We start from the raw sequence: 115,033 nt of genomic DNA, 5'->3' as shown, positions 1-115,033 counted from the left end.
CGGCCCGGCCGTGGACGGTGGCCGCGCTCGCCGCCGAGGTGGGCGTCTCCCGGGCGGCGCTGGCCCGGCGTTTCACCGACCTGGTCGGCGAGCCGCCGATGACCTTCCTCACCGGGTGGCGGCTGGCCCTCGCCGCCGACCTGCTGCGGGAGCCGGACGCCACGGTCGGCGCGGTGGCCCGGCGGGTCGGCTACGGCAGCCCGTTCGCGCTCAGCGCGGCCTTCCGGCGGGTGCACGGGGTGAGCCCGAGCGCACACCGGGTCGGCGCCGCGACCGGCGACTGAACCGGCCGGCCGGGACCGGGCCTCGCCGGTGCGGCCGGCGTCAGGCCGGGTCGGTGGCGGCGCGCAGCAGGGTGCGTACGGCCGCCGCGAGGTCGGCCCGGCTGGCCGGGCTGCCCGGCGGCGGGGCGCTCAGCGCTCCGGCGCCGACCAGCCGGTCGAAGAGCAGCCCGTCGACGAACGCGACGAACTGGTCGCCTCGCCGGCGCGGGTCGGGCGCGCCGGCCCGGGCGAGCAGGTCGCGTGCCTGCACCCGCAGGCCGGTGCCGTGTTCGAGGATCTGCCGCAGCTCCGGCCGGTGCACCGCCTCCAGCAGGCAGGCGTACCGGGCCAGGGTGCGACTGCGGCCGGCGGTGAGCCAGCGGTCCAGCACCGCTGCCACGCCGGCGGCGAGCCGGTCGAGGTCGTCCGGGGTGAGCGGCGGCCCCGGCGGCCCGGCCGGCCGCTGCCCGGCCGGTAGCTGCTCGGCCGGCGGCCGCCCGGCCGGTAGCTGCTCGGTCGGTAGCTGCTCGGTCGGTAGCTGCTCGGCGACCAGGTCCGCGCGGTCGAGGTCGGCCAGCCGCTGCACCACCGCCTCGATCAGCGCCCGGCGGGTCCGCAGGTAGGCGGAGGTGGTGCCGAGCGGCACGCCGGCCCGGGCGTCGACCGCCCGGTGGGTCAGCGCCCGCATGCCCCCCTCGGCGAGCAGCTCGATCGCCGCGTCGGCCAGCGACGCCACCCGTTCCGCCCGTGCCATGCCCCTCCTCGGCCCGCTTCTACGGATGTAGTATGCCCTTCTACAGACGTAGAAGGGGCGGGTGCGATGGACGCGACGCGGACGGCGGTCGTGGTCGGCGGCGGGATCGGCGGTCTGGCCGCCGCACTGGCCCTGCACCGCGCCGGCTGGCGGGTCACCGTGCTGGAGCGCGCCCCCGAGCTGCGCGAGGTCGGCGCCGGGCTCACCCTGATGGCGAACGCGCTGCGCGGGCTGGACGCCCTCGGGCTCGGGCCGGTGGTCCGCGCCCGGGGGCGGCAGGCCCCCGGCGGCATCCGCACCGCGGGCGGGCGCTGGCTGTCCCGGTTGGACGCCGACGAGATGGCCCGGGTGCTGGGCACCACCGCGCTCGGCATCCACCGCGCCGACCTGCACCGGATCCTGGCCGACGCGCTGCCGGCCCCGGCGCTGCGCACCGGCGCCGAGGTGGACGACGTGGACCCGGACACCGGCGAGGTGCGCTACCGCCGCCACGGCGAGCCGGCCACGCTCCGGGCCGACCTGGTGGTCGGCGCCGACGGCCTGCACAGCGTGCTGCGCGCCCGGCTCTGGCCCGAGGCCCCGGCCCCGGTGTACGCGGGCTCGACCGCCTGGCGCGCGGCGATCCCGTTCCCGGCGCCGGTGCCGGCGGCGATCAGCTGGGGCCCGGCCGCCGAGTTCGGCATGGTGCCGCTCGGCGAGGGGCGGGTCTACTGGTACGGCGCGGTGACCGCCCCGCCCGGCGGGCGCGCCCCGGACGAACTGGCCGCCGTGCGCGAGCGCTTCGGCGCCTGGCACGACCCGATCCCGGCCCTGCTCGCGGCCACCCCGCCGGAGGCGGTGCTGCGCAACGACATCCTCCACCTCGGCACGCCGCTGCCGTCGTACGTGCGGGGGCGGGTCGCGCTGCTCGGCGACGCGGCGCACGCGATGACCCCCAACCTCGGGCAGGGCGCCTGCCAGGCGATCGAGGACGCGGTGACGCTCGGTGCGGTCTGCGCCGGCGGGGCGGCCGACGTGCCCGCCGCGCTGGCCGCGTACGACCGGCAGCGGCGGCCGCGCAGCCAGGCCGTCGCCCGGGCGGCGGCCCGCACCGGCCGGTTCGGGCAGCAACTGCGCCACCCGGTGGCGGTCGCGCTGCGCAACACGCTGATCCGGCTGACCCCGGCCCGCTCCGCGCTGCGCGGCATGGCCCGGTACGCCGACTGGCAGCCGCCGACCGCCAGCGCCCCGCCCCACCCCGCACCAGGCCGCTGACCCGCCCGGTCAGCCGGCGGCGGGGGGCCGGCCGGCCCGGCCGGTGGCAGCGAGCGCGGCCAGGCGGGCGTGCTCGAGCGAGCCGAGGAACCGGGCCAGCACCTCGACGGTGCCCGGGGTGTACGGCCGGCCGTCGAGGACCTCCTCGGCGGGCACGAACAGGATCGCCGCCCCCTCGCCGAGCACCACGTCGTCCTGCCCGGCACCGGTCGCGCCGCAGAAGTAGTGCTTCACCCGGCCCAGCTCGGGCAACTCCTGCCGGGCGAAGAGGCGCAACCCGTGCTCGGCGCGCAGCCCGGTCTCCTCCCACAGCTCGCGGACGGCCGCCTGCTCGGCGGTCTCGCCCGGTTCGCCGTGTCCGCCGGGCAGACCCCAGACGTTCGGATGCTTCGGGGCGTGCTCGTCGCGCAACTGCAGCAGCAGGCGCCCGTCCCCGTCCACCAGCAGCACGGCCGAGATCGAGATCATGTCGCAGCGTAGCCCGAGGCCGGCGTGATACCGGAGCGTCATCGTGATGGCTCTCCGGTGCCACCCTCGCCGGGACATTTGCCGATCCGCGACACGCCGGGCGGGCGACGGCGGGCAACCGGCGGCGCGGGCGCCGGGAAATTGGCACCCGGCGGCCAACCTTTCAGATTAGCTATTCGACCGGTGATCGGCCTCAACCGAACGTGACAACGGGCCGGTAAGATCGGCGACTTCGTTGTGACTGATCGCTGACTGCTGACCGTGATCCGGATCACACAGACTGTGCCCATGATGACGGGACTCGTCCGCGGCAGAGCGCTCCGCGTCGCGGGGTGTCTCGCTCTCGTGGCCGTATTGAGCGGCTGCATGGAACTGAACATGGGGCTGGCCGTCAACGCCGACGACACGGTGACCGGCCAGCTCCTGCTGACCGCCCGGAAGACCGTGTTGACCAGCGGGAACCGGACTGTCGAGGCGGGCTTCGCCGAGCTGCGGCAGAACATCCCGGCACTGCCGCCCGGCGAGGAGACCCGCTACGAGGACGCCCGGGTCTTCGGTTTCCAGATCACCTATCGGAACACCCCGCTGAGCGATTTCAACAGCGAGAGCGTGAAACTCGTCCGGGACGGCGATCTCTACCGGTTCACCCTGCCGCTCGACCCGCAGAAATACGGCGGCAAAATCGCCGAACAACACCCGCAGAGTCAGCAGGATTTCCTGCGGCTGATGTCGTTCGAGATTTCGGTGACCTTCCCCGGCCCGGTACGCGAGACCAACGGCACTGTCAACGGACGGTCGGTCAGTTGGCAGGTCGGCAGCAACCAGAACAAGCCGGCCGAATTGCGGGCGGTCGCCGAGGCGCCACCGCGGCCGTCGGCCGCCGCCGCCGAGGACGACGCCGGGGGCTTCCCCTGGCTGCTGGTCGTCGCCGGGGCGGTCGGCCTGCTCGTCGTCGCCGTCGTCGTCGTACTGCTGCTGCGGCGGCGCCCGGCGGCGCCCGCGACCGCCGGTGGGGCCGCGCCCGGGCCGGCGCCCGCCGGCCCTGCGCTGCCGGGCCAGCCGGGCGGCCCCACCCCGCCGGGCCGGGTGCCCGGCGGCCAGCCGGCGGCGGGGTCGACGCCCGCCGGCCCGCCGGAGTCCGCCTGAGACACCCCACCCGCTCCCGTCCGCCGCCGCGGACGGGCCGTCGGAGACTCCCCGGAGCCACCGGCCCGCACCACCACCCCGGTCGCACCACCGCACATCGAAGGGGGGATCGGCCATGAACGATCTTTTCACCTGGGCCGCCCTGGGCAGCCTGACCGGCGCGAGCGCCGCCACGCTGCTGGCCACCAACGTCATCGGCGGGCTGATCGGCCCGAGCGGCGACAAGGCCCGCAAGTGGATAGCGCTGGGCATCGCGCTCGCGCTGTCCTACCTCACCGCGGCGTTCGCCACGGACGCCGGCGCCGAGAAGTGGATCATCGCGTTCTTCAACGGCCTGGTCATCTTCTCCGCCGCGCTGGGCATCAACCAGCTGCCGCCCGGCAACCGGCAGGCGACCCAGGCGTCGCCCACCCAGCTCGCGCAGGGTCGCGAGCCCCGCATCATCCGCTCCTGGGTCTGAGAGGTGCCGCCATGATCTACGGAATCGTCAGCACCGCCGTGCACGTGGCCACCGGCGCCATCCTCGGCCAGCTCGCCGGCGGCACCGTCGGGCTGCTGGTCGGCGCGGTGCTCGGCCTGCTGGTCGGCGGGGTGTTCGGCTGGGCGGTCGCCTCGGCCCGGGTCTACGGCGCCGACCCGAAGGGGGTCCTCCTCTTCGTCGTCGACCACACCTGGAGCCTGCTCAACACCGTGGTCGGCGCGATCTACCTGGCCGTCCACCTGGTCTTCGGGCACTCCCTGGACCGGGCCACCTCGCAGCACAGCTGCCGGGTCAACGTGGTCGAGGGCGTCTCGCCCCGCTACGCCACCACGATCGGCACGGTCTGCGCCGGGTCCGGCCCGGGCATCCAGCGCCACGAGGACGTGCACATCCTCCAGGCCCGCATCCTCGGCCCGCTCTACATCCCGCTGGTGCTCGCCAACTACGTGCTGTTCACCATCGCCCCGGTCTGGTTGCTCTACCACGACCACAGCAACGCGCCGATCAACCGGTTCACCCGCTACTTCGAGATCGGCGTCTACCCGCACGTGTGGAACGAGGCCATCGCCTACCGGGTGCAGGGGACCCCGCCGCGATGACCACCGGTGCGCGCGGTCCGATCGAGACGGCCACCGCCGAGCTGGCGGCGTGGCTGGCCGGGGCGGCGGGGGAACCCGTCCCGGTCGGCCCGCCGCGGCCCGACGACGACGGCGCCCGGCTGACCCTCTGGCCGCTGGAGCTGCGTGCGGCCCGGCAGACCCGGGGCAGCGGCGGCGTCCGCGAGCCGTACCGGTTCACCGTGCGCTACCTGCTCTGCGCCGGCGGGCCGGCCGCGCTGCCCGGGCTGGACCGGGTGCTCACCGCCGCGACCGCCGGCGGCGAGCACACGGTGGTGCTGGAGGCCGGCGACCCGCGACTCTGGCAGGCGTTCGGCACCGGGCCCCGACCGGCCCTGCTGATCGACGTGGCCGCCCAGGTCGCCCACGCCGGCACGGCCGCGCCGCCGGTGCTGGCCCCGCTGCGGCTGCGGCAACTGGAACTGCTGACCTTCGACGGGCGGGTGGTCGGCCCAGCCGAGCAGCCGCTCGCGGCCGTCCGGGTCGAGGTGATCGGCCAGCCGTACGCGACCAGCACCGATCCCGCCGGCCGGTTCCGGATGGTCGGCGTGCCGCACGACCCCGACCACCCCGGCCCGGTGCGGCTGCGGCTGACCAGCCGCGGCCAGGTGCTCACCGCCGAGGTCGACCCGGCCGAACCGGACATCGTCATCGTCTGCCCACCACCGTCCCGCTGACCCGATCCGGGAGGACCGATGCCCACCTACTTCTCGCCCGGCATCTACGTCGAGGAGGTGCCCAGCGGCGCCCGCCCGATCGGACCGGTCGGCACCAGCACTGCCGCGTTCGTCGGCGTCGCGCCGGACCGCGGCGCCCACCTCGGCCGGGCCCAGGCGGTCAACAACTGGTCGGACTTCCTGCGGCTCTACGCCGACGGGGAGCGGCTGGAGAGCACGCCGCTGGCCCGGGCCGTGTTCGGTTTCCTGGACAACGGCGGCACCCGGTGCTGGGTGGTCAACGTCGGCGAGGACGGCGCGATCACCGGCACCGGCCAGCGCCGCGCCGGCCTACAACTGCTGGAGGCCGTCGACGAGATCTCCATCCTGGCCGCGCCCGGCTTCCACGACCCGGTGTCGCACGAGGCGCTGCTCAGCATGGCCGAGCGGACCCGCACAATGGTGGCGATCTGCGACCCGCCGCCGGACGTCGACGACATCTCCACGCTGACCCGGGTGGCCACCCCGAGCGGCGGCAAGCCCCCGAAGCCGGCCGACGGCTCCGGTGGCGGTTCCGGCGGTTCGGGTGGTTCCGGGGGTTCCGGCGGGGAGGCGGCGCACCGGCCCCGGCAGTCGGACTTCGGCACCTTCTACTACCCGTGGCTGCGGGTCCGCGACCCGCTCAGCGGAGAGCTGGTGCTCACCCCGCCGAGCGGGCACATCGCCGGCATCTGGGCCCGCACCGACGCGCTGCGCGGGGTGCACAAGGCGCCGGCCAACGAGCCGGTACGCGGCGCGGTCGACCTGGCGTACCTGGTCACCCGGCCCGAGCACGACGTGCTCAACCCGAAGGGCGTCAACGTGATCCGCTACTTCGCCGGCGAGGGCATCCGGGTCTGGGGCGCCCGTACGCTCGCCGCCGAGGCCAGCGAGTGGCGCTACCTGAACGTGCGGCGGCTCTCCATCGCCATCGAGCAGGCGATCGCCAACGGCACCCGGTGGATGGTCTTCGAGCCGAACGACTTCTCGCTGTGGCGCTCCATCCGCCGCGACATCGGCGCCTTCCTGACCCGGGTCTGGCGGGACGGCGCCCTGCTGGGCCGCACCCCCGAGGAGGCGTTCTTCGTCAAGTGCGACGAGGAGACCAACCCGCCGGACGTCCGGGACGCCGGCATGGTGGTCGCGCACATCGGCATCGCGGTGGTGAAGCCGGCCGAGTTCGTGGTGTTCAAGCTGAGCCAGTGGGCCGGCGGCGCCGAGACCGAGACGATTGGAGGCTGACATGCCGACCACGGCCACCCCGCAGCCGGGCGCCCCGGTCGACCCGTACCGGGCCTACAACTTCAAGCTGCTCGTCAACGGCGTCACCAACGGGCACTTCACCGAGGTCAGCGGGCTGGAGATGAACATCCCCGCGCTGCCGTACCGGGAGCAGGGCAACGACCGGATCCGGATGATCCCCGGCCAGGCCGAGTACGAGCCGGTGACGCTGCACTTCGGGCTCACCGCCTCCCGGGAGCTGTGGGACTGGGTGCACGCCGTCGCCCGGGGCATGGTGAGCCGGCGCAACGTGTCGATCGTGCTGCTGGACGCCGCCGGCACCACCGAGGTGCTCCGCTGGAACATGATCAACGCGTGGCCGACCCGCTGGCGCGGCGCGCACCTGAACACCCTCGGCCAGGAGATCGCCATCGCCGCGCTGACGCTGCGCTACGAGGGTCTGGAACTGGAGACCGGCGTTGCCGCCCCGACGCCCGCGTAGCTGGCTGGCCGACCGGCTCCGCGCCCTCGCCGGCGGCGCGACGCGCCTGGCCGGGATCGTCGAGCCGGACACGTCGACCGGGTCCGGCCGGGACGCCCGGCGCGTCACCCCGGCCGGCCCGGAATCCGGGGACCGCCCCGGACGGCTGGCGTCCGGCGCGGGCGGCCCGACGCTCCGCGCAGCCGCCGACCGGTCCAACATGGACGGCGCGGCCACCCGCACGGCCGGCGGCCGGCCCAGCCGGGACGACGCGACCACCCGCACAGCTGATGGCCGCCTCGGCCAAGGCGACGTGACCGCCCGCCCGGCCAGTGGCCGAGCCAGCCTGGGCGACGCGACCACCCGCACGGCCGGCGGCCGGATGGAGCCCACCGGTTGGCCCTTGCGCCGCCCCGGTGAGCCGCCGGAGCACTGGCTCCGCCTGGTCGCCGTACACGCCCCCGGCCTCCTCCTCGACCTCCCCCACGCTGTCCCCACTCCCCCGCCCCCGTCGCCCCACAGTGTTGATCAAGGCGGTCCCGTCAGCGACGGCTACACCCCTGACGGACAGCCCGTGCTCAACGGGCCCGGGGAGCTGGCGGTCGGGCGGGCCGCCGGGGATTGGGGGGTCGTGCTGCGGCCGGCCGTGCCGCCGGTAGCGGGTGATGCTGGCGCCGCCGCGGCGGGCAGCGACGGGGTCGGCGCCGGCCGGGCCGGCCCGGCCGAGGCGGGCGCCGGCCGGGCCGGCCCTGCCGAGGCGGGCGCCCGCGGGGCAGGCGCTGCCGGGGCAGGCGTCGGCGGCGGTGGGGCGGGCGTGGGCAGGGTGGGCGGCGGTGGGGCGGGCGTTGCGGGTGATGCGGCGGTCGCACCCGGAAGGCGGGTGCGCGGCCCCGGGTTGAGCGGCCTCGGGGGGCCGGAGGCAGGCCCGGCTGGCATGGCTGCCTCCGCCAGTGCCCGTCCGGGTGCACACCCGACCGACCCGGGACCACCCCCCGGCCCCCAGCGGGGTGCGCACCGGACCGGGCCGGGATCAACCGGCGCCGACCGAACGGGTCCGTACCGGACGGACCTGGGAGCACCCGGCGCCACCCGGCCGGGCGCAGACCGGACGGTCGGTGGGACAGCGGCGCTCACCCCGGACTCGGGTGGCACCAGCGGGTGGAACGTCGGCGACATCCGGACCCGAGGCACCGGTACGGGCCCGCCCGGCGCCGCCGCCGCCGGCCGAAGCCGAGGTGCGGACGGCAGCTCCGGCCCGCCCGGCACCGGCCGCGCCGGCGAGGGCAGCACCGGCGCCCCGGGCCACGGCGCGATCGATGCCGGCCACCCGGCTCCCGGCCCTGCCCCGGGTACGCCATCCGCGCCCCCCGCCCCCGGCCAGGGTGGCGGCGCATCGGGTGGCCCGGTGCGGTTCGAACCGAACTCCGGTCGGGCCGGCACGGGCGGCGGGAATCGCGACGACGCCGTTCTCCGCCGGCCCGACCCGACTCACCCGACCACCCACCCCACTCCCCCGCCGCCCACCCGGAGCACGCGGCAGATCTTGGACGATTCCGGCCTCTACCGGGGCCGTTCCGTACCAAGATCTGCGGCACGGGTACGCGGCGCGGAGGTGGGGTCGCGGTGGCCGGGGCTGCCTGAGGGCGGCGCGGGTGGGGGGGTGCCCCCGGCCGTCGGCGACCGGTGGCCGGAGCTGCCCGACGACCGGGCGCTGTGGACGCCGGCCGGGGACACCCTGGACCAGGCGCACCTGCACCGGCTGGACCGGGAACAGGCGGGTGCCTGATGGAACGGGTCGCCTTCCTCGTCGACGCCACCGGCGACCGGGTGGACTGCCTGCTCAACCCGGAGACCGTGCAGGTGACCCGGCTGGCCGGGATCCGGCCCCGGGGCGCGGCGGGCGGCCAGCTCACCGGGGCCGGGCTCGCCGACGACCCGCTGGTGTTCACCGGCGGCGGGCGCACCGAACTCGTCCTCGACCTGCTCTTCGACGTGGACTTCGCCGAGGGCCAGGTCCGCCCCACCGACGTGCGGGAACTCACCCGACCGCTGTGGCTGCTCGCGGAGAACTCGGCCACCGAGCACGGCTGGCTGCGGCCGCCGTTGGTGCGGCTGGTCTGGGGCAAGACGTGGAACGTTCCGGGCGTGATCGTCGCCGTGGCGGAACGCTTCGACGCGTTCACCGTCACCGGCTCGCCCCGCCGGTCCTGGCTGCGGCTCAAGCTGGTCCGGGTGGCCGAGTCGGCCGACCGGGCACGGGAGGGCTTCGCCGAGGAACTCGCCGCCGCCGGCACCCCGGCCGCCGCGCCCGGCAGCGCCGTGGTGGCCGCCGGCGACGGCGCGGCCGAGCCCGACTACTCGGGCGTACGGTTCGACCTGCTCGCCCACGACGCGCTCGGCTCCCCGCTGCGCTGGCGGCTGCTGGCCGAGCACAACCGGATCACCGACCCGCTGACCGTGCCGGCCGGCACCGCCCTGGCCGTCCCACCGCCGGCCGCCGGCCCGGCCGCCCCCGCGTCGCCGGGAGGTGCCCCGTGACCGTCGCCGCACCCCGCGCGCTGACCGTGCTGCTCGACGGCGCCGCGCTGCCCGACGGCACGAGCCGGCGGGTGGTGTCGGTACGGGTGGCCGCCCGGCTCGACCAGCCCACCCAGTGCGAGGTGGCGCTCACCACCGCCCCCGGCGCCGCCGCGCTGACCCCGCCGGTACGCACCGGCGGCACGCTCGACGTCCGGCTGACCGACCGGCCCGAGGCGCTCTTCGCCGGAGAGGTCACCTGCGTGGAGGTCGAGTACGCCGCCGACGGTTCCGCCCTGCTGCGGGTGCGGGCGTACGACGCGCTGCACCGGCTGCGCAAGCGGCAGCGGTTGCGGGTGTTCGAGTCGGTGACCGCCGCCGACCTGGCCGGTGAACTCTGCGCCGACGTCGGGCTGACAGTGCTGGCCGAGACCGACGGGCCCCGGCTGGAGCGGCTGGCACAGCACCGGCACACCGACCTCGACCTGCTGCTGGAGACGGCCGGCCGGGCCGGGCTGCACCTGGCCGTCGACGGTGACCGGCTGCGCCTGGTGACCCTGGCGGGGTACGGCGAGCCGGTCCCGCTGGAGCTGGGCCGCTCGGTGCACACGCTGCGGCTCTCCACCAACCTCGACGCCGCGGCCGGGGACAGCGCGGCGCTGGGCTGGCACCCGCAGCGGGCCGAGCCGATCAGCCAGCGGGCCGGCGCGCCGCGCTGCGGGCGGCGCACCGCCGCCGACCCGGACCCGGCGGACGTGGGCGCGGACGGGGTGCGTACCGCGGTGGACCAGCCGGGGCGCAGCGACGACGAACTCGCCGCGCTGGCCCAGGCCGGCCTGGACGCCCGGGTCGCCGCCCTGGTCACCGTCGAGGGGGTGGCCGAGGGCGATCCGGCGCTGCGCCCGGGCCGGCGGATCACGCTGACCGGGGTGGCCGCGCCGGCCGAGGGCAGCTACGTGCTCACCGAGGTGGTGCACACCGTCGACGGCAACGGTCACCTGACCCGGTTCGGCACCGCCCCGCCACCGCCGCCACCGGCCGGCCCACCCGCCCCGGCGGTGCTCACCCTGGGGGCGGTCACCGACGTCACGGACCCGGACGGGCTGGGCCGGGTCCGGGTGACGCTGCCCGCGTACGGGGAGTTGGACGCCGGGTGGCTCGGGGTGCTCTGCCCGGGCGCCGGCCGGGGCAAGGGGATCGTGGCACTGCCCGACCCGGAGGACACCGTGCTGGTGGCGCTGCCCGGCGGCGAGCCGGCGGCCGGGATCGTGCTCGGCTCGCTGTTCGGCGCGGTCGAGCCGTACGACGCGGGGATCCACGAGGGACGGGCGGGCCGCTGGTCGCTGCGGACCGCGGGCGGGCAGTCGATCGTGGTGGACGACGCCGGCCGGCGGCTGCGGCTGGCCATCGACGGCGGCAGTTGGCTGGAGCTGACCCCGGAGCTGGCCACCCTGCACGCGGCGAGCGACCTGGTGCTCTCCGCGCCCGGCCGGGCGATGGTGGTCCGGGCCCGCAGCGTGGACTTCCTGCACGCCGAGGCGGCCGAGGACGCGGAGACCGCCGCCGAGCGGGCCCGGACCCTGGCCCGCGCCCAGCACGAGGGAGGTGGCTGATGCGCTGGATCCACCGCGAGTCGGTGATCAGGTGCGACCACGACGGCCGGGTGGAGAACCGGGCCTCGCAACGGTGGGTCACCGTCACCGGCGTACCGGTGCTGGTGGACGCCGACCCGGAAGGGCGCGAGATCACCGCCTGCCCGAACTACGGGCCGACGATCAAGCCGTGTGCGAGGACGCTGCGGGTGCGGGTCGGCTACAGCGACTGGCTGCGGATCGACGGGCACCGGGTGCTGCTGTCCCACCTGGACGGCTTCACCGACGGCACCCCGCCCGGCCTGGTCCACCACCGGGTGCGGGACCCGCGCCAGCGCTTCCTGGGGGCCGACCGGTGAGGGCGTTCCGGTTCCTCGGCGCCGGCTTCGACGCGGGTCGCACCGGTGGGCTCGCGCTGACCGCGGCCGGCGGGCTGGCCATGACCGAGGGCGACGAGACGGTACGCCAGGCGCTGTTCCTGCTGCTGTCGACCACCCCCGGCGAGCGGCTGATGCGCCCCGGCTACGGGTCCCGGCTGCACCGGCTGGTCTTCGCGCCGAACGACGACACCACCGCCGGGCTGGCCATCCACTACGTCCGGCAGGCCATCGCCCGCTGGGAGCCCCGGGTCGAGGTGGTCGACGTGGACGCCGGCCCGGACCCGGACGAGCGGTGGCGGCTGGTGATCCGGCTGGACTACCGGATCCGGGCCAGCCTGGCCCCCGGCCAGCTGGTCTTCTCGGTCGACCTGCTGCCCGCCGACGACCCGGCCGACACCGGCCCGGCCACGGGCGCCCGACCTGTCGACCCGCCCGACCCGGCGGACCGCGCGGGTGGAGCGCCGTCATGACCCTGCCCGTGCCGCACCTGGACGACCGGACCTTCCTCGACCTGGTCACCGAGGCCCGGGAGCGGATCCGCCAGTCCTGCCCGGGCTGGACCGACCTGTCCGCGCACGACCCGGGAATCGCCCTGGTGGAGGCGTTCGCGTACCTCACCGAGGTGATGATCTACCGGCTGAACCAGTTGCCGGAGAAGGCGTACGTGTCGTTCCTCAACCTGCTCGGGGTGACCCGGCACCCGCCGGCGGTGGCCTGGGCGGACGTCCGGTTCACCCGGACCGGCGGGGACCGGGGCGCGATCCGCATCCCGGCCGGCACCCGGGTCGCCGCGGCCCGCGGCGCCGATCCCCGGCCGGTCGTCTTCGTCACCACCGAGCCGGCGCTGCTGCCCGCCGGGCAGGCCGAGGTGACCGTCCGGATGCACCACTGCGAGCCGGTGGAGGCGGAACTGCTCGGCGTCGGCACCGGACAGCCCGGCCAGGTGCTGCGCGCCGCGCGGGCGCCGCTGGCGCGGACCGCCGAGCCGCTGGACCTGCTGCTCGGGGTGGAGGTGCCGGCCGGCTCGGTGGAGCTCGGCGCGGCGGCGCGGGAGCACGAGGGGCGCACCTTCGAGATCTGGCGGCCGGTGGACAGCTTCGCCGGCGTCGGCCCGCAGGCCCGGGTCTACCTGGTCGACCGCTGCTCCGGCACGGTCACCTTCGCCCCACCCCTGGACCTGCGCGACCCGCCGCCGGACGCGACGGACGCCGCCCCCACCGGTCCGGCCGGCCCGGACGGCGGTACCGGTCCGGCCGACGCCGTGGATCCGGGCGGCGCGGGTGGGCCGGTGACCGTGGCGGCGGTGCCGCCGGCCGGCCGGCAGATCCGGCTCTGGTACCGGGCCGGCGGCGGACCGGCCGGCAACGTGGCGGCCGGCACGCTGACCAGCCTGCGCGACCCGCTGCCCGGGGTGCGGGTGGAGAACCCGGCGCCGGCCGCCGGCGGGCGGGACCTGGAGTCGCTGGAGTCGGCCCTGCTCCGCGGCCCGTACGAGTTCTTCGCCCAGCAGCGGGCGGTGACCGCGCGGGACTACGAGGTGCTCGCCGCCGGCTCCGGCGCGGTGGCCCGGGCCCGCGCCTTCACCCGCGCCGCCGTCTACAGCTACGCCCGCCCGGGCGAGGTCGAGGTGCTGCTGGTGCCGTACGTGCCGGACGCGGCCCGGCCCGGCGGCCGGCTGCCGGTGGCGGTGCTGCGCGAGCACGAGGTCGAGGAGGCCCGGGCCCGGGTCGAGGCCGACCTGGACCGGCGCCGGGCGCTGGGCACCAGTTGCCGGGCCGGCTGGGCCCGCTACAAGGCGGTGTCGATCCGGGCCCGGGTGGTGGTACGCCGCGAGGAGGACGCCGACGCGGTCCGCCGCCGCATCCACGACCGGCTGCACTCCACGCTCAGCCCGCTGCCCACCCCGCTCAACCCGACCGGCTGGGCGTTCGGCGAGCCGCTGCGCGCCTCGAACGTGTACCGGCTGCTGGAGCACGCCGAACCGGGGGTGCGCTACGTCGAGTCGGTGCGCTTCGTGGTAGACGAGGCGCCCGACGGGCAGGTCGGCACCGTCGCGGTGGACCAGTACCAGCCGCGTACCTGGTACGCCGGGCGCGGGCCGGTGCTGTTCCGCTCCACCAACGCCGGCGCGGGCTGGGAGCCGGCCGGCCGGTTCGACGGCGAGACGGTGCTGCGGGTGGCCCCGGCCCCGGCCCCGACCCGCCCGGGCATCGTGCCCCGCCCCGGCGCGGTCGCCGCGGTCACCCTGCGCTCCGGCGGCGGGTCACGGGTGCACCTGAGCACCGACCTGGGCGAGACCTGGTCGCTGCTGACCGACCTGGCCTCCCGGATCACCGACCTGGCCTGGATCGACCGGGACGGCGCCGGCGCGCTGCTGGTCGCCACCGACGCCGGGCTCTACGAGGTGTCCCTGCTGCCCGGCGCGGTGCCGTTGCAGATCCTGGTCGACCCGGCCGACGCCGACCGCGGCTTCTACGCGGTCCGCGCGTTCGTCTCCGAACGCGGCGCGCCCGGGGTGGCGGTGGCCGCCCAGGCCGGTTTCGGCGTCTACCTGTCCACCGCGGCCGGCCGGCCCGGCACCTTCGGCCACGTCGGCCTGGCCAACGTGGACAACCGGGTGCTCGCCGTGCAGTACGACGGCCCGGCCACGCTGCTGTGGAGCGGCACCGGCGAGCCGGACCCGAAGAAGCCCGGCCAGGGTTGCTACCGCACCCGGCTGTTCGAGTCGGACGTGCAGTGGCAGGCGGTGCAGGCCGGCTGGATCGGCGGCACCTGCCGCGATCTGGCCTTCGCCGGCCCGCTGGCGGTCGCCGCCACGCAGAGCGGCGGGGTGCTCCGGCTGGACACCCTGGCCGCGCAGCCGCAGTGGGCGCCGGTGATGGTCAACTGCGGGCTGCCGCTGCGGGACCGGACCCGGTTCCTGCCGGTGGACGCGATCGCCGCCACCGCCGGCCCGGACCGGCTGATCCTGGCCGGCGGCGAACGCGGGGTGTACCGCAGCGGCGACGCCGTCGACTGGTCGGCCAGCGCCAACCAGGCCACCGCCGACGTGGTGACCGTTCCCGAGACCTGGCTGCTCTGCTCCGGCGAGCACGACATCGAGGTGGTGCGGCAGGATGCGACGCGCGGCGATTGAGCGGCTGCTGCCCGCGGCGTACCAGCGGGCCTGCGTGCCGGGCAGTGTGCTGTGGGCGCTGCTGGACGTGATGGAGGCGCTGCACGCCCCGGACGAGGCGGTGCTGGCCGACGTGGACGCGCTCTTCGCCCCGTACCGGGCGCCGGACGCCATGGTCGTCCAGCTGACCCGCTGGGTGGCGATGGACCACGTGGTGGTCTCGCCCCGGCCGGACGCCCCGCTGCCGCTGCCGCTGGGCCGGCTGCGGGACCTGGTGGCGCACGGCGCGCTGCTGGCCCGCTGGCGCGGTACCCCGTACGGGCTGCGCCTCGCGCTGGAGGTGGCCACCGGGCTGCGCGGGTTCGTGCTGGCCGAACCGGCCGACCGGCCGTTCCACGTGGTGGTGCGGGTGCCCGCGGCCGCCACCGCGCAACAGCTCGCCGTGGTCGCCCGCATCGTCGAGGCGGAGAAGCCCGCGTCGACCACCGTCGAGATCGTCGTCGCAGAGGAGCCCTCATGACCACCGAGTGGGCGGTCGTCGCGGCCGCCGAGCAGTTCACCCTGGACGCCCGCAACACCGGCGAGCTGACCTTCACCGTCTCCAATCCCGGCGTCGCGCCGGACACCGTCGTCTTCGACGTGGCGCCCGGCGAGGGCAGCCAGCGCTCCTGGTTCACCGTCACCGAGCCGCAGCGGGTGGTGCCCGGGCAGGGCTCGGTGTCGTTCCTGGTCCGGCTGGTCGTGCCGGCGGGCACCGCGCCGCGCCGCTACGACATGACCGGGTTCGCGTACTCGGCGAACACCGCGCCCGAGGAGAGTTCCCGCTCCAGCGGGCGGGTCACCTACGAGGTCCGCGCGGTCACCCCGACCCGGCGCAGCCCGTGGCCGTGGATCGCCGCCGCGGCGGCGCTGGTGCTGCTCGCCTCGGCGGTGGTGGTCTTCCTGGTCACCCGGGACGGCGACCCGGTGACGCCGGGCGAGCCGCGGGTGGTCACCGTGGAGGCGGAGGACCTGGTCGACGGGGCGACGGTGCTGTCGCCGCGGGGTGCCGCGGCCACCGTGGTCCGGCAGCCGAACTGCTGCGGGGTGGTCTGGTCGCAGGACACCCAGCTGTTCTTCCAGGGCCGGGCGATCGGCGACCAGGTCACCGTCACGGTGACCCTGCCCGCGGAGGCCACCTGGCGGTTAGCCACCGTGCGCACCACCTCGTTCGACTACGCCAACACGGTGTTCACCATCGACGGCACCCAGGTCGGCGACGTCTTCCTCGGCTTCAGCCCGGCGGTGGTCCGCACCGACTGGATCGACGTGGGCACGGTCCGGCTCGGGCCGGGCCCGCACCGGATCACGCTGGTGGTGGTCGGCAAGACGCAGGGCACCGACCGCTACTTCGCCGGGATCGACGCCATCCGCTTCACCGAGGTCGCCCCGGCGGACACCCGATGAGCGAGCGCAGCGAGCGAATGAGCCGGCTCAGTGCGAAGGTGCCTCATGACGGCACGCAGCGCAGCGGAGTGCCGTCATGAGCGAGCGCAGCGAGCGAATCATCACGCTCAGTGCGACGGTGCCGTCGTGAGTGGCCGGCAGAAGGCGCTGCTGGCCCTGCTCGGCGTCCTGCTGCTGGCGCTCTTCGCCGTCGCGGTGGCCGGTGGCCGGGACGACCGGGGCGACCCGGCGGACCGGTCTGGCCTAATCGACCGGCTCGGTCGGCTCGGCGGCGAACGGGCAGCGGTGGACCCGGCGGCGGTGGCCGCGGACTGCGCGGTCGAGCCGGGCCGGCTGGTCTTCACCGGCGGCTGCGCGCTGCGGGTCGCCGATCCGGGCGGGCTGCGCACGCTGGTCCTGCGCAGCCCGGCCCGGTTCACCGTCGAGGCGCCGGCCCCCGGGGACGTCGACGTCACGGTGCGCGACGGCGTCGAGCCGGCCGCCGACGGCGCGGTGGTCCGGGTGGCGGTGGACCGGCCGACCACCGTCCTGCTGGGCTGCCCGGGGCTGGGCACCTGCACGGTCACCGTCGCCCCGTCCTGACCGCCGCGAGGAGGAGGCCCGCCATGGGCGAGTTGCGCAAGCCGTTCCTGCTGCTGGCCATGCTGGCGATGGTGCTGGCGGTCGCGGTGGAGTTGGGCGCCGGGCTGCTCACCGGCGGCGGGGACGCCGGCGCGGCGCTGCGGGACAGCGCCGGGGCGCTGGACGTGGAGCTCGGCGAGGTCTCCGGGGTGACCGAGCCGTCCGGCCGCGGCACCGGCTACCTGGCGCTGGTCGACGCGGTGGCGGTCTGGACCACCGGGCTGTTCTGCCTGAGCCTGCTGCTGTCCGAGCGCGTGCAGGGCCGGGTGCAGGGGGTGGCGACGCTGGTCTTCGCGATCGTGCTGATCCTCGTGTCGCTGGTCGCGCTGCTGGTCGCCCTCGTGGAGCTGTCGGTGATGGTCTCGCTCTTCCTGGCCGCGCCGTTCGGCACCCTGGCGTACCTGGCGCTGTGGGGGTTCTTCCCGGTCGGTGAGGCGGCGCTGCTGCTCGGGCTGGTGCTGCTGCTCAAGCTGGCCTGGGCCGGGCTGCTGCTGGCCGCGCAGCCGCGCTTCGCGCAGAACAAGGGCCTGGTCGCGCTGGCGCTGACCACGCTGCTCTGCACGGTCGTGCTGGAGTTCCTGCACCGGCTGGTGCCGGTGATCCTGGTCAGCATCGTCGATGACATCGGCGCGCTGGTCTTCGCGGTGGTCGCCCTGGTCTGGGGTGTGGTGCTGCTGGTCGGTTCGGTCCCGGCCATCGTCAAGGCGGTCCGGGCGACCGGCGCCCTGGCTGATCGGCCGGCAACCCGCTCCTGACCAGCTCGGCCAGCCGGTCCAGCTGGTCGGGGTCGGCCAGCGCGGAGCCGACCGCGACCACCCGCGCCCCGGCGGCCAGGAAGTCGCCGGCGTTGCGCGCGTCCAGGCCCCCGGTGGCCACGAAGGTCAGCTCCGGCAGCGGCCCGGCCACCGCCCGGAACCAGTGCGGGCCGAGGCTCACCGCCGGAAACGCCTTCAGCCAGCGCAGCCCGTGGTCCCGGGCGCGCTGCGCCTCGGTCGGGGTGGCCACGCCGGGCAGGTGCGGCAGGCCGTAGCTCGCCGCGGCGTCCGCCACCGCCAGGTCCAGGCCCGGGGCGACGGTGAACGCCGCGCCGGCCGCCGCGGCCTGGCGTACCTGCGCCGGGGTGAACACCGTGCCCGCGCCGACCCGCCGGTCACGGTCCCGCCCCTCGGCCACCGTGGCGCGCAGCGCGGTCACCGCCTCCGGGGTGCGGACCGGCACCTCGACCACGCGGATCCCGAGGTCCCAGGCCCGGTGGGCCAGCCGGACGGTCTCCGTCACCGGCAGGTCGCGCAGGATCACCATCACCCGCGCGTCGCCGAAGACCCTTTCCAGGTCGTGCGCCGTCATCGTCCGCTCCCTCCGTCGTCGCCGGCCAGCACGTCGGCCGGGTCGAGCGCCGACCAGTCCGCCTCGGGCAGCGCGGCCAGCGTGTCGAGGTGGCCCCGGTCGGCCGGCGGGGCGGTGTCCCCGGCGACGGCCAGCACCCGTGCGGCGGTGAGGTGCCCGAGCCGCAGGCCGGCGTCGACGCCGGCACCGCGCAGCAGCGCGGAGAGGAAGCCGGCCGCGAACGCGTCGCCGGCGCCCACCGGCTCCCGTACCGGAACCCGCAGCGTCGGGACGAAGCTGGCCGCCCCGGCGCGCGGCAGCGCGGTGGCGCCGACCGCGGCGTCCTTGACCACCACCAGGTCCGGGCCGGGCAGCAGCCGGCGCACCGCCGCCGGGTCACCGCTCCCCCAGAGCCGCCGCGCCTCGTCGAGCCCGACGAAGACCACGTCGGCCCGGTCGGCGACGCGGTGCAGCACGGGGGCGGCCCGCCCGGCCGGCCAGAGCCGGGGGCGGTGGTTGACGTCGAAGCTGACCAGCGCCCCGGCCAGCGGCCGGGTGGTGACCGCCCGTTCCACCAGTGCCCGGCAGGAGGGGGACAGCGCCGGGGTGATGCCGGACAGGTGCAGCAGCCGCGCCCCGGCCAGCCGGGCGTCGGCCAGGACGGCCGGGGTCAGCCGGGACGCGGCCGAGCCGGCCCGGTAGTAGTGCACGTCGGTGCCGTCCGGGCCGGGGTCCTTGAGGTACAGGCCGGTGCTGGCGCGCTGGTCCACCGTCACCGGACGGACGTCCACCCCGGCGGCGGCCACCCGCCGCACGACCAGCCGGCCGAACGGGTCGGCGCCGACCCGGCTCACCCAGGCCGTGCGGTGACCGAGGCCGGCCAGCGCGACGGCCACGTTGGACTCGGCGCCACCGACCGCGACCGCGAGCCGGTCGGCCGCCTCCAGCGGCATCCCGGCGGCCGGGCTGAGCACCACCATCGACTCGCCCACGGTCACCACCTCGGGCGGATCGCGGTCCGGCCCGGTCACGGCCGCTCCGGGTCGAGGGCGGCGGCCAGCGCGGCGGCCGCGTCCCGGTCCAGCGCCCCGTCGGCGACGGCGACCCGGTGCCGGCCGGCACGCCCGGCGCCGGCGGGCACCACGCAGGGCCGGTCGAACGCGAACGCCACGCACACCCCCGGGTACATCTCGGCCCGGACGAACCACCGGTCGCCGGGGCCGAGCCCGGTGAAGACCAGGGTGTACGCGGCGCCACCCGCCTCGGCGCGCAGCGCCAGCCAGGGCTCGGCGGAGCCGTTGACCGCGGCCTCCCCCTGCCCGGTCGCGGTGAACACCGCCGGCGGCCGGTCCGCCACCGCCCGCCAGAAGAAGCCGCCGTAGCCGGCGCCGCCGGGGCGGCCGTTGGTGGCCGGGCTGCCCAGCGGCACGTCCCGCCCCGGCGGCGCGGTGAGGGTGTAGTCGAGGTCGAGCCGCCACGCGTCCGGGTGCCCGGGCAGCGCCGCGACGGCGATGGCGCGCCGCTCGGCCAGCAGCACCGCCCCGGCCGGGTCGCGCCACTCCAGCCGGTGTGCCAGCCGCCGTGGCGAGCGGTGCAGCCACTCGGTGTGCGCGATCCGGCCGTGGTCGGCGCGCCAGGTGTAGCCGACGTCGCGCACGTAGGTGCGCCCGCCCCAGAGGTTGGTGCCGTCGACGTCCTGCACCGCCAGCGAGGCGCCGAGGTGCCAGACGTGGTCGGCGGGGAGCGCGTCGGTCACCACCGTGCCGGCGCGGGTCCGCACCGGGTGCAGGTACGGCCGGGGACCGTGCCGGGCGTCCAGCCGGGGCGCCACCCGGTACCGGGCCACCTCGACGCCGTCGACCAGCAGCCGCGGGTCGTCGCCGTCCGGCCCGGCCGCGGCCCCGGTGCCCTCGGCGCCGGCCGTCCCGGCGGGCGGACGGACCGGTTCGGCGGCCCCGGCCGGCTGGTCCGGGCCGGCGGCGGTGGGCTGCGGGGCCGCGGTCACGACGGCTCCGGGCGGGTGACCGGGCGGCGGTCCACCGCGTACAGGGCGGCCAGGGTGTAGCCGGCGAGGATCGGCACCGCGACCGGGGTGACCAGCACGGCGAGCAGCAGGGCCACCCCGGCGGTGCCGGCCAGCGCGGCCCAGCGGGCCGGGTGGTCGAGGCAGGCGCGGGCGGCGGTCCGGGCGGCCGGCCGCCACCGCCCCCCGGTACGGCCCACCTCGACCACGACCGCACCGGCGTAGCCCGCGACGGCGACGGTGACCAGCACGGTGACCGCCAGCGCGGGCGTGCCGCCGGGCACCCGGCCGCCGGCCAGCGCGGCCAGGTCGGCGGCGAGCAGCCCGGCGCCGGCCAGGGCGAGCAGGGAGACCGGCACGCCGGCCGGCACGGCCCGGGCGAACCGGGCCAGGGTCTGCCGCGCCGAGGGCCACCCGCCGGTGCCGAACCGGTCGTGCACGGCGGCGCTGGCGGTGGCCGCCGCGGCGGCGGCGGTGACCAGTGGCAGCGCGGCCACGGTCAGCAGGATGCCGAGCAGGGCCAGGTCGGCGGCGTCGGCGAGCACGTCGCGCCAGTCGCGGGTCACCCGTTCCGGCGCGTCCGGCGGGGCGGCGGCCGACGCACGGCCGGGCCCGGCCGGTTCATCCCTTGAGGCCACTGGTGTTGATCCCCTCGACGAGCATCCGCTGGAAGGCCACGAAGAACCCGAAGACCGGCAGCAGCGACAGCACCGACATGGCGAACATCGGGCCGACCGCGCTCTGGCTGGTCGAGTCGATGAACAGGGTCAGCGCCACCGGCACCGTGTAGTCCTCCAGGTCGGAGAGGAAGACCAGCTGCCGGAAGAAGTCGTTCCAGGTCCAGATGAACGAGAAGATCGCGGTGGTGACCAGCGCCGGGCGGCTCAGCGGCAGGATGACGTGCCGGAAGATGCCGAACGCGGTGGCGCCGTCGATCTTGGCGGCCTCGTCCAGTTCGCGCGGGATGCCGCGCATGAACTGCACCATGAGGAAGACGAAGAACGCCTCGGTGGCCAGGAACTGCGGCACCAGCAGCGGCAGGTACGGCCACTCGCCGCCGACCAGGCCGAGGCTGCGGAACAGGATGTACTGCGGCACGATGAGCACGTGCCCGGGCAGCAGCAGGGTGCCGATCATGACGGCGAACCAGACGCCGCGCAGCCGGAACCGCAGCCGGGCGAAGGCGTACGCGGCGAGCAGGCAGGACACCGCGTTGCCGAGGACGGTGAGCAGGCTGACCATGGCGCTGTTGAGGAAGAACCGGCCGAAGCTGACGTCGAAGTTGCGCCACCCCTCGGTGTAGTTGCCCGGGGTGAACCGCTCCGGCAGCAGGCCGATGTTGCTGGCGATCTCCTGCTGGCTCTTCACCGAGGTGCCGAGCATCCAGACCAGCGGGTAGAGCACCACCGCGAGGATCACCAGCAGCACCAGCAGCCGCAGCGCCGAGCGGCTGCGCGGCCGGGCGCCGGCCGCCGGCGGGCGCGTGGTCGCCGCCACCATCACCGGTCCTCCCCGTCGGAGTAGTGCACCCAGAACCGCCCGGTGCTGAAGAAGATCACCGTGATCACCGCGACGGCGACCAGGAAGACCCAGGCCATCGCGGAGGCGTAGCCCATCTCCAGGTCGGTGAAGCCGGTGATGTAGAGGTTGAGCGTGTACATCAGGGTCGAGTCGACCGGCCCGCCGGTGCCGTTGCTGAGCACGAACGCGGCGGTGAAGCCCTGGAAGCCGTTGATGGTCTCCAGGACCAGGTTGAAGAAGATGACCGGGGAGAGCATCGGCAGGGTGACGTTGACGAACTGCCGCCACCGGCCGGCGCCGTCGACCGCCGCCGCCTCGTACAGTTCGGTGGGCACCTGCTTGAGCCCGGCCAGGAAGATCACCATGGGCGCGCCGAACTGCCAGATGGCGAGCACCATGAGCGTCTCCAGCGCCCAGTCCGGGTCGTTGACCCAGGGCTTGCCGGTGACGCCGAACAGGGCGAGGAACGAGTTGACGGCGCCGTCCCGGTTGAACATGTTCACCCAGACGATGGCCAGCGCGACGCTGCCGCCGAGCAGCGACGGCAGGTAGAACAGCCCGCGGAACACCCCGACGCCGCGCCAGGCCCGGTTGAGCAGCAGCGCCACCCCGAGCGCGGCGGCCAGCTTCAGCGGTACGGCGACCAGCGCGAAGGTCAGCGTCACCCGGACCGAGTGCCACCACGAGGGGTCGGCGGTGAACATCCGCTCGTAGTTGGCCAGCCCCACCCACTCCACCTCGGACCAGGGGGTGAGGATGTCGTAGTTGGTGAAGCTGAGGTAGAGCGACAGCAGCATCGGGATCGCCGTGACGGCCATCAGGCCGATGAGCCAGGGCGACAGGAAGACGTACCCCGCCAGACCGTCGCCGTGCCGGGACCGCCCGGGCCCGCGCCGGTTGGCGCGGGGCCGGACGGATCCGGGGCCACGACGGGTCGGGTCGGGCGCCGTGGTCAGGGCCACGAGCCGGCTCCTCTCCGTACGACGACGGTCAGGCGATGGCGGACTTGCAGGCGGCGACGAACTGGGCGGCCGCCTCGGCGGGGTTGGCCCGGCCGTACTGCGCGTTCTCGGCGGCCTTGACCAGTTCCGAGCGGACCTTGCTGTGGCCCTTGATCGGCACCTGCGGTGACTCGCCGAACTTCTGCGCCAGCTCGGCCTCCACCGCGATGGACTGCTTCATCGCCGGGTCGGTGGTGTCGTCGCTGACCACCCGGCGCAGGTCCTGGTTGGACGGCAGGCCGCGGTCGGTGCCGAGCAGCTTGACCGCCTCCGGGTCGTTCATCAGGAAGTTGATCACGTCGACCGCGACGTCCCGGTGCTTGCTGCCGCGGAACACCGACCAGTACATCGACGCCCGGGCCCACTGCGCGCTCGGGTCACCCGGGTACGCCACCACGCCCAGCTCGTCCTTGGTGTTCTTCTTCAGCTCCGGCATCTGGTTGACCCAGACCCAGGAGGTGGCCGCCTTGCCGGTGACCACCAGCTGCTTGCTGATGTCGGTGACGTTGCCCTCGTGGATGACGTCCGGGGTGGGCGTGGCGCCCCGGTCCCGGGCGCCCTTCCACAGCTCGAACCAGCGGGTCACGTCCTCGGCGGTGAAGCCGAGTTCGCTGCCGGAGTACATGTCCTTGCCCTGCTGGCGCAGCCACACCCAGAACGCCTTGTAGTCGGCGCTCGGGTCCTGGGTGCCGGGCACCTTGGCGGTCCTGGCCACCCGCTCCGCCCAGGCGATGTGCTCCTCCCAGCTCATCCCGGTGGTCGGCTCGGGCAGCCCGTGCTTGGCCAGCAGCGACTTGTTGTAGACCAGGCCCTGGGTGTTCTCCCCGGCGGCCAGCCCGGCGAGCTTGCCGTCGACCACCCCGTACTGCCAGAGGCTCTTGGGGAACTTCGAGGTGTCGAGCTTGCCGGAGCTCTGGTACGGGGTGAGGTCCAGCGTGGTGTTGCGGGCGGCGTACTCGGCCAGGAAGTTGTCGTCGATCTGGAACAGGTCCGGCGGGTTGCCGCCGGCGGTGAGGGTGGCCAGCTTGTCGAAGTAGCCCTGGTTGGCCTGCCAGGTCTTCTCGAACGTCACGTTCGGGTGCTTCTTCGTGTAGAGGGCGAGGGCCTCCTCGGTGAGCTTCGCCCGGGCCTCGCCGCCCCACCAGAAGACGGAGAGCTTCACCGGGGCGTTCGGGTCGGTCGCCGGGTCGTCGCCGCCGCAGGCGGCGGCCCCGGCGATCAGCGGCGCGGCGACCGCCACGGCGAGCAGGCCGCGCAGCAGCCGGCGGCGGGGCAGCGGGGTACGGTAGGTGCGCCCGGCGGGCGCGCTGGCGGTGGGGGGCGTTGCGGGGTGCATGTGCGCTCAACTCCTCGGCGTTAGGAGGCGACGCCGTCACCGGTGGCCACCACCGGGTCGCCCGGGCCCGCAAGGCGATGCGGGCCCGGGCCTGCCGGGGCGGCCGAGGGACGGTCCCGGCCGGCATGGGGGCCCGGCCCGGTCGAGTCGCGGATGACCAGTTCGGTCTGGAGCATTACCTGTGCGGTGGTACGACGGGCGCCGGCTGCCGTGCCGGCGCCGATCCCCCGCGCGGCACGCGGCGGCTCGGCGTCCTGTTGCAACAGCATGTCGACGGCCGTCCGGCCGGCGGCCGCGGTCGGCGTGGCCACCGTCGTCAGCTTGGGACGGGTGAGCCGGCTCAGCGCGATGTCGTCGACCCCGACGACGCTCACCTGCTCCGGCACCCGGATCCCGAGTGCGTCGAGCCCCTCGATGAGGCCGATCGCCATCAGGTCGTTGTAGGCGAGCACGGCGGTGACGCCGCTGCGCTGGACCTGCTCGGCCAGTGCCAGGCCACCGGTCTCGGTGGGTGGGTTCGGGCCGAGCACTGTCAGTTCGGCGCCGCCGGCCCGGGCGGCCGCGCCGGCGGCCCGGCGGATCTCCCGGTTGGTCCAGGAGCCGCGCGGTCCGCCGAGCAGCGCGATCTCCCGGTGGCCGAGGCCGAGCAGGTGCTCCACCGCCGCCCGGGCCCCCTGCCCCACGTCCATCAGCACGCACGGCAGGCCGGTCAACTGGCGGTTGACCACCACCAGCGGGACCTCCCGGCTGAGCTGCTCGATGAGGCTGTTGCTCATCCGGGGGCTGCACAGCAGCACGCCGTCGACCTGCTTGGCCAGGGCGTGGACCAGTTCCTCCTCGGTGGTCGGATCCTCGTTGGTGTCGGCCACGAAGACGTGGTAGTCGCGGTGCCGGGCCTGCCCCTCCGCCGCCTTGATCAGCGGCGGGAAGAACGGGTTGGCGATGTCGGCGATGATCAGGCCGATGTTGTGCGTCCGGCCGGTGATCAGTGCCCGGGCGGCCCGGTTGGGCCGGTAACCGAGGTCCTCCGCGCAGGCCAGGACCCGGACCCGGGTCTCCGGGTTGACCAGGTGCGGCGCGGAGAAGGTGCGGGAGACCGTGGAGATGTGCACGCCCGAGGCCCGCGCGACGTCCCTGATGGTGACTGGCACGGCGTCCCTCCGATGTGGCGGCGGTCACGGGTGCCGCCAATTAATGCAAACGGTTGCTCCAGTGTCAACGGGGGATGGTTACAGCTCGATTTCGGCTGCGCTCCCACCGAGCGTACGTATCAGTGCGAATCCCATCAAAAGCCGCCGATTCCCTTCGAGGCGTTGACTCGCCAGCATCGATCGTGATTACTTCACTGCAAACCTTTGCAGCTTCCCGGGAGGCCGACCAGATGTCACCCCAGGCCAGCGGGCGTCTCCGGTACGCCGTGGTGGGCACCGGCGCGCGCGCCGAGATGTTCGTCCGGGCGCTGGTGCGCGACCACCCCGACACCGCCGAGCTGGTCGCCTTCGCCGACGTCAACCAGGCCCGGATGGACGCGCACAACCGGTGGCTGGGCGAGGCGGGCCACCCCCCGGTGCCCACCTACCGGGCCGACGACTTCGCCGCGATGCTCAACAGGGAACGGGTCGACGTGGTGTTGGTGACCAGCGTGGACGTCACCCACGACGGCTACATCGTGGCCGCGCTGGAGGCCGGCTGCGACGTGGTCACCGAGAAGCCGATGACCGTGGACGCGTCGCGCTGCGCACGGATCCTGGACGCGGTGGCGCGTACCGGCCGGCGGGTGACGGTGGCCTTCAACTACCGCTACAACCCGCTGCACGAGCAGGTGCGCCGGCTGCTCGCCGAGGGCGCGGTCGGCGAGGTCGGTTCGGTGCACTTCGAGTGGCTGCTCGACGTCCGCCACGGCGCCGACTACTTCCGCCGCTGGCACCGGGACAAGGCCGCCTCCGGCGGGCTCATGGTGCACAAGGCCAGCCACCACTTCGACCTGGTGAACTGGTGGCTGGACGCCCGGCCGGTGGAGGTCTACGGCGCCGGGCGGCTCTTCTTCTACGGCGCGGCCGGCCGCCGGCACGGCTACGCCCGCGACTACGACCGGGCGCACGGCTCCCCCGCCGCCGGCGACGACCCGTTCGCGCTGCGCCTGGCCGCGCATCCCCGGCTGCGCGAGCTCTACCTCGACGCCGAGGCCGAGGACGGCTACCACCGCGACCGCAACGTCTTCGCCCCCGGCGTCACCATCGAGGACGACATGGCGGTGCTGGCCCGCTACTCCACCGGCGCCACGATGACCTACCACCTCACCGCGTACGCGCCCTGGGAGGGCTACCGGGTGATGGTCAACGGCAGCCGGGGCCGGCTGGAGCTGGAGGTCACCGAGAGCGCGTACGTCAGCCCGGAGGCGGCCGGGGCGCTCAAGGGTGCCGCCCTGCACGGCGCGGAGGCCGCCGCCGAGTCCGGCGGCGCGACGCTCACCCTGCGGCCGTTCTGGCAGCCGCCGCGGGCGATCACCGTCGAGGGCCACACCCGCCAGGGCCACGGCGGCGCGGACCTGCGGATGACCCGGGTGCTCTTCGGCGGCGCCCCGGACCCGCTGGACCGGGCCGCCACCGCCCACGACGGCGCACTCGCCCTGCTCACCGGGCTGGCCGCCAACCGGTCCTTCGACACCGGCCGGCCCGTCCGGGTCGCCGACCTGCTGACCCTGCCCTGACCTCGACCCCGGGAGCCGCATTCCGTGCCCACCATGCCCCGTACCGACCTGCTCCTGCCCGCCGAGCCGGGCCAGCGCGCGCTGGCCCGGGAGCTGTACGCGCTGGCGGCCGAGCTGCCGATCATCTCCCCGCACGGGCACGTCGACCCGGCGTTGCTGGCCGAGGACCGGCCGTTCCCCGACCCGGCCCGGCTGCTCATCGTCCCCGACCACTACCTGACCCGGATGCTGCTCAGCCAGGGCGTACCCCCGGCCGAGCTGGGCGTGCCGAGCCGGGACGGCAGTCCGGTGGAGACCGACGGCCGGCGGATCTGGCGCCGGTTCGCCGCGCACTGGCACCTGTTCCGCGGCACCCCGTCCCGGCTCTGGCTGGAGCAGACCTTCACCGAGGTGTTCGGGGTGGGCACCGCCCTCTCCCCGGCCACCGCCGACGCGGTCTACGACGAGCTGGCCGCCCGGCTGGCCGAGCCGGGCTTCCGGCCCCGGGCGCTGTTCGAGCGGTTCAACATCGAGGTGCTCGCCACCACCGAGTCACCCCTGGACGACCTGGGGCAGCACGCCAAGCTCGCCGCGGACGGCTGGGGCGGGCCGGGCGGGCGGGTGGTGACCACCTTCCGCCCGGACGACGTGGTGGACCCGGAGTTCGACAACTGGCCGGCCAACGTGGACCGGCTCGGCGAGCTGACCGGCGAGGACACCGGCCGGTACGCCGGCTACCTGGCCGCGCTGCGCGCCCGGCGGGCGGCGTTCGTCGCGGCCGGCGCCACCTCCTCCGACCACGGCCATCCCACCGCCCGGACGCTCGACCTGGCCCCGGCCGAGGCGGCGACGCTCTACGACCGGCTCCGGCGGGGGCGGGCCGAGGCCGGTGACGCGGAGGCGTTCCGGGCACACATGCTGCTGGAGTTCGCCCGGATGTCGCTGGAGGACGGGCTGGTCATGCAGCTGCACCCGGGCGCGGTGCGCAACCACAACCGGTGGCTGCACGCCCGGCACGGCCGCGACGTCGGCGGCGACGTGCCGCAGGCCACCGAGTACGTGCACGCGCTCGCCCCGCTGCTGGACGCGTACGGCAACGATCCCCGGCTGCGGGTGGTGCTCTACACCCTGGACGAGTACACCTTCACCCGGGAACTGGCCCCGCTGGCCGGTGGCTACGCCGCGCTCTACCTCGGCGCGCCCTGGTGGTTCCTGGACTCCCCCGAGGTGCTGCGCCGGTTCCGGGAGGCGGTCACCGAGACCGCCGGGTTCTACAACACCGCCGGCTTCGTCGACGACACCCGGGCGTTCTGCTCGATCCCGGTGCGCCACGACGTGGCCCGCCGGGTGGACGCCGGCTTCCTGGCCCGGCTGGTCGCCGAGCACCGGTTGCCGATGGCGGAGGCCGCCGAGACCATCGTGGACCTGGCCTACCGGCTGCCGAAACGGGTCTTCAACTTCGGGGAGTCGCAATGAGCGTGCGGAGTGCGGCGCGACGGAGCCCCGCGGTCGCGAACGAGAGGGGAACCGGCATGAGCGTCACCATCACCTCCGTGGACGTGCACGACGTCCGGTTCCCGACCGCGGCGCGGGGCGACGGCTCGGACGCGATCAACCGGGGCGACTACTCGGCCACCTACGTGGAGCTGGGCACCGACGCCGGGCCGACCGGCACCGGCTTCACCTTCACCAACGGCCGGGGCAACGAGCTGACCTGCGCCGCCGTCCGGGCGCTGGAACACCACGTGCGCGGTCGCACGGTCGCCGAGATCGCCGCCGAGCCGGTGGCGTTCTGGCGCTCGCTCGTCGCCGACGTGCAGCTGCGCTGGCTGGGGCCGGAGAAGGGGGTCATCCACATGGCCACCGGGGCGCTGGTCAACGCGGTCTGGGACCTGCGGGCCAAGCTGGCCGGGCAGCCGCTCTGGCGGTACCTGGCCGAGCTGCCCACCGACGACCTGGTCGGCTGCGTCGACTTCCAGCACATCGCCGACGCGCTCACCCCGGACGAGGCGGCCGCCCTGCTGGACAAGGGGCGCGACGGGCTGCCCGACCGGCTGGCCGCGCTGGAGCGCGACGGGTTCCCCGCGTACACCACCTCGGTGGGGTGGCTGGGCTACCCGGACGACAAGGTGCGGGCACTGACCCGGCGGGCGTACGCGGACGGCTGGCGGGCGATGAAGATGAAGGTCGGCGGGCCCCTCGCCGACGACCTGCGCCGGGCCCGGATCATCCGGGCCGAGATCGGCCCGGACGCGCTGCTGATGATGGACGCCAACCAGGTGTGGGGGGTCGACGAGGCGATCGCCGCGATGACCGTGCTGGCCGAGGTGGACCCGTACTGGATGGAGGAGCCCACGCACGCCGACGACATCCTCGGCCACGCCCGGATCGCCCGGGCCGTCGGCGAGCTGACCGGCGGGCGTTGCCGGGTGGCCACCGGCGAGGTCGCCGCCAACAAGGTGATCTTCAAGCAGTTGCTCCAGGCCGAGGCGATCGGGGTGATGCAGGTCGACGCCTGCCGGGTCGGCGGGGTCGACGAGGTCCTCGCCGAGCTGCTGATGGCGGCGAAGTTCGGGGTGCCGGTCTGCCCGCACGCCGGCGGCGTCGGGCTCTGCGAGTACGTCCAGCACCTGGCGATCTTCGACTACCTGCGGGTGGGCACCAGCCTGGACGGCCGGATGATCGAGTACGTCGACCACCTGCACGAGCACTTCGTCGATCCGGTGCGCACCCGCGACGGCCGGTACCTGCCGCCCACCGCGCCCGGCTACAGCAGCACCATGCGGCCGGAGTCGGTCGCCCGGTTCCGCTTCCCGGACGGTCCGGCATGGCGCTGACCGTCGGCGCGTCCCGGCTCGGGCTCGGCTCGCTGCGCCGGCTGCCGGCGGCGAGCCGGCCGCTGCTGCGCCCCGGCACCGTGCCGGCCGGCGTGCTGCACCTGGGCCTCGGCGCGTTCCACCGGGCCCACCAGGCGGTATACACCGAGGCGGCGGTCGGCGCGGCCGGCGGCGACTGGGGCATCGTCGGCGTCGCCCCGCGCAACGCCGCGCTGGTCGAGGACCTGACCGCGCAGGACAACCTGTTCAGCGTCACCACGCTGGCCGCGGACGGCGTGACGACCCGGGTGGTGGGCGCGCTGGCCGGGGTGCGGCACGCGGCCAGCGACCCGGCGGCGGTGGTGGCGTTGCTCGCCGACCCGGCGATCCGGGTGGTCACGCTGACCGTGACCGAGAAGGCGTACCAGCTCGACCCGGCCAGCGGTGCACTGCGGCCGGACCCGGCGCTCGCCGCCGACCTGGCCGGTGACCGGCCGCCGGCGACCGTGCCGGGGCTGCTGGTGCGCGGCCTGCTGGCCCGGGCCGCCGCCGACGCCGGGCCGGTCGCGCTGGTCAGCTGCGACAACCTGCCGGCCAACGGTCGCCGGCTGCGCGGCCTGGTCGAGCAGGCGCTGGCGTACGCGGGCGCGCCCGGGCACGCCGTGGGCTGGGTCGGCGAGCAGGTCTCCTTCCCGGGCACCATGGTGGACCGGATCGTGCCGGCCAGCACGGCGGAGACCCTCGACGTGGCCCGCCACGCGCTCGGGGTGACCGACCTGGCAGCGGTGGCCGCCGAGCCGTACGCGCAGTGGGTGATCGAGGACGACTTCCCCGGCGGCCGGCCGGCCTGGGAGCGGGCCGGTGCGGTGCTCTGCGCCGACGCCGGCCCGTGGGAGCGGCTGAAGCTGCGCGCCCTGAACGGGGTGCACTCGGCCACCGCCTACCTCGGCGCGCTGGCCGGCTGCGCGACGGTCGCCGACGCGCTCGCCCTGCCGCACCTGGCCGACGTGCTGCGCCGGCTGGTCGCCGAGGACGTCGCGCCCAGCTTCACCCCGCCCGACGGGATCCGGGTGGTCGACTACGGCGAGCAGGTGCTGGACCGGTTCGGCAACCCGGCGATCCGGCACCGCACCCTCCAGGTGGCGATGGACGGCTCGCAGAAGCTGCCGCAGCGGGTCCTGCACACCATCGCCGACCTGCGCGCCGCCGGCCGGCCCGCGCGCTGGGCCGCGCTGGTGGTCGCCGCCTGGCTGCGCTTCGCCCAGGGCGCCGCCGACGACGGGTCCCCGCTGCCGTTGCAGGATCCGCTCGCCGACCGGATCCGGACCGCGCTGGCCGCCGCCCGGCCCACCCCGGCCGGCGCGGTGGACGCGGCCTTCGCCCTGCGCGAGATCTTCCCCGCCGAGGTGGCCGAGGACGCCGAGGTCCGCGCCGACGTGGTGGGCTGGCTGACCGACCTGACCCGGCACGGGGTGCCGGCGACCCTGGCCGGTGCCCGGTGACCGGCCCGCCCCCGCCGGGCTCGCCCCGGCCCGGCCCGGCCGGCGAGCCGGTGGTGGCACCCACCGGCCGGTCCGGGTCACACCCGGTCGCCGGGGGCGGGGGCGAACCCGGCCGGCCGGGCGACCCGCCCCGGGTGGCCCTGGTCGGGGCGAACGGGCACGGACGCTGGCACCGCCGGGTGCTGGCGCCGCTGCACGCGGCCGGCCGGCTGCGGCTGGCGGCCCTGGTGGACCTGCGGCCGGTCGAGGACGACCCGGCCGCTCCGGTGCCGGCGGAGACCACCGTGCACACCGACCACCGGGAGATGTTGGCCGCCGTACGGCCGGACGTGGTGGTGGTCTGCACCCCGCCGCACACCCACCTGCCGGTCGCCCTGGACGCGCTCGCCGCCGGCGCGGACCTGCTGCTGGAGAAGCCGCCGGTGCTGTCGACGGCCGAGCACGACGAGCTGGCCGGCGCGCTGGCCGCCACCGGCCGGGCCTGCCAGGTGGGGTTCCAGGCGCTCGGCTCGGCGGCGCTGACCGAGCTGACCGCGGCGGTGACCGCCGGCCGGCTCGGCCCGGTCACCGACATCGCCACCGTCGCCGCGTGGCGGCGCACCGACGCGTACTACGCTCGGGCGCCCTGGGCCGGCCGGCGTACCCTGCACGGCCGGCCGGTGCTGGACGGCGCGCTGGCCAACCCGCTGGCGCACGCGGTGATGCAGTGCCTCGCGGTCGCCGAGGCGGTGGCCGGTACGCCGGTGCGGCCGGCCAGCATCGAGGTCGAGCGCTACCGGGTGCGCCCGATCGAGGTGGAGGACACCGCCGTGCTCCGCATCCGGCCGCGCACCGGGCCGCCGGTGCTGGCCGCGGTGACCCTGGCCGGCGAGGACTTCGTCGCCGGCGAGGTGCTGGTGACCGGGGACGCCGGGCGGGCCGTGCTGGAGTACCCGACCGACCGGCTGCTGCTGCCCGGCGACACCGGGCCGCGCGAGGTGCCCGGGCGGCGAGGGCTGCTGGAGAACCTGCTGGAGCACCGGGCCGACCCGGCGGTGCCGCTGATCGCCCCGCTGGCCCGGACCGCGGCGTTCACCGCCGTGCTGGACGCGCTCCGGTCGGCGCCCGAGCCGCGGCTGCTCGACGGCGACCTGGTGGAGCCGCTCGGCGCCGGCCCGGAGCGGGTGCTGTGCGTGCGCGGTGTCAACGAGGTGCTGCGCCGGGCGGCCGAGCGGGGGCGGCTGCCCTCGGAACTCGGCGTGCCGTGGGCGGTGCCGCCGTACCGGACCGCACCGTCGGAATAGCAGAGCGGACCGGACCACCGGAACAGGAGGCCGCAACACTCGGCAAATCGAGCCCGCCACCGTATCGGGCAACTACTGACAATCACCGGCCGATCCCGGCCGGACGATGCCGGATGAGCCGGACAACTGCAACATTCCTGCATATCTTTGATATTGACCTCGATAAGCCTCCATTCCTATCGTTCGTGATGAATGCGGTATCCCGACGAAGGAACGGACGATGTCGATGCGGAGCTTCGCAACCGGTGCGGCGCTGGCCGCACTGATCCTCGTGGCGGCCCCGCCACCGGCCGCGGCCACCGCCCCGCCGGCCGCGGCCACCGCCCACGCCGACGGGCAGCTCTCCTGGGCGGCGCGCCAGCTCGGTCGGCAGACCCTGCCGCCGGGCGACGGCTGGGCCGCCGCCGGGCCCGGCACCACCGGCGGCGCCGCGGCCACCCCCGACCAGGTCAGCGTGGTCACCACCCGGGCCGGACTGGTCGCCGCGCTCGGCGGCGACAACGCCACCAACGCGGGCAACGCCACCCCGAAGATCGTGTACGTGGCCGGCACCGTCGACGGCTTCGAGGGCCCGGACGGTCACCTGCTCGACTGCGCCGACCTGGCCGACCCGGAGTACTCGCTCGACGCCTACCTGGCCGCGTACGACCCGGCGGTGTGGGGCCGGGTGGCGCCCAGCGGCCCGTTGGAGGCGGCCCGGATGCGGTCGGTGGCCAACCAGACCCGGCAGACCCAGATCAACGTCGGCCCGAACACCACCATCGTCGGGCTGCCCGGCGCCCGGCTGACCGGGCTGACCCTGATGATCGACCGGGCCCCGAACGTCATCGTGCGCAACCTGACCCTCCACGACGCCCGGGACTGCTTCCCGGCCTGGTCCCCCACCGACGGCGAGACCGGCAACTGGAACTCCCAGTACGACCAGATCTCGGTGCGCCGCAGCGAGAACGTCTGGATCGACCACAACACCTTCACCGACGGCGACAACCCGGACAGCGTTCAGCCGAGCTACTTCGGCCGGCCGTACCAGGTGCACGACGGTTCGCTGGACGTCACGCACACCGCCAGCCTGGTGACCGCCTCGTACAACCGGTTCGTCGGGCGGGACAAGGTGCTGCTGATCGGCTCGTCCAACACCGTCGGCCCGGACGTCGACCGGCTGAAGGTGACGCTGCACCACAACCTCTTCGACTCGGTGCTGCAACGGCTGCCGCGGGTGCGCTTCGGCCAGGTGGACGTCTACAACAACCACTACCGGTTGGGCGGCGACGGGTTCGCGTACGCGATCGGGGTCGGCGTGCAGTCGGCGGTGCACGTGGAGAACAACCACTTCAGCCTCGCTCCGGGCATCACCGCCGCGGACCTGCTCCACGACTGGGGTGGCACCGCGGTCACCACCCGCGGCAACTGGGTCCGGGCCGGCGCCGACCGGGCCCGACCGGTCGACCTGGTGGCCGCGTACAACGCCGCGCACGACCCGGACCTGGGCGCCGACGCCGGCTGGACGCCGACGCTGCGACGCGGCCCGGTGCTGCCCGCCCCGCTGGTCCCGTTGGCGGTGGCCGCCCTCGCCGGTGCCGGCCGGCTGCCGCTCTGACCGCCCACCCGCGCACCGTTCACCCGCGCACAACGCCCACCCGCGCTCCGTTCACCCGCGCACCGCCCGGCCACCCCCTGCCGCGGCCCGCCGGGACCCCCACCTCACCCACCCTCGTGGGCCACCGAGGCCCGCGCGTCGCCACCCCCACCCCGAGGAGACCCCCGTGCGTTCCAGACACCTGCCCCGCGGGGCACTGACCGCCGCCGGCGCCGGCCTGACCGCCCTCCTGCTCGCCGTCGGCGTCACCACCGGCGCCCACGCCGCCACCCTGTTCGCCGACAGCTTCGACGACGGCACCGCCGACGGCTGGTCCAAGTCCGGCGGCGACTGGACGGTGGTCACCGACGGCACCCCCGCCTACCGCCAGGGCAACGCCGGCAGCGAGCTGGCCCGGGCCTTCGCCGGGCAGACCGGCTGGACCGACTACCAGGTGCAGGCCCGGGTCAAGCCGCTGTCGTTCAGCGGCACGAACCGGATCGTCGGGCTCGCCGCCCGGGTGGAGAGTTCCACCCGGATGTACCGGCTCGCGCTGACCAACGCCGGCCGGGCCGAACTCCAGGTGGTCAACGGCAGCTCGATCACCCCGCTCGGCTCGATCCCGCTCGCGGTCGGCACCGGCACCTGGTACACGCTGCGGATCGAGGCCGACGGCGGCACGGTCCGCGGCTTCGTCGACGGCACCCCGGTCGGCGCCGGCGCCGGCACCGCGTACGACGCCGGACGGATCGCGCTGGTCACCGCGTACGCCAGCGCGGTCTTCGACGACGTGCGGGTGGACGGCGCCGGCGGCACCCCGCCCACCACGACCCCGCCCACCACGACCCCGCCCACCAGCACCCCGCCGACCACCGCCCCGCCCACCACGCCACCGCCGACCACCCCGCCGGCCGGGCTGGTCGGCTGGGCCACCCGCAACGGCGGCACCACCGGCGGCGCGGGCGGCGCCACGGTGACGGTGACCGACGCGACAGCGCTGGCGAACGCGGTCAAGGGCGACACCCCCACCACGGTCCGGGTGAGCGGCAGGTTCGGCTGCTCGACCGAGATCCGCAGCGGCTCGAACAAGACGATCGTCGGGGTGGGCGCCGCCTCCGGCCTCACCGGCTGCGGGCTCAACCTGCGCGACGTGCGCAACGTGATCGTCCGGAACCTGACCATCGCGAAGGTGCCCGCCGGGGTGGGCAACGGCGACGCCATCCACCTGGACAACGCCAGCAACGTCTGGATCGACCACAACGACCTGTCCAGCGACACCACCAGCGGCACCGACCACTACGACGGCCTGCTGGACATCACCCACGGCTCGGACTACGTCACGGTCTCCTGGAACCGCCTGCACGACCACGTGAAGTGCTCCCTGGTCGGGCACAGCGACGGCAACTCCGGTGAGGACGCCGGCCGGCTGCGGGTGACCTACCACCACAACCTGTTCGGCAACTGCTTCCAGCGCAACCCCCGGGTCCGGTACGGCAACCCGGTGCACGTGTTCAACAACTACTACGTGAACACCGCCAACCCGTCCTACAGCTACGGCATCGCCAGCACGTCGGGCGCCGGGGTGCTGGTCGAGGGGAACTTCTTCGAGAACATGACCGATCCGACCCACGTCGGCGAGGGCTCCTCCCCCGGCGGCGCGCTGGTCGCCCGGGACAACCACTTCGTCAACTCCGGGGTGCCGCAGACAGCGGGCAGCGTCGCCGCCGTCCCGTACCCGTACGCCCTGGAGCCGGCCGCCGGTGTGAAGGCGACGGTGACCGCCGGCGCCGGCACCGGCCGGGTCACCGGCTGACCCGCCGCCGCGGGTGGGGTCGGCGGTCGCCGGCCCCGCCCGTCGGGTGGCCGACCGCCGGACCGGACCCGTGGTGAAGATCCGCTATAAGTGACGCATGGACTTCCCCGCGTACCTGGCCACCATGCCGATGCACGCGATCACCGAGATCCACGGCGAACCCGGCCTGCTGGAACGGTTCCGGCTGGAGATCCGGGCGTTCGACGAACCCGCCCGGCAGCGGCTCACCGCCGCCCTCGACCTCGCCGCCGACCTGCACCGCGACGACCGGCGGGTACGCGAGCCGTACCTCAACCACCTGCTGCGGGTGGCGATCCGGATGATGCACCACTACCAGGTGCGCGACGTGGACGTGATCGTCGCCGGGCTGCTGCACGACGCGGTCGAGGACCACCCCGACGAGTTGGCCGGCGACGAGGAGGTCGCCGACCCGACGACGGCGGCGCTGGCCACCCTCGCCGACCGGTTCGGCCCGCGGGTGGCCCGCCTGGTCGCGGCGGTCACCAACCCGGCGTACGACCCGGGGCGCGACCGGCACGAGCAGTACCGCGAGCATGTGGCGGCGAGCCTGGAGCGCGAGCCCTGGGCCCGGGTCATCAAGGTCTCCGACTTCACCGACAACGGGGTGGGCGTGATCCACACCGTCGGCCCGAAGGTGGCCTCGTCGGCGGCGAAGTACCGGCCGCTGGTGCCGGTCTTCCGCGACCTCGTCACCCGCCCGGACACCCCGCTGTCGGCCCCGGTCAAGCGGCACATCCTCGACCAGCTCGACCTGGCCGAGGAGCGCTTCAGCGCCATCCTCGACCAGCCCGCCTGACGGCCCGGCCGCCTCCCCCTGACCGCCCGGCCGCCGCTCCCCGACCTCGGCGCGGACCGGCGACCGCCCGCGCGATTTGCCGGCAAAGCCGGTCCACGGCGGGTGGTTCCCGCGATGATGGGTGACCGGGGGTGCGGACCACGAACCGGGGGGCAACGTGCTCGGAACCAGCCTCCTGGGCCGGCTCCGGCGGCGTGACCCGGGGTACGCGGTGCTGCGCCGGGCCGCCCGGCTGACCCTGGTCGCCGCCGGCGTCTTCTACGCCTGCCGGTACGGCCTCGGCGATGCCGTGCTGGCCACGTACGCGCTGTTCGGCACCATCGCCACCGGGATGTTCGTCGAGCTGCCCGGCGCGGCCCGGGAGCGGGCCGGGACCCTGCTGGCGGCGCTCCCGGTGGCCTGGGCGCTGATCACGGCGGGCACCCTGCTGGCCGGCGACACCTGGGCGGCCGCCGCGGGCATGCTGGTCGTCGGCTTCGCCGTGGTGTTCGCCGGGGTCGGCGGGCCGCGCCTGCTCGGGCTGGCCAGCGCGTTCCAGCTCTTCTACATCCTGGCCTCCTTCCCGCCGTACCAGCCGGCGACCCTGCCGGCCCGGCTCGGCGGCGTGACCCTCGGGGTGGCGCTGCTCGCCGCCGCCGAGGTGGTGCTCTGGCCGGATCCGGTCCCGGTCCCCTACCGGCGCCGGCTGGCCCGGGCGGCGGACGACCTCGCGGCGCTGCTGGACGCGACGGCCGCCGCCCACACCGGCCCGACCGGCGAGCGGCACGACCTGGACGCGCGACACGACCTGGAGGCGGGGCACGACCTGGCGGCGGGGCACGACCTGGAGGCGGGGCACGACCTGGAGGCGCCGCGCGACCGGGCGGCCGCGGCGGTGGCCGGCCTGCGGATCGCCGACCTGCCCGCGCCCCAGCGGCCGACCTCGGCCGGTGCGGGTGACCGGGCGCTACGGGCCGCCGCCGCCGCGGCGCAGGAGATCCTGGTGATCGCGGACCGGTTGGCCGCGATGGCACCGTCGCGCCCGGTCCCCGACCCCGCGGCGGTACGCCTGTCGCGCCGCTGCGCCGAGACGACCCGCGCCGCCGGCCACCGCCTCCGTGCCGGCGGGCCGCCGGTGCCGCTGGACGACCTGGCGGTGGCGGTCCGGCGGGCCGAGTCCGACTACCCGGCCGATCCGCACGAGCCGCCGGACCTGCCCCGGATGTGCCGGGACGCGACCGCGCTGGCCCTCGCCGACCAGGTCCGGCTGCTGGCCACCGCCGCCGGGTCGCACACGGGTCACCCGCAGACCGCGGCAGCCGCCCACCCGGGGTCGGTCGACGAGGCCCGGCACGGGCCGTGGGTGTGGTACTGGCGGCAGTTGCGGGCCCACCTGACGCTGCGCGCCGCCCCGGTCCAGACGGCGCTGCGCCTGGCGGTGGCGCTGGCCGCCGCCCGGGTGGTCGCCGGGACGCTGGACCTCCAGCACGGCTTCTGGGTGCTGCTGGCCACCCTCACCGTCCTGCGCACCTCGGCCGCGGACACCCGTACGGCGTTGCGGCCGGCGCTGCTCGGCACGATCGCCGGCGCCGCCGCCAGCGGCGCGCTGATGTTCGTCGCCGACCGGGCGGTGATCTACGCGGTCGCGCTGCCGGTCGCCATGGTGCTGGCGTTCTCGGTCGGCCGGCTGCTGGGTCCGGCCTGGGCGCAGGCCATGTTCACCGTGCTGCTCACCTTCGTCTTCGCGCAGCTCGCGCCGGAGGGCTGGCGGCTCGCCGAGGTCCGGCTGGTGGACGTCCTGCTCGGCGGGGCGGTCGGGGTGCTCGCCGGGGTGCTGCTCTGGCCCCGGGGGGCGAGTCACGACCTGCGCCGCAACGTGGCCGGCCAGTTGGCGGCCGGCGCGGAGGTGATCGGGCGGACGGTCGAGGCGGTGCTCGGCGACGGGTCGCCGGAGCCGGCCCTCGGGCGGGCGCGCCGGGCGTTGGTGCTGGCCGACGCCTCCTACCTCCAGTACCACGGCGAGCGACCCGACCCGCGGCTCAGCCAGGTGGACTGGCAGGGCGTGCTGGCCGCCGGGCAGCACGTGGTGCGGGGCGCGGAGTCGCTGTTGCGCCGCAACCCGCCCGGCTGCCTGGCCGGGTGGCCCGGCGCGGCGGCGCTGCTGCGGGACTCCGCGCAGCGGCTGCGGTCGGCGTACCGGGAGGCCGCGCAGCGGCTCGCCGAGGGCGGGCCCCCCGGCCCGGTGGCCACCCCGGCGCGCTGCCCCGAGGCCCTCGACCGGATCCGTCCGGCGCTCGACGGTCGCGGCGCCGGTCTGCCGGTCCGCCACCTCGTCGAGGTCGACCTGTGGCTCGCCGGTCTCGCCGAGACCCTCGGCCGGCTCGGAAGGCCAGCGGAGCGGTCGCGGCACGCTCCCGGCTGACCGGGGCCCGGGTGCGGTCAGTGCCCCCGGTACAGCGCCTCGATCTCGTCGGCGTAGCGCGTCGCCACCGCCTCGCGTTTGATCTTCAGCGTCGGGGTGAGTTCGCCTTCGGCCTCGGTGAGGTCGCGCGGCAGGATCCGGAAGGTCTTGACCTGTTCCGCCCGGGACACCGTCGCGTTCGCCCGGTCCACGGCGGACTGGATCTCGCCGCGCAACTCCGGGTTGTCGCGCTGCTCGGCGACCGGCAGGTCGGGCAGGCCGCGCGCGGCCCGCCACCGCGACCAGGCGTGCTCGTCGACGGTGACCAGCGCGGTCACGTACGGGCGGCGGTCGCCGACCAGCATCACCTGGCTCACCAGCGGATGCTCGCGGATCGCGTCCTCGATCGGCGCCGGCGCGAGGTTCTTCCCGGCCGCGGTCACCATGATCTCCTTCTTCCGGCCGGTGATCCGCAGATAGCCGTCCTGGTCGAGGCCGCCGAGGTCGCCGGTGCGCAACCAGCCGTCGCTGGTGAACGTCTCCCGGGTGGCGTCGGGGTTGTTCCAGTAGCCGGGGAAGACCACCGGGCCGTGCGCGAGGATCTCACCGTCGGCGGCGACGCGGATCCGCACGCCGGGTATCGGGCGTCCGGCGGTGCCGATGCGCATGGCCGACGGGGGGTTGACCGTCAGCGCCGGCGAGGTCTCGGTCAGCCCGTACCCCTCCAGCAGCGCCATCCCCGCGCCCCGGAAGAAGTGCCCGAGCCGGTCCGCCAGCGGCGCCCCGCCGACGATCGCCAACCGGCACCGCCCGCCGAGGGTCGCGCGCAGCTTCCGGTACGCCAGCAGCTCGAAGACCGCGTGCGCCAGGCGCAGCAGCGGCCCGGGCCCGCGCGGGGCGTCCAGCGCCCGGCTGTAGCGCACCGCCACCCGGTCGGCGAGCTCGAACAACCGCGCCCGGTTGGCCTCGTCGGCCTTCTGCCGGGCCCGGTTGTACATCTTCTCGAACATCCGGGGCACCGCCAGGATGAACGTGGGGCGGTACCTGCGCAGTTGGTCGAGCACGCCGCTCATGTCGGCGCTGTGCACCATGGTGGCCCGGCTCTGCACCATGCCGACCTGGATCAGCCGGGCGAACGCGTGCGCCAGCGGCAGGAACAGCACCGTCGAGGCGCCCGGGTGCAGCAGGTCCCGCAGCACCTCGACCGCGCCGGTGACGTCGCAGTGGATGTTGCGGTGGGTCAGCACGCAGCCCTTCGGCCGGCCGGTGGTGCCGCTGGTGTACACGATGGTCGCGACGTCCCCGCCGGTCACCGCGCGCCGCCGGGCGTCCACCCGCGCGTCGTCGACGGCGCGGCCCTCCCCGGCCAGGGCGATCAGGTCGCCGCCGTCGATCCGCCACACCCGGCGCAGCGCCGGCAGGTCGTCCCGGAAGCCGGCGAGCATCCCGGCGTGCCCACCGGTCTCCAGCACGCAGCCGACCGCGCCGGAGTCGGTGAGGATCCACCGCAGCTGGTCGGCGCTGGAGGTGTCGTAGATCGGCACGGTGACCGCGCCGATCGACCACAACGCATAGTCGACGAGCGTCCACTCGTAGCGGGTGCGGCTCATCAGCCCGACCCGGTCGCCGTGGCCGATGCCGGCGGCGACGAACCCGCGGGCCAGGGCGAGCACGTCGTCGCGGAACTGCCGGCAGGTCACCGGCTGCGGGCCGGTACGCAGCGGGCGCGGCGCCGGCCAGGACCGGGGCACCGGGTCCGGGCGCAGGAACTGCACCGTCTCGGGCGCCGTCTCGGCGTTCTCCCACACCACGTCGGCCAGGCCCACCGACCGGGCCTCGGCGACCACCGGTTCGACCGACACGTCCTGCACGTCAACTCCCCCGTTCATCCGTCACCGGCACGCGGGGGCCCGCCGGGGTGGCTCCGCGGCCATCATGGCCCGACCGGCGGTGCGGGCGGCGGCGAACGGCGAAAGTGCGCTCGCCGCGGTCGGCGTTCTCGGGCCCGGACGCGGCGGGTGGGACGATTGTCGGCTTCGCCGGCGCGCGACCGCCCCGGCATTTCGGCACTCGTAGGAATTCTGCACAGACCACAGAAAAATCGAAGGATTCCGTTGCATCCCGGCCACCTGCCGGAAAGGATCGACCCAACCCACCGGTGATTACTCCCGGGCGCTCCCCGATCCGGTCCGCGCCCGGCGCCGGCGTGGGTCCAGGAAAGGAGCACGCGTGCAGTTTCATTCGACGCCGACGATTCTCCGACCCCGGAAGGCGCTGGCCGCCGTCGCGCTGACGGCGCTGGCCGGCTCGATCCTCGCCGCCCCGCCCGTCTCGGCCGCCGCGCCCGAGGGGCCGGGCGAGGGCAGCTGCCGGACCGCCGACGACCCGTCCTGGTCCGGCTGGAGCAACCACGAGCAGGTGGGCCAGCGGTTGGCGCAGATCGAACAGACCAGCGGCGGACGGGTGGACGTCGAGGTGGTCGGGCACTCCCCGCAGGGCCGGGAGCTGTGGGCGGCCCGGGTCGGCACCGGCGACAAGGTGCTGCTGGTCACCAGCGCCATCCACGGCAACGAGCGCACCGGCACCGAGGCCCTGCTCGGGATCCTCAAGCACCTCGGCAGCAGCGGCGACGCGCAGACCCGGAGCATCCTGAACGAGATCACCTTCGTGGCGATGCCGATGGTCAACCCCGACGGCGGGGAACTCAACCGGCGGATGAACGTGCGGTCCTGGGACGAGACCGTGGCGCAGTTCCCGCAGCTGGCCGGCGCACCCCGGGCCTGGTACCACCGGCTCAGCGGGGACGGCATCGACCTGCCCGGCTACGACCTCAACCGGGACTTCAACCCGGACCTCGACTACGTGCCGCGGGCCGCCGACCTGCCCGGGCGGGACACCGACGCCGGGTTCTTCCTCTCCCCCGAGTCGCGCGCGATCCGGGACGTCTACGTCGGGCTGCGCGCCGAGAAGGGCGCCGTCGACGCGTACGTGGACCTGCACCACATGGGCCCGTGCGACCGGCTCACCGGTGGCGAGCAGGACGGCCGGCTGATCTCCGTGTCGCTGGACTACCCGCCGCTGGGCGTGCAGGACGGCGCCGCGTACCGGGCGGCCTGGCCGGCGCTCGACCAGGACAAGTCCCGCCGGTACGCCCTCACCGTTGCCAACGGCCTGCTGGCGAAGTACGGCAACCAGTCCAAGCTGGCCGCGGTGGGCCGGTACTTCCACCCGGACGCCCGCGAGTACGCGGGTCAGGGCCGGTCCGCGTTCGCCCTCAACGGCACCGGGACGGTGCTGTTCGAGGTGCGCGGCCAGCAGGACGACCTGGGCCAGAAGCAGCACGGCATGCTGGTGGAGAGCGTGCGTACCGGGGTGGAGTCGCTGCTCGCCGGCCTGGCCGACGGCACCGTTGACCGGGTCGACGGGGACGACTTCTTCGACCTGCCCGACTACGGCTGGGACACCGCCGCCGACTGACCAGGGCAGCGCGGCCGGGGCGGCGTCGACCGCCCCGGCCGCCGGCTGTCGGGATCAGGCGGGGATCGCGTCGACCAGCTTGCGCAGCAGCGCCTCGTTGGCGGCGGCGTCGTCGTTGAAGCTGCTGATCTGCACCGTGTAGGCACCCGCCTGGCTGATCACCACGGCCTCGGCTTCGGTCCCGCCGGCGGCGAGGTAGCCCTGGTCGCCCCGGTCGATGTCGGACACCCGCTCGAACCGCTTACCGGCCTGCTCCCTGCTGTAGTCGTAGGTCGCCTGACCGGCCACCTCGGAGGCGAGGGTGATGGTCAGGATCGCGACCCCGTTGTCGTCACGGAACAGGCAGTTGCCGTCGGCGTGCATCGTCCGCCCGACGAGGTCCGAGGCACGCTCCGGGGTGAACGGGCAGGACGGGCGCTCGACGGCCGCCGGGTCGCCGTCGACGAGGCCGTCGCCACCGTCGACCTGCTCCGCCGCCCCGGGCGAACCGTCCGGCCCGTCGGAGCCACCGCAGCCGGTCAGAGCCAGCGCGACCGCCAAGGCCGCCGGCGCGATCCACCGCCGCATGTCCACCCCTCGCTCTCGTACGCGTCGACGACACCGGGCGCCGACCGCCCCCGGTCCGCTCGGCCGGGCCGCCCACCGGTCGCCGCCGTCACCGTCGCCCCGGACGGTTCGGCACGCCTCGACGCTAGCTTTCCCACCACCGTCGCCGAATCGGGGAAATCCCTATCTACTGACCGGCCCGGTTCCGCCGGGATCGAGGGCTTCCGGCCGGCCACCGGTGGCGGCGCGGATCATCGACGCGGTCCGACGATCATTTCCGGATGCGCCGCGAAATGATCAGAAAATCGTCGCGCGCAGAACAGTTATTGCTTCCGGGTTAACGAAGTATGACGATTGATCAGGGGGCCCTTCCCATAAGGAGGTTCTTCATGACCGAAGTGACTGAGGCCCCGGACGTCCGCAGCTATCCACTGGGAAAGAGCCGCCCTCCGCTGGCCGTGGCGGACCTGCCCGAGCCGGAAGAGGTGTTCGGCGTACGCAAACTCGGGCTTCCGCAGCTGTTCAAGTACGCGCTCGGCCCGAGCCTGATCGCGCTCGGCATCTCCATCGGCAGCGGGGAGTGGCTGCTCGGCCCGCAGGCGGTGGGCCAGTTCGGCTTCGTCGGGGTCGGCTGGGTGATCCTCGTGTCGGCCGTGCTCCAGACGTTCTACAACGTCGAGTCGTCCCGGTACGTGATGGCCACCGGCGAGGCGCCGGTCGTCGGATGGGGGCGCGTGCCGCCCGGCTACCTGCTGTGGGTGCCGCTGGCGGTGTTCCTGGTCATCTTCGCGTTCATCGCCGGTGGCTGGGCCGCGTCCGCCGGGCAGGGCCTGTACGCGCTGGTCCACGGCGAGGTGCCGCCGGCCGGCGCCGAGGAGCCGCGGCTCTGGGCGATCGGCCTGCTGGTGCTGGTCTTCCTCATCACGGCGGCGGCCCGACGGATCAGCCGCACGCTGGAGCTGGCCAACTGGCTGATGGTCGGCACCATCCTGGTCGCCCTGCTCTTCATCACCCTGCTCGTGGTGCCCGGCAGCCTGTGGTGGGAGGGCATCCGCGGGTTCTTCACCCCGGCCGCGCCGCCGGCCGGCATCACCGCTACCCAGCTGGGCGGGCTGGCCGGCTTCACCGCGCTCGCCTCCGGCCTGAACTGGTACGTGATGGGCCACTACCGGGACAAGGGCTACGGCATGGGCTACCGCACCGGCTACATCTCCGGCCTGCGCGGCGACCGGCGTGAGCTGCTCGCCAGCGGCGTCACCTTCCCGGACGACGCCGCCAACGCCGCCCGCTGGAAGCGCTGGTACCGGCTGCTGCTCACCGACATGTGGGGCATCTTCTTCGTCGGCGCCATGCTGGGCATGCTGCTGCCCACCATCCTCATGGCGCAGGCGGTGGAGCTGTCCGGCGAGACGCCGACCACGGCCACCGTGCCCACCTTCGTGGCCACCGCGCTGGAACCCGAGTACGGGCAGGTGATGTTCTACGGCATGCTGCTGATCGGCGTGCTGATCCTGTTCAGCACCCAGCTCGGCATCTTCGAGGCGATGGTGCGGGTGACCACCGACGCCGCGCACGCCACCAGTCCCCGGCTCCGTCGCCTGCTGGAGGGCGACCCCCGCCGGTTCTACTACCCGTTCATGCTCCTGCTACTGGTGATCATCGCGGTCATCCTGCACCTCGCGCTGCCGGTCAGCCTGGTGCAGTGGTCGGCGAACATGTCCAATCTGGGCGCACTGATCTTCCCGTTCATGCTGATCTACCTGAACCGCCGACTGCCCCGCGCGGCGCGCCCCCGCTCGTGGCACCACGCACTGCTAATCGTCAATGTCATCTTCTTCGGCTTCTTCTTCGTCAACTTCATCGCCGACTTCGTGGGCGACCCGCTGGTCACCTTCTGACCGGTCGGATCCACCGACGGCGCCCCTCCCGCCGCCAGCGGGAGGGGCGTCACGGCACCAGGTCGGTGACCGGCCGGGCGCGGATGGAGGCGTCCAGCACCTGCGCGGTGTGGGCCAGGGCGACCGTGCCACCGAGCCGGGCGGCCGCCGCGGCCACCTGCATCAGGCAGCCCGGGTTGGCGGTGACGAGCAGCTCGGCGCCGGTGGCCAGGACGTCGCGGGCCTTGCGCTCCCCGAGCTGCGCCGCCGGCTCCGGGTTGAGCACGTTCCAGACGCCCGCCGATCCGCAGCAGATCTCCGGGTCGGCGATCTCCCGCAGTTCCAGCCCGGGTATGCCGCGCAGCAGCTCGCGGGGTTGTGCCCGTACCCCCTGGGCGTGCGCCAGGTGGCAGGCGTCGTGGTAGGCGACGGTCACCGGCAGCGGGTGCCGCCGGGCCACCGGGCCCAGCTCGACGAGCAGCTCGGCCAGGTCGCGTACCTTGCCGGCGAAGGCGGCCGCGCGCTCGGCGTACGCCGGGTCGTCGCGGAGCAGGCCGCCGTACTCCTTCAGCGACGACCCGCACCCGGCGGCGTTGACCACGAACCGGTCGATGCCGGCGGCGTCGAAGACGTCGATCAGCGCCCGGGCGAACCGCCGCGCCTCCGCCGAGCGCCCGTTGTGGACGCTGAGCGCGCCGCAGCAGCCCTGCCGGTCGGGCAGGACGACCACCTCGCAGCCCTCCGCGGCGAGCACCCGGGCGGTGGCCGCGTTGACGTCGGGGAAGAATGCCCGCTGCACGCAGCCGGTGAGCATACCGACCCGCGCCCGCCGCTCGCCGTGCGCCGGCAGCCGGGCCGGCAGCCGGGCCGGGCGCCCGAGCGTGGGGGCGAGCGATTCCAGGGTGGCCAGCGTCGGCGCCAGCCGCGCCGCCAGGCCGCTGCGGCGTACCAGGCGTCGCAGCCCGCTGGCCTGGTACGCCCGCAGCGGCCCGCGCAGCAGCCGCAGCCGGCGCGGGTACGGGAACACCTGGAAGATGGCGGCCCGCAGCAGCCGCTCCCGGCGCGGCCGGGGGTACCGGCGTTCCACCTGCTGCCGGGTGTCCTCGATCAGCCGGTCGTAGCGGACCCCGGACGGGCACGCGGTCACGCAGGCCATGCAGCCCAGGCAGCGGTCGAAGTGCCGCACCATGGACGGGGTCAGCGGCTCGCCGTCGAGCCCCTCCTCCATCAGGTAGATGCGCCCGCGCGGGGAGTCCATCTCCTCGCCCCAGAGCAGGTAGGTGGGGCAGGTGGGCAGGCAGAAGCCGCAGTGCACGCAGTCGTCGATCAGGTCCCGGCGGGGTGGGTGGTGGTCGTCGAAGGCCGGCGCGCCCGGTGGGCCGGCGACCGGCCCGAGCACGTCCGGTGGGGCGCTGGCGGGCCGGCTGCCCGTGGGCCGGGCGACGCCGCGCCGGGCCGGGAGTTCGCTCGCCATCTCAGATCCCTCCGACGAAGCGGCCGGGCGCGAACCGGGCGTCCGGGTCGAACTGCGCCTTGACCCGGTGCATCAGTTCCAGTCCACCGACCGGCCCCCACAGGTCGACCCGGTCGCGCACCGCCGCCGGCGCGGTCAGCACCACGGCGTGCCCGCCGGCGGCCGCCGTCGCGGCGCGCAGGTCCGCGACGATCCGGGCCACCGCGTCGGGCCGGGCGGCGCCGGGCAGGCCGGCGTAGAGGACGCCGGTGCCCGCCGAACCGCTGACCCGCACGGGAATTCCGTGCCGCCGCCCCGCCGCCCGGGCGGCCGTGAGCAGTCCCGGGACGCCGGAGAGCGCGGCGGTCAGCTTCAGCCCGACGTCGCCCATCCGCCACGGGTAGGCCGGCCACCACGGCGGCGGGGTGTCCGAGGCGGTCGCGGCGGCGCCGAGCAGGCGCCGGGTCGCGGCGACCCGCTCGCGGACGCCGGACGGTGTGCCCTCGATCAGCACCGCGACCTCGACGCCGCCGTCGGGCGGGGCGTGCACCTCCAGCGCGCTGGGCACGAGTTGCGCGCCGAGCACGGCGGCGACCAGCCGACCGGCCTCCGCCTCGCCGTCCACCGGCCGACGCACGTACCCGCCCGCGGCCGGCAGCGGGTGCAGCCGGAAGGCGCACTCGGTGATCAGGCCGAGCGTGCCGTACGAGCCGGTGAAGAGCTTGCCGAGGTCGTAGCCGGCGACGTTCTTCACCACCTTGCCGCCGGCGTGGGCCACCACCCCGTCCGGCCGCACCACGGTGATGCCGATCAGCAGGTCCCGGACGGTGCCGTAGCGCATCCGGCGCGGCCCGCTGGTGTTCACCGCCACCGCGCCGCCGACCGTCGCGCCCGCGCCGCCGGGCAACGCCGGCGCGTCCAGGGCCAGTTGCTGTCCCGCCGGGGCCAACCGGGCCGGCAGGTCCGCCAGTCGGGTGCCGGCCCGCACGACGACGATCAGGTCGCCGGCGGCGTGCTCGACCACCCCGGTGAGCCGCCCGGTGTCGACGACCAGGTCCAGCCGGCGGGGCGGGTTCGCCCAGTCCTGCTTGGTCAGGCCACCGGCGACGACGACGGCGAGGCCGTGCGCGGCCGCCACCCGCAGGACGGCGGCGGCGGCCTCGGTGGAGCCGGGCGCGGCCCGGTAGCGGGCCGGCACCCCGGCCACCGCGTCGCCGGCGCCGGCCGGGCGGACGGCGTCGGCGTCGCCGGCCGCGTCGCGGAGGGCGGCCAGCACGTCGCCGGACATCAGAACAGCTCCGCCAGGCCGGCCTCCTGCGCCGGGTGGGCGCCCCGGCGCCGGCCGGGCACCTCACCGCAGAGCCGGGGTGTCGGGAAGACCTTGCCCGGGTTGGCCAGCCCGCGCGGGTCGAAGGCGCACCGCAGCAGCTGCATGGTGTCGAGGTCGTCGTCGGTGAACATGCGCGGCATGAAGGTCACCTTGTCCATGCCGACGCCGTGCTCACCGGTGATCGAGCCGCCGTGCTCGACGCAGAGCTCGAGGATCGCCCCGGAGACCTCCTCGGCCTGTTCGGCCTGGCCGGCCACGCCGTCGTCGAAGAGGACCAGCGGGTGCAGGTTGCCGTCGCCGGCGTGGAAGACGTTGGCCACCCGGACGCCGCGCCGGGCGGCGAGCTCGGCGATGCGGCGCAGCACCTCGGGCAGCGCGGTGCGCGGGATGACGCCGTCCTGGACGATGTAGTCGGGGCTGATCCGGCCGACCGCGGCGAACGCCGACTTGCGCCCCTTCCAGATCAGCGCCCGCTCGGCGTCGTCCGCGGCGACCCGGATCTCCCCGGCGCCGTTGTCCCGGCAGAGCCGCTCGACCTCGGCGAACTGGGCGTCCACCTCGGCCGCCGGACCGTCCAGCTCGACGATCAGCACCGCGCCCGCGCCGGCCGGGTAGCCGCAGCGCACCGCCGCCTCGGCGGCGGAGATGGCGAGCGCGTCCATCATCTCGATCGCCGCCGGCACCACCCCGGCCGCGATGACGGCCGAGGTCGCCGCCCCCGCCTCGTCGGTGGACGGGAAGGCGGCCAGCAGCGTACGGACCGACTCGGGCAGCCGGACCAGCCGCACGGTGACCTCGGTGGCGATGCCGAGCGTCCCCTCGGAGCCGACGAACGCGCCGAGCAGGTCGTAGCCGGGCGGGTCCGGGGCGCGACCGCCGAGGCGTACCAGGTCCCCGTCCGGAGTGACCACCTCCAGTCCGGTGACGTGGTTGGTGGTGAACCCGTACTTCAGGCAGTGCGCGCCGCCGGAGTTCTCCGCCACGTTGCCGCCGATCGAGCAGATCTGCTGGCTGGACGGGTCGGGGGCGTAGTAGTAGCCGTACGGGGTGGCCGCCCGGGTGACCTGGAGGTTGATCACGCCGGGCTCGACCACGGCCCGCTCGTCGGCCGGGGCGACCTCCCGGATGGCGCGCAGCCGCGAGGTGACCACGAGCACCCCGTCGGCGTGCGGCAGTGCCCCGCCGGACAGGCCGGTGCCGGAGCCCCGGGCGACGAACGGCACCCCGGCGTCCACGCAGGCCCGGACGGTCGCCGCGCACTCGGCGGCGGTGCCCGGCAGGGCGACCAGAGCGGGGATCACCTTGTACTGGGCGAGCCCGTCGCACTCGTAGGTGCGCAGCTCCTGCCGGTCGGTGATCACGTGCTCGGCGCCGAGGACCGCCCGCAGGGTCGCGGCGAGGGTGCCGATGTCCGTCGTGGTCATCGCCGGCCTCCCGTCGCGGTCGCTGGTGGTCAGGGCAGCCGCTCGTACGCGGGCAGGGTCAGGAAGTCCACGAAGTCGTCGGCGACGGCGACCGCCATGAACAGCGACCGCGCCTCGGCGTAGTCGGCCGGGTCGCCCGGCAGCTTCGCCAGTTCCTCGTCGGCGAGCCGCTCGACCAGGTCCCGGTCGACCTTCTCACCGGTGTCGTCGAGGGTGACGCCGTTGTGCAGCCACTGCCACACCTGCGAGCGGGAGATCTCGGCGGTCGCGGCGTCCTCCATCAGGTTGAAGATGGCCACCGCCCCGGTGCCGCGCAGCCAGCTCGCCAGGTACTGGATGCCGACGCTGATGTCGTTGCGCAGCCCGGCCTCGGTCCGTTGGCCGGGCGTGCCGCGCACGTCGAGCAGCTGGGCGGCGGTGACCCGTACCTCGTCGCGGGTCCGGTCGAGCTGGTGGGGCCGGTCGCCGAGCACGCGGTCGAACACCTCGCGGCAGACCGGCACCAGATCGGGGTGGGCCACCCAGGAGCCGTCGAAGCCGTCGCCCGCCTCCCGGGTCTTGTCCTCGCGGACCTTCACCAGCGCGGTCTCGTTGACCTGCGGGTCGCGGCGGCTGGGGATGAAGGCGGCCATCCCGCCGATCGCGTGCGCGCCGCGCCGGTGGCAGGTCCGCACCAGCAGTTCGGTGTACGCGCGCATGAACGGCGCGGTCATGGTCACCGCGTTGCGGTCGGGCAGCAGGAAGTCCCGTCCCCGGGTGCGGAACTTCTTGATGACGCTGAACATGAAGTCCCACCGGCCCGCGTTGAGGCCGGCGGAGTGCTCGCGCAGCTCGTGGAGGATCTCCTCCATCTCGAACGCCGCCGGGTAGGTCTCGATGAGCACTGTCGCCCGGATGGTGCCGCGCGGGATGCCCAGCCGCTCCTGGGCGAGCAGGAACACGTCGTTCCAGAGCCGCGCCTCCAGGTGGCTCTCCAGTTTGGGCAGGTAGAAGTACGGCCCGGAGCCGCGGTCGAGCTGCCGGGCGGCGCAGTGGAAGAAGTACAGGCCGAAGTCGACAAGGCTGCCCGAGGTGCGTTCGCCGTCGACCAGGATGTGCTTCTCGGTCAGGTGCCAGCCGCGGGGCCGGACCACGATGGTCGCCAGCTCGCCGTCGCGCAGGGCGTAGCGGCGGCCGTCCGGGGCGGTGTAGGAGAGCGTCCGGTCGATCGCGTCGCGCAGGTTGAGCTGGCCGCCGATCACGTTCTCCCACAGTGGCGTGTTGGCGTCCTCCTGGTCGGCGAGCCAGACCTTCGCGCCCGAGTTGAGGGCGTTGATGGTCATCTTCGCGTCGGTCGGCCCGGTGATCTCCACCCGGCGGTCGACCAGGCCGGGCGCGGGCGGAGCCACCCGCCACTCGCCGTCACGGACGTGCCGGGTCTCGGGCAGGAAGTCCAGCAGCTCACCGGCGGCCAGCGCCGCCTCGCGTTCGGCGCGCCGGGCGAGCAGCTCCCGCCGTCGGGCGTCGAAGGCGCGGTGCAGCTCGGCGAGGAAGGCGAGGGCCTGCGGGGTGAGGATCTCCGGGAACCGGTCGTGCCGGGGGCCGGCCAGTTCGACGCCGTCGGGCATACCCATGACGCGCTCCTCACCGTCGAGGGCAGATGCAGTCGGATCGATCGACGGGATGCTGGCGTCGACTCTAGTGCCGAGGTGGACGGACCGCGAGGGTCGCCGGCCCGTCCCTGCCCGATCAGATCTTCCACAGCGCTACCCGGTCCCGCCCGATCCACCCGTCGCTACGCTGCGGGGTGGGCGGGCGACAGCCGCTGGCACCGGGCGCCGGGATCAGGGGGTGTGGTGCGGCGCGGAAGGCTCGGGGCTGAACGGCCACTCCTCGAAGGCCAGGCACCGGCCGTCCGCGGTGAACGTGAGGATCCACAGATCGCGGAACACCTGGGGGCGAGGGCCGCCGTATCGCACTTCCAGCCGTACGACCGCCTGCGGGTCGTCGACGGCGATGATCTGGAAGTCCATCTCGAACTCCTCGCCCGGCCCGGCGCGTTCGGCGTCCCACAGCCTGCGGATGGCGTCGAGACCCCGATGCGGCTCCTGGAACGGCGACATCTGGTAGGTGGCGTCGCTGGTGAAGAGCAGGTCGAGCTGGTCGGTTCCCGCCGTCCGCCAGGCGGATTCATAGGCCCGGATCCAGGCTGCTACGCCAGACCTGTCGGTCATCGCGGGCTTCCCTTCTGGCGGCGGCGCCGGGGTGGACCGCTGCCGGACCAGTGTCGCAGCGTCGGGACACGAGACGGAGGAAAAGGCGATCGCCGGTTTCGGGACGGTCGACGACCCCGCCTGGCGACCACGCGGTAAGCCTGACTAAAGTCAGGTATATGGACTCCCCGCTCATCGCCGCGGTGCGGCGGTTCAACCGGACGGTCACCCAGCGGGTCGGCGCGCTCGACGACGAGTACATGGCCCGCGGCCGCCCGCTGGCGCAGGCCCGGCTGCTCTGGGAGATCGGCCCCGGCGGCGCCGAGGTCGCCGCGCTGCGGGTCCGGCTCGGGCTGGACTCCGGGTACCTCAGCCGGCTGCTGCGCACCCTGGAGAGCGACGGGCTGGTCACCGTCGGGCCCGCCGAGCAGGCCGGCGACCAGCGGGTCCGCACGGCCGTGCTGACCGCCGCCGGCCGGGCCGAGTGGGCCGAACTCGACAAGCGCTCCGACGAGCTGGCCTGGTCGATCCTCGCGCCGCTGACCGAGGCGCGCCGGGAACGGCTGGTCGCCGCGATGGCCGAGGTCGAGCGGCTGCTGGTCGCCTCGATGGTGGTGATCGAGCCGTGCCCGCCGGGCGACCCGCGGGCCCGGGCCTGCGTGCGGGCGTACGCCCGGGACGTCGGGCGCCGGTTCGACGACGGGTTCGACCCGGCGCTGAGCAACCCGGTGCGCGACGAGGAACTGGTCCCGCCCGCCGGCGTGTTCCTGCTCGCCACCCTCAACGCCGAGCCGGTCGGCTGCGGCGCGGTGAAGCTGCACCCGGGCGCGCCCGCCGAGATCAAGCGGGTCTGGGTGTCGGACACCGTGCGCGGGCTCGGCATCGGCCGGCGGATGCTGGGCGAGCTGGAGCGCTACGCCGCCGAGCGGGGCTGGACCACCGTCCGGCTGGACACCAACCGCAACCTCACCGAGGCGATCGCGATGTACCGCGCCGCCGGCTACCGGGAGGTCGAGCCCTACAACACCGAGCCCTACGCGCACCACTGGTTCGCCAAGGACCTGGCCCCGGTGGGACCGTGACCCCGGTCAGCACCGCCACCAGCAGGGCGGGAAGCGCAGGATCCGGTCGTCGCCGGGAGCCGGGGTGCCCCGCCCGTCGCGGTTGCTGGTGGTGACCCAGAGCGAGCCGTCCGGCGCGACGACGACCGTACGCAGCCGGCCGTAGCTGCCGACGAGTTCCGCGGTGGGCGTGCCGGCGCCGCCCGCGGCGTCGAGCGGCACGACCCACAGCCGGGTGCCGCGCAGTGCCGCCACGTAGAGCCGCCCGCCCGCGATCGCCGCGCCGCTGGGCGACGCCTCGGCGGGCCGCCACGTCACGATCGGGTCGCGGAAGCGTGGGTCGCCGGCCACCCCCTCCACCACCGGCCAGCCGTAGTTGCCGCCGGGCACCACCCGGTTGACCTCGTCCCAGCTGCTGGCGCCGAACTCGGTCGCGTAGAGCCGGCCTCGCCAGTCCCAGGCCAGGCCCTGCACGTTGCGGTGGCCGAGGCTGTAGACCGGCGAACCCGGGACCGGGTTGTCCCACGGCACGCCACCGTCGGGCCGCAGCCGCAGGATCTTCCCGTTGCGGCTGCGCGGGTCCTGCGCGGTGGCCGGCTGGGCGGCGTCCCCGACGCCCGCGTAGAGCATCCCGTCCGGGCCGAAGGCGATGCGCCCGCCGTCGTGCGAGCTGGCCCGGGCCAGCCCGCTGAGGATCGGCTGCTGGACGTTCGGCGCGGCCAGCCGGAAGCGGACTATCCGGTTGTCCACGGCGGAGGTGAAGTACGCGTAGACGTAACCGTCGGCGCGGTAGCGCGGCGAGACGGCCAGCCCGAGCAGCCCGGACTCGCCGACCGCCGAGACGCCGGCGATCCGCGCCACCTGCCGGGGTGCCAGACCCCGCCCCACCCGCAGGACCCGCCCGCTGTTCCGCTCGCCGACCAGGGCGCTGCCGTCGGGCAGGAAGGCCAGCCCCCACGGCGCTTCCAGGCCGCCGGCGACCACCGACGGCCGGGTGAAGTCGTACCCCCACCAACCGGACGCCGGGCCGCTCGCGGGCCGGTGCGCGGTGACCGGCGCGGGCGCCCCGGCCACGCCGAGGCAACCGGCGAGGGCGATGGTGGCGACAACGCTGCGTCTTCTCATGCCGGCCCCCTCGGGCTCTCGCGACACACGCCGGGCGACACCGGCGCCGCCCGCCGGTCGAGCGTGGACGGGCGCTCCCCCAGCCTGCGGCGCCCGCCGTCTCGACGGCGTCACCGCGACCACACGGGCCGCCGCCGGGTGGAGACGCCGCCCGGTCGATCGCACCCGGCGGGTACGGTCGACCGCCCGGGTTGCCGTGTCGCCCGCGCCCCGGCCCGGTGGCGAGCGGTGTTCATGCTGGAATGGTGATTCGCTTCGTGCTCAACGTGCTGTGGCTCGTCTTCGGCGGCGGCCTGGTCCTCGCGATCGGCTACGGCATCGCCGCCCTGATCTGCTTCGTCCTCGTCGTCACCATCCCGTTCGGGGTGGCGTCGCTGCGCCTGGCCGGGTACTCGTTGTGGCCCTTCGGCCGCACCGTGGTGCCCAAGCCGGGTGCGGGTGTCGCGTCCGGCCTGGCCAACGTGCTCTGGGTGGTGCTGGCGGGCTGGTGGCTGGCGCTGTCCCACCTGGTCGCCGGCGTCGCGCTCTGCGTCACGATCATCGGCATCCCGTTCGGGGTGGCCAACTTCAAGCTCGTCCCGGCGGCGTTCTGGCCGCTCGGGCGGGACGTCGTCGACGCACCGTAGGCCCGCGGCCGCCCGGCACCGGGCGTGCGGGCAGCTCAGCCGTCGACCGGCTCCGCCCGGTACCGCTCGATCCAGTCCCGGTTGAGCCGGTCGGCCTGGCGCCGGTGCCGGGCCACGATGGCGCCGTCCCCGGCCGGCGGCTCCAGGCCGAGGAAGTCCAGCACACCGCGGGTGGCGGCCACCATGTCCTGGTCGAGGTCCTCGTACCGCACCCGGTACGGCCGGATCCCCCGGGCCGCGAACCACGCCTCCCAGGCCGCGTTGTGCTCCTCGATCACCTGGAGGTAATGCCGGATCCCGGCGGCGTCGAAGCGGGGTGCCCGGCCGGTGCCGGCGTTTCCGCTGATCTCCCCGTTGCCGCCGACGAACCAGGCGCCGGTCTGCTCGGCCCGCAGCCAGGAGACCGCCTGGGCCAGCACGTCGTCGCGGCGCAGGAAGACGAAGCGGGTACGACCGAACGCCCGGTCGAGCAGCGCGGTGTCGGCACCGGACAGGTCGGGGTGGACGGTCGCGAGGCGGGCGACCAGCTCCTCCACCGCTCCCCACATGAGCTTCGCACCGAACACCCCGTTTCCGGTCCGGCCCTCGGCCAGCGCGGCACGCAGGTAGTCCGCGTAGTCGACGCGGCCGTCGGCGGCGCGGGGCAGCCGCCACCGGTCGGCCCAGAGCGGCTCGTCCGGCGCCCGGAAGTACGCCTGCGGGTGGCCGGCGACCCCGGTGGACTCCAGCAGCCCGAGCAGCAGCGAGCTGCCGGTACGCGGGGTGGCGCAGACGAAGTACGAGTCGACCCGGTCCGCTGGCATGGGCACACCCAAGCGCACCGCCGGTGCGCGGCGCAACCGAGTTGGCTCAGCCCGGCCGGCCGGACCGGGACCGCCGCGACCAGGCCAGGACGAGCAGGCCCACCACCAGCAGACCCAGCCCGACCGCCCCGGCCGCCACCATCGGCCGGACCCCGCCGGCCTGATCGCCGGCGACCCGGTCGGCCCGCGCGGGTGCGGTCGGCACGGGGGTGGTCGGGGCACTGGTCGGCCCGGTGGTCGGGGCGGTGGGTGACCCGGTGGACGGGCCGGCCGCCGGGTAGCGCAGGATGCTCGGCCGCGTACCCGGCGGCTGGTCGGCGGTCTCGGAGACGGTGAGCAGAAAGCGCCCGTCCCGGCTGTAGGTGATCGACTCACCCTGCGGCTCGTCGGGCAACGGGGTGACCCGCGGCGTCCCGCCGGTCAGCGCGGCGATCACGTCGCCGCCGGTGACGTCGAACTCGAACGCGTCGGCGTAGGTGCGCAGCACGACGCGCTCCCCGCCCGGTGCGGTGGCGGCACCGGTGACCGCCGTCCGGCCGAGCACCGAGAACGGGTTGCTCGTCGTGGTGCCCGGCAGCCGGACCTGTCCCACCTCGGCCAGGGGCACCGTCGCGCCCGGCCGCAGGGCGGTGCTCGGCGCGTAGAGCACGCCGGAGTACTTGGACACGATCACCGGTCGGCCGTCGCCGGTCAGCAGCATCGCCTCGGCGTCGTGCGGACGGTCCGGATAGGCCATCCGGTACAGCACCGGCCGGGCCGCTCCCGGGGCGAGCTTCCAGACCGCGACCGTCTGCCGGGACCGGTCGTTGTCGCCGATGTCGGCGACCCACACCGTGCCGTCCGCGCCGACGGCGAGATCCTCGGTGTCCCGCGGCCGCGACGGGTAGGACACGGTCCGGGTCACCGCGCAGTCCGCGGCCAGGAAGAAGATCCGGCGGCGGGCCGCGTCGTCGGCGCCGTCGTTGACCACGACGTACCCGTCGTCCGTGGCGGCCATCCCGGAGATCTCGGTCAGCCGGTCGTCGCGGATCCGGCACACCGGGGCTCCCGGCGCGGGCGTCGGAGCGGCCACCGCGCCGCTCGGCGCCGGCAGGGCGAGGACCGCGGCCACGGCCGCGCCGGCCGACAGTCGCCGGGCCGTCGGGTCACGTCGTCGCATCACCGGCAATCCTTCCATCACCGGTCCAGCCGGTCGGGTCCGACCGGTCGCGCGTCGGGTTCGGGCCGACCGCGGGAGCCGGTCACCGCCGCCGGGCGGGTCGCGGCGACCGCCGCACCGATCGGCGGCCACATCCCGCCAACAGCCATGGGAGCGTTCCCACAGTGGGGGAAAGTATCGACACGACTAAATGCACCTCGGCATCCTGGGGCCCGATCGGTTCCCTCGAACGGAGGTGTCGGAATGCGTCCTGAGCAGATCGTCGGACCGGCGGTGTCCCTCTTCCGCGCGGTCATCGGGCTGCTGTTCCTCTGTCACGGTCTGGCCTCGCTCTTCGGTGTCCTCGGTGGCAACCGGGGCACCGGCGAGGCGATCCCGCTGGGCCAGTGGCCGGGCTGGTGGGCCGCGCTGATCCAGGGGGTCTGCGGCGGGCTGGTGCTCCTCGGCCTGTTCACCCGGCCGGCCGCGATCCTGGCGTCCGGCTCCATGGCGTACGCGTACTTCATGGTGCACCAGCCGGACGCCCTGCTGCCGCTGCGCAACGGCGGTGAGCTGGCCGTGCTGTTCTGCTGGTCGTTCCTGCTCATCGCGGTGCTCGGCCCCGGCGCGTGGGCGCTCGACCCGCTGCTGCGGGCCCGCCGCGCCAGCCGGACGCCGGTGCCCGCCCAGTGAGCGGGCGAGCGCCGGAGGTGACCCGGGGGCGCGGCGGGGGTCAGTGCCCGAGCACCCCGGCCAGCCAGCGCAGCTGGCGGCGCACCTGCACCGCCGCCCCGCCCTCGTGCTGGTTGAACGGGTAGACGTGCAGCTCCCGCTCCGGTGGCGCGGGCCGCCCGGTGCCGGCGCCGTACTGGTTGTAGGCGGCGAACCCGGTGCTCGGCGGGCAGACCTGGTCGCGGAGGCCGATCCCGAAGTGCGCGGGCGCGCAGGCCCGGCGGGCGAAGGCGACCCCGTCGACGTAGGAGAGGGTCCGGCGGACCGGCTCCTCCGCCTCCCGGTTGGCCGCCAGGTACTGGGCGATCTCGCCGTACGGCGAGGCGTCGGTGATCTCGATGGCCCGCTGGATGTGGCAGAGGAACGGCGCGGTGGTGACCAGCGCGGCGAGATCGGCCACGAGCCCGGCCACGGCGAGGGCGAGGCCGCCGCCCTGGCTGTTCCCGGCCGCGACGACCCGGCTGGCGTCGACGCCCGGCAGCGCGCGGGCCGCCTGCACGGCGCGCACCGCGTCGGTGATGAGTCGCCGGTAGTGGTAGCTCTGCGGCGTCAGGATGCCCCAGGTCACCGGCCAGGGGCCGCCGGGCGCGCCGGCGCCCGGGTCGGCGGTGTCGCCGCCGCCGTACCGGCCGGACTGGCCCCGGGAGTCCATCAGCAGGTGCGCGTAACCGGCCACCGGCCAGGTCAGGCGCTCGTGCGGCAGGCCACGGCCGCGCCCGTAGCCGACGTACTCCACCACCGTGGGCAGGGGCCCGTCGGTGCCGGCCGGACGGGTGTACCAGGCCCGGACCGGGTCGCCGCCGAAGCCGGCGAAGGTGACGTCCCAGGAGTCGACCAGCCGCAGGTCGGTCGGCTCGGGCCGGACGTCGAGCAGCACCGGCCGGGCGGCCTCCGCCGCCAGCGTGCCGCGCCAGAACTCGTCGAAGTCGTCCGGCTCGGCCACCACCGGCGCGTACCGCCGGAGTTGGTCGAGGGGAAGGTCGAACAGGGCCATGGCTCCTCGCGGGTCGGTTCGGCGGGGTGGGTTCAGCGCCGTCCGGCGCGGCGGGTCAGCGGGAGTGGGCGGGTGGCGCGGTGGTCTCCCGCACCACCAGCTCGGTGACCAGGTCGATCCGGCTCGTCGGCGGGTCCACGCCGCGCGCCAGGTCGAGCAGCATCTGGGTGGCGGTGCCGGCCATGTCGCCGAGCGGCTGGTTGACAGTGGTCAGGGCCGGTCCGATCCAGGCCGCCACCGGCAGGTTGTCGTACCCGATCACCGACAGGTCCCCGGGCACGTCCAGGCCGAGCTGGCGTCCGGCCCGGAGCACCCCCATCGCCTGCATGTCCGAGCCGGCGAAGATCGCCGTGGGGCGGTCCGGCCGGGACAGCAGTTCCAGCCCGTGCGTGTAGCCGGCGTCCACGTAGAAGCTGCCGAACCGGACCAGCTCGGGGTCGATCGGCAGGCCGGCCTCGTCGTGCGCGGACCGGAAGCCCGCGGCCCGGGCCCGGCTGCACAGCACGTCCTCGGGCCCGGAGATGATCCCGATCCGGCGGTGACCCAGCTCCAGCAGGTGGCGGGTGGCGAGCAGGCCGCCGTTCCAGTTGTTCGAGCCGACGGTGGGCACCGAGGCGGAGGTCGCGCTGTCGGTGTCCACGACGACGAACGGGACCGACCGCCTCCGCAGCTGCTGGTGCTGCGACTCGGACAGGTGGCAGAGCACGAACAGCATGCCCAGCGGCGGGTGCGCGAGCACCTCGTCCAGCCACTGCTGGGACGGGCGGTGGCGCCCGCCGAGCTGGGACAGGAGCACGCCGACCTCCGCGGCGGCGGCCACCGACTCGACCCCACGGATGATCTCCATCGCCCACTCGTTGGCGAACTCGTGGAACACCAGGTGGATCTGGCGGGAGCGGGCCGACTCCCGGCGCGACCGGCGGCGGTACCGGTGCCGGTCGAGGCTGGCTTCGACGCGCGCCCTGGTCTCGGCGGCGACGTCCGAGCGTCCGTTGAGGACCTTCGAGACGGTCGCCACGGAGACGCCGACCTCTTCCGCGATGGTCGCGATGGTGGCGGGGCCGGGTGCGCGCGCCGGGCGGGACGGTGTCATGGAACCTCATCCGCGACGTCCGAAATTTTCGGCGAACCCTAGCACAGCGGACCGCCGGCCACGAGGCCCGCGGATCGATCGCCAGCCATCTCCCTGGTCACGGGCGTCGATGGCTGGTCGGCGGCCCGGAGCGTGGGAGCGGCATCTTCACCACCCTTGACACACCCGGAGAGGGCCCCTAGGTTTCCGCAGCAAGTACCGGGAGGTTACCGAAACTTTCGAAGTTGGCCATCACACCGCACGTTCCGGAGCCGGATGCGGCGGCGTCTGGTCGACGTGAAGGGGTGTGCATGACGAAGCAGTCGCCCGCCGACCGACCACCACCCGGCCCGGGCGCCGTCCGTCCACCCCGGCCGGACCGGGCACGGCACCGTCCGGCCACGGTCCCCCCGCTCGCCGCCTAGGAGACCGCCGATGAGCACCCCCGGAACGCTGCATCCGCCACCGCCGGCACCCGATCTGCCCGCGACCGGGACGGCCCCGGCGCCCCGCCGCCGCAAGCGCCGCCGCACCTGGCGTCAGGCGGTACGCCGGGACTGGCAGCTCTACTCGCTGGCGGTACTGCCGTTGCTGTTCTTCCTGATCTTCCGCTACCTGCCGATGCTCGGGAACGTGATCGCCTTCCGCCGGTTCGAGCCGGGCGGGAGCATCTTCGGCGAGCGCTGGGTCGGGCTGCGGTACGTGCGGATGTTCCTCAACGACCCGTCGTTCTGGGAGGCGTTCACCAACACCCTGGTGCTGGGCGCGCTGACCCTGCTGTTCTGCTTCCCGCTGCCGATCGTGCTGGCGTTGCTGCTCAACGAGATCCGCACCCGCAAGCTGAAGCAGTTCGTGCAGTCCGTGTCGTACCTGCCGCACTTCCTGTCGATCGTGATCGTGGCGGCGATGGTGATGCAGCTGGTCTCCGTCGACGGGACGGTGAACCAGCTCGTCCAGGCCGCCGGCGGCGAGCCGGTGCCGTTCCTGCAACGGCCGGAGTGGTTCCGGACGATCTACGTCTCCTCGGAGGTCTGGCAGACCGTCGGCTGGGGCACCATCCTCTACCTCGCCGCGCTGACCACCGTGGACGACAACCTCTACGAGGCGGCCCGGATCGACGGCGCGAACCGGTGGCGCCAGACCTGGCACGTGACGCTGCCCGGCATCCGCCCGACGATGGTCACGCTGCTGATCCTCAACATCGGCACCTTCATGGCGGTCGGGTTCGAGAAGATCCTGCTGCTGTACAACCCGCTGACGTACCCGACCGCCGACGTCATCTCCACGTACCTGTTCCGGATGGGCTTCGGGTCCAGCAACTTCAGCTACGCGGCCGCGATCGGGCTGTTCGAGGCCGTGATCGGGCTGACCCTGGTGCTGTCGGCGAACCTGATCGCCCGCCGCACGGTGGGAACGAGCCTGTGGTGACCACCGGGACCAGACAAGCCCCGCCGCGGCCGCGCCCACGGCCCCGTGGCTCCCGGGTCAGCCGGGGCTACCGGGTGTTCCAGGCGGTCAACGCCGTGATCCTGACCGGCGTCGTGGTGGTGACGTTGTACCCGTTCGTCAACATCGTGGCCCGCTCGCTCAGCGACGAGGCGTACATCATCGCCGGCCAGGTCAGCCTGGTGCCGCGGGGGTTCAACCTGGAAACGTACCGGCTGGTCATGTCCGACTCGATGTTCTGGACGAACTACCGCAACACGGTGGTGTACACGGTGGTCGCCACGGTCATCGCGATCGTGCTGACCACCTGCTACGCGTACGTGCTGTCGAAGAAGCACCTGCGGGGCCGCTCGGCGCTGGTCGGCATCGCGGTGTTCACCATGTTCTTCTCCGGCGGGCTGATCCCCAACTACGTCCTGGTCACCAGCCTCGGGATGAAGAACACCATCTGGGCCATCGCCGTACCGAACGCCATCAACGTGTTCAACCTGCTGGTGATGAAGGCGTTCTTCGAGAGCCTGCCGGTGGAACTGGAGGAGGCGGCGGCCGTCGACGGCCTCAACACGTACGGCATCCTGCTGCGGATCGTGCTGCCGCTGTCCAAGGCGGTGGCCGCCACGATGGTGCTGTTCTACGCGGTCTCCTTCTGGAACTCGTGGTTCGCCGCGTTCCTCTACCTGGACCAGCAGGATCTCTGGCCGGTCACCGTCTACCTGCGCAACCTCATCGCCGGGGCGACCGGCGCGGAGAACGTCGGCGCCATCGCCGAGGCCGACGAGGTCCAGGCCGAGGCGACGCTCAAGGCCGTGACCATCGTGCTCACCACCCTGCCCATCCTGCTGGTCTACCCGTTCGTGCAGCGGTACTTCGTCTCCGGGGTCATGCTCGGCGCGGTCAAGGGCTAGCCACCGGTCTCCGCCATGTCCCACCCGTCCCCCACCCCACCGAAAGGATCCGCCGTGTTCCACAGATCGCGGCGCCGGCTCGCGGTAGCCGCCGCCGGCCTGCTCGCCCTCACCACCCTCGTCGCCTGCGGCGACGACTCGTCCGACGCGAACGACCTCGCGGAGAACCGGGTCGGCGCGATGGCCGACTACGGCGTCGGCGCCCAGTTCAAGGCCACCGAGCCGCTCGCCTTCTCGGTGCTCTACAACAACCACTCGAACTACCCGCTGAAGAACGAGTGGCTGTTCTGGTCGGAGCTGACCAAGCGGACCAACGTCAAGCTCGAACCGGTCGCCGTGCCGGCGAGCGACTACGAGCAGAAGCGCAGCCTGCTGATCGGCGCCGGCGACGCGCCCTTCATCATCCCGAAGACCTATCCGAACCAGGAGGACGCCTACGTCTCCTCCGGCGCCATCCTCCCGGTCAGCGACTACCTCGACCTGATGCCCAACCTCAAGGACAAGATCTCCAAGTGGAACCTCGGGCCCGAGATCGACACCCTGCGGCAGGCCGACGGCAAGTTCTACCTGCTGCCCGGGGTGCACGAGAAGCCGTGGCACGACTACTCGCTAGCGGTCCGCACCGACGTCCTCGATGAGCTCGGCCTGGCGGTGCCGAAGACCTGGGACGAGCTGTACACCGTGCTCAAGGCGATGAAGGCGAAGTACCCGGCCACCTACCCGTTCTCGGACCGGTGGAGCAAGCCGCACCCGGGCGGCAACCTGCTGAACCTGCTCGCGGTGACCCACGGGCTGGCCGGCGCCGGCTGGAACTACCAGCACGCCAGCTGGGACCCGAACGCCAGGAAGTTCCAGTACACCGCCGCCACCGAGCAGTACAAGCAACTGCTGCAGTACCTCAACAAGCTGGTGACGGAGGGGCTGCTCGACCCGGAGAGCTTCACCCAGACCGACGACCAGGCGCGGCAGAAGCTCGCCAACGGCAAGTCGTTCGTGATCAGCGCCAACGCGCAGACCCTGGTCAACGACCACCGGCCAGACCTGGCGAAGACCATCCCGAACGCGAAGCTCACCAAGATCCCGCTGCTGGTCGGCCCGGCGGGCGAGATCAACCCGGCCAGCCGGCTGGAGAACGGCGTGATGATCTCGAAGAAGGCGCGTGAGAGCAAGAACTTCGTGGCCATGATGCAGTTCGTCGACTGGCTGTGGTACTCCGACGTGGGGCAGGAGTTCGCCCGCTGGGGCGTGGAGGGGACGACCTTCGTCAAGGACTCCGCCGGCAAGCGCACCCTGGCCGCCGACGTCAACGTGGTCGGGCTCAACCCCAAGGCGAGCAAGCACCTGCAGAAGGACTTCGGCTTCTACAACGGCGTGTTCGCCTACGGCGGCAACCCGGACCTGGTGCAGGCGTTCTTCTCCGCCGAGGAACAGGAGTTCCAGCGGGTGATGAACGCCCGGGCCCCGATCCCGGTGGCCCCGCCGTACCCGTTCACCGACGAGGAGCGGGAGCAGGCGTCGCTGTGGGAGACCCCGCTGCGCGACCACGTCACCCAGGCGTCGCTCCAGTTCATCCTCGGCCAGCGCGACCTGAGCCAGTGGGACGCCTACCTGACCGAGCTCAAGGGCAAGAACATGGACCAGTACCTGGAGATGGTCAACAAGGCGTACGACCGCTACCAGAAGGAACACAGCTGAGCTGACGAGCCGTCGGGTGGCGCCGCCACCCGCGCCACCCGACGGCCCGCGCCGGCCTCACCCGACCGGCCGCAGCCGCCCCACGACAGCACCCCGCCGCACCGAGCACTGAGGACGACGATGCGCATCTCCGTACCGGAGCACCCCTCGGGCCGGTTGACCGACGCCTGGCGCGCCTGCGTCGGCACCGGCCGGTTCGACCTGGCGCTGCGCCGCGACTACCAGGAATCCCTCGCCCTCGTGCAACGCGAGATCGGCTTCCGGCACATCCGCGGGCACGGGCTGCTCAGCGACGGCGTGGGCATCCACCGCCCGTACGAGTACCAGGGGTCGCGCCGGGTACGGCACGCGTTCACGTACGTCGACCAGGTGGTCGACGCCTACCTCGACCTCGGCGTCCGGCCGTTCGTGGAGCTGGGCTTCATGCCCACCGGTCTCGCCTCCGGCGAGCAGACAGTGTTCTGGTGGCGCGGCAACGTCACCCCGCCCCGCTCCTGGACCGAGTGGGCGGACCTGGTCCGGGCCACGGTCGGCCACCTCGTCGACCGGTACGGGCTCGACGAGGTACGCGGCTGGCCGATCGAGGTCTGGAACGAACCGAACCTGCCGGCGTTCTGGGCGGGCGCCGACCAGGACGCCTACCACCGGCTGTACGAGGTCACCGCGCACGCGGTCAAGGAGGTGGACGCCGCGCTCCAGGTCGGCGGGCCGGCCATCTCCCCCGGCGCCGACGAGTGGCTGGTGCCGTTCGCCGAGTTCGTCACCGCCCGGTCGGTGCCGGTCGACTTCGTCAGCCGGCACGCGTACACCTCCGGGCCGGCCCGGCACGTGCCCTTCGGCACCCACCAGACCCTGGCGCCGGCGGGCAGCCTGCTGGAGCAGTTCGCCAGCCCGCGGCGGCACCTGCGCGGCACCGGGCTGGCCGACCTGCCGGTGCACATCACCGAGTTCAACTCCTCCTACCGGCCGGACAACCCGATCCACGACACCGCCTTCCACGCCGCGTACCTGGCCCCGGTGGTGGCCGCCGGCGGTGACCTGGTCGACTCCTTCTCCTACTGGACGTTCAGCGATGTGTTCGAGGAGGAGGGGGTGCCGACGTCGCTGTTCCACGGCGGCTTCGGCCTGCTCACCCACCGCCAGATCAAGAAACCCACCTACCACCTGTACGCCTTCCTGGCCCGGATGGGCGACCAGGTCCTCGCCCGCGGCCCGGACCACCTGGTCACCCGCGACGCCACCGGCCGGATCACCGTGCTGGCCTGGGCGCCGGTGGACGTGACCGGCCGCGAACCGGTCCCCGATCGGCACACGGTGCGCCTGTCGGTGCCGCTGCCGGGGTCCGCGACCACCGCCTTCCTGCTGCGCTCGTCGGTCAGCGAGGAGGCGGGCAACGCCTGGCGGGCGTGGTGCGAGATGGGCCGGCCGCCGTCGCCGCGTACCCGGGAACTGGACGCCCTGCGGGCGGCGGCCGAGCCGGCCCGGCGCCACGCCAGCCTGCCGGTGGAGGCCGGCCGCGTCGCGCTCGACCTGCACCTGGACCGGCACGAGGTGACCCTGGCCGAACTCACGGCGGTGACCGACGAGACCCCGCCGTGGTGGGCCGACGACCGGCTGCTCGGCGGCCACCCCGGGACGGACCCGACATGAGCGAGCGTCAGCGAGCGAATCATCAGCACAGCGCGGAGGTGCCTCATGGCCGGCATGAGTGACGTCGTCGGGACCCAGCGCCAGTTCGGCGACGGACCGCTCTCCCGCGCCGCGGCGCTGATCTACACCCTGCTGGTGGTGGAGGTGCTGCTGCTGGTCAGCACCGCGCCGGGCCTGGTCACCCTGTTGCTGCTGGACCGGGACGTGAGCAACCTGCCGCTGGTCGCGGCCTGCGCGCTGCCGGTCGGCCCGGCCGTCTCCGCCGGGTTGTACGCGCTGCACCACCAGCGCCTCGACCTGACCGACCTGCACCCCGCCCGGGTCTTCTGGCGCGGCTACCGGGCCAACCTCGGGGTGCTGCGGATCTGGGTGCCGCTGCTGGTGTGGCTGACCGTCATCGCGGTGAACCTCGCCCACCTGTCGGCCGCGGGCCTGCCGCGCTGGTGGGCGGTGCCGCTGGTGGGCGTCGGCGCGGGCGCGGCGGTGGTCGGCGTCAACGCGCTGGTCATCACGTCGCTGTTCACGTTCCGGGTGCGGGACGTCGTCCGGCTGGCCCGGTACTTCGTGCTGCGTACCCCGGTCGTCACGCTCGGCCACGCCCTGCTGCTGGTGGCGGCGACGGCGGTGGCGCTGGCCACCTCCGAGGCGGTGCTCGCGGTGCTGGGCGCGGTGCTGGTGCTGGCGCTGCTGCGCGGCAGCGACCCGATGATCGCGGTGGTCCGGGAGGAGTTCACCGCATGAGCGGGGTCGACCTGCTGACCGGTGACCGCGTCGAGGGCGGCGGGCCGATCCGGCTCGACGCCCGGGGCGTCGTGGTGCTCCGGGAGGAGTCGTGACCGGCGGCGTCCACCCCGCCTGGCTGCCGCCGGAGGCCTTCCGCCCCCTCGGTACCCGGCGCAGCCTGGTCGCCGGCGACGGGCCGCTGGTGGAGACGGTGTACCGGGAGGTGGCGCGGGCCTGCGACCGGTACGGCGGCTCGGTGCGCCGCCCCGGGCCGGCCGGCGGGGCCGACCGGATCGACCTCGTCCTCGCGGTGACCTCGGCCGGGCCGCTACCCGCGGCGGCGGAGGCGGTCGCCGCCGACCGTCGGCGGTGGGCGGGGACGCTCGGCGCCGAGGGTTTCCTGCTGGGCCGGCGAGGCGGTGTCACGGTGGTGCTGGCCGAGCAGCCCGCCGGACTGCTCTACGGCCTGTTCCAGGTGGTCCGGCTCGGCGAGTCCGCGTTCGGCGCGGCGCACCCGCCGCGGCCGCACCGCCCGGCGAGCCGGCTACGCATGCTCGACCACTGGGACAACGTCGACGTGCACCCGGTGATGGGGCAGGTCGAGCGCGGCTACGCCGGCGGCTCGATCTTCTGGCGGGACGGCGCCCGCCGCGCGGACCTGACCCGGGTCCGGGACTACGGGCGGCTGCTGGCCGCCGTCGGCGTCAACGCCGTCTCGGTGAACAACGTCAACGTCCACGCCACCGAGGCGCGGCTGCTCACCGACCGGCTCGACGACGTCGCGGCGATCGCGGACGTGCTGCGGCCGTACGGAGTCCGGGTGCACCTGTCGGTCACCTTCGCCGCACCGGTCCTGCTCGGCGGGCTGCCCACCGCCGACCCGCTGGACGAGCGGGTGCGCACCTGGTGGGCCCGGACCACCCGCCGGGTGTACGAGCGCATCCCGGACTTCGGGGGCTACCTGGTGAAGGCGGACTCAGAGGGGCAGCCGGGTCCCTTCTCGTACGGGCGCAGCCACGCCGACGGCGCGAACGTGCTGGCCGACGCGTTGGCCCCGTACGCGGGCGTGGTGCACTGGCGGGCCTTCGTCTACAACCACCGCCAGGACTGGCGCGACCGGTCGACCGACCGGGCCCGCGCCGCCTTCGACCACTTCGCCCCGCTGGACGGCCGGTTCCGGGACAACGTGATCCTCCAGGTCAAGCACGGTCCGATGGACTTCCAGCCGCGGGAGCCGGTGTCACCGGTGATCGCCGCCATGCCCGCCAGCCGGCTGGCGGTGGAGTTCCAGGTGACGCAGGAGTACACCGGCCAGCAGCGGCACGTGTGCTACCTGGGCCCGTGGTGGAGCGAGGTGCTCCGGTTCGCGCCGTGGGGCGACGGCGGGCCCACCGTCGCCGAGGTGGCCACCGGCGCGCGCGACAGCGGGTCGCCCGGCGGCGGCCTGGTCGCGGTCTCCAACGTGGGCGACGACCGCTACTGGACCGGGCACCCGCTCGCCCAGGCCAACCTGTACGCCTTCGGCCGGCTCGCCTGGGACCCGGGGTTGGACCCGGCGGCCGTCCTCGACGAGTGGATCGGCCTCACCTTCCCGCCGGCGGCGCCCCAGCCCGCGCCGACCGGCGTGGGCCCGGCGGCGGCCGAGGCCGGGCGGGACGGCGACCACGAGGTGCTACGGCGGACGCTGCACGAGATCATGGACGGCTCCTGGGGCACCTACGAGCGGTACACCGCGCCGCTGGGCGTCGGCTTCATGGTCCGCCCCGGACACCACTACGGTCCCGACGTGGACGGCTACGAGTACACGCCCTGGGGCACGTACCACTTCGCCGACCGGGACGGGGTGGGCGTCGACCGGACCCGGGCCACCGGAACCGGGTTCACCGGCCAGTACCCGCAGCCGTGGTCGGAGGTGTACGAGTCGCTCGACCGCTGCCCCGACGAGTTGCTGCTCTTCTTCCACCACGTGCCGTACGGGCACGTGCTGCACAGCGGCTCCACCGTCATCCAGCACATCTACGACACCCACTTCGCGGGGGTGGCGCAGGTGGCCACGATGCGGCTGCGGTGGAGCCGGCTCGCCGGGCTGCTGGACCCGGGGGTGCACGCGCGGGTGGCCGAGCGCCTCGACGAGCAACTGCGCTGCGCCGAGGAGTGGCGCGACCAGGTCAACGCCTACTTCTTCCGCAAGTCGGGGGTGCCGGACGAGCACGGCCGCCGCATCCCCTGAGGCTCCGGTCAGCCCAGCGCCGCCGACCGGGCCGGCAGCAGCCGGCCACGGGCGACGAGTTCGACGGTGAGCACGACCGCCACCGCTTCCACCGCCAGGAGTCCGACCAGCACGAACACCTGGGTGATCCCGGCGGTCAGCGGGTCCGCGCCGCCGAGCAGCACACCGACGAACGCGCCCGGCAGCGTCACCAGCCCCACCGTGCGGGTCTGGTCCAGCGCCGGAACCAGCGCCTGACCGGCGACCGGGCGGCAGACGAGCAGAACCGCGTCCCGGGGCAGCAGCCCCAGCGCCAGGCCGGCCTCCACCTCGCCCCACCGGGCGGTCAGTTCGTCCAGGATCCGCCGGCCGGCCAGCGAGGTCGCGGTCATCGCCCCGCCGATCAGGATGCCGGCCACCGGGATGACCGCGATCCCGCGCAACGGCACCAGCCCGGCCAGCAGCAGCCCGGCCACGACGGACATGCTGCCCACCACGATCGGCACGGCGGCCCACCAGCCCTGGCGGCCGCGGGTGATCCGTCGACCGGCGGTGCCCGCCGCCACCACGCACATCAGCACGACGAAGCCGGCGGTGGCCCAGAGCGACACCACGATGGCGGTGATCAGCAGCGAGACGGCCGCCAGCTGGACCGCCGCCCGGCCGGCGGCCACCAGGATCTGCCGGCCGTGCCCCAGCTTCCCCACGGTGGCGACGACCGCCGCCGCGACGGTCAGCACGACCAGCGCCACCCCCAGCTTGGGGCCCACCACCAGGATCGTCGACGACATCAGGCCAGTCTGCCGCCACCGCCGGACGGTCGCCCGAGGAACTGGCGGGCGGCGCTTCGGGGGTCACTGTTGGCTGTGCCCGTTCCCGATCCCGGTGCTGGTCGGAGGCGTGCCGGCCGGCGATGTCGTACCCGTCGGTAGGCTTTGCGGTGTGGGAGATCCGTTCCAGGTACGCATCACCGTCCGGGGCTACGAGCTCGACACCCAGGGCCACCTGAACCAGGCCGTCTACCTCCAGTACGCCGAGCACGCCCGGTGGGAGTGCCTGCGGGCCGCCGGCATCTCGCAGGACCGGCTGATCGCCACCGGCGTGGGACCGGTCGCCCTTGAGGTCACCCTGCGGTACCTGCGCGAGCTGCGCGGCGGTGACGAGGTGGACGTGACCTGCGTGTTCCACTGGGGCGAGGGCAAGACCTTCCGGATCGAGCAGGATTTCGTCCGCGCGGACGGCACCCGGGTGGCGGCGCTGACCGGGGTGGGCGGTCTGCTCGACCTGTCGGCCCGGCGGCTGCTGCCCGCCCCGCAGGAGCGGTTCCGCGAGCTGGCCGCCGACCGGCAGCCACTCAACCTCTGATCCCCGGCGGCGGCTGCGCGGGAAGCGACCCGACCGGCGGCTACAGGGCTCCGCCCCAGTTGTCGGTGACGATCCGCCCGGTGGTGTCGTCGAAGAAGCGGTGTTCCAGGCTGCCGTTGCCGATCCGGTAGAAGACGTGGTGCTGGCCCGGCGTGGACAGGCCGGCCGGGTCGTCGGTCACCACGCCACGGGCGCCCCAGTTGTCCACGCCCGGGTTGACCCCGGGCCACCAGTACCAGTGCACGAGGTCACCCGACGCCGTGCGGCCGAAGATGTGCTGCTGGTCGCGGTGCACGAACGCGTGCGGGTTGCCCACGAACGCACCGCCCGGCCACACCCCGCCGTTGAGGGTGCCGGACGGGTCGTCGAAGAACCGGTGCTGAAGGTCGCCGTCGGCGTTGCGGAAGAACACGTGGTGCTGGTTGCCGCCGTAGGAGAAACCCGTCGGATCCGATGCGACACCCGAGGTCACACCCCAGTCGTCCGTGCTCGGGTTGATTCCCGGCCACCAGTACCAGTGGATCAGTCCACCCGACGCCGTGCGACCGAAGACGTGCTGCTGGTCACGGTGCACGAAGGCGTACGGGTTGCCCACGAACGCCCCACCCGGCCACACCCCACCCGCGACCTGCCCCGTGTTCCGGTCGTAGAAGCGATGCTCCAGATGACCGTCCGGATTCCGGTAGAACACGTGCTGCTGACTGCCGTACCCGAACCCCGTCGGGTTCGACATCACCCGCCCGACCGTGTTCCAGTCGTCCAACCCCGGCGAGCCCATCCCCGGCCCGAACCACCAGTGCCGCAACGTGTTGTCGCTTCCCCGGGCGAACACGTGCTGCTGGTTCGCGTGCGCGTACCCGACCGCCCTACCGGTCAGCGGACCCCCACCCCAGTCCGCGCGCACCAACCCCGACCCCGGCGACCACGACAGGTTCGCCAGCGTCCCGGCCGAACCGACCGCCACGTAGTGCTGTCCACCGCCGACCGTGAACGCCCGGCCGGCGACCGGTTCGGCGGAGCGGCCGCAGTTGTCGCTGGTGAGGTAGCGCTGGTTGTACGAGCCCGGATACGGCGCGAGGGAGGCGCCGTTGATGACGATGGTCTGCCCCACCCCGTTGTAGAGCTGCTCGTAGTGGATGTGCGCGCCGGAGGAGTTGCCGGTGCTGCCGGTCAGCCCGATCTGCTGCCCCTGGGTGACGGTCGCGCCGTTGGCCACCGAGTACGCGGCGAGGTGGAAGTAGTAGGTCTTCCACCCGCCGCCGTGCTCGATGGCGATGTAGTTGCCGGCGCCGCTGGGCTGCGCGTACCGGTAGGCGGTGCCGGCCGCCGAGGCGAGCACGGGGGTGCCGTTGGTGACGCCGCCGTCGGCGCGGACGAAGTCCAACGCCTGGCGGACCTCGCTGCCGTGGTGGCTGTAGGTCCACCGTTGGCCGCACGGGAACGGGGCCTTGAAGACGGGCGCGGCGTGTGCGGGCGTCGCGGCGACGAGGACGCCAGCGGCCGCCAGGCACGCCACCAGAATCGCGGCGATGCCCGCCCGAGGGACAGCTCTGGTCATGACGCGACCTCCCGCCCGGTTGCCGGTGACGAGCTGGCCGGCGTTGAGCTCCGACTGCCGCGAGTCTGGAGAGACACCATGACGCCTGTCAATGGAATCGCGAAAAATTCCGGCAGAGCGAGAAGGGATCCCTGAAGACATCCTTCGGCAACTCCGGCGCCGCTTGACTACCGTCATGACCATCAATCGCCGCACCCTGCTCGGCCGGGTCGCCGTGGTCGGCGCGGCCACGGCGACCGGCGCCCTGCTCGCCCCCGGGGCGGCCCGGGCCGCGTCCTGGAAGAAGCGCCTCACCGGCGCCGACCTGGACACCAACCACCGCTGGCAGGTCGCCGGCACCGACCTCGGCATCCCCTACGTGCTGGAGAACGGCTCGATCGGGTACCTCTTCGGCGACACCTTCAACACGCCGTGGCCGGAGGGCCCGCCGCTGCCGAACGACTGGCGCTCACCGGTGATGCTGCGCTCGAACATCCACCCGGGCGCCGCCGGCGGCGTGGTCTTCGACAGCGCGGCCCGGGTCGCCGGCAACGGGCGGGCCCCGGAGCTGATGCACAACGGCCACAACGGAATCGGCATCGACGGGCTCTGGGAGGTGACGGTCATCCCCAACGACGGCATCAGCTTCCCGGAGACCGGCCGCCAGCTGATCTCGTACATGAGCATCGAGAACTGGGCCTCCGCCGGGCCCGCCGGGCCGCACTGGCGGTCGCGGTACGCCGGGCTGGCCTTCAGCGACAACGGCAACGACTTCGTCCGTACGCCGCTGAAGTGGTGGAACAACGGCACCAACACCGACCCGTTCCAGATGTGGACGATGCAGCGCGACGGCGACTGGGTGTACGTCTTCTCGGTGCGCTCCGGGCGCCAGGACGGCCCGATGATGCTGCGCCGGGTCCGCTGGGACCGGCTGTTCTACCCCGAGTCGTACGAGGGCTGGGGCTGGAACGGCAGCAACTGGGGCTGGGGCCGACCGTGCACGCCGATCCTCACCGGCCGCTTCGGGGAGCCGTCGGTACGGCGGCTCGCCGACGGCACCTGGGTGATGTCCTACCTGAACTGCGCCACCGGCTGCATCGTGACCCGTACCGCCGGCGGGCCGGACCAGGTCTGGACGGCGGAGAAGGTGCAGGTCACCCCCTGGCAGGAGCCGGGCCTCTACGGCGGCTTCATCCACCCGTGGTCCAGCCGGCGGGCCAACGACCTGCACCTGATGGTGTCGAAGTGGACCAGGACGCCGGACGGCCGGAGCACCGCCTATCACGTCAGCCAGTTCGTCGGCACCGCCTGAGCGGCGTCGGCCGCACCGCCCGGGAGCGCGGTTCTTGTAGCAAACCTTCTTGACGATTAATCGATGTGTAGCTAAGTTTCAGCCATCCGGACTGAGAGGTCGTCGTCTATGAAGACCCGACTCGTCATCGCGACCGTCCTGGTGGCCACCCTGGGGACCACCCTCTCGCCGCTGCCCGTCCAGGCCGTCGCCGACTCCGCCACCGACTCCCCCGCCGCGCCACCGCCCGCCGCCGAACACGGCTGGGTCACCTCGACGCTGCGGCACATGAGCCTGGAGCAGAAGGTCGGCCAGCTCTTCGCCACCTACGTCTACGGCACCGACGCGACCGCGCCGACGGCCGCGGACCGGGCCGCCAACCGGGCGGCGTTCGGCGTCGAGACGCCGGCCGAGGTGATCGAGGAGTTCCACCTCGGCGCGGTCTGCTACTTCTCCTGGTCGCACAACCTGGACAGCCCGCGGCAGATCGCCACGCTCTCCAACGGCCTGCAACGGGCCGCCCTCGGTGACGGCGGCAAGGACCGCGTCCCGCTGCTCATCTCCACCGACCAGGAGCAGGGCGTGGTGCTGCGGATGCCCGCCCCCGCCGCCCAGTTCCCCGGCGCGATGGCCCTGGGCGCCGGGCGCTCGCCGCGCGACGCCCGATCCGCGGCGGAGATCACCGGGCGCGAGCTGCGCGCGGTCGGCATCCACCAGCCGTACGCGCCGATCGCCGACGTCAACGTCGACCCGGCCAACCCGGTGATCGGGGTACGGTCGTTCGGCGCCGACCCCACCCTGGTGGCCGAGCTGACCGCCGCGCAGGTCACCGGCTTCCAGCGGGACGCCGGCACGACAGCGGTGGCGAAGCACTTCCCCGGTCACGGCGACACCGACAACGACAGCCACACCGACCTCCCGGTGATCAACCACACCCGCGAGGAGTGGGACCGGATCGACGCGCCGCCGTTCCGGCGGGCCATCGCCGCCGGCGTCGAGTCGGTCATGACGGCGCACATCGTGGTGCCGGCGCTCGACCCCTCCGGCGACCCGGCGACGCTGTCGCCGACCATCCTCTCCGGCGTGCTGCGCGGCGAACTCGGCTTCCGCGGCGTGATCGTCACCGACGCGCTGAACATGGCCGGGGTGCGGCAGAAGTACGGCGACGAGCGGGTGCCCGTGCTGGCCCTCAAGGCCGGCGCCGACCAGTTGCTGATGCCGCCGGACCTGCGGCTGGCCCGGGACGCGGTGCTGCGCGCGGTGGCCACCGGCGAGCTGACCGAGCGGCGGATCGACGAGTCGGTCCGGCGCATCCTGGCCCTGAAGTACCGGCAGGGCCTGGCCGGGTCGCCGCTGGTCGACGTCGAGGCGGCGGTCCGCACCGTCGGGGCGGCCGAGCACCTCGCCGCCGTCACCCGGGTCACCGACCCGACGCTCACCGCTGTCCGCAACGACGCCGGGTTGCTGCCGCTGGCCCGCACCGACCGGTCGGTGCTGGTGACCGGCTGGAACAGCGCCGCCTTCGCGCCGGTCGCGACGGTCGCCGACGGGTTCGCCGCCCGCGGCGCCCGCGCCACCGCCCGACCGGCGACCCTGCCGTCGGACCAGGCGATCGCCGCGACCGCCGCCGAGGCGGCCCGGCACGACCTCACCGTGGTGCTGGTGAACAAGGCGTGGGACGTCGCGGTCACCGACCCGCGCGCCAGCCAGCGGCGGCTCGTCGCGGCGCTGCTCGCGACCGGCCGACCCGTGGTCGTGGTGGCGGTCCGTGACCCGTACGACATCGCGTACCTGCCGGGCGTGTCCAGCTACCTGGCGACCTACTCGTACACCCGGGCGGCGATGGACGCGCTCGTCCGCGCGCTGCACGGCGAGCTGTCCCCGCGCGGACGGCTGCCGGTCACGATTCCCACCGCCGACGGCGGGCTGCTCTACCCCTACGGCCACGGCCTGACCTGGTAGGAGGAACCATGCCGGCGAGGACTGTCCGCACCACGATGGGCGTGCGCCGGGGCCTCGCCCTCGGCCTGGCCGTGGCCGTGCTCGGCACGGCGATGCCGGCGACCGGGGCGGCCGCCGCCGAGCGGTCGCCGGCCGGGTCCGCACCGCCGTCCGTCACGCCCGCCGACCTCCGGTTCCGCCACGACACGCTGCGCTACGGCGACGCCCGCGAGGTGGGGCTGCTCCCCGAGCACGTCGACCGCATGCCCGCCGACCTCACGGCGTACCTCGAACCGACCCCGGACCACCCCGGCCATCCCACGTACGCGGGCGCCGTGGTGCTGGCCGCCAAGGACGGCGTGGTCGTGCAGCACGCCGCGGTGGGTTCGGCGGTGCGCTACTCCGCCGTCGGGCCGCCACCCGGGCTGGTCGGGGTGGAGCTGCCCGCCGACCAGCGGCTCCCGATGCGGCCCGACACCATCTTCGACCTGGCGTCGGTGTCGAAGCTGTTCACCACGATCGTGGTGTTGCAGCAGGTCGAGCGGGGCCGGGTCGAGCTGGACGCGCCGGTCGCCCGGTACGTCCCGGAGTTCGCGGCCGGCGGCAAGCAGGCCGTCACGGTACGCATGCTGCTCACCCACACCTCCGGGCTGCCCGCGTTCACGGCGCTGTGGAGCCGGTACCCGACCCCGGCCGAGCGGTTCGCCGCCGCGCTCGCCACGCCACTGGTCCCCGGCGCGACGCCCGGCACCCGGTACGTGTACTCCGACCTCGGGCTGATCGCGCTCGGCGTGCTGGTGGAGCGGGTGACCGGCCGGTCGCTGGCCGACCTGGTCCGCGACGGCGTCACCGCGCCGCTGGGCATGACCGACACCGGCTACAACCCGGCGCCGGAGCTACGCTCGCGGATCGCCGCCACCGAGTACCAGCCGTACGCCGGGCGCGGCATGGTGTGGGGCGAGGTGCACGACGAGAACGCCTGGTCGCTCGGGGGTGTGGCGGGGCACGCGGGTGTCTTCTCCACCGCGGCGGACCTGGCCGTGCTCTGCCAGACCCTGCTCAACGGCGGCGAGTACCGGGGCCGGCGGATCCTGCATCCGGACACGGTGCGGGCGATGCTGGTCAACTACAACGCGCCGCTGGAGCAGGCCTACCCGGAGAGCGACCGCGGGCTCGGCTTCGAGCTCAACAAGCACTGGTACATGATGGGCCTGTCCTCCCCGGTGGGGTTCGGGCACACCGGGTTCACCGGCACCTCGCTGGTGGTCGACCCGCTCTCCCACTCCTTCGTCATCCTGCTCAGCAACCGGGTGCACCCCGACCGCGGCTGGGGCAGCAACAACGTGGCCCGGCGGGCCGTCGCGGCCGATCTCGCCGAGGCGATGCCGGTGCGGCCCCGGTCGCGGGAGGCGTGGCGGGCCGACCCGCGGGACCTCGCGACGGTCACCCTCACCGCCCCGCTGCGCCGGGCGGCCCGCGGCGGCACCGCGAGCTTCCTGCTCTGGTACGACACCGAGCCGCGCTACGACGGCGCCCGGTTCGAGGTCTCCGCCGACGGGGGTCGGACCTGGGCGCCGGCGCCGATGCGGCTGCGGCACGGCGGCCAGCGCTGGGCCAGCGACGGCACGGTCACCGGCTACGGCGGTCGGGTCTGGTGGCAGGTCAGCGTCGAGCTGCCTGACCAGGCGACCCACCTGCGTTGGAGCAGCAGCACGGATGTCTCGGCCCGCGGGCGCGGGGTCTACGTCGACCGGATCGTCGCGGCGGACCGGGCCGGCCTGCTCTTCCACGGCGAGGGCCGGGACGCCACGCGTCTCGTGGCGGACGGGTGGTCGCCCGCCCGCGCCTGACGGACCGCCGTCGCCGGGCCGCCGTATCTCGCGGCCCGCCCGGCGGACCACAACGGACTGCTACTTACATCTGTATATGCGTCAATGTGATGTCGGATTTCCTTACCGGCGGTGGGGCCGGGGCGGATATCGTGGAGGACGGCCCGGACAGCCCGGCCGAGCCGCCCGGACATTGACCGCAGATCGAACCGCACCACTATTTCCGCCGTCCCACCCCGATCCCGTCGCCACACCGCCGGCTGGACCCGGCACCGGTCGGTACGGCCCCTGCCCGGTGCGCGGCAGGCGGCCACACCACACGGCCACCCGCCCGGCCAGGCGTCGAACCCATGCCCACCACCTCGACCCCCGAGCCCTCGCCGACATCCTGCCGAATTCGGTCAAGCCATACTGAAAACGTTTACACCCGCATTCGGAAGAACGCCACAGGCATTTACGGATGCCTACGCGCAACTATTTTTAACCGTACCGATATAAAGCGCAACTAAGGTCGCAGATGATTGACGGGCGTCGTCGGATGACCGCCCAACAATCGTGGGGGGAACGGGGAAGGTGGGGTAATGAGGGGGATCCGGGTGGCTTCCCTGGCGATCGGCATCGCTTCCTCGCCGGCGGAGCGCAGGCAGCTCGCGCGACTGCTCGGCGGGTCCGAGGCGTTCCTGATCGTCTCGACGGTGGACCAGGCGCGGAAGTTCCTCGACGTGGCCGAACCGCCGAGCGATCCGCCGGCCGCCCCGCCGGACCAAGCGGTGGCCACCGAGACCGCGCCGGAGGGCACCGCGCCACCGCCGCCGGGCCTGACCGTCGACTCGGACCGGCGGGTGCTGCGGTGGCTGGACCGCGAGATCGGCTTGACCCGGCTGGAGCACGACCTGCTGCGCTGCCTGGTCGGCGCGCCCGGGCGGATCTGGACCTACGAACGGCTGCACCGCGAGGTCTGGGGCAACGAGCACCTCGGTCGCGGGTCCGACATGCACTCCGTGGTGCGGCGGGTACGGCGCAAGCTCGCCCGGCTGAACGCCGCGGCGACCATCCACGCGGTACGCGGGGTCGGCTTCCGGCTCGCCCCGGTCTGACCCGCGGGCATCGCGACGGGCGGTCCGCTGTCGCCCGAGCCGGCGCCGGGCGCCTCCCGCCGGACGTGAACCGGCCCGCCTGGTGGACGACCAGGCGGGCCGGTTCGGTCAGCCGACCGTCAGGTCAGCAGCGGATGGGCGACAGGGCGAAGTCCTCCACGGTGGGTGTGGTGGTGTTGATCCTCGTCTGACGGGTCTGGGGCTTCCAGTCGTCCTTGGCGACGATCATCGTCATCGGGTTGTTCCGGCGGTCCATCCAGTAGGCGTACTTGCCTTCGGCGTCGGTGGCGAAGGTCCACGACATCGCCCATGAGTCGATCTGGACGACCGCACCGGGCAGCGGCGAGCTGGCACCCTGGCAGCTCGTCCCGGTCACGGTACCCATCAGCTTGCCCCAGGTCTTCGGCGGATTGACGTTCATGGTCACCGCCACCGGCGACACCGTGTACGGGGTGTTCTCCTTGATCGCCACCGAGGCGGTGTAGGTGCCCGGCTGGTCGACGTTCGCCGTCATCCCGACGGTGACCGTGACCTGCTCGCCCGGCGCCAGCGTGGCCGACGTCTTGTCGATCGTCATCCAGCTGACGTCGGCGGCCGCCTCGGCGCACTCCTCGAACCCGGGCAGCACCTCGCTGTCCGGCGTCGCGGTGAAGCTGCCGGACGAACCGCCGATCTTGTAGAAGCCGCACGCCGCGCCACCGCGGTAGCGCGCCGTGTTGGCGTTCGGCAGGTTCGACCACGAGTTGGTGGCCGGGTCGTACGCGAAGCCGGCGTTGGTGATGGCGCCGCCCTGCGAGCCACCGACCACCAGGAGCTTGCCGTTCGCCACCGCGAACGAGCTGGCCCAGTTGTCGGCCGGCGCGTCGGGAATCGCGGTCCAGGCGTTGGCCCCCGGGTCGAAGGCGTAGCTGGCCTTCTGGGAGGCGGAGCCGTCGTTGCCGCCGGTGCAGTAGACGACGCCGTCGATCCCACCGCAGGACGCGAACGCGACCGACTTCGGGTAGTTCGGTAGCGTCTCCCAGCTGTCGGCGCCCGGGTCGTACCGGACCACGCTGTTCGACATCGGCGTACAGGCCGCGGTGGTGCAGCCGCCGATGGCGTAGAGCTTGCCGTCGACGACCGCCTGACCGGCGGCGGAGCGTGCCGCCGGGTTGTCGGCCACCTTCGTCCAGGCGTTCGCCCCCGGGTCGTACGACCAGGTGGTGCCGGACGGACCGGCCGCCGCCCAACCGCCGGTCGCGATGATCTTCCCACCGACGACGCCCACCGTCATGGCGTTGCGCGCCTCGGGAAGATCGGCGATCGGCGCCCAGCTCTGCGCGATCGGGTCGTAGACGAAGTTCTTCGTCGTGGACGCCGAACCGTTGCCGCCGGCGATCGAGTACACCTTGCCGTCCAGGTTCACCACCCGGTTGTCCATCACGTTCGCCGGGTAGTCGGCGATGTCCGTCCACGGCGCGGCCTGCGGGCCGACCGCGGCGGTCGCGTTGCCCGCCATCCCGGACGCCCGGGCGGCGAACGACGTCGGGACGTTCAGCCGCTGCTCGGGTGCGCCGTTGGACCCGATCACCTGCTGCTCGGTCAACCGGGACCCGTCGGCCCGGAGGAGCTCGAACCCGCCGTCGCGCTCACTGAACTCGACCTCGACCGGCGCGCCGCCGGTGTTGGTCACGGTGAACGCCCTGCTGGCCTTGCCGGTGGGCATCTGGAGCGTGGCGCTGACCTGGGCCGGTTTGACCGAGAGCCGGCCGGCCGCGAGCCGGAAGTTGGCGGCGGTCGCCCAGTCGGCCTGCACGTCGACGGCCTTGCTCTGGCTGACGTAGTTGCCGGCCGAGGCGGTGAACGTGTGCGTCCCGGTCAGCGAGGAGAACAGCCAGTAGAAGCCGTCCGCCAGCTCGGTGTCGTCCGGGGTCGCCACCGTGGTGGCCTTCTCCGCCGGCCGGTCCTTGCTGGTGACGGTGGCGCCGTTGACGTAGCCGTCGTCGTTGCGGTCCCGGACGTGCCCGAGCACCAGGCCGCCGTTGGTCGGCCGGCAGATGACCTCGCTGCCGATCAGGACGTTGTCGACCTGCCACCACCACTCGAACGAGGCGTCGTAGTAGTGGAAGCGGACCTGGACCTGCGCCTGCCCGGCAGCCTGCGGGATCGGGATCTCGGTGACCCGCGGCCCCCGGACGTCGGCCGCCTGCCGGAGCACGTTGGTCCAGGTGGCACCGCCGTCGACGCTCAGGTCGACGTCGGCGCGGTCCGGACCCAGCTGGTTGAAGTCCTGGTTGAACCGGATCACCGGCGCCGCCACGTCGGTCAGGTCGACGACCGGGCTGACCAGCGAGCTGTCCTGCCGCCCGCCGGAGCCGTACTCGTCGCTGTCGATGATGGCGAAGTTGCCGGTGCCGCCGGTCAGGTTGCCACGGTTGCCGTCGTCGGTGAACTTCCACACCTGGCCGGTACCGGCGTGGTCGACCACCGACCAGCCGGCCGGGACGCCGGTGCCGTCGAAGGTCTGGTAGACCCCGTCGGAGCCGAACGTGTAGCCGGGCGCCGTGGTGCACGCGTTGGTCTGCACCGGTACGGCGATGTTGGCGGTGACGTTGCCCGAGCCGACGACGACCTCCTTGGTCACCGTCTGGTAGCCGGGGTACTGCGGTTCCACCTTGAGGGTGTAGGTCGCCCCGGCCGGCAGCGTGAGGTTGTAGCGGCCGTTGATCGGCGTGGTGTAGTCGGACACGCCCGACGGGCCCTGCACGGTCACCTTCGCGTAGAGCGGCCAGCCGTGCCCGGAGCCGTCGGTGACCGCGCCGCCGACGGTGACGCTCGGCACCGCCGTCAGCGCGACGTCGACGGTGGTGGTGGCGTTCTGGGTGACCGTCGCCGGCACCGTCCGGCTCTGGTAGCCGAACGCCGCCACGGCGACCTGGTAGTCGCCCACCGGCAGCAGCGACGAGTACCTGCCGTCGGCCCCGGTGATGAGCTGGCGGGACGCCGGACCGGTCACGGTCACCGTGGCGTCCGCGATCGGGGCGCCGGTGGCCGCGTCGGTGACGGTGCCGGCCAGCGTGCCGGTGTCACCGATCGGGGCGGCGTTGAGCAGCGCCAGCGCGTCCAGCCGGCCCTCACCGAAGACGTTGTTGTCGTCGGCGGTGCCACCGCACTGGGCGTCGGCGCTGTCGATCGCCGTGTTGTCCAGCAGCGCGCGGGTCGCGTCCACCTCGCCGACCATCGCCGGTGCCGCCGACCACAGCAGCGCGATCGTGCCGGCCAGGTGCGGCGCCGCCATGGAGGTGCCGCTGATGGCGCCGTAGCCGCTGCCCGGCAGGCTCGACCGGACGTTCACCCCGGGTGCCGAGATGTTGGGCTTGGTCTCGCCGTTCTGCCCCGCGCCCCGGGCCGAGAAGTTGGCGATGTTGTTGTTGACGTCGTACGCGCCGGAGGAGTAGTTGCTGGCCAGGCTGCCCGGCGAGCCGCTGGTCTGGCACCCCGGTCCGCTGTTGCCGTTGGAGAAGACACCGAAGATGCCCGACTCCTTCCAGGCCAGCGTCACGTCCTCCATGAACGGGTCGTTGGAGGGCAGCCGGGTACCCCAGGAGTTGTTGATGATGTTCGGCCGCTTGCTGGCGTCCGGGTTCTGGCCGTTGACGTCGGTCGGCTCGAGCATCCACTGGCCGGAGGTGACCAGCGCGGCGTCGCTGGGGCAGCAGCCGTTCGCGGCGATCCACTTGACCTCGGGGGCGACGCCGATCTGGTTCGCCCCGTCGGAGCCGACCATCGTGCCCATGGTGTGCGTGCCGTGGCCGTCGCCGTCGCACGGCGTCGCGCAGGTGCCGGCGGCGTTGAACCAGTTGTAGTTGTGGTCGAACGTGCCGTCGCCGTTGTTGCCACGGTAGGAGTTGACCAGCGCGGGGTGGTCGAACTGCACACCGGTGTCGATGTTGGCGATGGTGATGCCCTCGCCCTTGACGCCGTACTGGGACCAGACGTCGTCGGCGTTGATGTTCGCGATGCCCCACTCGAGGGCGTTCACGGTCTTCTCGTCGGTGCCCTTGGTGGTCTCCGGCACCTCGTAGGCGACCGGCGCGTACAGGCCCTCGACCTCGGCGTGCGCGGCGAGGTTCTGCGCCATCGCCAGCGAGCCGCCGCTGACCCGGATGGCGTTGGTGGCCCAGAAGCTCTGGTACTTCGCGCCGGCGGTGTCCAGTTCGGACCGGACCTTGGCCTGGCTCTCGGCGGCGGTCTTCTTCAGCGCCTCCGCCACCGCGGTGCCCCGCTTGGCCCAGTCCTTGATGCCCCTGGCCTGGCTGAGGTCGGCCCGGTCGGTGAAGCGGATCCAGAAGTCGCCCTCGGTCTTGCCCTCGAGCTGCTTCGCGAGGTCCGGCCGGATCTTGTCCGACGGGGAGGCCGCACCCGCGGCCGTTGCGGCCGACGCGGCCTGCGCGCCGGTCCCGGTGGCCAGGCCTGCGGCGACGAGGACCATCGCCGCCGCGGCGCTCACCAGGGTTCTGGCTGTGCGCCTCCTGTGTGGACGTCTGAACATCGGTGCTGCCTCCTTCAGAACGACCCAGATTCGAGTGAGCCATGTGAAGGGGTTTGGGGGACGACGTCCCATGTGGATGTGAGCGGAACGGCTGACCCCCTCCAGGCCCCCCAGGCATCGCGCGGGTCACGCCGGCTGCCCGAGTGGACACTATGATCTAGAGGAAAGGACGATCAAGAACTTGCCGTAAGCAACTTGTCACTATCGGTTTGCTGCCTGGCGGCAGGGTTGCCATTTATTGTCAGACGACGATGGAACTGGGCAGGCGCTGCCCATCGTTTTCGGGACGGGTGCGGTGGCCGAGGACGACGAGAGCACGGTGCCGGGTGGGTCCGAACCGGCCGAGGAACTGTTCCCGCTGCTGATCGCGGTGACACCGTCGCCGGCCGAACGGATCCGGCTCGCCGAACGGCTCGACGGCATCGCGCCCCTGCTGCTCGTCGCGGACCTCGACGAGCTGCGCCGGCTGATCTCGGCGCCGCGGCAGCTGCCCCGCGGGTCGCCGGCGCCGGCCGCGCCGTCGGCCGAGGACACCCTGCGGATCGACTCGGCCCGCTCCACCGCCCACTGCCGCGACCGGGAGGTCGGCCTGACCCGGCTCGAACACGACCTGCTGAGCTGCCTCACCACCGAGCCGGTGCGGGTCTGGAGCTACGCCGAGCTGCACCGGGCGGTCTGGCGCAACGAGGGGCTGCGGCGCAAGGCGGACGTGCAGTCCGTGGTGAAGCGGCTGCGGCGCAAGCTCACCGAGCTGGGCACCGGGGTCACCATCGACACCGTGCGCGGGGTCGGCCTGCGGCTGACCGACCACCGGCAACCGAGGGTCGCCGGCGCCTGACGGCTGCCTGACACGAGCAGCGGCCGGCGCGGTGTCGTCGAGCGGTCAGATCAGGCCGGCGCGGGTCCACAGCAGACGCCCCGGTCCGGCCACCAGGCCGAGGCCGGCCAGGTGGTCGTGGACCTTGGCGGCGGACCAGCGCAGCGTGGCGCGCCAGTGCGGGTTGGCGCGGGCGGCGGCGCGGCCGACCTCCGGCGGGATGCCGACGGCCGCGTACGCCTGCGGGTGGACCAGGCGGTTGGCGATCGAGTAGGCGGCCCGGCCGATCAGCAGCCGGGCGTACGACAGGCCGACCGGCCCGGCCGCGTCGACCTGGCGGGCCAGTTCGGCGCGGGCGAACCGGACGTGCCGCGCCTCCTCGACGACGTGGATCCGCGACACCATCCGGATCAACGGCTGCAGCGACTCGTCCGTCATGATCTCGCGCTGGAACGCGTCGAGGATCTCCTCGGCGATGAGGATCGCGGCGTACATCCGCGGGCCGGTGGCGGTGGCCTTGAGGAAGCGCCCGAGCAGGTGGTCGACCGGGTCCGCGCGGTAGACCGGACAGCCCATCGCCTCGATGAGCCGGCCGAACATGATGGAGTGCCGGCACTCGTCGGCCACCTCGGTGAGCGCGTACTGGGCGTGCCGGCTGGTCGGGTCGGCGTCGTAGTAGTGCCGGATCAGCATCTGCATGAGGATCGTCTCGAACCACAGTCCGGCGCTGGCCGCGCTGGCCACCTCATGCTTGGTCAGCTCGACGCGCTGCTCCTCGGTGAGGCGTGCCCACAGCGGGGTGCCGTAGAGGCTGCTGCGGCCCGGCGGCAGCCAGTACGCCCCCGGCACCGGCGGCGCATCCCAGTCGATCTCGACGACCGGGTCGTAGCTGGTGCGCAGGGAGGAGGTGAGCAGCCGGGTGGCGAGCGCCTCGCGCTCGGGCCGGTCGGACGTGGTCTCCATGACCCCTCCATATTGACGTGACGCCCGGTAACTGTTACGAGTAGTAGCATGCAATCGCCGGTGACGGATGTCAATGGACCGGAGCCCTCGGGCGACCCGCCCGCGCCGCGGGCCAACGGCCGTCGGGACCGCTGGGCGGACCATCGGGAACAGCGGCGGCAGGAGTTGATCGGGGCGGCCGTGCAGGCGCTGCTGCGGCACGGGCCGGAGGTCGACATGGACCAGGTGGCCGCCACGGCCGGGGTGAGCAAGCCGGTCCTCTACCGCTACTTCGCCGACAAGTCCCAGCTCTGGCTGGCCGTCAGCGAGGTGGTGGCGGCCCGGGTGGTCGACACCGTGGCGCCGGCGGTCGAGCAGGTCCGCGAGGAACGCGCCCTGGTCGAGGCGACCATCGACGCGTACCTCGGGGTGATCGAGTCGGAGCCGAAGCTCTACCGCTTCCTGATGCACCAGTCCAGCCATCCCGGCATCCACCAGGTGGTCGCCGGCACCAGCCGGCAGGTGGCCGCCGGTCTGGCCCGGGTGATCGGCGACCGGCTGCGCGCGCTCGGCCTCGACGCCGGCCCGGCCGAGCCGTGGGCCTACGGCCTGGTGGGCTTCGTGCAGGCGGTCGGTGACTGGTGGACCACGAACGGGCAGCCGATCCGCCGGGCGGCCCTCACCGACTACCTGACCACGCTGCTGTGGAGCGGCATCGAGGGCGTACGGCGCAGCGCCGACCTGCCCCGCGAGCTCACCCGCGCGCACGAGCGGATCGTGCCGTGAGCCGGCCCGGGCCGACCAGGCGGTTGCGCGGCGCGGCGGCGCCCCGTGCCGCCGGCGGGCGCGGCGAGGAGGCGGCATGAGCTACCACGGCCCGGCGCGCCTGGGCGACACCCCGGTCCACGTGCACCTGAGCGGGCGGTGGGAGCCGGTCGACGGCCGCTACCACTGGGGCGGGCGGGTCGAGCCGGAGCCGGCGGTGGCCCGGCTGGTCCGCGCCGGCCGGCGCGACCTGGAGGTGGCCATCGCCGGCCGGACCAGCCCGGCCCGACTGGCCGAGGTCGACCCCTGGGGTGGCGTACGGATCACCGGCGTGGGCGGCCCGCCCTGGCCGGACGAGGCGGAACGGGAGCACGCCGATGCGCGGTGACCTCGCGGGCCGGACGATCCTCGTCACCGGAGCGGCCCGCGGCATCGGTGCGCGGCTGGCCCGCCAGGCCGCCGCCCGGGGCGCCCGGGTGGCCGTCGTGGGGTTGGAACCCGACCTGCTCCGGCAGGTCGCCGCCGACCTCGACGGGCACTGGTACGAGTGCGACGTCACCGACCAGGCGGCCGTGGACGCCGCCGTCGCGTCCACCGTGGAGCGCTTCGGCGGGATCGACGTGGTGGTCGCCAACGCCGGCATCGCCAACCTCGGCACGGTCGCGCTGGGGCCGGTCGACGCGCTGGTGCGTACCGTCGAGGTGAACCTCTGCGGCGCGATCCGGACGGTCAGCGCGGCGCTGCCGCACCTCACCGCCGCCCGCGGCCACGTCCTGATCGTCTCCTCCGCCGCCGCCTTCACCGCGATGCCCGGGATGGCCGCCTACTGCGCGTCGAAGGCGGGCGTCGAGCAGTTCGCCAACGTGCTGCGGCTGGAGACCCGCCGGCACGGCGTCACCGTCGGCACCGCGCACCCGATCTGGATCGACACCGACCTGGTCCGCGACATCCGCGACGACCTGGCCTCGTTCCGCGCCACGCTGCGCCGGCTGCCCCGGCCGCTGTCCACCGTGGTGCCGGTCGACCGGTGCGCCGCCGCCCTGCTGCGCGGCATCGAGCGCCGCAGCCGCAAGGTCTACGTGCCGCGTTCACTCGCCGTGGTGCAGGCGCTGCGGCCGCTGGTGCTCAGCGGTGTCACGGACGCGCTGGTCACCCGGCTGGGCGGCCGCACCCTGGTCGACCAGATGGAGGACGAGGTACGCGGGCTCGGCCGCTCGTTCGGCCGGACGTCGGTGGAGGGGCGGTCGTGACTGTCCACTTCCGCCGCGCCGGCAGCGGTGAGCCGCTCGTGCTCATCCACGGCATCGGGCACCGCCACCAGGCGTGGGAGCCGGTGTTCGACCGGCTCGCCGCCCACCACGAGGTGATCGCGCTCGACCTGCCCGGCTTCGGGAACTCCCCGGTGCCCGCCGCGGGCATGCCCGCCGACATGGCCGCCACCGTCGCGGCGATCCTGCCGGTGCTCACCGGGTGGGGACTGGAACGGCCGCACGTGGCCGGCTACAGCCTCGGTGGGGCGATCAGCCTGGAACTCGCCGCCGCCGGGGCGGTCGCCTCGGCCACCGCCCTCTCCCCCGCCGGCTTCTTCACCCCGGCCGAGCGGCGCCGGGCGCTGGCCATCCTCCGGCTGCTGCGGGCCAACGCGTACCTGCCGACGCCGGTCATGCGGGTCGCGCTGCGGTCGGCGTACCTGCGGGCGATGTGCTTCGCGCCGCTGGTGGCCCGGCCGCGGTCGCTGGACTTCGAGCGCGCGCTGGGCGACGCGCTCGCGCTGCGGCGGGCGGTCGGCTTCGGCACCGTGGCCCGGGCCGCCCGCGACTACCGCTTCGACTGCGCCCGGCTGGCCGGTAGCGCGGTGCCGGTGACGGTCGGCTGGGGCGACTGCGACCGCATCTTCGGCGTCCACCAGGCGGAGCGGGTCCGGGCCGGGCTGCCGGCGGCCCGGGTGGTGACCCTGCCCGGCTGCGGGCACGTGCCGATGAGCGACGACCCGGACCTGGTCGCCGCCCTGATCCTGGAGACCACCGGCGCGGTGTCCCGCCCCGACCGGCCGGCGGACTGACCACCGCCCCGGCGCCGTCAGGTTCGCCCTCCCCGGCCCTTCGGCGGGTGTGACCGGCGTCACGTCGAGCCGCGGTAGGGATGCCACGGTCGGCTCCGACCCCTCACCGAACAGGCGCCCGGAGCGGGTGCCGGGGATCGAGAGGACGTGACGAGATGACGAAGGTGACCGCCCAGCTGTCGGTGTCGGTGGACGGGTTCTACGCCGGCCCACGGCACACCGGCGACGGCGACTGGATGACCTCCGCCGAGAGCGCCGGCTTCTTCCGGGTCACCCGCTGGGTGACCGACGCGGTGGCCTGGCGCGAACGGCAGGGCTTCGCCGGCGGCGAGCGGGACACGAACTCCGACGTGGTCGCCGAGTCGTTCGAGGCCGCCGGGGCGTACGTGATGGGCCGCCGGATGGCCGACGGCGGTGAGCTGCCGTGGGGCGAGGAACCGCCGTTCCGCGCGCCGGTCTTCGTCGTCACCCACCGCCCGAGGGCGCGGCTGGAGCGCAAGGGTGGCACCAGCTTCACCTACGTCACCGACGGCGTGGCCAGCGCCGTCGAGCAGGCGCGGGCGGTGGCCGGCGGTCGGGACGTCGCCGTGGCCGGCGGCGGTAGCCTCGTGCGCCAGGTGCTCAAGGCTGGCCTGCTCGACGAGTTGGAGCTGCACGTCGTACCGGTGGTGCTCGGCACCGGCCTGCGGCTGTTCGACGCGGACCTCGACCTGGCCGAGAAGGAGGGGATCGAGTTGACCCAGCTCCGGGTCATCCACACGCCGCAGGTCACCCACATCCGCTACGCGGTGCGCGGCCGTGCCCCGCTGCTGCTCGACGACCGTGGCAGTGGTGGCGGCCCGACGATCGTCAGGTCGTGACGTGCTGAGTCGGATTGGCGACTGAACGACTCGTCGCCAATCCGCCGGCATCGCGGGTGAGGCAATATGGGAAAACCTCAGCCCGCCCATCGAAGGGTGCCGCCGTGCCGGATCCCCTTACCCTCTCCGCGGTCGGAATCGTCGCACTGACGGAAGGCGTGAAATTCCTCTACGGCCTGGCCGGTGACCTGTTGCGGCGACGACGCGAACGCCGCGACGACGACCGGGCTCCGGTTACCGAGCCGGTGTCGGTGGCCCTGCCCGACGAGGCGTTCCAGGGCCAACTGAAGGACCCGGTCGCCCACTTCGACCGGCTCGCGGACCTCGATTCGTCAATTCGCGAGCTGCGGGCGAAGCTCGCCGACTACGCCGAGGGAATCGACGATCTGAGCCCCGACGACCGGGAAAGCCTGGAATACGTCGACGGGCTGCGGCGGGCTCTCGAAACGGTTCTCGGTCAGCGCATCGTCTTCCGGGGCGAGGCGGTGCCCGCCGACGGGTCCGTCGTGGGCACCGCCACGGTCGACGAGGTGCTCGGTTACGTCGCCGGGTTGCGGGCCCGGAGCATCAGTGGCGGGGCGCGCGGGCACGTCGAGGCCGGGCGGGTCGGCCCGGGTGGGTCGGCCGTCGGCCTGGAGGCCGACACGATCCGGTAGGCCGGGATAGCACCAGCGGCGGCACACTCCTGCTCACGGTGAGGCGCTCGATGACGACTGACGCCAAGGCCGCGGCTTCCCAGCCCGACCCGACATCCAACGGCCATCCCGGCGGGCCCGCCACCGCTGGCCCGAATCCGCGGCCGTCCGGGATCGGGCCCGACCCCTCGCTGCTCGCGGATCCCGCCTTCTTCGTACCGCGCCGGTGGCTGGAGTCCCAGGTTGACGACTGGCTCACGAACCCGGCGGCGAAGAACGCCCGCGTCCTGGTCATCTCGGGGCCGCCCGGCACGGGCAAGAGCCGATTCCTGTACGGCATCACCGTCCGTCTCGCGGCGGCGGCGGACGGCCCTCGACTCGGTGCGCTGATCCTGCGGGACGTACGGGCCACCCGCATCGACGAGTTCTCCTGGCCCTCGTTTCGCGACCAGCTCCTGGCGCTGGTCGACGCTCCCGCCCTGTCGACGGTGGCCAGGAGCGTCTCGGCGGACGTCCGCGTCGGGTCGGTGACGGGCGGCAAGGCCGTCGGGATCGAGGTGACGAATCTCCTGCTGGGCACCACCGACCCGGTGCGCGAGCTGCGCGAGGTCGTGCTGCCCGCCCTGGCGAGCCTGCCGGCCGGCGCGCCGGTCGTCGTGGTGGTCGACGGGCTGGACGAGGCGTACCGCGACAACGCCCGCGACTTCCTCGACGTGATCAAGGTGCTCGCCGCCGCCGTGTCCCGCTGCCCGGCCTCCGACCAGGGCCTCGGCCGTCTCCGCCTGCTGCTCGCCAGCCAGCCCGAGGTACCGGTCAACCTCACCCCGCTGCTGCAGCCCACGCTGATCGACCTCGCCAGTCCGGGCAAGGCGGACCGGCAGGACCTGGAGCTCTACGTGGGTAACCTGCTGCACGAGCTCGACGAGACCCATCGCACCCGGCTGTCCCGGCTGATCGCCGAGCAGGCGGACGGGGTGTGGGTGCTGGCGTTCTACGCCGCGCGGAGCATCGCGGACGACGTCGCCGCCGGAGACGGTCCGCCGGAGACGGTCGCCATGCCGGCCAGCCTGACCGAGGTGTACGGCGACGCGCTGGACCGGATGCGGGAGCGGGTCGACGGCCGTTGGCAGCAGGCCCTCGCGCTGATCGGCCTGGTCGCCGCCGCGCAGGACGTCGGCGCCGCGCTGCCCGACGACGTCGCGGCCGCCGTACTCGGGCTGGACGGCAACGCGCTCAACCGCCTGCTCGCCGACACCCGCGCGGTGCTCCTGCGCGGGCACGACGCGCGCTTGCGCTTCTTCCACGGCGACTTCGGGCGCTGGGTCTCCGACGGCGGCCTCGGGCCCGAGGGTGTCCTGGACGCCCACAACCGGCTCGCGCAGACGCTGTCCGACCTCGGCCGCCGGAACTGGGCCATGGCCGGCCGCTACGCCCTCGCGTACGTCGCCCCGCACGCGCTGGCCGCGGCGGAGCTGGGGATCGGCAAGATCTCCCACGGTTCCCAGGTCGACCGCTGCCTGGAGCTGATGTCCGATCGGCGCCGGCTCGCCGCCGACCCGTCACCGCGGCACTGGCTGGACCACCTTCAGCAGTTGAGTGAGATCTGCTCGGCGGGTGTGTGCCTGCCCGGAACGCAAGAGCCGCTCGCCGGCCTGGTCAGCCGGCTGCGCCCGATCCTGCAACTGGCGGTCGGCAGCTCGGTGATCAAGGAGCTGAGCACCGCCCAGGTCGACGAGTTCGAGACGCTTCACGACCAGGGCGACACCCGGGCGGCCAAGCTCTGGCTCAACGAGAACGCCCCCCGCCACGAGTCGGTCGTCGATCGCGAGGTCCGGCGGCTGCTCGGCGACGTTCTCGACGGCTGGCGACCGGAGCCCGACCCGGGCCTCCCCCGTGGCGAACTCGCCGCCGACTACCGGGCGGCCTGGAAGCGGACCCGGGAGCCGCGCCTGCTGTCCCGGGCCGTGGCGGCGTACGAGGAGTCGTTGGGCTTGACCCCGGTGGACCATCCGAGCCGCACGGCCCGTCTGATCGGGTTGGTCAACTCGTTGGTGGACCGGATCGACGCCGACGCGGAGCAGGACGGCGACCTGGACCGGCTGCTCCAGCTACAGCTCGAACTGGTCGACCGCGACGACCTGGAGGACCCGGCTGCTTCCCGGGCCGTGCTGGCGCACTGGCTGCACCGGCGATGGCGGCGCGCTCCCACGGAGCATCCGACCGATCTCACCGCGGCCGTCGCGGCCTTCGAGGCGTCGCTCGGTTCGACGCCGGTCGACCATCCCCGGCGCACCGGGCGACTCAGCGGTCTGGTCAACACGCTGATCGGACGGATCGACACCGACGCGGAACAGGATGGCGACCTCGACCGGCTGATCCAGGCGCAGACCGAACTGGTCAGCCGCGACGACCTGTCGGAGCCGGCGACGTCCTTGGCACTGCTTGCCCACTGGCTCTACCGGCGGTGGCGGCGCGACGCCAACGCGCACGCCGACGATCTCTCCGCGGCTGTGCGAGCCTACGAAACGTCGCTGAGCCTGACGCCGAGGGACGACCCGAAGCGGACCGGGCAGCTCACCGGCCTGGTCAACGCGCTGATCGGCCGGATCGACACCGACACCGAGCAGGACGGTGACCTCGACCGGCTGCTCCAGGTACAGGCCGAACTGATCGCCCTGGACACCGTGCCGGACCGGGCGGTCGCCTGGAGCGTGTCGGGACAGTGGTCCTATCGTCGGTGGCAGCGGGACGCCACCGAGCACCCGGACGACCTCACCGCCGCCATCACCGCCTTCGAGAACTCCCTGCGCCTGACCCCCGCCGACGATCCGAAGCGGACGGTGCGCCTGACCGGCCTGGCCAACGCGCTGGGTGGGCGGATCGACACCGACACCGAGCAGGACGGTGACCTCGACCGGCTGGTCGAGGTGCAGGCCGAACTGGTGACCCGCGACGACCTGAAGGACCCGCCGACCTCCCGCGCCATCCTCGGGCAGTGGCTGCACCACCGATACCAACGCAAGCCCGCCGAGCACCCGGACGATCTCCCCGACGCCATCGCGGCCTTCGAGGATTCCCTCCGTCTGACCCCTGCCGACCATCCGAAGCGGACCGTACGCCTCACCGGCCTGGCCAACGCGCTGGCCAGCCGGATCGACACCGACGCCGAACAGGACGGCGACCTCGACCGGCTGATCCAGGTGCAGACCGAACTGACCACCCGCGACGACGTGCCGCACCCGGGAACCGCGTGGGCGATATCCGGGCAGTGGCTCTTCCGGCGCTGGCAACGAGGGCCCGTCGATCAGTCCGCCGCCCTCGACGCGGCCGTCGCCGCGTACGGCCGGGCACTGGACCTGATCTCCCCGGACCACCCCAACCGGGCGCCCTGCCTGGTCGGCCTCACCAACGCGCTGGCCGGCCGGATCGACACCGACGCGGAACAGGACGACGATCTGGACCGGCTCCTCCAAGCGCAGGGCGAACTGGTCACCCGGGACGATCTCCAGGACCCGGCGGCGTCCACGGCCGTGTTCGCCCACTGGCTCTTCCGGCGGTGGCGCCGCCAGCCCGGGGAGCACCCGGAGGACCTCACCGCCGCCATCACCGCCTACGAAGCGGCACTGCGCCCGCTCCCGGACGACCATCCGAAGCGGAGCGGCCGCCTCACCGGCCTGGTCAACGCCCTCGCCAGCCGAGCCGACACCGACGCCGAACAGGACGGCGACCTCGACCGGCTGATCCAGGCGCAGACCGAACTGACCGCCCGCGACGACGTGGAGGACCCGGCCACCTCGTGGGCCATCCTCGCGCACTGGCTCCACCGCCGCTGGCAACGGGACTCGGCCGAGCACCCGGACGACGTCGACCTGGCGGTCAGCGCCTTCGAGAACTCGCTGCGCCTGACCCCCGCCGAGCACCCGAAACGGACCGGCCGCCTGACCGCGCTGGCCAACGCCCTCGCCGGGCGGATCGACACCGACGCCGAGCAGGACGGCGACCTCGACCGGCTGCTCCAGGTGCAGACCGAGCTGGTCGACCGGGACGACGTGGAGGACCGAGCGGCCTCCTGGGCCGTCCTGGGGCACTGGCTCCACCGGCGCAGCGAGCCACGGAGCGGGCGAACCCGGGTCTACCTGCACGAGGCGATACATGCTCTCGAAACGTCGCTGGCGGCGACGCCCGCCGACCACCCGAACCGGACCGGTCGCCTGGCGGGCCTGGCCAACGCGTTGGCCGCACGCGTGGACACCGACGCGGAACAGGACGGCGACCTGGACCGGCTCCTCGAGGTGCAGACCGAACTGGTCGCCCGCGACGACCTGCAGGACCGCGCCGCCTCCACCACGCTCCTGGCGCACTGGCTGCACCGACGGTGGCGACGCCGCCCCACCGGACACCCGGAGGATCTCGCCGAGGCCATCACGGCGTTCGAGACAGCACTGAGCCTGACCCCCGCCGACCATCCCAATCGCGTGAATCGGCTGGTCGGTGCGGCGAACGCGCATGTGCACGGGGAACTCAGCCAGGTGGCGGGCGCGGAACTCGACAAGGCGCTCCGCTACGCCGCAGAGATTCGCAGGCTGCGCGAATCAGACCTCGACGGCCTGGTACCGGCCCTTCGGCGCCTGGTGCGACTCGGTCCGGACAATGCGGGCGCCGGTGCCGATTCCACATTCCGCATCCCGCACCAGTCCCGGTGACGCCGGGCGCCACCGCCGGGCTTTGCGGAAACGGAGTTCGGCGAGCGTGCCGACGATTACGTTCGGGATCGTGAGCACCTCTTCGGTCACCGCAGCGGCGCTCGGCGCCATCCTGGTCCTGCCCGTGGTCGCGGTCGCGCCGCCGGCCCGGGCCGCCGCCGCGCCGCACGTGCCGTGTCCCGCGGTGAAGCCGCCGGTACCGCCGCCCGCCGCGCCGTCGCCGCCACCGGTCGATCCCGCCCACCGGGCCGTCGGCGGGCCGGCGCTGGCCACGGCGGGGCTGGCCGTTCCACCGGGTGCGCCGAAGGCACCGGCGGTGACCGCCACCTCCTGGCTGGTCGCCGACCTGGACAGCGGCGCGGTGCTGGGTGGCTGCGCCCCGCACGAGCACCGCACTCCGGCCAGTGTGCAGAAGCTGCTGCTGGCGGCAGCCCTGATGCCCCGCCTCGACCCCACCCTGATGGTCGAGGTGACCCGGGCCGACCTGCGCGACCTCGATCCGGAGAGTTCGCTGATGGGGGTGGTGCCGGGCGGCCGGTACTCGGTGGAGAGCCTGTGGCTGGGGCTGCTGCTCAGGTCGGGCAACGACGCGGCCAACGCCCTGGCGCGGGTGGGCGGCGGGGCGGCCGGCCGGCCGGGCGGCGTGCGGGCCATGAACGAGGAGGCGCGCCGGCTGCGGGCCTACCAGACGCACGCCGCGACGCCCTCGGGGCTCGACGGACCCGGGCAGTACACCAGCGCGTACGACCTCGCGCTGATCGCCCGCGCGACCTTCGGCCGGGAGGACTTCTGCCGGTACATCGCGACCACGCGGGCGCTGATTCCAGCGCAGCCGACCAACCCGGCCTTCGAGATCGTCCACGACCGGACGCTGCTCGGCGTCTACCCGGGCACGGTCGGCGGCAAGACCGGCTTCACCGACCTGGCCCGGCAGACGTACGTCGGTGTGGCCGAGCGTGACGGCCGGCGGCTCGCGGTGACCCTGCTCGGCGCGGAGACCGCCCCGCTGGGCAGCCTCGGCGAGGCGTCCGCGCTGCTCAACTGGGGTTTCGATCTTCCCGACGGCGCGTCCGTCGGCGAGCTGGTCGGCCCGGAGGAGAAGACGTACGACCAGCCCGTGGTCCCGGTGAAGGGCGAGCGGCAGAACGGGGAGTCCTCGTCGCTGTCGTGGCCCGCCGGGCTCGGCCTCGGCGCCGCGCTGGCGTTCGCCGTCCTGGTCCTGGCGATCCCGTGGTGGCGCCGGGCCGCACGCCGGGGAGCCCGCGAACGGTAGGACGCCCGGTCGGGACGGGTCGGGGGCTGCCGAGGCCGGCGGTCCCCGGCATGTGAGGATGCCGCCCATGCGTGCGGTGATCTTCGACGAGTTCGGTGCCCGGCCCGAGGTCCGCGACGTCCCCGATCCGGTGGCGCCGCCCGGTGGCGCGGTCATCCGGGTCGAGGCGACCGGGCTGTGCCGCAGCGACTGGCACGGCTGGCAGGGACACGACCCCGACATCCGGCCGCCGCACGTCCCCGGTCACGAGTTCGCCGGGGTGGTCGCGGCGGTCGGCGCGGGCGTCTGCGGCTGGCGGGCCGGCGACCGGGTGACCGCGCCGTTCGTCTGCGCCTGTGGCCGGTGCCCGGCCTGTCTGGCGGGTGACCAGCAGGTCTGCGAACGGCAGACGCAGCCGGGCTTCACCCACTGGGGCTCGTTCGCCCAGTACGTGGCGGTGCACGACGCCGAGGTCAACCTGGTCCGCCTCCCGGACGAGCTGGACTACCCGGCCGCGGCGGCGCTCGGCTGCCGGTTCGCCACGGCGTTCCGGGCGGTGGTGAGCCAGGGGCGGGTCGCCGCCGGCGAGTGGGTGGCGGTACACGGCTGCGGCGGGGTGGGGCTCTCCGCGGTGATGATCGCGGCGGCGTGCGGGGCGCGGGTGGTGGCGGTCGACGTCGCGCCGGGCGCGCTCGAGCTGGCCGTCCGCTGCGGGGCGGCGGTATGCCTGGACGGCAGTGCGCTGTCCGGCCCGGGCGCGGTGGCCGCCGCCGTCCGGGAGGCGACCGGCGGCGGGGCCCACCTGTCGCTGGACGCGCTGGGCAGCCACGCCACCTGCGCCGCCTCCATCGAGAGCCTGCGGCGGCGCGGCCGGCACGTGCAGGTCGGGCTGCTCCCCGTCGCCCAGGGCCGGCCGGCGCTGCCGATGGAGCTGGTCATCGCGTACGAGCTGGAGCTGCTGGGCAGCCACGGCATGCCCGCGCACGCCTACCCGGAGCTGCTGCGGCTGGTCACCGCCGGGGTGCTGCGCCCCGCCGAGCTGGTCACCCGCACCATCGGCCTGGCCGAGGTGCCCGCCGCCCTGGCCAGCATGGACCGGCCCGCGCCCGGCGGGATGTGCCTGATCCGTCCGAGCTGACCGGGGCCTGCCGACCGGGTGGCGGTCCCGGCCCTTGTCCGCAAGGAGTGAACGGTGGTTCAATCCTTGCGTGGTGTACCGGAGCACCGAGCGGGTGAAGGCCCGGCTGAGCGCCTCGCGCGAGCGGATCATCACCGCCGCGCTGGAGATCATGGCCGGGACCGGATACGCCGGCTGCTCGGTCGCCACGGTCGCCGAGCGGGCGGGCGTGGCCACCGGCACCGTCTACCGCCACTTCCCCACCAAGGCCGACCTGTTCGCCGAGGTGTTCCGCACCGCCTCGCGGCGTGAGGTGGACGCCGTCGCCCGCGCCGCGGCGCTGGAGCGCACCGCCGCCGCGCAGGTGTCCGCCGTCGTCGAGACGTTCGCCGGCCGCGCGCTGAAGTCCCCGCGGTTGGCGTACGCGCTGCTCGCCGAGCCGGTCGACCCGGCGGTCGACGCCGAGCGGCTGGTCTTCCGCCGCGCGTACGCCGACCTGATCGCCGGCTACGTGGCGGCGGGCGTGGCCGGCGGCGAACTGCCGCCGCAGGACCCGGAGCTGACCGCTACCGCGCTGGTCGGCGCCCTGGCCGAGGCCATGGTCGGCCCGCTCGCCGCCGGGGTCGCCGGCCCCGGCACCATCCCCGGTCTCATCACGTTCATCCACCGCGCGTTGGGAGTGTCGCCGTGACGACGCACGAGGTCATCAACCAGGTTCCCCCGCTGGTCGGCTACGACGCGGCGGACGACCCGGCCCTGCTCGACGGGCTCCAGCGGGAGGGCGCCGGGTGGGCCGCCGCCGAGCTGCACGAACTCGGCCGCCTCGGCGGCGGCGAGGCGGCGATCGAGTACGGGCGGCTGGCCAACGACCACCCGCCGGTGCTGCGCACCCACGACCGCTACGGCCACCGGATCGACGAGGTGGAGTTCCACCCCGCCTGGCACGAGCTGATGCGCACGGCGGTCGCGCACGGGCTGCACGCCGCCCCGTGGGCGGACGACCGGCCGGGCACGCACGTGGCCCGGGCCGCCAAGTTCTACACCTGGCGGCCCGACGCCGGGCACGGCTGCCCGATCTCGATGACCTACGCGGCGGTGCCGGCGCTGCGTCACGCGCCGGAGTTGGCCGCGCGGTACGAGCCGCTGCTCACCGCCACCAGCTACGACTTCGGGTTGCGCGCGCCACTGACCAAGCGGGGCCTGCTGGCCGGCATGTCGATGACGGAGAAGCAGGGCGGGTCGGACGTGCGCGCCAACAGCACCAGCGCCCGCCCCGAGCCGGACGGCAGCTACCGGCTGCTCGGGCACAAGTGGTTCACCTCGGCGCCGATGTGCGACGTCTTCCTCACCCTCGCCCAGGCGCCGGGCGGGCTCACCTGCTTCCTGGTCCCCCGCGTCCTGCCCGACGGCACCCGCAACCCGATGCGGCTGATGCGGCTGAAGGACAAGCTCGGCAACCGCTCCAACGCCTCCGCCGAGATCGAGTACGAGCACGCCGTCGCCTGGCGGGTCGGCGACGAGGGCCGCGGCGTCCGCACCATCATCGACATGGTCAACCTGACCCGCCTGGACTGCGTCATCGGCGCGGCGGCCGGGATGCGCCAGGGTGTGCTCACCGCCGCCCACCACGCCACCCACCGGCAGGCGTTCGGCCGCTACCTGGTCGACCAGCCGCTGATGCGCAACGTGCTGACGGACCTCGCGGTCGAGTCCGAGGCGGCCACCGTGCTGATGATGCGGCTGGCCGGCGCGACCGACCGCTCCGCGCGCGGCGACGCCGGCGAGACCGCGTTCAAGCGGCTCGCCCTGGCCGTCGGCAAGTACTGGGTGTGCAAGCGCTGGCCGGCGCACGCCGCGGAGGCGCTGGAATGCCTGGGCGGCAACGGCTACGTCGAGGAGTCCGGCATGCCGCGGCTGTTCCGGGAGTCCCCGCTGAACTCCATCTGGGAGGGCTCCGGCAACGTCGCCGCGTTGGACGTGCTGCGCGCGCTCGGCCGGGAGCCCCAGGTCATGGCGGCGTTCCAGGCCGAGGTGAGTGCCGCCGCCGGCGCCGACGCCCGGCTCGACGCCGCGGTACGCCAGGTGCGGGCCGACCTGTCCGACACCGGTGACCTGGAACTGCGGGCCCGCCGGGTGGTCGAGCGGCTGGCGCTGGTGTTGCAGGGCTCGCTGCTGGTGCGGCACGGGCACCCGGCCGTCGCCGACGCCTTCTGCGCCTCCCGGCTCGGCGGCGACCACGGTCAGGCGTTCGGCACCCTGCCCAGCGGCGTCGACTTCGCCGCGATCATCGCCCGCGCCGTGCCCAAGCTGGGCTGACGCCCCGCCGGTCCCCGGAAATGCGGCGGACGGCGGGGGCGCCCTGGCATAGGTTGGCGGGGTGGAGAGCGTGGCCGTCACCGTCGAGCGCCGGGTCACCGAACGCGGGGAACTGGTGCTGCGCACCGACGCGGGGCACTACGAGGTGATCAGCAACGGGGTGTTCCTGATGGACACCCGGGCCGGGCGGTCCGAGCGGCTGCTGGTCCAGGCGGCGCTGGCGGCGGTACCCGGGCACCCGCGGCTGCTCATCGGCGGGCTCGGGGTGGGCTTCTCGCTGGCGGAGGCGGCCCGCTCGGCGCGGGTCGCGGAGATCACCGTCGTGGAGATCGAGCCGGCGCTGGTCGCCTGGCACCGCAGCCACCTGTCCCGGTTCAGCGAGCACGCCCTGGACGACCCCAGGGTGCGGGTGGTGACCGCCGACATCGTGTCCTGGCTGCGCGGGACCGACCAGCGCTTCGACGCGATCTGCCTGGACGTGGACAACGGTCCGGACTGGACGGTCTTCGACGGCAACGCCGACCTCTACGGGGTCGACGGCGCCGCGCTGCTCCGGTCCCGGCTGCGCCCCGGCGGCGTGCTGGCGGTCTGGAGCGCGGCGCACTCCCCCGGGTACGCGCGACGGCTGGCGGAGCACGTCGGCCCGGTGGACACCCACCGCGTCCCGGTGCCGCGCGGCGAGCCGGACGTCGTCTACCTCGCGCGGGCCCGGTAACCCGGTCGTCAGGCGCGTCCGGCCAGGCTGTGCAGCGCCACCAGGCCGGGCACGGCGGCACGGCCGAGTTCCCGGCCGGTGGCGGGGTCGTACCAGCTCACCGCGCCGGTCTGGCCCACGTGGAGGCGCTCGCCGCCGGGGTTCAGCAGCAGGCCGGCGACCGGCTCGCGGACCCGCCACTGCGCGGCCTGCCCGAGGCCGGCCAGGTCCACGGTACGTACCGTCGTGCCGGCGCCGATGAAGAGGCGGTCACCGTCGGCGGCGACGTGGGCCGCGCCGGTGGCCGTCGCCAGGGTGGCCGTCCGGCGTACCGTCAGCTCCTCGGTGGAGATCTCCGCGACGCCGCCCGAGGCGACGTCGGCGACGTAGAGTCGACGCCCGTCCGGCGTGATCGCCATGCCGTGACCGCTCGCCGGGCCCTCCCCGAACGGGTGCGGCAGGTCGACGCAGTACGCCCACCGCTCCACGAGGTTCAGCGTGTGGACGAACGCGTGCGCGTTGCCCGGCCGGCCGCTGACCAGGTCCCGGGTGTGCCGGTGGCCGGGCTGGTGGGTGTAGAGCGTGTAGAGGGTGCGGCGGTCCGGGGCGAGCACGGCCTGGCGCCCGTCGCCGCGCATCTCCTCCTCGGCGCCCGGCGGCACCGGTGTCTTGGCGCGGGTGGCGAGCGGACCGGGCGCGCCGGTGGCGAGGTCGACCACCCGGACCCGGTAGCGGTCCGGCGCCGCCGCCGGCAGCCACTCGAGGACGAACAGCCCGGTGAGGTCCCCGGTGAACGCCTCGGGTACGAAGTTGCCGCGCAGGTCGAGCCGCTGCCGGACCCCGCCGCCGTCGGCGATCAGCACCGGCGTGACGTCCCGCCCGACCGGACGGCCGGCGGTGACGCGCACCTGCTCCGAGGTGAGGGCCACCGCCGTACCGTGGGCGGCGACGGCCTGCGGCACCCACCGTCCCGGCAGGACGACCCGGGGCGACGTGCGGCCGGTGGCGGTGTCGGCCCGCCAGAAGGCGGTGTCGGCACCCTGGGGCGCCGCCGCGTAGACCGTCCGCCCGTCCGCGGTGGCGACGGCGTGCGGGAGCGTGCGCCGCTCCGCGCCGCGCAGGACGCCGAGGCCGCCGGCGAGTTCGACGAGCAGCGGGTCGGGGATCGCGGCGGCCGGTGCCGTGGCCCCGCCGGTGGGATCGCAGCCGACCAGCGCGGCGGCGCCGGCCCCGGCGAGCGCGGTCAGCAGGGTACGCCGCGGAAACGTCGTCGTGGCCATCATGTCTGGGTGACACCGCCGTGTCCGCCGAGGTTCCGGCCGGCGGGTGGAACCTCGGCGGCGTACGCGGTGTCATGAGGTCAGTCCCCCGGAGGTTGCCCTGGACGACGACGAGTTCGTCACCCGCGCCCGCGCCGGTGACCTGGAGGCGTACGAACTCCTGGTCGCCCGGCACACCGCGTCCGCGCACCGGACGGCGGTGCTGCTCGGCGCGGGCTCGGACGCGGAGGACGTCATCCAGGAGGCGTTCGTGAAGGGATACCGCAAGCTCTCCCGCTACCGGGGGGAGGCGTCGTTCCGCTCCTGGCTGCTGGCCATCGTGGCGAACGAGACCCGTAACCTGCACCGGTCGCGGGGCCGGCGGGACGGGCTGGTGCTGCGGGCCGCGGCGAACCGGGAGCCGGAGGCGGGCGAGGATGTCGCGGTGGGCGCCGTGCTCGCGGCGGAACGCCGTGCCGCGCTGGTCGACGCGCTGCGCCGGCTGCCGGAGAAGGACCGCGAGGTGATCGTCTGCCGGTTCTTCCTCGACCTCAACGAGGAGGAGACCGTGACCATGCTGGGCTGGCCCCGGGGCACTGTCAAGTCACGCACCTCCCGGGCGCTGGTGAAGCTCCGCGCCCTGCTCGACGGTGCGGAGGTCCGCGGTGGATGACCTCGAACGGGAGCTGCGGGCGCTGTCCACCTCGCTGCGCACACCCGAGCCGCCCGACGTCGCCGCCCGGGTACGCGCCCGGCTCACCGCCTCACCCGCGCCCCGGCGGATCCGCTGGCACCGCTGGCGGCTGCACCTCGCCGCGGTGCTCGTCGCGCTGCTCGTCGCCCTGCTGCCACCGGGGCGGGCCGCCGTCGCCGACGCCGTGGCGGGGCTGTTGCGCTTCGCCGGCATCACCGTCGACACGTCGTCGCGGCCGGCCCTGCCCACCGGCACGCCGTCGGCGATGCCGTCGCAGCGGCCCGCCTCCCTGGTCGAGGCGCAGCGGGCGGTGCGCTTCCCGATCCGCGTGCCGACCGCGCTCGGCCCGCCCGAGCAGGTGCTGGTCGCCGACCCGGACGGCATCGGCGGCCACCGGGTCGCCACGCTGCTCTACCGCGGCGGCGCGCTGCGCCTCGACGCCTTCGACGGCGGGCTCGACCCGGTGTTCCAGAAGCAGACGAGCGGGTCCGGCGCGGAGTGGGTGCAACTCGACGGGGACTTCGCCGTCTGGGTCGGCGGCCCGCACGCCGTGGCGTACGTGGACCGCACCGGCACGGTCCGGGTGGAGACCGCGCGGCTCGCCGGCTCGACGTTGATCTGGCAGGAGGCCGGCGTGACCTACCGGCTGGAGGGCGAGGTCACCAAGGCCGAGGCGATGGCGATCGCCGGCACCCTGGACTAACCGCGCTGGAGTTCCTGGACGGTACGGGACAGCAGGCAGAACTCGTTGCCTTCCGGGTCGGCGAGCACGACCCAGCTCACGTCGGGGGGCTGCCCCACGTCGGCGCGTCGGGCACCGAGGGCGAGCAACCGGTCCAGCTCCTCCGCCGTGGACACACCGTCGGCACGCAGGTCGAGATGCAGCCGGTTCTTGATCGCCTTGCCCTCGGGCACCGCCACCACGTCGATCATCGGCCAGGAACGGGGGGCGGCCGCGATGGTGATCACCTCGGGGTCCTCGTCGACGACCTGCCAGCCGAGCACCGAGCACCAGAAGTCGGCGATCAGACGTGGTCGGACGGCGTCGATGACGATGGCGCTGAGACTGCTCGGCATGCCGTCATTCTCCCCCACCGGTGGTGCCGCCCCGACCCGGGCGCGGCGCGGGTCACCCGCAGCGGCCGAGGTGTCGACACCCCCACCCGACACGGTGGAGGGTGTGAGATCGGCGTAACAGGTGATCCGCGAGTGCACCGGGGGGACCCCGACGTACCGTGAGATCGTGCCGACGACAGACGTGATCACCAGCGCCGACCTCGCCGAACTGCGCCGCTCGGCGCTCGGGACGGCCAACCCGCTCGGCGTCGCCGCCGAGCTGGCCGAGGCGGTGGAGCAGGGCCGGCTGGCGGAGCCGGCGGACGCCGGGGACGCGTTGACCCTGGCCGCCGAGATCGCCGAGGTCCGGGCGCGGCTGGACGCCGCACTCCGGTACGCCGAGCGGGCCGTGGCGGCGTACCCGTCCGGGGACGACCCGCGGGCCGGCGCCGCCCGCGCGCTGCGGGCCCGGATCCTGTTCCGGGCCGGTGGCCGGGAGGACGAGGCGATGGCGGACCTCACCGCGCTGCGCCCGCTGCTGACCGAGCAGCCGGACGCGCCCGCGTACCTCAGCGCGGCGTTGGACGCCGGCGGCCGCACCGCGCTGGCCGAGGAGTGGCTGAGCGCGGCGGTCGACACCCTGCTCGGCGAGCGCGCCACCACCGCCGAACCGGCCGGCTCGACCGCTGCCGCCGCCGGAGCGGCGCTGGAGGTCGGCCCGCCGGAGGCGCCCGGCGTGCTGTTCTTCCTGCTGCAACAGCGGCACCGGGTGCGCCGCGACCTCAACCTGCCGCACGACCGCACCGACGACCTCGCCGACCGGCTGGAGGCCCGACTGGTCCGCCGGGCCCAGCAGCGGCAGGCGGCCGAGCCCGACCTGCTCTTCTGGCCCCGGGCCGAGTTCGACCGGCTGCTCGCCGAGCAGGCGGCGCTGACCGAGGCGTACGGGCCGGACTGGGACGCGCACCGGGCCCGCCTGGAGAAGGAGTTGGTGCGGCTGGCCGGGGCCGGCCGCACCGGGCTGCACGTGCTCACCGCATCGGTGGACGGGTTGGTCGGCTACGCCGGCCGGCACGACGGCGACCCGGCCGACCCGGAGGTCCGGGCCGGTTACGCGCGCGAGCTGGCGGCCCGCCCGGCGGCGCGGATCGGCTGGCCGCCGGAGCGCAACGACGCCTGCTGGTGCGGCTCCGGCAGCAAGTACAAGAAGTGCTGCCTGCCGCGCTCCCGCGGCTGACCGGCTCGGCCCGGGCCGCCGGCTCGGTGGTCAGCCGGTGGGGGCGGCGAGCAGCCGGAGGAAGTGCTCGACGGTCCGGGCCATCGCGGTCCGGCCGAGCGACAGGTACGCCCGCGGGTCGGTGCCGCCGGGGTCGTCGGCGAGGCGGCCCCGGACCGCCGCGGTGAACGCGACGTTCAGCGCGGTGCCGATGTTGATCTTCACGATGCCGCCGGTCGCGGCCTGGACGAGTTCGGCGTCGGAGACGCCCGACGAGCCGTGCAGCACCAGCGGCACGTCGACCGCGTCCCGGAGCTTGGCGATCAGCGCGTGGTCAAGGGTGGCCGTCCGGGTGGTCATCGCGTGCCGGCTGCCGACCGCCACGGCCAGCGCGTCCACCCGGGTCGCCGCCACGTACGCCGCCGCCTGGTCCGGGTCGGTACGGGCGCCGGGCGCGTGGGCGTCCAACGGCGCCTCGCCGTCCTTGCCGCCGATCCAGCCCAGCTCGGCCTCGATCCAGAGCCCGTGCCCGTGGGCCCAGTCGGCGGCCCGCCGGGTCGCCTCGACGTTGGCCGCGTAGGGCAGCCCGGCCGCGTCGTACATCACCGAACTCACCCCGGCGTCGGCGGCCTGGCGCAGCAGCGCCTCGTCGCGCACGTGGTCCAGGTGCAGGGCGACGTCGACGGCGGCGGCCCGGGCCACCTCCACGGCGGCCCGGGCGATCGGCAGCACCCGGCCGCCGTGGTACCTCACCGCGTTCTCGCTGATCTGAAGGATGGCCGGGGCGCCGGCCCGCTCGGCCGCGTCCACCACGGCCTCGGCGTGTTCGAGGGTGATGACGTTGAAGGCGGCAGCCGCGCGGCCGGCGCGGGCGGCCCGCGCGACGAGGTCGGCGGTGGCGGTCAGGGGCATGGCGGACTCCGGGGTGTTCAGGTGGTGTGGGGCGTCGGCGTGCGGGTCCCGGCCGGCCGGGGGGCGAGCCGGTGGTAGGTGTCGGCGTCGAACTGGCCGGCGCGGGGCGCCCTCACCGTGGCGGCGGAGAGCGCCACCGCCTCCGCCAGCCGGTGCGGCCACGGCGTTCCGGTGTGGATGCCGGCCGCGATCGCGGCGACGACCGAGTCGCCGGCGCCGGTCGGGTTCCCGGCCAGGGGCGCCGGCGGCTCGGCGCGGAAGGTGCCGTCGGGGGTGACGGCGAGCAGGCCGGCCGGTCCCAGCGACGCCACCACCGCCCGCGCCCCCGCCGCGCGGAGCGCCTCGGCGGCGGCGAGCGGGTCGGGCAGGCCGGTGGCCTCCGCGAGTTCGGTGGCGTTCGGCTTGATCACGTCCGGGCCCGCCGCGAGGCCGGCGCGCAGCGGCGGCCCGGCCGCGTCCAGGATCACCGGCACGCCCGCCCGCGCGGCGGCGCCGGCCAGCTCGGCGTACGCGGTGTCGGGCAGCCCCGGCGGCAGGCTGCCGGAGAGGACCAGCACCGACGCCCCGGCGAGCAGCCGGCGCACCTGCCCGCGGAGTGCCCGCCACTCCGCGTCGGACACCGCCGGGCCGGCCTCGTTGAAGACGGTGGCGTCGCCGCTGCCCCGGTCGACGACGGTGAACGTGCGCCGGCTCTCCCCCGCGGTGTCGACCAGCCGGTGGGCGATGCCGTGCCGGTCGAGGTCGGCGGCGACGGCCGCGCCGGTGAGGCCGCCGCGGAACGCCACGGCGACGGTGGGCAGCCCCAGCGTGTGCAGGACGCGGGCGACGTTGACGCCCTTGCCGCCGGCCTGGGCGGCGACGTCGCTGACCCGGTGGCTGCGGTGCGGCACCAGCGACGCGACGGTGTGCGTGATGTCCAGGGCGGGGTTCAGCGTGACCGTGACGATCATGTCGCGTCCGGGCCGGCCGTGTCAGGGTGCCGCATGACCCCTCCGAGTTTCCACATTGGGGCTGGACCGTAATACGGCGATCGGGCTCCTGGCAACCGGCCGCGTGCCCTGCCGGCCGGGCCGGGCCGACGCAGCCACCGGGGAGTCGCCGCCGACCCTTGACGGTCCACTTCGACAATCATTAAGGTCCGGGCCGTAATGACGCGGACGAACGGAGACAACGATGCCCCTCAGCCGTCGATCACTCCTCGCCGGTAGCTGCCTCACCGGCGCTGCCCTGGCGGTGGGCCACGGATCGCTCGCCACCCCGGCGTTCGCGCAGGACGACGAGCCGCTCACCCCGACCAGTTTCGGTCCGGCGTCCTTGACCGCCGCCGTCCGCGGCGCCGCCGTCATCGGGGACAGCGTCTTCATCACCTCCCGGTTCAACACCCCGGAGGGGAAGATGCGGCTGGGCGAGTTCGACGTCAACACCGGTGAGATGCGCGCCATCGACGACCTGGCCATCCCGAGCAACGGTGGCCAGAAGCTCGCCGCCGACGGCCGGTACGTCTACATCGGCCCGGCCGGCAGCGCGTACGTCCACCGGTTCGACCCGCAGACCAAGGAGCTGGTGGCCTGGGCGCGGGCCGGGGGCAGCACCACCTGGTACTACGACATGGTCGTGCACGGCGAGCACCTCTACCTCGGCACGTACCCCGACTGCACGGTCAAGCGGGTCCGGCTGGCCGACGCGACCGTCGAGACGTACGGCCGCATCTCGACCTCCCAGTACGCGGCGGCCGTGGCGGTCGACGACGAGTACGTCTACGGCGGCTCGGCGGCGCCCGGCACCCTGCTGGTGTGGCCGAAGGCCGGCGGCGCCCCGACCGACCTGACCGCGCACCTCAGCGCCTCGCCGGTCGGCATCCTCGACCTGGTGGTCTCCGACGGCGTCATCTACGTCGCCAGCGGCCGGCAGCTGATCTCGTTCCGCCGCGACGGCTCGGGCCGGGTCTCCCGGGACATCCCGGCCGAGGACCGCTACATCGACCAGCTGACCGTCGGCGGCGACGGCAAGGTGTACGCGCTGACCCGGCTCACCACCAACCTGTACGAGGTGACCGCGGACGGCCTGGTGAAGGTGGGCAAGCCGCTCGCCGACGTGGAGAACCAGCTGCTCGCCCCGCTGCCCGGCGGCGCCCTGCTCGGCGTGAGCGGCCTCGGGCACGTGTGGCGGGCGACGCCGAACGGCGCGGCCACCGTGTGGCAGACCGCCACCCGCGGCTTCGGCTACCCGGAGACCATCCAGTCGATGATGCGGCACACCCGCAACACCGTCTGGGTCGGTGGCCACTACGCGATGACGGTGCACCGCCCGGAGGCCGGCACCAGCCAGCGCTTCGACGTCAACGGCGAGGTCAAGGCGATGGCCGAGGGGAAGGCCGGCACGGTGTACGCCGGCCTCTACCCGAGCACCCAGATCGTGGCGATCGACCCGGACAGCTTCGCCGTCACCGTGCTGGGACTGCTCGGCAACGAGCAGCTGCGCACCAAGCGGATCCACGTCGACCGGCCGCGCAACCAGCTGATCGTCGCGTCCAGCCCGCAGACCACCAAGCACACCGGCGCGCTGACCTTCATCGACCTGTCCGACAACACCGTCGACGCGCACCGGGAGTTCCTGCCCGAGCAGAGCGTGATGGACGTGGTGGTGCAGGGCACCACGGCGTACATCGCGGGCGACACCTACGGCGAGGGCACCAGCGGCCCGATCCGCCGGACCGCGCAGGTGGCGGCCGTCGACATCGTCACCCGCAAGCTGCTCTGGCGCGAGGAGATCAAGCCGGACTGGCAGTCGTACGAGAGTTTGTACGTGGTCGGCAACCTGCTCTACGCGATGGGCCGCCGCCCGCGCGGCGCCTGGTTCGCCTACGACCTGAGCACCCGCACCATCGTGATGGAGGGGGACCTCGGCGGGTACGGCCAGTTCAACGGGGTCGACGGTCGGGTCTTCTCCTGGGTGCACTGGACCAACGACATCTGCGAGCTGCCGACCGTCCCGGGCGGCGAGGTGACCACGCTCTACGACAACGTGCCGCGGGGCTGGTACAACAACCCGGCGTTCAACTTCACCCCGGACGGCAAGGCGACCTGGGGCATGCTCGGCATGGACCTGGCCCGCTTCCCGCTGCCCAGGAGGTAGCCCGGCAGGCGGAGAGGCCGACCGGGCCTCGTCGTGCGTCGGGGGTTCGCGCTCCCGCCGCACGACGAGGCCCGCCGGTCCGTCCGCCCTGCCCTCGTCCGGCGGCAAAGGCGCGAGGCGACCGCACCCGCGTCCCGGAAGCTGTGGCCACCACCCGCGGTTCACCCCGACGCCGGGGGCGGCCCGGTGTAGCCACTGCTCCACCGGAACCGGTTGCTCGGCTGGGCGTACTCCTCGACGACGTGGGCGATCCAGCCCGCCGTCCGGGCGACCGCGAAGATCACCTCCGCGGCGCCCGGGCCCATGCCGGTCGCGTGCGCCAACGCGGCCACGGCGAAGTCGACGTTGGGCAGGGCGCCCCGCCGCGCCGCCGTGGCGATCAGGTCGTCGACGGCCCGCCGCAGCTCGCCCCCGGTCGGCAGCTCCGCGACGAGATCGAGCAGGGCGGCTCCGCGCGGGTCGCCGTCCGGGTACAGCGAATGCCCGAACCCGGGCAGCGCGCCGGTGCGCAACCACTCGGCGATCGAGGCCGGCGCCCCGTCCCGCAGCGCCGCCTCGATCATCCGGTAGACCCGGCTGCCGACGGCTCCGTGCATCGGCCCGTCCAACGCGCCGAGGCCAGCGAGCACCGCCGCGTAGGGGTTCGCCCGGGTCGACGCCGCGACCCGGACCGCGATGGTCGAGGCGGCCAGGTCGTGGTCGGCGAGCAGGACGAGTGCGGCGTTGAGCGCCCGGACGCCGTCCGGGTACGCCGGCGTGCCGGTCAACCGGGACCACAGGCGGGTCGCCAGGCCGTCGTCCGGGGGCGCCCCGCCGACCGGGGGCAGGGCGTCGACCATGGTGGACAGCAGCCCGGGCGCGAGCGCGGTGACCGTGGCCGGCGCCAGGTCGAAGCGGAGCGGGTCCATCGCGGCGGCGACGGCGACGATCACCGGCAGCCGGTCGAAGACCCGGGCCCGGGCGGGCAGGTGCGCGCTGGCCCGCCTCGCCCGCTCCAGGGTCTCCGGGGACGCGGTGAAGGCGGCGTGCCGCCGCTCCCCCGTCCAGAGCCAGTGCGCGACCTCCTCGAACGGCGTCGTCGGCGCGAGGGCGGCGGCGTCCAGCCCCCGGTAGTGCAGCCGCCCGTAGGCGATCAACGTGGTGGCGGTGCGCATCGCCGGGGCGGCGTCGCGTTCCGGCCGGGTCGCCTGCGTACGGGCGGCCAGCCGCTCGACGTCGGCCAGCCGGAACCGGCTCAGCCGCTCGCCGGGAACCTTGACCCGGTCAAGCAAACCCCGGCTGACGTACGCGTAGACCGTCTCCGGCTTGATGCGCAGGCGGTGCGCCACCTCGGCGGTGGTCAGCAGGGGCTCCTCGGGCATGTGGCCATGCTCTCACATTGACTGAATCAATGTTGACTGGCCCGGTTCGCCGACGCGAGGCTGCCGGCATGGCTGACACCATCACCGTTCCGCGCGGGCTCGCCGGCGTCGTGGTCACCGACACCACCATCGGCCACGTCCGCGGCCACGAGGGCTTCTACCACTACCGCCAGTACTCGGCCATCGACCTGGCCGAGCGCCGCACCCTGGAGGACGTCTGGGCGCTGCTCGTCGACGGTTCCCTCCCCACCGAGCCCAAGGCGCTGCACGAGGAGATCGCGCCGCTGCGCCACATCCCGCCCGCGGTCGCCGCCGCCCTGCCCGGCATCGCCGCCGCCTCGTCGTCGCAGGACCCGATGAGCGGGCTGCGCGCCGCGCTGGCCGTCGCCGGCCTCGCCGCCGGAGCCCGCCCGCTCTACGACACCCCGCCCGCGGAACGCCGCGCCCAGGCGATGGCGCTCTGCGCCCTCACCCCCAGCCTGCTGGCCGCGCTGTTCCGGCTGCGCGCCGGGCTGGAGCCGATCGCGCCGCGCGACGACCTGCCGCACGCGGCGAACTACCTGTACATGATCACCGGCGAGGAGCCCTCCGAACTCCACGCCCGGGCGATCGAGCGCTACCTGATCGCGACCGTCGACCACGGCTTCAACGCCTCGACCTTCACCGCCCGGGTCATCGCCTCCACCGGCGCGGACATCTACGCCTGCGTCGGCGGGGCCCTGGGGGCGCTGTCCGGCCCGCTGCACGGCGGCGCCCCCAGCCGGGCCCTCGACACCCTCGACGCCATCGGCTCGATCGACCGGGCCGACGCCTGGTTGCGCTCCCGGATCCGCGACGGCGAGCGGATCATGGGGTTCGGGCACCCGATCTACCGGACCGAGGACCCGCGGTCCCGGATGCTCAAGGGGATCGCCCAGAGCCTCGGCGGTGAGCTGGTGGACCTCGCGGTGGCCGTGGAGGAGCGGGTGCTGTCGCTGCTGGCGGAGCTGAAGCCCGGCCGGGAGCTGCACACCAACGTCGAGTACTACGCGGGCGTGGTCATGCACCTGTGCGGGCTGCCCCGTCAGATGTTCACCCCGACCTTCGCCACCAGCCGGGTCATCGGGTGGTGCGCGAACGTGCTGGAACAGGCCGCGGACTCGAAGATCATCCGGCCGGACTCGCGCTACGTGGGCCCGACCCCGCCACAGCCGGTGCCGTGAGCCGGCCGGCGGGCTGGCTCGGCCAGCTCACCCCCCGGGCCGGCTCTCCGCCCCTCAGCCGGCCCGGCGCCGGTAGGCGCCTCGGGTCTCAGGGCCGCCGTGGCCACCGACCTCAGCCCTCGCCGGTGGCGACGAGCGGGGCACGGGCGCACCGGCGGCAGGCCCGGGCCGAGGCCGCGATCCGGGCGTGCACGGCGAGGGCGAGCACGGCGATGAGCGCGCCGAGCGGCCAGCTCCCGGCCAGCGTCGCCGCGACGGCCAGGGTGAGGGCGCTGGTGGCGAGCGCGGCGGTGGCGGTGGTGCCGGCCCAGGCGACCATCAGCGGCAGCCGGTGCGGGGTGGGCAACCGGCGGGCCAGGGCCCCGGTGACGGCCAGCGCGGCCCCGGCCAGCAGGGCCGCCGCGGCGGCCACGCCACCCAGATGGGCGGCCAGCGTCTGGGCGACCCGGGGCGCGTGCCGGCCCTGGTCGCCGCCGACGACCGTCACCAGCGCCCAGCAGGCCAACAGGAAGGGAACGGCGAGGACGACCGCACGGGCGGTGTGCCGGGCCTGGGCGACGGTGAGTTCCCGCTGGAAGGCGGGCGCGACCTCGTCGACACTGCCGAAGTCGCGCACCGCCTGGCGGGCGGCGTGGTCATCGGGGGTCGCACCACCGGCGAGTGCCGCCGCGGCGTCGGCGAGGCCGTCGCGCGCCTCCGTCAGCATCCGGGCCTTGACCCGGGCCGGGCCGTGCAGGGCGACCGCCAGGGCCGCGAGGTGCTCCTCGATCGGGTCGTGGCCGGGGCCGGCGGGGTCGCGGGCCGTCACGTGGCCGGCCCCGGCGCCGGCGAAGGGTCCAGCACGGCACCGATCGCGCAGGTGAGTTCGCGCCAGGCGGTGCGCTTGTCGACCAGGGCCCGCCGCCCGGCGTCGGTCAGCTCGTAGCAGCGGCGGCGCCGCTCGCCGACCGCCTGCCAGTCGCTGCGCAGCAGGCCGAGCCGTTCCAGCCGGTGCAGCGCCGGATACATGGTGCCGGTCCGCAGCTCCAGGGCTCCGCCGCTGCGCTCGCGGACGGCCGCGATGATCGCGTAGCCGTGCAGCGGCCCCTGTTCGAGCGCGGCCAGCAGCAGCGCGTCGAGGTGCCCGCGAACGGCGTCGTCCTTCATCAGTAGGCAGCCTACCCCTCCTTCCGTAGGTATGCTATCTATTGGGAGCCAATATGTAGGCGACCAACTGAAGGGGAACCGGTGACCAAGCTCCTGCTGTCGGTGCACGTCCTGGCCGCGATCCTGGCGATCGGACCGATCGCCGTGGCCGCCTCGCTCTTCCCGCGCTACGCCGGCGGCGGGGACGACAGCCGGGCACCGGGCGGCCGGGCACCCCAGATCGCCGCGTTCCTGCACCGCACCTGCCGCGTCTACGCGGTCGTCGGGGTGGTCGTCCCCGTCTTCGGCCTCGCCACCGGCGCGCGACTGGGCGTCCTGACCGACGCCTGGCTCGTCACGTCGATCGCGCTGACCGCGGTCGCCGCGGCCCTGCTGGCGCTGGCCATCCTGCCCGGCCAGCGGCGCCTGCTGTCCGCACCCGACGGTGCGGGCGCCGGCGCGGGGCGGCGGACGGCGGCGAGCCGGCTGGCGATGGCCACCGGGCTGTTCAACCTGCTCTGGGCGACAGTGGTCGTCCTGATGATCGTCCGCCCCGGCTCCACGACGGGAGTGTGAGCGGCATGCGTACCCTGCGGATCGTGGCCGCGGTCGAGGCGGTCTCCCTGGTGGTCCTGCTGGCCAACCTGGCCACCGTGCACACCGAGGCGATCACCGCCCTGGGCGGCCCGGTGCACGGCGCCGCCTACCTCGCCGTCATCGCCGGCACCTGGCTGGTCGAGGCCGCCACCCCGGGCGCCCGCTGGCTCGCCGTCATCCCCGGCGTCGGCGGGCTGCTCGCCGTTCGCCGCATCCAGCGGGCCCCCGCGCCGGCCACCGGCGAGGCCGGGGCGAGCTGAGCGGCGGCGTCGACCGCCCGAGCTGCCGGACGGTCACGGCAGGTCGAGGCGGAACAGCTCGGCGGCGTTGCGCCAGGCGACCCGCTCGGCCAGCTCGGGTGACAGGTCGGCGGCGAGCACCGCCCCGTACGCGGCGGCCGGGTCGATCAGCGTGGCGTCGGTGCCGAACAGCAGTCGGCGCGGGTCGACCGCCGCCGCCACCGCGGCGAAGCGACCCGCCTCGGTGTGCGAGAAGCACGGCTCCAGCCAGAGCCGGTCCACCGAGTTGGCCGCCTCGACGGCGTGCCGCCAGCCGTTCGCGCCCATGTGCCCGGCGATGGCGCGCGCCCCGGGCACGTCCGCGACCGCCTGGGCCAGGTCGAGCGGGGTGGTGTCCCAGGTGTGCACGAGGGCGGGCAGCCCGTGCGCGGTGGCCAGTTCCAGCGCGGCGCGGGTCTGCGGCGAGTTCGCCGGCGAGCCGGTGTAGTCGGTGTGGATCTTCACGCCGACGAACCGGCCGGTGGGCAGCAGCTCGCGCAGGTCCCGCTCGGCGTCGTCCAGCCGGCGCGGGTTGACGGTCAGGTAGCCGAGCAGCCGGTCGCTGCTCTCCAGCACCCGGGCCATCGCCCGGTTGCCGGCGGCGACGTCGTAGATCACCGCCTCGGTCGCGGAGACCACTGCCAGGTCGATGCCGTACCGGTCCATCACCGCGAGGTTGGTGGCGACCGCGCCGACCTCCATGCTGAAGAACCACGGCCCCCAGTGGGCGTGCACGTCGATGATCATTTGGCCAGCCCCAGGATCCGGCGGGCGTTGCCGCCCGCCACCGCCGCGACCGCGGACGGGCCGAGCCCGCCCCGGGCCAGCCGCAGCCGCGGCACGACGGGCTCGTAGAACGGCGTACGGGAGCCGTAGAGCAGGCGCTCGACGCCGAGGTGCGCGGCGACGGTCTCCAGCGCGTCCGGCGAGTTGAGCAGCCGGGTGGAGGTGTGGAAGCCCGGCTCGTCGCGGGCCGCCACCACGAAGTCGCCCAGGTGGTAGAAGTGCGTGTCGAGGAAGACCACGGTGGCGCCGCACAGCGGCCGCCAGAACCGGCGCACGTCCCCGCCGGTCAGGATGACCAGGCCGGCCTCGGTGGCCCGGCGGGCGACGTGCCGCACCGACGGGAAGTCGGGCTCCACGCGCTGCTCGTCGGGGAAGAGCCGGACGGCCCGGAAGCCGCGCTCGGCGAGCCGGGCGACCTCCCGCTCGGCGCCGAGGGGGTCGCGCAGGTCCAGCCCGCCGACCGGCAGCACGCCCGGGCCGGCGAGGGCGGCCACCTCGTCGTTGCCGCTGCGCACGTCGAACAGGGCCGCCCGCAGGCTGGCCACGGCCGCCCGCTCGACGCCGTTGGCGGCCAGCATCGCGGTGACCGCCGCCGGTTCGCCGGTGGGGCCGGGCCGGTCGGCGTACCGACCGACGAGCACGTCGATGTCGAGGGTGACCGGCGCCAGGTCGTCGGCCACGAACGGGTTGCCGGTCACCGGCACCCCGCCACTCGCAGCACCCGGTCCCGGTCGCCCTCGGGCAGCGCCGGGGCGTGCGGGTCGACGGCGTGGGTCGCCGGGACCCGCCCTTCCGCGGCGGCGATCCAGAGCATGCGTTGCACGTACCCTTCCATCGGTGCGGTGAAGGTGACCTCGGCCAGCCGGTCGAGGTCGGCGGAGGCGGTGAGGAACTCGTCGTACCGCTTGTCGGCGTAGGCCCGCAGCGCCCGGGCGGTGACCGGGACGGCGGCGGCGGCCAGGCCGACCAGGGCCGCCTCGGCGCCCCACATCAGCGACGGCCCGAACATCCGGTCCTCGCCGGTGACCGCCAGCCGGTCGGCCCGGTGCGCGGCCGCCAGGGCGGCCTGGCAGGCGATGGCGTCGTGCAGCCGGGCCACCTTCACCCCGGCCACGCCGGGGTGGTCCAGCAGCGCGGCCAGCGCCGGCTCCGGATACGGCCGCAGGTAGAGGTCGAAGGCGAGCAGCGGCAGGCCGGCCGCGCGCCAGAGCGCGTCGTGGTGGCCGACCGGGTCGTCGTCGACCGGGAAGACCAGCAGTCCGGCCGCGCCGAGGGCGGCGGCCCGTTCCGCCTGCGCGGCCACCTCGTCGGTGCGCTCCCCCGGCCGGCCGCCGACGCCGACGATCACCGGCACCCCGGTCTCGACGGCACGCCGGACGACCAGGTCGCGGGTGGCCTCGTCGAGGTACGGGCCGCGCCCGGTGTGCGCGAGCACGGCCAGCGCGTCCGCCCCGTCGGCGACCAGCCCGTCCAGGTAGCGGCCGAGGACGTCCGGGTCGACGGCCCCGGCCGCGCCCACCGGCGTGGCGGTGGCGGCGATCAGCCGCCAGCGCAGCCGGTCGCGCAGCGCGGCGGCGGTCGGCGCGATCACGAGGTCACCGCGGCGCGGACGGCCCGGGCGATCTCGTCGACGTGCGCGTCGGTGTACCGCTCGTTCCAGTCGATGACCAGCAGGGTCTGCTCGATCAGCCGTTCGGCGACCGGGCACGCGCCGGGTCCGTAGGTCGGCAGCCGGTCGGCGGGCGGCACGGTGAGCGGGAAACGGGAGTTGCCGTAGACGGGCGCCTCGGTCAGCGCCGGCGCCCAGTGCAGGGGCTGTTGCAGGTAGCCGGCGCGGGCGGGGATGCCGGCGGCGGCGAGCTTCCCGGCCACCTCGTGGTTGGTCAGCGGCGGCTCCAGCACGATCGGGAACAGCCACCAGGCGTGCGCGTCGACGTCCGCCGGCAGGTGCAGGCCGGGCAGGCCGGCCAGCGCGTCGACCAGCCGCCGGGCGGTGCGCCGCCGGTCGGCGAGCACGCCGGGCAGCTTCGCGAGCTGGGCCCGGGCGACGGCGCCGGCCAGCTCGGTCATCCGGTAGTTGAGGCCGAGGCTGACGTGCCGGCGGGCCTCGTCGCGCGGCCAGCCCTTGTCGGCGAAGAGCCGCATCCGGCGGGCCAGCACCGGGTCGTCGGTGATGGTCAGGCCGCCGTCGCCGCAGGTGATGTGCTTCCACTGCTGGAGGCTGAAGCAGCCGATCGCGCCGGCCGTGCCGGCGAGGGTGCCGTCCGGGTAGCGGGTGAGCCAGGCCTGGGCGCAGTCCTCGATCAGCGGCACGCCGGCCGCGTCGGCGACCGCGCGCAGGTCGACGGCGGCGCCGAAGAGGTGCACCGCGAGGATCGCCCGGGTACGCGGCCCGATCGCGGCGGCCACCGCCGCCGGGTCCAGGTTGCCGGTGTACGGATCGACGTCGGCGAACACCGGCACCGCGTTCTGCGCCAGAATGGGCGCGACCGTGCCGAAGTCGCTGATCGGAGAGGTGATGATCTCGTCGCCGGGGTCCGGCGCGACGGCCGCGACGGCCAGATGCAGGGCCGCCGTCCCCGAACTGGCGGCCACCGCGTGCGACACTCCATGGCGGTCGGCCATCTCGCGCTCCAGGGCGCGGACCTCCGTGCCCCAGACCGAGCTGAGCATGCCCGACTGGAGCACCCGGCTGACCGCGGCCAGCTCCTCCGTGCCGATCGTTCGGCCGCTGGCGTCGGCCATGCTGGGAAACACGTACCCTCCCGGGCTTTAGTAATACCGGGCCTGACCGTAATCTTGTGCTGCGAACAATGCAACCCCCGACAGGAGGCAGCGGTGACCATCGAGATCGGGGTCATCGGTCCGCACGACCTGGTCGACGACGTGGCCGCCGCCTGCGAGGAGCAGCCCGGCGTCACCGCCCGTCGACTGCACTACGACCACGAGTCGCAGGCTCCGGCGATCGTGGAGGCGCACGCGGGCCAGGTGGAGGCGTGGCTGTTCACCGGCGTGGTGCCCTACACCCTCGCCCGGGAGGCGAACTCGCTCAACCGCCCGGCGGTCTTCGTCGACTACACCGGCGCGACCCTGCTCCAAGCCGCGGTGCGGCTGCTGCGCGCCGGGCACGACGTCACCCGGATGTCGATCGACACGGTGACCGGCGCCGACGTCGCCACCACCTTCGGTGAGGCGGGGCTGCCGGTGGACCGGGTCCGGTCGCTGCCGTACCGCAGCGGCCTCGACTCCGACGACGTGGTCGCGTTCCACCGCCGGCAGCACAAGGCCGGCGCGGACGTCGCGGTCACCTGCATCAGCTCGGTCTACGAGGTGCTGCGCCACGAGATGCCGGCGTTCCGCCTGGCCCCGTCGAACCACTCGGTGCGCACCGCGCTGCGCCAACTGCTGCTCCAGGTGGGCAGCCAGGCCCAGGAGGACGCCCAGATCGCGCTCGGGCTGGCGAACCTCTCCGACGGCGACGACGGGCTGCTCAAGGAGGTGGCCGGGCTCGGCGGCACGCTCGCCCGGTTCGCCCCGGACACGTACCTCATCGTCACCACCCGGGGTCCGCTGCACGACGCCACCGGCGGGTTCACCGCGCTGCCGATGCTGCGCCGTCTGGCCGACCGGCACGAGACCGTACAGATCGGCTTCGGCCTGGGGCGCAGCGCGGCGGAGGCGGAGAACCTGGCCCGCCGGGCGCTGAGCCGGGCCCGCCGGGTCGGGCCGACCACGGCGGTGCTGTCGCTGCGCGGCGAGACCGACATCGTGCTGGAGTCGACCACCCCGCCGCCGGCGCCGTCGGAGGTGAACCTGGCGGTCATCGCCCAGCGGGTCGGCCTGTCGGTGCCCACCCTGCTGCGGCTGCGGGAGGTGCGCACGGCGGTCGGCGACGAGCCGCTGACCAGCCGCGAGGTGGCCGACCAGCTGCGGGTGCAGCAGCGCACCGCCCGGCGCATGCTGCACCGGCTGGAACTGGCCGGCCTGGCCGAGCGGACCGGCAACCTCGCCTCCGGCACCAGCGGCCGCCCCCTGACCCTCTACCG

At 74.4% G+C, this 115,033-nt stretch carries 102 protein-coding genes (1 of these 102 cut by a window edge); 65 read left to right on the top strand and 37 right to left on the bottom strand.

Going from position 1 to position 115,033, the window contains the following annotated elements; translation table 11 throughout:
• Positions 1-284, top strand: the end of a protein-coding gene (locus tag Q3W71_RS26460) for an AraC family transcriptional regulator (RefSeq protein ID WP_302922186.1). Its footprint begins 658 nt before the window's first position; only the last 284 of its 942 coding nucleotides appear in the window; its start codon lies off the left edge, out of view; the stop codon is at positions 282-284.
• A gap of 40 nt (positions 285-324) precedes the next feature.
• Here Q3W71_RS26460 and Q3W71_RS26455 read toward each other — a convergent pair whose 3' ends face one another.
• The gene (locus Q3W71_RS26455) at positions 325-1,017 is read right to left on the bottom strand and encodes a TetR/AcrR family transcriptional regulator (protein ID WP_302922185.1); all 693 of its coding nucleotides are present in this window, start codon (positions 1,015-1,017) and stop codon (positions 325-327) included.
• A gap of 66 nt (positions 1,018-1,083) precedes the next feature.
• Between Q3W71_RS26455 and Q3W71_RS26450 the strand changes: the two genes are divergently transcribed.
• Positions 1,084-2,271 carry an FAD-dependent oxidoreductase gene (locus Q3W71_RS26450; RefSeq protein WP_302922184.1) on the top strand — a complete coding sequence of 396 codons (1,188 nt, stop codon included), beginning with the start codon at positions 1,084-1,086 and terminating at the stop codon, positions 2,269-2,271.
• A 9-nt stretch (positions 2,272-2,280) separates the two neighbouring features.
• Here the strand turns inward: Q3W71_RS26450 and Q3W71_RS26445 are convergent, their stop codons facing one another.
• Positions 2,281-2,739 carry an NUDIX domain-containing protein gene (locus Q3W71_RS26445; RefSeq protein WP_302922183.1) on the bottom strand — a complete coding sequence of 153 codons (459 nt, stop codon included), beginning with the start codon at positions 2,737-2,739 and terminating at the stop codon, positions 2,281-2,283.
• A gap of 366 nt (positions 2,740-3,105) precedes the next feature.
• Here Q3W71_RS26445 and Q3W71_RS26440 point away from each other — a divergent pair, with 366 nt between their 5' ends.
• The 16 genes from Q3W71_RS26440 (at position 3,106) to Q3W71_RS26365 (ending at position 17,806) form a co-directional block, all read left to right on the top strand.
• On the top strand, positions 3,106-3,885 hold the full coding sequence (locus Q3W71_RS26440; RefSeq protein ID WP_302922182.1) for a DUF3153 domain-containing protein: 780 nt from the start codon (positions 3,106-3,108) through the stop codon (positions 3,883-3,885).
• Positions 3,886-4,000: 115 nt separating this feature from the next.
• On the top strand, positions 4,001-4,345 hold the full coding sequence (locus Q3W71_RS26435) for a hypothetical protein (protein WP_088994040.1): 345 nt from the start codon (positions 4,001-4,003) through the stop codon (positions 4,343-4,345).
• Positions 4,346-4,356: 11 nt separating this feature from the next.
• On the top strand, positions 4,357-4,965 hold the full coding sequence (locus Q3W71_RS26430; protein WP_302922181.1) for a glycine zipper family protein: 609 nt from the start codon (positions 4,357-4,359) through the stop codon (positions 4,963-4,965).
• Positions 4,962-5,660 (top strand): carboxypeptidase-like regulatory domain-containing protein, encoded by a 699-nt coding sequence (locus Q3W71_RS26425; RefSeq protein WP_302922180.1) that lies wholly within the window; start codon positions 4,962-4,964, stop codon positions 5,658-5,660. Before Q3W71_RS26430 ends, Q3W71_RS26425 begins: the two co-directional genes overlap by 4 nt.
• An 18-nt stretch (positions 5,661-5,678) precedes the next feature.
• Complete coding sequence (locus Q3W71_RS26420; protein WP_302922179.1) at positions 5,679-6,920, top strand: phage tail sheath subtilisin-like domain-containing protein; 1,242 nt, start codon at positions 5,679-5,681, stop codon at positions 6,918-6,920.
• 1 nt (position 6,921) lies between these two features.
• Positions 6,922-7,401 (top strand): phage tail protein, encoded by a 480-nt coding sequence (locus tag Q3W71_RS26415; protein WP_302922178.1) that lies wholly within the window; start codon positions 6,922-6,924, stop codon positions 7,399-7,401.
• Between the two features lie 1,639 nt (positions 7,402-9,040).
• Positions 9,041-9,166: a hypothetical protein gene (locus Q3W71_RS26410; RefSeq protein ID WP_302922177.1), complete on the top strand. Its 126-nt coding sequence runs from the start codon at positions 9,041-9,043 to the stop codon at positions 9,164-9,166.
• The gene (locus Q3W71_RS26405; RefSeq protein WP_302922176.1) at positions 9,166-9,918 is read left to right on the top strand and encodes a hypothetical protein; all 753 of its coding nucleotides are present in this window, start codon (positions 9,166-9,168) and stop codon (positions 9,916-9,918) included. The genes Q3W71_RS26410 and Q3W71_RS26405 overlap by 1 nt, the downstream gene beginning before the upstream one ends.
• Positions 9,915-11,510, top strand: a complete 1,596-nt coding sequence (locus Q3W71_RS26400; RefSeq protein WP_302922175.1) for a contractile injection system protein, VgrG/Pvc8 family — start codon at positions 9,915-9,917, stop codon at positions 11,508-11,510. The genes Q3W71_RS26405 and Q3W71_RS26400 overlap by 4 nt, the downstream gene beginning before the upstream one ends.
• Positions 11,510-11,848: a hypothetical protein gene (locus Q3W71_RS26395; RefSeq protein WP_302922174.1), complete on the top strand. Its 339-nt coding sequence runs from the start codon at positions 11,510-11,512 to the stop codon at positions 11,846-11,848. The genes Q3W71_RS26400 and Q3W71_RS26395 overlap by 1 nt, the downstream gene beginning before the upstream one ends.
• Positions 11,845-12,339, top strand: coding sequence for a GPW/gp25 family protein (locus Q3W71_RS26390; RefSeq protein WP_302922173.1), 495 nt, complete (start codon positions 11,845-11,847; stop codon positions 12,337-12,339). Before Q3W71_RS26395 ends, Q3W71_RS26390 begins: the two co-directional genes overlap by 4 nt.
• Positions 12,336-15,005: a putative baseplate assembly protein gene (locus Q3W71_RS26385; protein ID WP_302922172.1), complete on the top strand. Its 2,670-nt coding sequence runs from the start codon at positions 12,336-12,338 to the stop codon at positions 15,003-15,005. Before Q3W71_RS26390 ends, Q3W71_RS26385 begins: the two co-directional genes overlap by 4 nt.
• Positions 14,986-15,504 (top strand): phage tail protein, encoded by a 519-nt coding sequence (locus tag Q3W71_RS26380; protein WP_302922171.1) that lies wholly within the window; start codon positions 14,986-14,988, stop codon positions 15,502-15,504. Before Q3W71_RS26385 ends, Q3W71_RS26380 begins: the two co-directional genes overlap by 20 nt.
• Positions 15,501-16,430 (top strand): hypothetical protein, encoded by a 930-nt coding sequence (locus Q3W71_RS26375; protein WP_302922170.1) that lies wholly within the window; start codon positions 15,501-15,503, stop codon positions 16,428-16,430. The genes Q3W71_RS26380 and Q3W71_RS26375 overlap by 4 nt, the downstream gene beginning before the upstream one ends.
• 126 nt (positions 16,431-16,556) lie before the next feature.
• Positions 16,557-17,012: a hypothetical protein gene (locus Q3W71_RS26370; RefSeq protein ID WP_302922169.1), complete on the top strand. Its 456-nt coding sequence runs from the start codon at positions 16,557-16,559 to the stop codon at positions 17,010-17,012.
• Between the two features lie 23 nt (positions 17,013-17,035).
• Positions 17,036-17,806 carry a hypothetical protein gene (locus Q3W71_RS26365; RefSeq protein WP_302922168.1) on the top strand — a complete coding sequence of 257 codons (771 nt, stop codon included), beginning with the start codon at positions 17,036-17,038 and terminating at the stop codon, positions 17,804-17,806.
• On the opposite strand, the gene Q3W71_RS26360 is transcribed toward Q3W71_RS26365, so the two are convergent.
• Genes Q3W71_RS26360 through Q3W71_RS26325 form a run of 8 tightly spaced genes read right to left on the bottom strand, consistent with a single transcriptional unit; the run spans position 17,751 to position 25,409 of the window.
• Entirely contained in the window at positions 17,751-18,398 is a 648-nt protein-coding gene (locus Q3W71_RS26360) for a bifunctional 4-hydroxy-2-oxoglutarate aldolase/2-dehydro-3-deoxy-phosphogluconate aldolase (RefSeq protein WP_302922167.1), read from the bottom strand. The two genes, Q3W71_RS26365 and Q3W71_RS26360, sit on opposite strands and share 56 nt — an antisense overlap.
• Entirely contained in the window at positions 18,395-19,408 is a 1,014-nt protein-coding gene (locus Q3W71_RS26355) for a sugar kinase (RefSeq protein WP_302922166.1), read from the bottom strand. Before Q3W71_RS26355 ends, Q3W71_RS26360 begins: the two co-directional genes overlap by 4 nt.
• Complete coding sequence (locus Q3W71_RS26350; RefSeq protein WP_302922165.1) at positions 19,405-20,382, bottom strand: PmoA family protein; 978 nt, start codon at positions 20,380-20,382, stop codon at positions 19,405-19,407. The genes Q3W71_RS26355 and Q3W71_RS26350 overlap by 4 nt, the downstream gene beginning before the upstream one ends.
• A complete protein-coding gene (locus Q3W71_RS26345; protein WP_302922164.1) occupies positions 20,379-21,038 on the bottom strand; it encodes a hypothetical protein in 660 nt (219 codons plus the stop codon). The genes Q3W71_RS26350 and Q3W71_RS26345 overlap by 4 nt, the downstream gene beginning before the upstream one ends.
• On the bottom strand, positions 21,022-21,900 hold the full coding sequence (locus Q3W71_RS26340) for a carbohydrate ABC transporter permease (protein WP_302922163.1): 879 nt from the start codon (positions 21,898-21,900) through the stop codon (positions 21,022-21,024). Before Q3W71_RS26340 ends, Q3W71_RS26345 begins: the two co-directional genes overlap by 17 nt.
• Positions 21,900-22,883 carry a carbohydrate ABC transporter permease gene (locus tag Q3W71_RS26335; protein WP_302922162.1) on the bottom strand — a complete coding sequence of 328 codons (984 nt, stop codon included), beginning with the start codon at positions 22,881-22,883 and terminating at the stop codon, positions 21,900-21,902. Before Q3W71_RS26335 ends, Q3W71_RS26340 begins: the two co-directional genes overlap by 1 nt.
• 28 nt (positions 22,884-22,911) lie before the next feature.
• A complete protein-coding gene (locus Q3W71_RS26330; protein ID WP_302922161.1) occupies positions 22,912-24,258 on the bottom strand; it encodes an ABC transporter substrate-binding protein in 1,347 nt (448 codons plus the stop codon).
• A 20-nt stretch (positions 24,259-24,278) separates the two neighbouring features.
• Positions 24,279-25,409 (bottom strand): LacI family DNA-binding transcriptional regulator, encoded by a 1,131-nt coding sequence (locus tag Q3W71_RS26325; RefSeq protein WP_302922160.1) that lies wholly within the window; start codon positions 25,407-25,409, stop codon positions 24,279-24,281.
• Between the two features lie 230 nt (positions 25,410-25,639).
• Between Q3W71_RS26325 and Q3W71_RS26320 the strand changes: the two genes are divergently transcribed.
• From Q3W71_RS26320 to Q3W71_RS26280, 9 genes are all read left to right on the top strand, one after another.
• Positions 25,640-26,968 carry a Gfo/Idh/MocA family protein gene (locus Q3W71_RS26320; protein ID WP_302922159.1) on the top strand — a complete coding sequence of 443 codons (1,329 nt, stop codon included), beginning with the start codon at positions 25,640-25,642 and terminating at the stop codon, positions 26,966-26,968.
• Between the two features lie 24 nt (positions 26,969-26,992).
• Positions 26,993-28,423 (top strand): glucuronate isomerase, encoded by a 1,431-nt coding sequence (gene uxaC, locus Q3W71_RS26315; protein ID WP_302922158.1) that lies wholly within the window; start codon positions 26,993-26,995, stop codon positions 28,421-28,423.
• A gap of 56 nt (positions 28,424-28,479) precedes the next feature.
• Positions 28,480-29,784, top strand: a complete 1,305-nt coding sequence (locus Q3W71_RS26310; RefSeq protein ID WP_302922157.1) for an enolase C-terminal domain-like protein — start codon at positions 28,480-28,482, stop codon at positions 29,782-29,784.
• A complete protein-coding gene (locus tag Q3W71_RS26305; protein ID WP_302922156.1) occupies positions 29,775-31,265 on the top strand; it encodes a mannitol dehydrogenase family protein in 1,491 nt (496 codons plus the stop codon). Before Q3W71_RS26310 ends, Q3W71_RS26305 begins: the two co-directional genes overlap by 10 nt.
• 134 nt (positions 31,266-31,399) lie before the next feature.
• The gene (locus Q3W71_RS26300; protein ID WP_302922333.1) at positions 31,400-32,548 is read left to right on the top strand and encodes a Gfo/Idh/MocA family protein; all 1,149 of its coding nucleotides are present in this window, start codon (positions 31,400-31,402) and stop codon (positions 32,546-32,548) included.
• Positions 32,549-32,768: 220 nt separating this feature from the next.
• On the top strand, positions 32,769-34,145 hold the full coding sequence (locus Q3W71_RS26295; RefSeq protein WP_302922155.1) for a polysaccharide lyase family 1 protein: 1,377 nt from the start codon (positions 32,769-32,771) through the stop codon (positions 34,143-34,145).
• A 166-nt stretch (positions 34,146-34,311) separates the two neighbouring features.
• Positions 34,312-35,937: a right-handed parallel beta-helix repeat-containing protein gene (locus Q3W71_RS26290; protein WP_302922154.1), complete on the top strand. Its 1,626-nt coding sequence runs from the start codon at positions 34,312-34,314 to the stop codon at positions 35,935-35,937.
• A 97-nt stretch (positions 35,938-36,034) separates the two neighbouring features.
• Positions 36,035-36,754, top strand: coding sequence for an HD domain-containing protein (locus Q3W71_RS26285; protein WP_302922153.1), 720 nt, complete (start codon positions 36,035-36,037; stop codon positions 36,752-36,754).
• Positions 36,755-36,911: 157 nt separating this feature from the next.
• Positions 36,912-39,155, top strand: a complete 2,244-nt coding sequence (locus tag Q3W71_RS26280) for an FUSC family protein (RefSeq protein ID WP_302922152.1) — start codon at positions 36,912-36,914, stop codon at positions 39,153-39,155.
• 17 nt (positions 39,156-39,172) lie between these two features.
• Here the strand turns inward: Q3W71_RS26280 and Q3W71_RS26275 are convergent, their stop codons facing one another.
• Positions 39,173-41,005, bottom strand: a complete 1,833-nt coding sequence (locus tag Q3W71_RS26275) for a long-chain fatty acid--CoA ligase (protein ID WP_302922151.1) — start codon at positions 41,003-41,005, stop codon at positions 39,173-39,175.
• A gap of 358 nt (positions 41,006-41,363) precedes the next feature.
• Between Q3W71_RS26275 and Q3W71_RS26270 the strand changes: the two genes are divergently transcribed.
• On the top strand, positions 41,364-42,611 hold the full coding sequence (locus Q3W71_RS26270) for a M14 family zinc carboxypeptidase (RefSeq protein WP_302922150.1): 1,248 nt from the start codon (positions 41,364-41,366) through the stop codon (positions 42,609-42,611).
• Positions 42,612-42,665: 54 nt separating this feature from the next.
• On the opposite strand, the gene Q3W71_RS26265 is transcribed toward Q3W71_RS26270, so the two are convergent.
• A complete protein-coding gene (locus Q3W71_RS26265) occupies positions 42,666-43,178 on the bottom strand; it encodes a hypothetical protein (RefSeq protein ID WP_302922149.1) in 513 nt (170 codons plus the stop codon).
• A gap of 368 nt (positions 43,179-43,546) precedes the next feature.
• Here Q3W71_RS26265 and Q3W71_RS26260 point away from each other — a divergent pair, with 368 nt between their 5' ends.
• Entirely contained in the window at positions 43,547-45,055 is a 1,509-nt protein-coding gene (locus tag Q3W71_RS26260; RefSeq protein WP_302922148.1) for an Nramp family divalent metal transporter, read from the top strand.
• A 49-nt stretch (positions 45,056-45,104) separates the two neighbouring features.
• Here Q3W71_RS26260 and Q3W71_RS26255 read toward each other — a convergent pair whose 3' ends face one another.
• From Q3W71_RS26255 to Q3W71_RS26235, 5 genes are all read right to left on the bottom strand, one after another.
• On the bottom strand, positions 45,105-46,508 hold the full coding sequence (locus Q3W71_RS26255) for a (Fe-S)-binding protein (protein ID WP_302922147.1): 1,404 nt from the start codon (positions 46,506-46,508) through the stop codon (positions 45,105-45,107).
• A 1-nt stretch (position 46,509) separates the two neighbouring features.
• Complete coding sequence (locus tag Q3W71_RS26250; protein ID WP_302922146.1) at positions 46,510-47,775, bottom strand: FAD-binding oxidoreductase; 1,266 nt, start codon at positions 47,773-47,775, stop codon at positions 46,510-46,512.
• Complete coding sequence (locus tag Q3W71_RS26245; RefSeq protein ID WP_302922145.1) at positions 47,775-49,241, bottom strand: FAD-linked oxidase C-terminal domain-containing protein; 1,467 nt, start codon at positions 49,239-49,241, stop codon at positions 47,775-47,777. Before Q3W71_RS26245 ends, Q3W71_RS26250 begins: the two co-directional genes overlap by 1 nt.
• 29 nt (positions 49,242-49,270) lie before the next feature.
• Positions 49,271-50,854 carry a malate synthase A gene (gene aceB, locus Q3W71_RS26240; protein WP_302922144.1) on the bottom strand — a complete coding sequence of 528 codons (1,584 nt, stop codon included), beginning with the start codon at positions 50,852-50,854 and terminating at the stop codon, positions 49,271-49,273.
• Between the two features lie 210 nt (positions 50,855-51,064).
• Entirely contained in the window at positions 51,065-51,454 is a 390-nt protein-coding gene (locus Q3W71_RS26235; protein WP_302922143.1) for a nuclear transport factor 2 family protein, read from the bottom strand.
• 158 nt (positions 51,455-51,612) lie between these two features.
• On the opposite strand from Q3W71_RS26235, the gene Q3W71_RS26230 reads away from it, so the two are divergent.
• A complete protein-coding gene (locus tag Q3W71_RS26230) occupies positions 51,613-52,515 on the top strand; it encodes a helix-turn-helix domain-containing GNAT family N-acetyltransferase (protein ID WP_302922142.1) in 903 nt (300 codons plus the stop codon).
• A 6-nt stretch (positions 52,516-52,521) separates the two neighbouring features.
• Here the strand turns inward: Q3W71_RS26230 and Q3W71_RS26225 are convergent, their stop codons facing one another.
• Positions 52,522-53,619 (bottom strand): sorbosone dehydrogenase family protein, encoded by a 1,098-nt coding sequence (locus Q3W71_RS26225; protein ID WP_302922141.1) that lies wholly within the window; start codon positions 53,617-53,619, stop codon positions 52,522-52,524.
• 245 nt (positions 53,620-53,864) lie between these two features.
• Here Q3W71_RS26225 and Q3W71_RS26220 point away from each other — a divergent pair, with 245 nt between their 5' ends.
• The gene (locus Q3W71_RS26220) at positions 53,865-54,245 is read left to right on the top strand and encodes a YccF domain-containing protein (protein WP_302922332.1); all 381 of its coding nucleotides are present in this window, start codon (positions 53,865-53,867) and stop codon (positions 54,243-54,245) included.
• A 35-nt stretch (positions 54,246-54,280) separates the two neighbouring features.
• On the opposite strand, the gene Q3W71_RS26215 is transcribed toward Q3W71_RS26220, so the two are convergent.
• Positions 54,281-55,048 carry a Stf0 family sulfotransferase gene (locus tag Q3W71_RS26215; RefSeq protein WP_302922140.1) on the bottom strand — a complete coding sequence of 256 codons (768 nt, stop codon included), beginning with the start codon at positions 55,046-55,048 and terminating at the stop codon, positions 54,281-54,283.
• A 46-nt stretch (positions 55,049-55,094) separates the two neighbouring features.
• Positions 55,095-56,207: a hypothetical protein gene (locus tag Q3W71_RS26210; RefSeq protein ID WP_302922331.1), complete on the bottom strand. Its 1,113-nt coding sequence runs from the start codon at positions 56,205-56,207 to the stop codon at positions 55,095-55,097.
• Positions 56,208-56,450: 243 nt separating this feature from the next.
• Between Q3W71_RS26210 and Q3W71_RS26205 the strand changes: the two genes are divergently transcribed.
• Positions 56,451-56,879, top strand: a complete 429-nt coding sequence (locus tag Q3W71_RS26205; protein ID WP_302922139.1) for a DoxX family protein — start codon at positions 56,451-56,453, stop codon at positions 56,877-56,879.
• Between the two features lie 40 nt (positions 56,880-56,919).
• Here Q3W71_RS26205 and Q3W71_RS26200 read toward each other — a convergent pair whose 3' ends face one another.
• A complete protein-coding gene (locus tag Q3W71_RS26200) occupies positions 56,920-57,912 on the bottom strand; it encodes an acetylxylan esterase (RefSeq protein WP_302922138.1) in 993 nt (330 codons plus the stop codon).
• Positions 57,913-57,967: 55 nt separating this feature from the next.
• Complete coding sequence (locus Q3W71_RS26195) at positions 57,968-59,005, bottom strand: LacI family DNA-binding transcriptional regulator (RefSeq protein WP_302922137.1); 1,038 nt, start codon at positions 59,003-59,005, stop codon at positions 57,968-57,970.
• A gap of 414 nt (positions 59,006-59,419) precedes the next feature.
• Here Q3W71_RS26195 and Q3W71_RS26190 point away from each other — a divergent pair, with 414 nt between their 5' ends.
• The 7 genes from Q3W71_RS26190 to Q3W71_RS26160 all read left to right on the top strand — a co-directional run bounded on the left by Q3W71_RS26190 (position 59,420) and on the right by Q3W71_RS26160 (position 67,633).
• Entirely contained in the window at positions 59,420-60,412 is a 993-nt protein-coding gene (locus tag Q3W71_RS26190; RefSeq protein ID WP_302922136.1) for a sugar ABC transporter permease, read from the top strand.
• A complete protein-coding gene (locus Q3W71_RS26185; RefSeq protein WP_302922135.1) occupies positions 60,409-61,335 on the top strand; it encodes a carbohydrate ABC transporter permease in 927 nt (308 codons plus the stop codon). The genes Q3W71_RS26190 and Q3W71_RS26185 overlap by 4 nt, the downstream gene beginning before the upstream one ends.
• A 54-nt stretch (positions 61,336-61,389) precedes the next feature.
• On the top strand, positions 61,390-63,030 hold the full coding sequence (locus Q3W71_RS26180) for an extracellular solute-binding protein (protein WP_302922134.1): 1,641 nt from the start codon (positions 61,390-61,392) through the stop codon (positions 63,028-63,030).
• A 120-nt stretch (positions 63,031-63,150) separates the two neighbouring features.
• The gene (locus tag Q3W71_RS26175) at positions 63,151-64,680 is read left to right on the top strand and encodes a xylan 1,4-beta-xylosidase (RefSeq protein WP_302922133.1); all 1,530 of its coding nucleotides are present in this window, start codon (positions 63,151-63,153) and stop codon (positions 64,678-64,680) included.
• A 54-nt stretch (positions 64,681-64,734) separates the two neighbouring features.
• On the top strand, positions 64,735-65,421 hold the full coding sequence (locus Q3W71_RS26170; protein ID WP_302922132.1) for a hypothetical protein: 687 nt from the start codon (positions 64,735-64,737) through the stop codon (positions 65,419-65,421).
• The gene (locus tag Q3W71_RS26165; RefSeq protein WP_302922131.1) at positions 65,418-65,516 is read left to right on the top strand and encodes a Beta-galactosidase C-terminal domain; all 99 of its coding nucleotides are present in this window, start codon (positions 65,418-65,420) and stop codon (positions 65,514-65,516) included. The genes Q3W71_RS26170 and Q3W71_RS26165 overlap by 4 nt, the downstream gene beginning before the upstream one ends.
• On the top strand, positions 65,513-67,633 hold the full coding sequence (locus Q3W71_RS26160; protein ID WP_302922130.1) for an alpha-glucuronidase: 2,121 nt from the start codon (positions 65,513-65,515) through the stop codon (positions 67,631-67,633). Before Q3W71_RS26165 ends, Q3W71_RS26160 begins: the two co-directional genes overlap by 4 nt.
• 8 nt (positions 67,634-67,641) lie before the next feature.
• Here Q3W71_RS26160 and Q3W71_RS26155 read toward each other — a convergent pair whose 3' ends face one another.
• The gene (locus tag Q3W71_RS26155; protein ID WP_302922129.1) at positions 67,642-68,403 is read right to left on the bottom strand and encodes an ABC transporter permease; all 762 of its coding nucleotides are present in this window, start codon (positions 68,401-68,403) and stop codon (positions 67,642-67,644) included.
• Positions 68,404-68,554: 151 nt separating this feature from the next.
• On the opposite strand from Q3W71_RS26155, the gene Q3W71_RS26150 reads away from it, so the two are divergent.
• Positions 68,555-68,977, top strand: coding sequence for a thioesterase family protein (locus Q3W71_RS26150; RefSeq protein ID WP_302922128.1), 423 nt, complete (start codon positions 68,555-68,557; stop codon positions 68,975-68,977).
• 40 nt (positions 68,978-69,017) lie between these two features.
• Here the strand turns inward: Q3W71_RS26150 and Q3W71_RS26145 are convergent, their stop codons facing one another.
• A complete protein-coding gene (locus tag Q3W71_RS26145; protein WP_302922127.1) occupies positions 69,018-70,535 on the bottom strand; it encodes a peptidoglycan DD-metalloendopeptidase family protein in 1,518 nt (505 codons plus the stop codon).
• Positions 70,536-70,710: 175 nt separating this feature from the next.
• On the opposite strand from Q3W71_RS26145, the gene Q3W71_RS26140 reads away from it, so the two are divergent.
• From Q3W71_RS26140 to Q3W71_RS26125, 4 genes are all read left to right on the top strand, one after another.
• A complete protein-coding gene (locus Q3W71_RS26140; RefSeq protein ID WP_302922126.1) occupies positions 70,711-71,826 on the top strand; it encodes a DUF4185 domain-containing protein in 1,116 nt (371 codons plus the stop codon).
• 108 nt (positions 71,827-71,934) lie between these two features.
• Positions 71,935-73,767: a glycoside hydrolase family 3 protein gene (locus tag Q3W71_RS26135; RefSeq protein ID WP_302922125.1), complete on the top strand. Its 1,833-nt coding sequence runs from the start codon at positions 71,935-71,937 to the stop codon at positions 73,765-73,767.
• An 8-nt stretch (positions 73,768-73,775) separates the two neighbouring features.
• Positions 73,776-75,596, top strand: a complete 1,821-nt coding sequence (locus Q3W71_RS26130) for a serine hydrolase domain-containing protein (RefSeq protein WP_302922124.1) — start codon at positions 73,776-73,778, stop codon at positions 75,594-75,596.
• A 560-nt stretch (positions 75,597-76,156) separates the two neighbouring features.
• Entirely contained in the window at positions 76,157-76,672 is a 516-nt protein-coding gene (locus tag Q3W71_RS26125; protein WP_302922123.1) for a winged helix-turn-helix domain-containing protein, read from the top strand.
• Between the two features lie 124 nt (positions 76,673-76,796).
• Here the strand turns inward: Q3W71_RS26125 and Q3W71_RS26120 are convergent, their stop codons facing one another.
• A complete protein-coding gene (locus Q3W71_RS26120; RefSeq protein ID WP_302922122.1) occupies positions 76,797-81,161 on the bottom strand; it encodes a S8 family serine peptidase in 4,365 nt (1,454 codons plus the stop codon).
• A gap of 337 nt (positions 81,162-81,498) precedes the next feature.
• Between Q3W71_RS26120 and Q3W71_RS26115 the strand changes: the two genes are divergently transcribed.
• Positions 81,499-82,041, top strand: coding sequence for a winged helix-turn-helix domain-containing protein (locus tag Q3W71_RS26115; RefSeq protein WP_302922121.1), 543 nt, complete (start codon positions 81,499-81,501; stop codon positions 82,039-82,041).
• A gap of 45 nt (positions 82,042-82,086) precedes the next feature.
• Here Q3W71_RS26115 and Q3W71_RS26110 read toward each other — a convergent pair whose 3' ends face one another.
• On the bottom strand, positions 82,087-82,983 hold the full coding sequence (locus tag Q3W71_RS26110) for a diiron oxygenase (protein WP_302922120.1): 897 nt from the start codon (positions 82,981-82,983) through the stop codon (positions 82,087-82,089).
• Positions 82,984-83,031: 48 nt separating this feature from the next.
• Between Q3W71_RS26110 and Q3W71_RS26105 the strand changes: the two genes are divergently transcribed.
• The 12 genes from Q3W71_RS26105 (at position 83,032) to Q3W71_RS26050 (ending at position 97,387) form a co-directional block, all read left to right on the top strand.
• Positions 83,032-83,748, top strand: a complete 717-nt coding sequence (locus Q3W71_RS26105) for a TetR/AcrR family transcriptional regulator (protein WP_302922119.1) — start codon at positions 83,032-83,034, stop codon at positions 83,746-83,748.
• Positions 83,749-83,824: 76 nt separating this feature from the next.
• On the top strand, positions 83,825-84,115 hold the full coding sequence (locus tag Q3W71_RS26100) for a DUF4873 domain-containing protein (protein WP_302922118.1): 291 nt from the start codon (positions 83,825-83,827) through the stop codon (positions 84,113-84,115).
• Positions 84,105-84,977, top strand: coding sequence for a short-chain dehydrogenase/reductase (locus Q3W71_RS26095; protein WP_302922117.1), 873 nt, complete (start codon positions 84,105-84,107; stop codon positions 84,975-84,977). Before Q3W71_RS26100 ends, Q3W71_RS26095 begins: the two co-directional genes overlap by 11 nt.
• Complete coding sequence (locus tag Q3W71_RS26090; RefSeq protein WP_302922116.1) at positions 84,974-85,789, top strand: alpha/beta fold hydrolase; 816 nt, start codon at positions 84,974-84,976, stop codon at positions 85,787-85,789. Before Q3W71_RS26095 ends, Q3W71_RS26090 begins: the two co-directional genes overlap by 4 nt.
• Before the next feature lie 155 nt (positions 85,790-85,944).
• Positions 85,945-86,649, top strand: coding sequence for a dihydrofolate reductase family protein (locus tag Q3W71_RS26085; RefSeq protein ID WP_302922115.1), 705 nt, complete (start codon positions 85,945-85,947; stop codon positions 86,647-86,649).
• 14 nt (positions 86,650-86,663) lie between these two features.
• Positions 86,664-87,305 (top strand): hypothetical protein, encoded by a 642-nt coding sequence (locus tag Q3W71_RS26080; protein WP_302922114.1) that lies wholly within the window; start codon positions 86,664-86,666, stop codon positions 87,303-87,305.
• A gap of 50 nt (positions 87,306-87,355) precedes the next feature.
• The gene (locus Q3W71_RS26075; protein ID WP_302922113.1) at positions 87,356-91,987 is read left to right on the top strand and encodes a DUF5663 domain-containing protein; all 4,632 of its coding nucleotides are present in this window, start codon (positions 87,356-87,358) and stop codon (positions 91,985-91,987) included.
• A gap of 70 nt (positions 91,988-92,057) precedes the next feature.
• Entirely contained in the window at positions 92,058-93,260 is a 1,203-nt protein-coding gene (locus Q3W71_RS26070) for a D-alanyl-D-alanine carboxypeptidase family protein (RefSeq protein WP_302922112.1), read from the top strand.
• 67 nt (positions 93,261-93,327) lie between these two features.
• Positions 93,328-94,377 carry a zinc-dependent alcohol dehydrogenase family protein gene (locus Q3W71_RS26065; RefSeq protein ID WP_302922111.1) on the top strand — a complete coding sequence of 350 codons (1,050 nt, stop codon included), beginning with the start codon at positions 93,328-93,330 and terminating at the stop codon, positions 94,375-94,377.
• A 70-nt stretch (positions 94,378-94,447) separates the two neighbouring features.
• Complete coding sequence (locus Q3W71_RS26060; protein WP_302922110.1) at positions 94,448-95,047, top strand: TetR/AcrR family transcriptional regulator; 600 nt, start codon at positions 94,448-94,450, stop codon at positions 95,045-95,047.
• The gene (locus tag Q3W71_RS26055; RefSeq protein WP_302922109.1) at positions 95,044-96,672 is read left to right on the top strand and encodes an acyl-CoA dehydrogenase family protein; all 1,629 of its coding nucleotides are present in this window, start codon (positions 95,044-95,046) and stop codon (positions 96,670-96,672) included. The genes Q3W71_RS26060 and Q3W71_RS26055 overlap by 4 nt, the downstream gene beginning before the upstream one ends.
• 61 nt (positions 96,673-96,733) lie before the next feature.
• A complete protein-coding gene (locus Q3W71_RS26050; RefSeq protein ID WP_302922108.1) occupies positions 96,734-97,387 on the top strand; it encodes a spermidine synthase in 654 nt (217 codons plus the stop codon).
• Positions 97,388-97,395: 8 nt separating this feature from the next.
• On the opposite strand, the gene Q3W71_RS26045 is transcribed toward Q3W71_RS26050, so the two are convergent.
• Positions 97,396-98,646: a YncE family protein gene (locus Q3W71_RS26045; RefSeq protein WP_302922107.1), complete on the bottom strand. Its 1,251-nt coding sequence runs from the start codon at positions 98,644-98,646 to the stop codon at positions 97,396-97,398.
• A gap of 46 nt (positions 98,647-98,692) precedes the next feature.
• Here Q3W71_RS26045 and Q3W71_RS26040 point away from each other — a divergent pair, with 46 nt between their 5' ends.
• Together Q3W71_RS26040 and Q3W71_RS26035 are read left to right on the top strand one after the other, a co-directional pair.
• Positions 98,693-99,298 (top strand): RNA polymerase sigma factor, encoded by a 606-nt coding sequence (locus tag Q3W71_RS26040; RefSeq protein WP_302922106.1) that lies wholly within the window; start codon positions 98,693-98,695, stop codon positions 99,296-99,298.
• Positions 99,291-100,022, top strand: coding sequence for a hypothetical protein (locus tag Q3W71_RS26035; RefSeq protein ID WP_302922105.1), 732 nt, complete (start codon positions 99,291-99,293; stop codon positions 100,020-100,022). The genes Q3W71_RS26040 and Q3W71_RS26035 overlap by 8 nt, the downstream gene beginning before the upstream one ends.
• Here Q3W71_RS26035 and Q3W71_RS26030 read toward each other — a convergent pair.
• Positions 100,019-100,396: a VOC family protein gene (locus Q3W71_RS26030; protein WP_302922104.1), complete on the bottom strand. Its 378-nt coding sequence runs from the start codon at positions 100,394-100,396 to the stop codon at positions 100,019-100,021. The genes Q3W71_RS26035 and Q3W71_RS26030 overlap by 4 nt on opposite strands.
• A gap of 166 nt (positions 100,397-100,562) precedes the next feature.
• Between Q3W71_RS26030 and Q3W71_RS26025 the strand changes: the two genes are divergently transcribed.
• Positions 100,563-101,612, top strand: a complete 1,050-nt coding sequence (locus Q3W71_RS26025) for an SEC-C domain-containing protein (protein ID WP_302922103.1) — start codon at positions 100,563-100,565, stop codon at positions 101,610-101,612.
• A gap of 30 nt (positions 101,613-101,642) precedes the next feature.
• On the opposite strand, the gene Q3W71_RS26020 is transcribed toward Q3W71_RS26025, so the two are convergent.
• The gene (locus Q3W71_RS26020; protein WP_302922102.1) at positions 101,643-102,503 is read right to left on the bottom strand and encodes a class II fructose-bisphosphate aldolase; all 861 of its coding nucleotides are present in this window, start codon (positions 102,501-102,503) and stop codon (positions 101,643-101,645) included.
• Positions 102,504-102,520: 17 nt separating this feature from the next.
• On the bottom strand, positions 102,521-103,453 hold the full coding sequence (locus Q3W71_RS26015; RefSeq protein ID WP_302922101.1) for a 1-phosphofructokinase family hexose kinase: 933 nt from the start codon (positions 103,451-103,453) through the stop codon (positions 102,521-102,523).
• Positions 103,454-103,676: 223 nt separating this feature from the next.
• Here Q3W71_RS26015 and Q3W71_RS26010 point away from each other — a divergent pair, with 223 nt between their 5' ends.
• On the top strand, positions 103,677-105,638 hold the full coding sequence (locus Q3W71_RS26010; protein ID WP_302922100.1) for a YncE family protein: 1,962 nt from the start codon (positions 103,677-103,679) through the stop codon (positions 105,636-105,638).
• A gap of 161 nt (positions 105,639-105,799) precedes the next feature.
• Here the strand turns inward: Q3W71_RS26010 and Q3W71_RS26005 are convergent, their stop codons facing one another.
• Positions 105,800-106,999, bottom strand: coding sequence for a citrate synthase (locus tag Q3W71_RS26005; RefSeq protein WP_302922099.1), 1,200 nt, complete (start codon positions 106,997-106,999; stop codon positions 105,800-105,802).
• Positions 107,000-107,067: 68 nt separating this feature from the next.
• Here Q3W71_RS26005 and Q3W71_RS26000 point away from each other — a divergent pair, with 68 nt between their 5' ends.
• The gene (locus Q3W71_RS26000; protein ID WP_302922098.1) at positions 107,068-108,201 is read left to right on the top strand and encodes a citrate synthase; all 1,134 of its coding nucleotides are present in this window, start codon (positions 107,068-107,070) and stop codon (positions 108,199-108,201) included.
• A gap of 112 nt (positions 108,202-108,313) precedes the next feature.
• On the opposite strand, the gene Q3W71_RS25995 is transcribed toward Q3W71_RS26000, so the two are convergent.
• Together Q3W71_RS25995 and Q3W71_RS25990 are read right to left on the bottom strand one after the other, a co-directional pair.
• Entirely contained in the window at positions 108,314-109,009 is a 696-nt protein-coding gene (locus tag Q3W71_RS25995; protein ID WP_302922097.1) for a permease prefix domain 1-containing protein, read from the bottom strand.
• Positions 109,006-109,347, bottom strand: a complete 342-nt coding sequence (locus tag Q3W71_RS25990; protein WP_302922096.1) for a helix-turn-helix transcriptional regulator — start codon at positions 109,345-109,347, stop codon at positions 109,006-109,008. The genes Q3W71_RS25995 and Q3W71_RS25990 overlap by 4 nt, the downstream gene beginning before the upstream one ends.
• A gap of 81 nt (positions 109,348-109,428) precedes the next feature.
• Between Q3W71_RS25990 and Q3W71_RS25985 the strand changes: the two genes are divergently transcribed.
• Positions 109,429-109,902, top strand: a complete 474-nt coding sequence (locus tag Q3W71_RS25985) for a hypothetical protein (RefSeq protein ID WP_302922095.1) — start codon at positions 109,429-109,431, stop codon at positions 109,900-109,902.
• 5 nt (positions 109,903-109,907) lie between these two features.
• Complete coding sequence (locus Q3W71_RS25980) at positions 109,908-110,183, top strand: DUF3817 domain-containing protein (protein ID WP_302922094.1); 276 nt, start codon at positions 109,908-109,910, stop codon at positions 110,181-110,183.
• Positions 110,184-110,216: 33 nt separating this feature from the next.
• On the opposite strand, the gene Q3W71_RS25975 is transcribed toward Q3W71_RS25980, so the two are convergent.
• From Q3W71_RS25975 to Q3W71_RS25960, 4 genes are read right to left on the bottom strand one after another with little or no spacing between them, the layout of a single operon-like run.
• Complete coding sequence (locus tag Q3W71_RS25975) at positions 110,217-110,948, bottom strand: amidohydrolase family protein (RefSeq protein ID WP_302922093.1); 732 nt, start codon at positions 110,946-110,948, stop codon at positions 110,217-110,219.
• A complete protein-coding gene (locus tag Q3W71_RS25970; RefSeq protein ID WP_302922092.1) occupies positions 110,945-111,685 on the bottom strand; it encodes an amidohydrolase family protein in 741 nt (246 codons plus the stop codon). The genes Q3W71_RS25975 and Q3W71_RS25970 overlap by 4 nt, the downstream gene beginning before the upstream one ends.
• Positions 111,682-112,578: a dihydrodipicolinate synthase family protein gene (locus Q3W71_RS25965; RefSeq protein WP_302922091.1), complete on the bottom strand. Its 897-nt coding sequence runs from the start codon at positions 112,576-112,578 to the stop codon at positions 111,682-111,684. The genes Q3W71_RS25970 and Q3W71_RS25965 overlap by 4 nt, the downstream gene beginning before the upstream one ends.
• Complete coding sequence (locus Q3W71_RS25960; protein WP_302922090.1) at positions 112,575-113,744, bottom strand: DegT/DnrJ/EryC1/StrS aminotransferase family protein; 1,170 nt, start codon at positions 113,742-113,744, stop codon at positions 112,575-112,577. The genes Q3W71_RS25965 and Q3W71_RS25960 overlap by 4 nt, the downstream gene beginning before the upstream one ends.
• 81 nt (positions 113,745-113,825) lie before the next feature.
• Here Q3W71_RS25960 and Q3W71_RS25955 point away from each other — a divergent pair.
• The coding region (locus Q3W71_RS25955) for a hypothetical protein (RefSeq protein WP_302922089.1) at positions 113,826-115,033 on the top strand (1,208 nt) is incomplete at its 3' end.

The organism is Micromonospora sp. C28SCA-DRY-2 (assembly GCF_030519475.1).
Taxonomy (GTDB): Bacteria; Actinomycetota; Actinomycetes; order Mycobacteriales; family Micromonosporaceae; genus Micromonospora.
The sequence above is the reverse complement of the archived record's forward strand: the minus strand, read 5'-3'. Positions and strand labels throughout refer to the sequence as shown.

Coding starts and splice junctions, on each gene's coding strand:
- Q3W71_RS26455 (WP_302922185.1), bottom strand. CDS start 1,017: ATGGCACGGGCGGAACGGGTGGCGTCGCTGGCCGACGCGGCGATCGAG.
- Q3W71_RS26450 (WP_302922184.1), top strand. CDS start 1,084: ATGGACGCGACGCGGACGGCGGTCGTGGTCGGCGGCGGGATCGGCGGT.
- Q3W71_RS26445 (WP_302922183.1), bottom strand. CDS start 2,739: ATGATCTCGATCTCGGCCGTGCTGCTGGTGGACGGGGACGGGCGCCTG.
- Q3W71_RS26440 (WP_302922182.1), top strand. CDS start 3,106: ATGGAACTGAACATGGGGCTGGCCGTCAACGCCGACGACACGGTGACC.
- Q3W71_RS26435 (WP_088994040.1), top strand. CDS start 4,001: ATGAACGATCTTTTCACCTGGGCCGCCCTGGGCAGCCTGACCGGCGCG.
- Q3W71_RS26430 (WP_302922181.1), top strand. CDS start 4,357: ATGATCTACGGAATCGTCAGCACCGCCGTGCACGTGGCCACCGGCGCC.
- Q3W71_RS26425 (WP_302922180.1), top strand. CDS start 4,962: ATGACCACCGGTGCGCGCGGTCCGATCGAGACGGCCACCGCCGAGCTG.
- Q3W71_RS26420 (WP_302922179.1), top strand. CDS start 5,679: ATGCCCACCTACTTCTCGCCCGGCATCTACGTCGAGGAGGTGCCCAGC.
- Q3W71_RS26415 (WP_302922178.1), top strand. CDS start 6,922: ATGCCGACCACGGCCACCCCGCAGCCGGGCGCCCCGGTCGACCCGTAC.
- Q3W71_RS26405 (WP_302922176.1), top strand. CDS start 9,166: ATGGAACGGGTCGCCTTCCTCGTCGACGCCACCGGCGACCGGGTGGAC.
- Q3W71_RS26395 (WP_302922174.1), top strand. CDS start 11,510: ATGCGCTGGATCCACCGCGAGTCGGTGATCAGGTGCGACCACGACGGC.
- Q3W71_RS26385 (WP_302922172.1), top strand. CDS start 12,336: ATGACCCTGCCCGTGCCGCACCTGGACGACCGGACCTTCCTCGACCTG.
- Q3W71_RS26380 (WP_302922171.1), top strand. CDS start 14,986: ATGCGACGCGCGGCGATTGAGCGGCTGCTGCCCGCGGCGTACCAGCGG.
- Q3W71_RS26375 (WP_302922170.1), top strand. CDS start 15,501: ATGACCACCGAGTGGGCGGTCGTCGCGGCCGCCGAGCAGTTCACCCTG.
- Q3W71_RS26365 (WP_302922168.1), top strand. CDS start 17,036: ATGGGCGAGTTGCGCAAGCCGTTCCTGCTGCTGGCCATGCTGGCGATG.
- Q3W71_RS26360 (WP_302922167.1), bottom strand. CDS start 18,398: ATGACGGCGCACGACCTGGAAAGGGTCTTCGGCGACGCGCGGGTGATG.
- Q3W71_RS26340 (WP_302922163.1), bottom strand. CDS start 21,900: ATGGTGGCGGCGACCACGCGCCCGCCGGCGGCCGGCGCCCGGCCGCGC.
- Q3W71_RS26330 (WP_302922161.1), bottom strand. CDS start 24,258: ATGCACCCCGCAACGCCCCCCACCGCCAGCGCGCCCGCCGGGCGCACC.
- Q3W71_RS26320 (WP_302922159.1), top strand. CDS start 25,640: ATGTCACCCCAGGCCAGCGGGCGTCTCCGGTACGCCGTGGTGGGCACC.
- Q3W71_RS26310 (WP_302922157.1), top strand. CDS start 28,480: ATGAGCGTCACCATCACCTCCGTGGACGTGCACGACGTCCGGTTCCCG.
- Q3W71_RS26305 (WP_302922156.1), top strand. CDS start 29,775: ATGGCGCTGACCGTCGGCGCGTCCCGGCTCGGGCTCGGCTCGCTGCGC.
- Q3W71_RS26295 (WP_302922155.1), top strand. CDS start 32,769: ATGTCGATGCGGAGCTTCGCAACCGGTGCGGCGCTGGCCGCACTGATC.
- Q3W71_RS26285 (WP_302922153.1), top strand. CDS start 36,035: ATGGACTTCCCCGCGTACCTGGCCACCATGCCGATGCACGCGATCACC.
- Q3W71_RS26265 (WP_302922149.1), bottom strand. CDS start 43,178: ATGCGGCGGTGGATCGCGCCGGCGGCCTTGGCGGTCGCGCTGGCTCTG.
- Q3W71_RS26260 (WP_302922148.1), top strand. CDS start 43,547: ATGACCGAAGTGACTGAGGCCCCGGACGTCCGCAGCTATCCACTGGGA.
- Q3W71_RS26255 (WP_302922147.1), bottom strand. CDS start 46,508: ATGGCGAGCGAACTCCCGGCCCGGCGCGGCGTCGCCCGGCCCACGGGC.
- Q3W71_RS26250 (WP_302922146.1), bottom strand. CDS start 47,775: ATGTCCGGCGACGTGCTGGCCGCCCTCCGCGACGCGGCCGGCGACGCC.
- Q3W71_RS26245 (WP_302922145.1), bottom strand. CDS start 49,241: ATGACCACGACGGACATCGGCACCCTCGCCGCGACCCTGCGGGCGGTC.
- aceB (WP_302922144.1), bottom strand. CDS start 50,854: ATGGGTATGCCCGACGGCGTCGAACTGGCCGGCCCCCGGCACGACCGG.
- Q3W71_RS26235 (WP_302922143.1), bottom strand. CDS start 51,454: ATGACCGACAGGTCTGGCGTAGCAGCCTGGATCCGGGCCTATGAATCC.
- Q3W71_RS26230 (WP_302922142.1), top strand. CDS start 51,613: ATGGACTCCCCGCTCATCGCCGCGGTGCGGCGGTTCAACCGGACGGTC.
- Q3W71_RS26225 (WP_302922141.1), bottom strand. CDS start 53,619: ATGAGAAGACGCAGCGTTGTCGCCACCATCGCCCTCGCCGGTTGCCTC.
- Q3W71_RS26215 (WP_302922140.1), bottom strand. CDS start 55,048: ATGCCAGCGGACCGGGTCGACTCGTACTTCGTCTGCGCCACCCCGCGT.
- Q3W71_RS26210 (WP_302922331.1), bottom strand. CDS start 56,207: ATGCGACGACGTGACCCGACGGCCCGGCGACTGTCGGCCGGCGCGGCC.
- Q3W71_RS26205 (WP_302922139.1), top strand. CDS start 56,451: ATGCGTCCTGAGCAGATCGTCGGACCGGCGGTGTCCCTCTTCCGCGCG.
- Q3W71_RS26200 (WP_302922138.1), bottom strand. CDS start 57,912: ATGGCCCTGTTCGACCTTCCCCTCGACCAACTCCGGCGGTACGCGCCG.
- Q3W71_RS26195 (WP_302922137.1), bottom strand. CDS start 59,005: ATGACACCGTCCCGCCCGGCGCGCGCACCCGGCCCCGCCACCATCGCG.
- Q3W71_RS26190 (WP_302922136.1), top strand. CDS start 59,420: ATGAGCACCCCCGGAACGCTGCATCCGCCACCGCCGGCACCCGATCTG.
- Q3W71_RS26175 (WP_302922133.1), top strand. CDS start 63,151: ATGCGCATCTCCGTACCGGAGCACCCCTCGGGCCGGTTGACCGACGCC.
- Q3W71_RS26170 (WP_302922132.1), top strand. CDS start 64,735: ATGAGTGACGTCGTCGGGACCCAGCGCCAGTTCGGCGACGGACCGCTC.
- Q3W71_RS26165 (WP_302922131.1), top strand. CDS start 65,418: ATGAGCGGGGTCGACCTGCTGACCGGTGACCGCGTCGAGGGCGGCGGG.
- Q3W71_RS26155 (WP_302922129.1), bottom strand. CDS start 68,403: ATGTCGTCGACGATCCTGGTGGTGGGCCCCAAGCTGGGGGTGGCGCTG.
- Q3W71_RS26145 (WP_302922127.1), bottom strand. CDS start 70,535: ATGACCAGAGCTGTCCCTCGGGCGGGCATCGCCGCGATTCTGGTGGCG.
- Q3W71_RS26140 (WP_302922126.1), top strand. CDS start 70,711: ATGACCATCAATCGCCGCACCCTGCTCGGCCGGGTCGCCGTGGTCGGC.
- Q3W71_RS26135 (WP_302922125.1), top strand. CDS start 71,935: ATGAAGACCCGACTCGTCATCGCGACCGTCCTGGTGGCCACCCTGGGG.
- Q3W71_RS26130 (WP_302922124.1), top strand. CDS start 73,776: ATGCCGGCGAGGACTGTCCGCACCACGATGGGCGTGCGCCGGGGCCTC.
- Q3W71_RS26125 (WP_302922123.1), top strand. CDS start 76,157: ATGAGGGGGATCCGGGTGGCTTCCCTGGCGATCGGCATCGCTTCCTCG.
- Q3W71_RS26110 (WP_302922120.1), bottom strand. CDS start 82,983: ATGGAGACCACGTCCGACCGGCCCGAGCGCGAGGCGCTCGCCACCCGG.
- Q3W71_RS26105 (WP_302922119.1), top strand. CDS start 83,032: ATGCAATCGCCGGTGACGGATGTCAATGGACCGGAGCCCTCGGGCGAC.
- Q3W71_RS26100 (WP_302922118.1), top strand. CDS start 83,825: ATGAGCTACCACGGCCCGGCGCGCCTGGGCGACACCCCGGTCCACGTG.
- Q3W71_RS26095 (WP_302922117.1), top strand. CDS start 84,105: ATGCGCGGTGACCTCGCGGGCCGGACGATCCTCGTCACCGGAGCGGCC.
- Q3W71_RS26085 (WP_302922115.1), top strand. CDS start 85,945: ATGACGAAGGTGACCGCCCAGCTGTCGGTGTCGGTGGACGGGTTCTAC.
- Q3W71_RS26075 (WP_302922113.1), top strand. CDS start 87,356: ATGACGACTGACGCCAAGGCCGCGGCTTCCCAGCCCGACCCGACATCC.
- Q3W71_RS26065 (WP_302922111.1), top strand. CDS start 93,328: ATGCGTGCGGTGATCTTCGACGAGTTCGGTGCCCGGCCCGAGGTCCGC.
- Q3W71_RS26045 (WP_302922107.1), bottom strand. CDS start 98,646: ATGGCCACGACGACGTTTCCGCGGCGTACCCTGCTGACCGCGCTCGCC.
- Q3W71_RS26030 (WP_302922104.1), bottom strand. CDS start 100,396: ATGCCGAGCAGTCTCAGCGCCATCGTCATCGACGCCGTCCGACCACGT.
- Q3W71_RS26020 (WP_302922102.1), bottom strand. CDS start 102,503: ATGCCCCTGACCGCCACCGCCGACCTCGTCGCGCGGGCCGCCCGCGCC.
- Q3W71_RS26015 (WP_302922101.1), bottom strand. CDS start 103,453: ATGATCGTCACGGTCACGCTGAACCCCGCCCTGGACATCACGCACACC.
- Q3W71_RS26010 (WP_302922100.1), top strand. CDS start 103,677: ATGCCCCTCAGCCGTCGATCACTCCTCGCCGGTAGCTGCCTCACCGGC.
- Q3W71_RS26005 (WP_302922099.1), bottom strand. CDS start 106,999: ATGCCCGAGGAGCCCCTGCTGACCACCGCCGAGGTGGCGCACCGCCTG.
- Q3W71_RS26000 (WP_302922098.1), top strand. CDS start 107,068: ATGGCTGACACCATCACCGTTCCGCGCGGGCTCGCCGGCGTCGTGGTC.
- Q3W71_RS25990 (WP_302922096.1), bottom strand. CDS start 109,347: ATGAAGGACGACGCCGTTCGCGGGCACCTCGACGCGCTGCTGCTGGCC.
- Q3W71_RS25980 (WP_302922094.1), top strand. CDS start 109,908: ATGCGTACCCTGCGGATCGTGGCCGCGGTCGAGGCGGTCTCCCTGGTG.
- Q3W71_RS25975 (WP_302922093.1), bottom strand. CDS start 110,948: ATGATCATCGACGTGCACGCCCACTGGGGGCCGTGGTTCTTCAGCATG.